Source organism: Zunongwangia endophytica (assembly GCF_030409505.1).
GTDB lineage: Bacteria > Bacteroidota > Bacteroidia > Flavobacteriales > Flavobacteriaceae > Zunongwangia > Zunongwangia endophytica.
Genome location: NZ_JAUFPZ010000002.1, coordinates 3,732,672 through 3,848,014, shown reverse-complemented (window position 1 = coordinate 3,848,014; position 115,343 = coordinate 3,732,672). Strand labels below are relative to the sequence as shown.

The following is a 115,343-nucleotide window of genomic DNA, read 5'->3' as shown; positions in this document are numbered from 1 at the left end:
ACAACCAACACAAGGGAGTTAACGATATGATTTGCGAGAAAATTGGCCTTGTAAATCGTCAAATCTTAATTCCCAGAAAACAAAGTATCAAAAAACTGCTCACCTATGTTCCTATTAAAGATGCGGAAAAAGTGCGGGAGGCCCTATTTGAAGCTGGTGGCGGTAGCATAGGGAATTATGATCATTGCAGTTTTAATGTAAAAGGAGAAGGAAGCTTTAAAGGAAATGAATCTTCGAATCCCGTTATTGGCGAACGAGGCACTATTCATTATGGAGAAGAAACGCAAATAGGAATTACATTTCCGGCACATCTAGAGGGTAAAATCTTGAATGCCATGTTTTTAGCTCATCCTTATGAAGAAGTAGCGTACGAAATTTATACGCTAGAAAACACCAATCAACACCTTGGTATGGGAATGATTGGAGAACTGAAAGAATCTCAAGACGAAAAAACCTTTCTAAAATCTGTAAAATCGACATTTAAGGCGGGATGTGTAAGACATTCGGCTTTATTAGAAAAACCAATTAAAAAGGTTGCCGTGTTGGGCGGAAGCGGTAGCTTTGCGATCGAAAACGCTAAGAGTGCGGGTGCAGATGTCTACATCACGGCAGATTTAAAATATCATGATTTTTATAAGGCCGAGAATAGCATCATTTTAGCCGATATTGGACACTATGAAAGTGAACAATTTACAAAAAATTTACTATATTCTTTTTTAACGAAAAAATTTAGTAATTTTGCACTTATTTTAGCAGAGACAAATAGCAATCCTATCAAGTATATTTAAGTATGGCAAAGAAAAATGATCTTACTGTAGAAGAGAAGTTAAGAGCTTTATACGATCTTCAGTTGGTAGATTCCAGAATTGATGAAATTCGAAACGTGCGAGGCGAACTTCCTTTAGAGGTAGAGGATTTAGAAGATGAGGTAGCCGGACTAAATAAACGTTTACAAAAATTAGACGATGATATCGATGTGATAAACGCCGATATCAAAAGCAAAAAGAATCTTATTGACGAGTCTAAAACGACCATCAAAAAATATTCTGAGCAACAAAAAAATGTTCGTAACAACAGAGAATTCAACGCTTTGAGTAAAGAAGTTGAATTTCAGGAATTGGAAATCGAACTTGCTGAGAAGCACATTAAAGAATACAAAGTTCAAATCGAACAAAAGAAACAGATTATCGAGCAAACTCAAGGTCGTCTTAAAGACCGTGAGGCACACTTAGAGCACAAAAAAGGAGAGCTTGATGCTATCTTGTCTGAAACAGAAAAAGAAGAGCAAGCCCTTATCGACAGATCTGAGCAATACGAAACAGAAATTGATACACGTTTAGTAAAAGCTTATAAACGTATTCGTACTAACGTGAAGAATGGATTAGCTATCGTACCTGTAGAGCGTGGTGCATCTGGAGGTTCTTACTTTACTATTCCACCACAGGTGATCATGGAAATCGCTGGTAGAAAGAAAATAATTACCGACGAGCATAGTGGTCGTATCTTGGTTGATGAAGAGCTAGCTAACGAAGAGAAAGAAAAAATGAATCAATTATTCCAAAGCATGTAATTGCTTAGAACGAATTAGATTAAATTTATATCGAAACTGCTTAAACGTAAAATTTATGTTTAAGCAGTTTTTTTATACAGTAAACTCAAGATCATTGATTAACAAGGTTTTCACAATAAAACATAGCTAAAAGCGTACCTTTATCCTGATAATCAGTACAAATTATAATGATAAAGAAACCAATTTTTATAGCACTACTATTGCTTGCATTTGCTTGTAAAAATGAAGACAAAAAAGATGCAGATATTGATTCAAATGAAGTTCCGGTTGAAAGCAATGAAAGAAATGTAGATGAAGAAAGCGATATTAATCGTTACGATAATATCGATAATCTTTCAGACTCCATAGATACTTCAAAAACTAATAGCACAGCGGGAGATATTTCAGGAAGATATAGTAAAGAAGGGAAAATGGATGAAGCTTGCAGCTGTTACTGCGTTGAAGTAAGCCTAACCGGAAATTCTGAATTCTGTCTTCAGCCAGATCAAATTTATATTAATGTGAGGTTCGAAAAAATGGGTAATGAATATCATGCCTTTTATGTAAGCCCATCTTCTAAAAACAAAAACAAAGATTTGCCCTGGGCAGATTTTTCTAAAGAAGATCCTATAGCGAAATTGAATCCCACCAATAATGGCCTAAAACTTGATTGGATAGGTTTTAAAATTGATGGAAAAATAGCATCAGATTACGCCATCTTCGGAAAAAAAACTTTAGAAGGTGATTTCAAAAAAATCTAATTACAATATGAAGCGATTATTTTTAACGACCATAAGTCTTATTTTTTTTGCCTGCGGAAATAACGCACAAAATAAAACAGTTACAAAACCTGAAATAGCGAATGCCGATCCTGTTGAAGTTCCAGCCGAAAACGGAATGGAAAAAGCCTATTTTGCCAGTGGTTGCTTTTGGTGTGTAGAAGCTGTTTACGAAAGTGTAAAAGGTGTTGAAGAGTCTATCTCTGGATACGCTGGTGGACATACCAAAAACCCAACCTACGAACAAAGCAATACCGGTAGAACCGGCCACGCCGAAAGTGTAGAAATCATTTACGATCCGAATGTCGTAAGCTTTGAAACTTTGGTGCGGGTATATTTTGGATCTCAAAATCCTACACAGGTAAACGGACAGGGACCTGATCGCGGGTCTCAATATCGCTCGATAATATTTTATCAAAATCAAGAGCAGAAGCAAACTATAGAAAAAGTAAAAGCTGAAGTTGCTAAAGATTATAATAAACCGATCGCAGCCGAAGTTTTACCATTTCAGAAATTCTGGGTAGCAGAAGATTACCATCAGGATTACGAAAGGAATCATCTTGAAAATCCATACATCCGCAGTGTTTCGATACCAAGAATTAATAAATTTAAGAAAAAATTTCCTGAATTATTAAAAGAAAACGCTCATTAAATAAGAGATATTTTATAAAAAAGCTACCCGAAATTATACAATTTCGGGTAGCTTTTTTTATTAGAAATCTTAAGATTCAAGTTTTATTTCTAATTAAACATTTAAGCATGTTGGTTATCCTACAAGGATCCGACTATTTACGCCTGCATAATCGAGTAAAAGTGTATTTTAGCATTAAAATTTTAGCTACCCCATGAGCATTACGATCGAGAACATTCTCTTGGTAGGTTCACTCCTACTTTTTATCAGCATACTTGCTGGTAAAACTTCGTATCGATTTGGTGTTCCCACATTAGTATTATTCCTTTCTGTGGGCATTTTAGCAGGTAGTGAAGGTTTGGGAGGTATTTATTTTAATGATCCTGAGATTGCTCAATTTATAGGTATTGCTTCTTTAAATTTCATCTTATTCTCGGGGGGATTAGATACTAATTGGAAAAGTATTAAACCCGTTGTCTGGCAGGGAATATCATTATCCACTTTTGGCGTTTTATTTACAGCCCTTGGAGTCGGTACTTTTGTTTGGGCGATAACCGATTTTTCAATTTACGAAGGTTTGCTACTAGGTGCGATTGTTTCCTCTACAGATGCTGCTGCAGTATTCTCTATTTTAAGATCAAAAAATCTCGCCCTAAAATCCCATCTACGACCTACGCTAGAGCTAGAAAGTGGTAGTAACGATCCAATGGCTTATTTTCTAACCATAGCTTTTTTAGGGTTGGTTTTAAACCCCGAAGAAAGCATTTGGAGCATTATCCCGCTATTTATTCAGCAAATATTAATTGGTGGTTTATTAGGATTCATATTTGGCAAACTCTGTAAGGTTGTAATCAATAAGATAAAATTAGATTTCGACGGACTTTATCCGGTATTGGCCATTGCATTAATGTTTATCGTTTTTTCAACGACCAATTTCATGGGTGGTAACGGATTCCTGGCGGTGTATTTAAGTGGAGTTTACCTGGGGAATCAAAATCTTATCCGCAAGAAAACTATCATGCAAATGTTTGATGGTCTTGCGTGGTTAATGCAAATCGTTCTTTTCCTGACTTTAGGACTATTGGTTTATCCAAGCCAGATCGTTCCCGTAGTAGGAATTGGTATTGTAATTTCTTTATTTTTAATTTTCGTAGCACGACCGCTAGGCGTATTTATTAGCCTTTCTTTTTTCAAAATGAAGATGAGACGACGCTGGTATGTGAGTTGGGTAGGATTACGCGGTGCTGTTCCTATTGTTTTTGCAACTTATCCCCTTTTAGCAGGTGTAGATAATGCTAATTTTATTTTTAATATTGTTTTCTTTGTTTCCCTTAGCTCGGTGATCATTCAGGGGACAAGCCTCGCCATAGTTGCCAAATGGTTACACGTAGCTTTACCAAACAAAGTGAAACCTAAAAGCCAGGTAGAAAGTTTTTTATCTGAAGGTGCAAAATCTGTACTTCGAGAAATCCCCGTACCCGAAAAAAATCATGCTGTAGGAAAACGTATTGTTGATCTTGGATTTCCTAAGAAAGCCATTATAGCTATGATATCGAGACAAGAACAGTTTATCACTCCAAAAGGAACTACTGAAATTGAAGCTAACGATATTTTAATCGTTCTTAGCGAAGACGATCGTACGATGACTCAGGTTTACAATACGCTGGAACTAAAAAATGATCAAGCAGAAAGAATAGCTCTGTGAAACTAGGCCGGAATTTCTTCCCCAAGTAATTCCAGGATTTTATGTTCAACTTCAATAGTATCCCATTTTTCTTCAATTTTAGGAATATTCATAACCTCCTTCATTATTGCTTCCTGCTTATCTCCAGTTTTTAGCGCTTCAGCATAAGAGTGATTAGAAAAGGTTACTCTAGAATACAAAGGAACCCAGGATTCCGGGTGATTTTCAGCAAATTTCTTTTCAATTTTTTTCTGAAGTAAAAATTTAGCATCTGCCGTCTTACTACTCATCTCGATAAAATTACGGTAACTTAATTCCGCAATAGCATCAGCATTTGGTTTTCTGGAGATTTCATATTCTGAAAAGATTTTCTTCCAATCATCTCCATGCGCTTCCATCTTATCAAAAAGCACTGAAATATCTTCGAATCCGGCATTCATACCTTGTCCGTAAAACGGTACAATAGCATGAGCCGAATCGCCCACTAACGCCACCTTATCTCCGTAACGCCAGGGAAAACATTTTATCGTCACCATGGCACTGGTAGGATTAGCAAAGAAATCCTTCTTCAGATTAGAAATATCTTCTTTAATATCCGGGAAATATCGCTCAAAAAACGCATCAGCTTTCATTTCTGTATCTATACTTTCAAAAGAAACTTCGCCTTCAAAAGGCATAAATAAAGTACAGGTAAAGCTTCCGTTCAAATTAGGCATGGCGATAAGCATAAATTTTCCTCTGGGCCAAATATGAAAAGAGGAGTTATCTAATTTATGCGATCCATCACTATTAGCCGGAATGGTAAGTTCCTTATAACCTACGTCTATAAAATGCTGGGAATAATTAAAGCGGCTTTGTCGCTGCATTTTATGGCGAACTCTAGAAAAAGCACCATCGGCACCAAAAATAAGATCGAACTTATATTTATTCCAAGGTGTAGTTTCTGCATCGCCGGTATACAAGGTGGTTTGCTTCATATCGATATCCCACACTTTTTCTTCGAATTTGAAAACCGTGCCGGCCTCTTCAGCAAGGTCAATCATCTTTCGGTTTAAAATTCCGCGGGAAATAGAATAAATAGCTTCGCCGTCTTTACCATATTTTTGGAAATACAATGGCTTTTCGTTTACATGCATCGCTCTTTTATCCAAAGGCAGCGCTAATTTACGAACCTCATCTTCCAAACCTATCCTACGTAATGCATCCCAACCTCGGTTAGACATGGCTAGATTGATAGATCTACCAGAAAATTCGACTTTACGAACATCTGGACGCCGATCAAAAACTGTTACCTGGTGACCTGCTTTAATTAGATAAATTGCAAGCAATGAGCCTACAAGACCAGAGCCTACAATTGCGATATTTTTGGATTGTTGCATGAATTTCTTTGAAGTACCACATTTGTGTATTCCACGACAAATGCTGTTAGAACACAAAAATACAGATATTTTATTAAAGGGCCTTGCCTTTAATATTTCCGCAACATTTAAGACTAAATTACAGTTGATTTATTAGGGTAAATTGAAATTTTTAATTTCATAATCTTTCATTAAAACCATATTAAAGTTGGTTAATAGATAGATTTCGAACCGTTTTAAATTATAATTTTAAAGTCTATCTAAAATTAAAAATTATGGATCAAGCGAAAATTGATAATATGCGTTCGACTTTAACAAAACTCGAAGACATAAAAAATAGTCAAGAAAGTATTATCGATAAAATAAATCATGTAATTACCGATCTTTTTGAGCATCCAGACAAAGAACTGGAAAAAGCAATGGAAAGCGCGCACCAAAAATCATCTGATAATGTTGAAGCGGTATCTGAAGCGATGGAAGATTTTGAAATGAAAATAAATCAGCTGGAAAATCAGGGTTAATTTAAAAATCCATTAACAGCCGATATGAAATTGGATTAGTAAATTGAGGTCAGTTTTAAAAAACTGACCTCTTTTTTGTTTAAAATCACCACCTATAAAATAGTTTTGTCATGAAACATGTTAGCGCAAAAGAAATCGAGAGCATGGAAAAAATCTTTCGATTAAATCTTGTAAATAGTATCACCGGCTACAAAAGTGCCAATCTTATCGCCACTAAATCCAAGGACAAAGGAGTCAACGTTGCAGTTTTTAGTTCGATTACCCATTTGGGAAGCGATCCTGCTTTGCTGGGATTTATTACACGACCAGACACTGTCCCTAGAAATACCTACAAAAATATTAAAGACAATAAGTATTTTACGGTAAATCATATCCATCAAGACATGATCGCTAAAGCGCACCAGACTGCTGCGAAATATGATGAAGAAGTTTCTGAATTCACCAAAACGGGCTTACAAGAAGAATATTTAGATGGATTTTTTGCGCCTTACGTAAAACAATGTGCTGTTAAGATTGGATGCGAATATGTAAATGAATATAAAATCGAAGAAAACGGAACTGCACTAGTTGTTGGCGCAATTAAACATGTTTATTTTGATGAAAGTATCCAGACTCCAGATGGATGGTTACGATTAGAGGATGCAGGTACTGTTGCTATAAATGGTCTCGATGGTTACGCCCTGCCAACGCTTTTAGACAGATTTCATTATGCAAGACCAGGACAAGAAATTAAAAGCTTTTTTGATCAAAATAATAGTGAAGATTGAAGAATGTAAGCAAAGAAAATCTCCCACATAAGATTTGCCCTGTTTGCAATCGCCCATTTTCATGGCGAAAAAAATGGGCTAAAGATTGGGAAAATGTAGTGTATTGCAGTGAAAAATGTCGCAGAAATAAAGCAAAATAAACATGAGTACAGGATTAATCTGGTTTGAAAATAACCTGAGAATAAAAGATAACGAAGCTTTAGCTGAAGCTTGTAAAAGTCATGATCGCACAATTGCTATTTATTGCTTTGATCCCAGAAAATTTGAAATTACCAAATATGGTTTTCCAAAAACCGGAAAATTTAGAGCAAAATTTTTACTTGAAAGTATTACGCAACTTCAGCAGAATCTTGAAAAACTAAATATTAGCCTTCTCATCTTTCAGAAAAAGCCAGAAGATATTATTCCTGAAATTGTCGAAAATCATAAAGTTGAGGTAATTTATTTTCAGAAAGAATGGACTTCCGAAGAAAAAGAAGTTATCGAAGCGGTAAGAAATAAACTTCCTAATACCGAATTTCGATCTTTTTATAGTCAGTTTTTATTTCATCCTGAAGATATACCCTACGAGGATTTTAGTAAGATCCCGAAAGTGTATACTGAGTTTCGGAAAAAATGCGAGAAACAGGTTGATGTTAGAGATGAAATTGAAATTCCGCAGCAAAAATCTGAAAACAATCTTTTAGAAAACACTTCAGAAATCCCGAATCTTAGTGATCTGGGACTTGAAGAATTTCAGCAGGACTCTAGAACTGCATTTCCTTTTGAAGGTGGCGAAGACGAAGCGTGGAAAAGAATTCAGGAGTATTTTTGGAATACTAAAAACCTTTCAGCATATAAACAAACTCGAAACGGACTGCTGGGTAAAGACTATAGTTCTAAACTTTCTGCCTGGTTGGCAAACGGAAGTATTTCCGCAGTAAGTATTTATCACGAGGTAAAGAAATTTGAGAAAGAAGTCACTAAAAATCAAGATACCTATTGGTTGATCTTTGAGCTTATTTGGAGAGATTTTTTCAAATATATTTCGCTAAAACATGGGAATTCCATTTTTAAACTTGGAGGTATTTTAGACAAAAAATTAGAATGGAATTTCGACAATATCGCTTTAGAAAAATGGATGGAAGGTAAAACTAAAGAAGCTTTTGTAGATGCCAATATGAAAGAAATTGCCGCCACCGGATTTATGAGTAATCGTGGTCGGCAAAATGTAAATAGCTATTGGGCGAAACAATTAAAACAGGATTGGCGTGCGGGAGCGGCTTATTTTGAAAGTATGTTGATTGATTACGATGTGCATAGCAATTGGGGAAATTGGATGTACAATAGCGGTGTTGGGAACGATCCTCGCGATAGAAAATTTAATATTAAATCTCAAGCAGATCGTTACGATCCAAACAAAGAACATCAGGATACATGGCTGCAACATTAAAAAGACTACGATTAATTTTAGGCGATCAGTTAAATCATCAACACAGCTGGTTTAAAGAAGAGCAGGAAAACACTACTTATGTTTTTATGGAAATGCGCCAAGAAACAGATTATACAGTGCATCATATCCAGAAAATAGTGGGTTTCTTTTTAGCGATGCGCAATTTTGCTGAATATCTTAGAGAACGTGATCACGATGTTATTTACTATCATATTAACGATAACGGTAATCAGCAAGACTTAGCGAAAAACATCGAGCGACTTATTGCTGAAAAAGATATCGAACAGTTCGAATATCAATTACCAGATGAATATCGACTTGATGAACAGTTGAAGGAAATCTGCGAGTCACTTTCTATAGATTCTGAAGTTTACAATACCGAGCATTTTCTAACCAAACGAAACGATCTCGAAAACTTTTATAAAGGTAAAAAGCAGATGACGATGGAATATTTTTACCGCGATATGCGGAAGAAATATGATATCATGATGGCTACCAGGAACGATCCCGAAGGCGGAAAATGGAACTTTGATAAGTCGAACCGTAAGAAATGGAAAGGCTCTCCCGAAATTCCGCATGAACGTGGTTTTAGAAAAGATATTTCGGCTTTGCTAGAAGAAATCGAAGAAGCCGAAATCAAAACGATGGGAAACATCAACGGGAAAAGCTTCAACTGGCCAACGTCTAGAGAAGATAGTTTGTCGGTGCTTAATTATTTCTGCAAAAATCTACTGGTTCATTTTGGGGATTTTCAAGATGCGTTGCATACCGATAAAGCTTATCTTTTTCACTCTCGGCTTTCGTTCTGCATGAATACAAAAATGCTAAGTCCAAAAGAGGTTATCGATTCGGTTGTTGGATATTATTATGATCATACCGAAGAAATTGATATTTCCCAGGTTGAAGGTTTTGTTAGGCAAATATTAGGTTGGCGCGAATATATGCGAGGCATTTATTGGTTAAAAATGCCTGGATATCGCAGAAGTAATAAGCTAGACAATCAGAATAAATTACCCGATTTTTACTGGGATGGCAATACAAAGATGAATTGCTTGCATCATGCAGTAACGCAGAGTTTAGATAATGCATACGCGCACCATATTCAGCGTTTAATGATTACCGGAAATTATGCTTTACTCACGCAATGCCACCCCGATGAAGTTGACGCCTGGTATTTGGGAATTTATATTGATGCGATTGAATGGGTAGAAATTACGAATACTCGAGGTATGAGCCAGTTTGCCGATGGCGGAATTGTGGCTACAAAACCTTATGTTTCTAGCGGAAGCTATATTAATAAGATGAGTAACTATTGCAAAAGTTGCCATTACAGCGTAAGCAAAAAAACCGAAGAAGATGCCTGCCCTTTTAATAGCCTGTACTGGAATTTTCTGGATGACAAAAAAGAGTACTTCAAAGACAATCAGCGAATGAATATGATGATGAGTTTATTAGAAAAAAAATCGCCTGAAGAATTAAGCAATATCAAGGAACGCGCTTCTAAAATTATTAAAAACCCATCACTATTTTAACATACGAGTTAATTACGAGTTAAATAGTTTTAGCCATTTCAGCTTTTATCTAAATTAGCCTCAACTAACTGTTGAGAAAGCATTTATATGCTTACTGACCGACCAAAAAATTAAACTAACAATTAACTAACGTGGTGTTCATACCACTAAAAAACCGACTGAAATGAGAGATTTAATTTGGCTAATTATTGTGTTACTAGTTATAGGATGGCTTATAGGTTATTTTGCATTTCCAGATTTAGGAAGCATCATACATATCCTAATTGTTATTGCTGTAATCTTGATATTGTATAAACTACTCACAGGACGTAAGTTATAATTAAATTGCTTTTATAAAATTTCACAAACCTCTTGATCTTCAAGAGGTTTTGTTATTTATAGCGCTAATTAATTAGTACCCATTATAAATTGTTTTGTAACTTTATGACTACGCTAAAATTTTAAAGATGAAAAAAACTATTCTACCCTTTCTATTTGCACTAAGTATCATCGCCTGTAAAAACACCGAAAATGATACTTCTTCTTCTGAAATGAATACTGAAACCGAAGTAAATGCTTCGGAAGAAAAAGACGGCATCGGCAATACTATCGCTATGGCAAATGGCTTAGATAAATTTGAAGAAGCTGAGGAAATTGAATTTACCTTTAATGTAAAAATTCAGGATTCACTAAGAAGTTCTCGGCATTGGAAATGGAATACAAAATCTAATGAAATTAGCTTAACTGAAGGGGACGAAACAACAAGTTACACCAAAACCGACTCGATTCCAGAAGATAAGAAATCTATAGATTCAAAATTCATCAATGATTCTTACTGGTTATTATTTCCATATCAATTAGTATGGAGCGATGCTAATCTTACTGAAGAAAAAGAAGTTGCTGCGCCAATTAGCGGTGATACGCTTACAAAATTAGAAGTTGCTTATAATTCTGCTGGTGGTTACACTCCTGGCGATACTTATGATATTTATTATGGAAAAGATCATATGATCAAAGAATGGGTTTATAAAGCCTCTGGTGGCGACCGAGAAATGGCTACAACATGGGAAGATTACGAAACTTTCAAAAATATACCAATCGCAAAAATGCACAAATCTGAAGACGGAAGTTTTCAACTATACTTTACTGATATTTCAGTAAAATAAACTTCATTTTTTATAGAATATTAAAGCCAGAACATGACTCTAAAAGTAATGTTCTGGCTTATTATTTTAGTGTGATTCAGTCTATAACTCTTTCCAGTCTGGAGATCTAAAATCTTCTTCAACTATAGTTTTAAAAAGTTGAATTTCTTCCGAAGCTATTTTATGATTACCACCAATTAGCAATAATTTTATTTTTTTTAGTTCTTTCAGGTTAAGGATGCTCTCAATATTGTTATCTGCAATTCCCAATTCCTCTAGATTTTTCAACTGCTCTAATCCGGTTACATTTTTAATTCCTGTATGCCATAAGTACAATATTCTAAGCTGAATCAAACTCGATATTTCATTTGTACTATTTATTAAATTATCTGAAGCCACAAAACTTGTGAGATTTGCAAAAGACCTCAAAAAAGATAACTCATTTATCGAATTAGAAGAAACATCTAACTGCTGTAATTTGGGATGTATTTCCTCACATATTAAATTCGATATATAATTGTTAGATATATCCAAACTCCTTAATCGCTGCATCGACTTTATTCTAACCTCTCCCTCTATTTTATTATCTGAAATATTAAGATGTCGCAGCCGATCATGAGAGTGAAAATCATTAAAACCCTCTATATTATTACTGCTCAAATTAAGAGTAGTAAGAAACTCGCACCTACTCAAATACTCAGCATCTTCAATAAAATTATTACTTAAATCTAACCATGTAATTTTATGTTTAGCTGTAAAGCTTTCTGCGTTTGAAATTTGATTATTACTAATATTTAATGCAGGTAAACTCTTCAGTTTTTTTAGCGGTGTTATTTCCTTTATTAAATTATTTTCCAAGAAAACCCCGGTAAGATTTGACAATTCTGATAGTGGAGAAATATCTTTAATGCTATTTCGCCCCAGTTTTACCTTGCGTAAATTCGAAAGGTATTGTATCCCGTCCAAATTTTCAATTCTCTTATCTCTAGCGTTCAGTTCTATGATAGATTCTAAATCGTTAGCCTTAGTATTAGCAATAACCGCTTTAAGACTTTCATCCTTTATTTTTGATAAATCTTTCATAGTATGTGTTTCAAACTATTTCTCTAAAATTCCTCTTTTTAATATTTGTCCAAACTCGTACATATCTTCATAAGAGCAGTAAAAAGGCGCCGGTGCTAACCGAATTACATTAGGCTCGCGCCAATCTGGTATTACTCCGTTTTCCATCAAATAATTAAAAAGTTCTTTGCCCTGCCCATGTAGAAAAACAGATAACTGCGTACCTCGTTCTTTCTGATTCGCCGGTGTGATAACTTCAAAAGAACTGTCAACTTCCTTGTCGATTTCGTGCAATATAAATTCTAAGTAAGCCACAATTTTGTCACGTTTTTGAAGTAGTGCATCCATTCCTACCTCATCAAACATTTCTAAAGAAGCCAAATATGGTGCTAATGCCAGCACGGGAGCATTACTAATTTGCCATGCATCTGCGCCATCTTCTGGCTGAAATTCAGGCTCCATTAAAAAGCGCCGTTCTTTGTTATGTCCCCACCAACCTTCAAATCTTGGAATATCTTTTTGATTATGATATTGTTCATTTACAAAACAACCCGATGCATTACCAGGACCGCTATTCATGTATTTATAACTACACCAAGCAGCAAAATCAACCTTCCATTCATGCAATTTCAATTCAATATTACCGGCTGCATGGGCCAAATCCCATCCAACGAAAGCGCCAACTTTATGTCCTGCTTCCGTAATAGATTTCATATCAAAAACCTGCCCGGTATAATAATTTACGCCACCAATTAAAACCAAAGCACACTCCTCTCCTACTTCCTCAATTTTAGCTAGAATATCTTCGGTTCTAAAGTTATGCTCGCCGTCGCGTTTTTTTAATTCAACAATAGCATCAGATGGATCATAACCGTGAAAGCGAACCTGACTAGAAATCATATATTGATCGCTTGGAAAAGCTTTTTCCTCGCAAATAATCTTATATCGCTTTGCTGTGGGACGATAAAACGACACCATCATTAAGTGCAAATTCACCGTTAAAGTATTCATTACCGAAATCTCTTTCGGCTTTGCTCCAACCACTTTAGAAAGTTTTTCAGCAAAACGCTCATGATAATCCCACCATGGTTTTTCTGCCTGAAAATGACCTTCAACTGCCAGATTCCCCCAATCAGTCATGATGTCGTTCACATAAGTTTGCGCTGATTTTGGCTGTAATCCCAAAGAATTACCGGTAAAATAAATAGCATCTTTGCCATTTATCTGCGGAAAAATAAATTCATTACGATACTCTCTTAAGGGATCTTCTTGATCTAGTTGTTGAGCAAATGCCCGGGAATTTTCAAATTGCATGTGGCTTGTCATTTTTGCTAAAATACAACTTAGGCTTTACAATATTCGCATAACAATATTGAAGCTTTTGTGAATATTTAGAATTGAAAATAGATGAATAGCTAAGCCATTTATTTTATTAATTTTGCGCAAAAATGGTTTATGGAGTTTTTGTCTGAAAGTATAATCGAGTATTGCGAGAATCATTCTGAAAAAGAACCAGACTACTTAGCAAAACTGAATAGAGAAACTCATCAAAAAGTCTTGCAACCTCGAATGCTTAGCGGGCATTATCAGGGCCGTTTACTGAGTTTAATATCCAAATTGGTAAATCCTAAGCACATTTTGGAGATCGGCACCTACACAGGTTATTCAGCGCTTTGTTTAGCGGAAGGACTTCAGGCTAAGGGGATACTTCATACCATAGATATTAACGAAGAGCTTTTTGACTTTCAGCAGAAATATTTTCAGGAATCAGCATTTAAAGATCAAATTATTCAGCATCTAGGCGATGCGACTGCTATAATACCACAATTAGACCTCAGCTTCGATCTTGTTTTTATCGATGCAGACAAGCCAAATTATCCAAAATACTTTGAAATTATTATGGAGAAAATGAATCCGGGCGGATTGATCTTATCTGATAATGTCTTGTGGAGTGGTAAAGTTTTAGAAGAAGTGAAAAAGAATGATACTTCTACGGAAGCATTACTGAAATATAATAAAATGCTTGCTGAAGACGAGCGTGTTGAAACGGTGGTTTTACCGCTTCGTGATGGACTTACTTTAAGTCGGGTTAAAAATTAATAAAATCGATATTCGTATTTCAAGTAGATTTTATAGAAGATCCAGGCCATAAGTACACCTACCAATCCTCCTACAAAAAGGTCACCGGGATAATGCACGCCTACAAAAATTCGGCTAAGTGAAAGCATTATTGCCCAGATATAGAGCAACCAAATCCATTTATAGGTTTTACGCAGCACCAGTATTACAAAAGTTGCCAATACAAATGCCGAAGAGGTATGCCCTGAAAAAAAACTAAAATTAGTGGGTTCCTGAAGTATTCTTATTATTTGATTAATCTCAGGATTATTATTAGGCCGCATTCTACTTACCAAATGTTTAGTCAAAGAAGTAAGACCAAAAGTAGCAGCCCACGATAGTAATAGAAATACAGAAGAATAAATAGCTTTCTTTTTATGAAACGCTAAAAAGAATAAAACGAAAAATAGGATATATAAAGGGATCCAATGTCTAATTTGGGTAAACCAAATCCAGAAATTGTCGTAATCTTCAATTCCTAAACCATTGAGATATACAAATAACTCTCTATCCCACTGTTTTAGTTGATCGAACATTTAAAAAATTAAAAAGTTTAGAATTTACGTCTTACAGAGCCGGTGATCTCATCGATATCGTCTTTAACCTTATCGATTTCACCTTTCACATCGTTAGTGATGCCTTTAGTATCTATTCCCTGCTTATCTGCGCTTTTAGTGATTTCAGATTTAATATCATCTGATGCGTTTCGCAACATCCGCATTCCTTTACCCATTCCACGAGCAATATCAGGAATTTTGTCTGCACCAAATACCATCACTAAAATAAAGATGATAAATCCAATCTCTGCGCCACTAATAAATAACGGAAGTGTAGTCATCATATCAAAAACAAATATATATACAAATATCAGTATAAAAAAAGCCGACTCGTTAAAGTCGGCTTAAAAATTTATCAACTTTTTTTGACTATCCGTCAGTTTTATTTTTAAACTTTTCAAACTCGTTAGGAGTTTCTTCTTTTGGCCAGCTATTATTGCTTAAATCCACATCTGCTGTTTCTAAATCTGGATCTACCACTACTTTGGTAATTTCTTTATTAGAAGCGATAGTTTTTACTACCTCGCTATCATTTTTCATCCAAACCTGTACAGGATATCTTTTCATTTCAGTAGAACCATCGGCATATGTAAGTTCTACAATTATCGGCATTACTAAACCACCTGGCTTATTGAATGTAACCTGATAAAAATATTTTGGAACTTCAAGACTATTACGCTCTTCTGCTGAAAAGTTATCCATTACATAAGCATTAAGCTTTTCAGAATTTTCTAAAATGCTTTTTCCTTTCATAATTTCTTCAAACTCTTCGTTTCCCTCTTCAACTACATAGATCGCATCAATTTCCTCAGGATTTGCACCATAACGCTCTAAAAGTTCTAGCCCTTCTTTTGTCTGCTTATCGGTAACGTAGTATTTTTTCACATCTGCTACTCCGATATCTGTATAATCTGTAGTGTAGAACCATCCTCTCCAAAACCAATCTAAATCGACTGCTGAAGCATCTTCCATAGTTCTAAAGAAATCTTCTGGAGTTGGATGTTTAAACATCCATCTTTGAGAATAGGTATGGAAAGCATGATCAAATAACTCACGTCCCATTACTGTTTCTCGCAAAATATTAAGTGCTGTTGCTGGCTTACCGTAAGCGTTATTTCCTAATTGAAAAACCTCTTCTGGATTTGCCATAATTGGCGCAATAAAATCCTGATTCCCTTTCATATAAGGGACAATATTAGCGGGAATACCACGACGCGAAGGGTATTTATCGTAACCTTCGATAGCTTCTGGATAGCGTTCTCCAAATTCCTGCTCGGCTAAATATTGTACAAAAGTATTAATACCTTCGTCCATCCATCCCCATTGGCGCTCATCACTATTTACGATCATTGGGAAGAAGTTATGACCAACTTCGTGAATAATAACTCCTATCATTCCGTATTTTACACGGTCGCTATATTCTCCATTTTCGTCTGGACGACCGTAGTTCCAACAAATCATAGGATATTCCATCCCCTGATTCTTAGCATGTACAGATACAGCTTTGTGATAAGGGTAAATAAACGTATGATCTGAATAGCTCTCTAATGTAGAAGCTACTACTCTTGTAGACCATTTTTCCCAAAGTGGATTTCCTTCTTTTGGGTAAATTGATACTGCCATTACATCGCTGTCATCATTCATTTTAACAGCCATCATATCTAAGATAAATCTTCTTGATGTTGCGAAAGCAAAATCTCTAACCATCTCGGCTTTGTACGTCCAAGTTTTTGTTTTCTTATCAAAACCTTTAGAAGCCTCTACTGCTTCCTCCTGAGTTCTAATAATAACAGGCTCATCGTAAGATTTTTTTGCTTTCTTAAAACGCTTCATCATGTCTTTGGTATAGACATCGTCACGATTTTGAAGTTCTCCTGTTGCTTCCATCACGTGATCTGCAGGAACGGTAATACTTACTTCGTAATCCCCGAACGGCAGCGCAAATTCTCCACTACCCCAAAACTGCATATTTTGCCATCCTTCAACATCGTTATAAACAGCCATCCTTGGGAAAAACTGTGCAATTTCGTAAGCTCTGTTTCCATCCTCGAATTGCTCATAACCAGAACGAGCTCTATTGGTTACGTGATTATTTACATTATACCACCATTTTACGCTGAACGTAAAACTCTCCCCAGCCTCTAAAGGTTCAGGAAGATCGATACGCATCATGGTATTATTAATAGTGTAAGAAATTTTATCACCATCTGCTTTCACCTCTTCGATATTAAAACCTCCATCAAAAGGTTCTTTTAAATATTGATCAGCAAAACGACCAGGCTGCGCAACGGGCGCCATGCCGCTAGATCCTTTTTCTAAAGCTGGAGCGTCTTTTTTACGGATGTTTTGATCTAATTGCATCCATAAATATTCTAATTTGTTTTTCGAATTATTGTGGTAGGTTATAATTTCTTCTCCGCTTAGCTTTGTATTTTCATCATCTAAAACGATCTCCATTTGATAGTCGGCTTCGTTTTGATAATAGGCTTCGCCAGGTGCTCCAGATGCAGTACGATACATACTTGGATCTCTAAACTCCTGGTATAGTTGTCTAAATTTGTTTTGGTTAGTATGTCCCTGCGGTTTTGGGGTTTCTTGTTGCTCTTCCTGGGCGTTCACTCCTGTAATAGCAAACATTAAAAACGCTGAACATATCAGTTTGATTGTTTTCATGTATGATTAATTTGTTAAATATTGCTAAAAATAAATAAATTTCTAACCGTTTGGGGTTTAATCGAGAAATTTTAACACATCGGTATCGGCATCTCTCATTAGCATGAGACTTTTAATATCATCTTTCACCTTTACATTTACCACATTCTTTTGTTCATCATACAAATCTGTAAGAATGGCATTGGTAATTTTTATTGAATTGAAGGCTTCGACATTTTCGCCTTCTATAAACAGAATCAGTTGATCTTTATCGTATTTCTTACCCAAGTAATGCAATGGTATAGATTTTCCGTTTACTGAAATTTGAAGTTTAGACTTTAAATATTTCTGAATCAATTCTTTTACATGTCCTTCTTCTGCTTCTACCGATAAACTTATTGATTCTCCATATCGTTTTTCTAAAACGTTTTGGAAATCATCAATAAACACTTTAGAAATGATCTGTAGATCCTTCTGTTCTTCTTTATATTCGATTTCAGTGACACTTAAATAGAATTTATGGGAAATAGCACTTAAAGAAAGACAAGCAAAAATGAGTACTGCTAAAAATCCAGATTTTTTCATTTAAAAAATTTTACTTCAGAATAACAAATTTTAGTCCAAAGCACGAAGTTCACTATTTTCGAGGACTTTTTAAGATTTATGCTGAGATTTATCGATTTTCATTACTGCCTTCAAGTTTTGGAACATCGCCTTTCCTGCTAAGCGCTTTAAAATCTTCTGCCTGTTTTTCAAAATACGCGATTAACGCTAAGGTATCATCTTCAGCAATTAATTTTTCAAGATTGCTATTATTATTCCGCGCGCAATAAAACATAAAATTGATCACTTCCCATTCCTCTAATCCAAAGTCTTCAGTAAAAATCCCCTTGGGTATACTTTCCAACAACTGATAGGCTTCACCCTGCAACTCATAATTTTTCTGAGCTTTTTTCAAATATTTCAAATCTCCGTTTAATGCGCCTATAAGCATTCCTAAACCGCCACCGTAAGATCCCATTTTGCGCTGTGCCATAGTTAGTTTTTTTCTGGGAGGCGGAAGAAACATTAATGGCTTCACCTTGATACCTTGTATATCGCCTTCCAGATTCCCGGTGAGTTTTATATTATTAAGATGAACTGTTTCTAACCGATTTACTTCCTCTAAAAGCGCTACTTCCAAAAAATTCCTTGCTAAAATTTCTTTGGTAATTACTACGTATTTATTTTCAAACTGTACTGAAGAGAAAAGGATGCTATCGTTTTCTTTTACTGTAATAACAAAACTACCATCACTTTCATTAACGGTACCAGTTTCCGCAGTAATATTTACGATATTTACGAATGTTTCTCCTATCGAGTCATTAAGAATTCTTCCTGTTAAGTCTTGCCGCTGCTGAGAAAGACCAGAGCTAAAAACACAGAATATCGCTAATAAGACAAGGAAGATTTTATTATCCATCGGTTCGTTTTTGCCACGCCAAACTTTTCTCTTTCAGAAAAACTACCAGATCTCCTTTTCTTTCGAAATTTACAAGAGTTTCAAAATAGGAATCTTCAGCACAGAAATAAAGAAAAAGCATCTGCTCTGTTTTCTTGATATTTATTGTTTTAAAAAATTCTGGAGGCAACAACAAAAGGGCTTTTTCAATCCTAGAATCGTAATCCATATTTGCCTTAATCTTTTTTAACCTTTGACGATCTCCTGATATTGTGTTAAGCAGTAAATTTGAAGGATCACCGCCTGTAGCTGCAATTTTTCGATCTATTAAAGAAGGGATATCTTGTTTTAGCTGGGGAGCATCAAGTTCATATTTGTCATAAAACTGAATTTTACTAAAGTCTTTCCCTAAATCCCCAACAAGATTAGAATTAGAAATATAAACTTCATCAAGCTGGTTAACGCCCGGCACTAAAATGACTTCTAAAAATTTAGAAGCTAAAATAGATTTTGTAATTACTACTTCTTTTTTTTGAAATTGAACCGATGAAAATTGCAGGGTATCATTTTCGTTCACCTCAACAATAAAGCGTCCTTCGCGATCATTGGTTGTTCCTTTATGAGCAGAGATATTTAAAATATTTATAAAAGTGTACTCCAAACTATCGGCAATAATTCTCCCTTCCAGTTGTACTGGTTGTTGGGCGGTAAGCACTGCTTGCGTTAGTAATAGGATGAAACAGGTAATAATCTTTTGCACTAAAGATTTTTTAGATTAATATGATTTTAAGCTATCATCAACAACCTTTTCTTTTAAGTTTTTGAGAAAATTCTTAGATTCCTTCTTATAAAACTCCAATAATCTTAATTTATTATTAGCAGCAAGTATTTCTATATACTCTGGCTTAGAAAAGCAGAAATTCAAAAATAGAAATAATTGCGACTCTTCTAAGTGACACTTTGTAAGAAGATATGTTCTATGTAAGTCTAATTGGGTTTCTAAAGCATTTTGCTCCTTTACATTTTTATTCAGCTTTTTAAGCATTTTTGTTCTACCGCTCAAACCATTAATTATAGGATCTAAAGGAACACTACCTAAAAAGATTGCATACCATTTAAATCGAGAACCTCCAGGACCAGTTGTAGCAGTATAAAGCATTTTCTCTTCGTGACTAAGCGGCATTTTTAATGACATTGGCGCTTTTAGCGCATATTTGTCATTTATTGGCATGTTTTCTAAATCTGACGCTAAATTACCAGAGAGATTTGGAAGTTTAACTTCATCTAAAAGATTTATTGCAGCTTCTAAATAGACTTCGAGAAAAGCATTTTTGTATACTTCTGAAGTAATAACTACGGTTTTCTTTTTATACTGAACAGAAGAAAATAAGATAGTGTCGTATACTGAAGCGTTTATCGTAAACTTTCCTGTTGCCTCACTAGAAGTTCCCCGACTTGCGGATACATTCACGATATTGATCAAACTCGAATCTAAGGAATCTGCAATAACGCTACCGTGGATAACTTTAGATTGGGAGCAAGTCGAATGAATTATACCAAATAAAAATATAATTGAAATTAAGTAACGCAAGGAACAAATTGATTGATGAAAATAAACAAGAAATTTATCCCATTGATGCTTCTCAGATCGCTGGGATTTAATGATGATTCTTAATTAGATAACTACTATTTCCTTCAGAAATTACATTTGGAGAACAAAAAATTAATCTAGTTTTTCAACATCAGTATTTAAATGCGACTGATAAGCTTGGCGCTGTTCTACTAAAAATTGAATAATATCTAAGTCGTTTTCTTCAGAAAGCATTTGTCCATTCAAACCATTATCGGCTGCAAAAAACACAAAGGCATTTACCTGATCTGCTTCTAAATCTAGAGTTTCTTTAAAGAAATCATTACTATACATTTCTTTAATTTCATCATCTAACTCGTTATAAGGTATTACTCTATAATTAGTCTCCTCTTCACCGTATTTACCGGTAATTACCTTAAAAACATTAATAAGATTAAGCCCATTTACCATATATGTTCTACTAGATAATTCGGCCTGATTGCGAATAGGATAGCTATATGGCGTTGCAATTTTTGGTGTTTCTAAGCGGTCAGCATCGGTATCTGGTAACTGAGCCGGTGTTACTTTTATTCGGTTCACATCTACACGCACCGATCCTGTAAGATTTCCTTTAACGACATTTACTTCCGGTAGTTCGTTTACTGCTACATTTACAGCCACATTCAGTATACCAGATTCTAGCATATCTTCTGTAACACGTACTGAAAATTGTTCAAACTGAAGCGAGGAAAACACCAAACGGTCGTTCAAACCCGCATTAATTTGAAACTGTCCTATTTTATTAGAAATAGTTCCTCTACTGGTCGACTCATTAAAAATAGTTATTCCGTCGGGCTCATCCGTTTCGGGAACGTCTATCCCCCCACTAATTTGGATACGATTATCCTGTGCAAAAATAGTTGCTGAAATAAATAAAATTAAAAATGATAGTTTTCGGATCATGGTTTGAAGGCTTTACCTAAAAATAATGAATCCTCCATGAATATTAGTGATATGACGCCTGTAAACTTTTGTTAAAAGACTCTTTTCTATCTACTTTTGCTAAAAATAAGAAAATGAAAAAAGCAATACTCGCCAGCACATCAACTTTGCACGGAGAAGATTACTTATCATATTTACTTCCGCACTTAAATAATCTCTACGGAAGTAATAAAGAGATACTATTTATACCCTACGCAAGACCTGGCGGAATTAGCCATGATGACTATACGAAAAAAGCAAAACAGGCATTTAAAAAGGCAAATCTTGATCTTAGAGGAATTCATGAATTTGAAAAACCTTTGGATGCTCTAAAGAATGCTGATGGCATTTTTACTGGTGGCGGGAATACTTTTTTATTGGTTAGCGAGTTATATCGTAACGGAATAATGGAAACCTTGCGCCAGGTTGTATTGTATGGAACCCCTTATATGGGCACAAGTGCGGGAACTAATATTACCGGCTTAACTATGGGCACTACCAATGATATGCCTATAATTCAGCCAAAATCGTTTAAAACACTGGGCTTTGTTCCTTTCAACATCAATCCACACTATCTCGATCCAGATACTAATTCGACGCACAAAGGAGAAACAAGAGAGACCAGAATTAAAGAATTTCATCGTATAAATACGCAACCTGTAGTTGGCCTTCGCGAAGGAAGTTGGTTAGAATTAGATGGTAATGAAATCACTCTTAAGGGGCAACTCTCTGCCAGAATTTTCGAATGCAATAAGGAAGCTTACGAAGTAGAACCAAATACAACCTTAACACATCTCAATTAATGATAGATTATAAAGATATATTGAATACGATTCAGGAAGAAATGAGCTACAGAGATGTAAAAGGAAAAGTAGCCGCCTATATTCCTGAACTTGCCAAGGTAGACCCTAAAAAGTTTGGCATGCATCTTTATAGAAGTGAAAGCGAGATTTATGGTTTTGGAGATCATGAAGAAAAATTTTCGATACAGTCCATCAGTAAAGTTTTCACCTTATCACTTGCAATTCGTAATCTAGGAAGTAAGGTTTGGGAAAGGGTTCATGTAGAACCTTCCGGAAATCCATTTAATTCGTTAATGCAACTGGAACAGGATCGAGGAGTTCCAAGAAATCCATTTATTAATTCAGGTGCGCTGGTAATTTGCGACATTCTAGTTGATATTTTAGATGATCCAAAACAAGAACTTTTAGATTTTGTAAGAAAGATTACTGGAGAAGAGGATATTGAATACGACGAGAAAGTTGCACAATCTGAACTTTCTTCGGGATATAGAAATATAGCTTTAGTTAATTACATGAAAGCGCTGGGAAATATTAAATGTGACGTTGATAAAATTATAGACTTTTATTTCTATTCTTGTTCGCTAAGCATGTCTTGCAAAACTCTGGCAAAGGCATTTATGCTTTACGCGAATAAAGGCCAGATTCTACGCACAGGAGAACAGGTTTTAAATCCCAGTACGGTAAAACGACTGAACGCATTGATGCAGACCTGCGGATTCTATGACGAATCGGGAGAATTTAGTTTTGAGGTTGGCCTACCGGGAAAGAGTGGCGTTGGTGGCGGTATTGCTGCAATCCATCCTCAACAATATTCTGTAGCTGTATGGAGCCCTGTATTGAACAAAAAAGGAAACTCTGAATTAGGAATGAAAGCTTTAGAAAGACTTACTACTTTAACAGGCTTATCGGTTTTCTAATTTTAGTTACTGAAAACAACAAAAGCTCCTTCGAAATTAACGAAGGAGCTTTATTTTTTCCTTAAAGCCTAAGAATAAAAAAAATGCTCCCTAATAAAGAGAGCATTCCTCTATAAATTGAACACTTATAAATAATCCTAAATTAAAGTGCAGCTACGTGTTTAGCTAGCTTAGACTTTAAGTTAGAAGCTTTATTTGTGTGTATTACGTTCTTTTTAGCTAACTTATCAATCATAGAAGCTACAGAAGGATAAAGAGCTTCAGCTTCTTTTTTATCCTCAGTTTCACGCAATTTTTTGATTGCGTTTCTAGTAGTTTTATGCTGATAGCGGTTCCTAAGCCTTTTAGCCTCGTTGCTACGGATTCTCTTTAACGCTGACTTATGATTTGCCATTACAAATTATTTAATTAATTCTTTAAAAGTAGTCCGTAGGGGAATCGAACCCCTGTTACCAGGATGAAAACCTGGCGTCCTAACCCCTAGACGAACGGACCAAATATTCTTAAAATTTCATGCCATTTAAGGCTTTACTACAACACGAACATTAGTGTTGTTTTAGTAGTCCGTAGGGGAATCGAACCCCTGTTACCAGGATGAAAACCTGGCGTCCTAACCCCTAGACGAACGGACCAACAATTTTTTGTTTCAATTGCGGATGCAAAAATACAACTTTTTTTAAATGCCGCAAATGTTCCGCGAAAAAAATTCAAAAAATTTAATAAGCTTTCGCAAAAAGCACTCGTCCTTTAGAAGGTTCCCCTGTTAAAACGCAGGTTCCGGCTTCTTCTTCTCTTTCGAAAGGCACACATCTAATTGTCGCTTTTGTTAAGCTTTTAATTTTATTTTCGGTTTCTGGGGATCCATCCCAGTGCGCTGATATAAAACCACCCTTATCTTTTAGCACCTTTTTAAACTCATCAAAGCTATCTACTTTCGTAATATGCTCATCACGGAAGTTTCGTGCCTTATTAAATAATGTATCCTGAATTTCCTCCATTAAAGCTGGTACTTTATCTACAACACCATCCATCTGCACAAACTCCTTGGTAAGCGTATCTCTTCTTGCAAGCTCTACAGTTCCTTTCTCTAAATCTTTAGGCCCAATAGCTAAACGTACTGGAACACCTTGCAACTCGTATTGCGCAAATTTCCATCCCGGTTTCTGCGTATCTCGATTATCAAATTTAACCGACACCCCTCTAGCTCGTAGATCTTTTACTAATTGATTAGCTACTTCTGAAATTTGATCTAATTGTTCTTCATTTTTATAAATAGGAACAATCACTACCTGAATTGGCGCCAGCTTTGGAGGTAATACTAAACCTTTATCATCACTATGCGTCATAATCAAGGCTCCCATCAAACGAGTTGAAACTCCCCAGGAAGTTGCCCAAACATGTTCCAGACCTCCTTCTTTAGTTGCGAATTTCACATCAAAAGCTTTGGCGAAGTTCTGTCCTAAAAAGTGAGAGGTACCAGCTTGCAATGCTTTACCATCCTGCATTAAAGCTTCTATACAATATGTTTCTACCGCCCCGGCAAAACGTTCGTTCGCTGTTTTCGCTCCTTTAATCACAGGAGTAGCCATAAAATTTTCAGCAAACTCAGCATAGATATCATTCATTTGCTTTGTCTCTACAAGTGCTTCCTTTTTAGTAGCATGAGCCGTATGACCTTCTTGCCACAAAAACTCTGATGTTCTAAGAAACAAACGTGTTCTCATTTCCCAACGAACAACGTTCGCCCACTGATTTATAAGAATAGGTAAGTCTCTATAGGACTGTACCCAATTTTTATACGTATTCCAGATAACCGCTTCTGAAGTAGGTCTAACCACAAGCTCTTCCTCTAACTTAGCTTCAGGATCTACGATTAGCTTTCCTTTGTTTTCCTCATCGTTCTTTAGTCGATAATGTGTTACCACCGCACATTCTTTGGCGAATCCTTCAGCATTTTTCTCCTCAGCTTCAAAAAGGCTTTTGGGGACAAAAAGAGGAAAATAGGCATTTTGATGTCCTGTTTCTTTAAACATTCTATCTAATTCAGCCTGCATTTTTTCCCATATTGCATAGCCGTATGGTTTAATTACCATGCAACCTCTAACCGCTGAATTCTCAGCTAAATCTGCTTTTACAACAAGTTCGTTGTACCACTTCGAATAGTCTTGCGCTCTGCTAGTTAAATTCTTACCCATTATCTTTTTTTGGCATAAATATTGTATTTTAAAGTATACAATATAAACTTATTTTGTTAGCGCAAAACTAACTAAATTTGTAATGTTCAACAATTAAATAACTCGCTAATGATAAGCAATACTAAATTACACAAAAGAACATCTGTTTTCATTACACCTGTGTTGTTGCTATTGTTAGCATCATGTGGTTCTTACCAATACTCAGGTTACAACGATGGAATTTACGGAGAATCTTCGAGAACTGTAGACCGTCCACGTACTGGTTATGAAAGACCTCAAAGTGCTAATGAGCAACGAGAGGAAAAACTTAATGAAGCAAATTCGTACTATAAAAATATGTTCGCTCAGCAATCTGCAATGCTAGATGATGCCATGCAGGAAGATGCTGTTTTTACAGATATAGACACGTATTCCTCTAATTCAGGTTATACTGAAGATGAAGAGATGTACAACGAGAATGGAGAAATGGCCTATAATGGATCTTACGCTCCATGGGGACAAGGTGATGCCGATGATACTACAATAAACATCTATAATAATAACATTGGAGGTTTTTGGAATAGAGGATTTTACGGTTCATGGGGCGGTGGTTTTTATGACCCCTTTTATCGCGGTTATCGTTCAGGATGGATTGGTTCATTCTATAACGCTCCTTATTGGGGTTGGGGGTCTCCTTACTATGGAACTGGTTGGGCTTATGGATATGGTGCTCATCAACCTTGGTTTTACAATGGAAGATGGAATGGGCACTATTACGGAGGTAGTTACTATAATACCTACCAAAGATATTACAATGACAACCGCTATTCTTATATGAATTCTCGTAGAGGATCTAGAAGTTCTTATAGTACTGCAGTTAATAGAAGAGAAAGCTCAAATACCAGATCAAGAAGTAATTCTTCATATTCCAGAAGAATTCGTGAGATAAGAAGTTCTGATCGTAGCTCAAGAGGTAATAGAACTTCTTCTGCAAGAAGTCGAGTTGCAGATCGTAGTGATAATAATGTTTATACCCGATCTAGCAGAAGATCGTCAAATTCTTATAGCAGAAGTAGCAATAGCAATACAAGATCTAGTAGATCTTATCAAACCAACACCAGATCTTCTACTCCTAGTAGAACACGATCTGTAAGATCATCTACTCCAACTAGAAGTTCTAGAAGCTCTGTAGGCAGAAGTAGTTCTTCTAGCAGCCGCTCGTCTTCAAGTAGTAGATCTTCAGGTGGTTCTTCCAGAGGAGGAAGTTCTCGCGGTAGCCGTGGCGGAAGAGGTTAAGCCTAACTTATATATTAAAATATCCTTACAGCCCAAAGCTGTAGGGTATTTTATTGCCTAATTTTGAATATAACACCTAGATTATGAAAAAAATTTTAGCCTTTGCAGTATTATCTCTAATGACTTTCAGCCAAATGAAAGCACAAGATATCACTGATGCATTAAGATATTCCCACACTAATCTTAAAGGTACAGCTAGATTCCAAGCGATGAGTGGCGCTTTTGGAGCCCTTGGTGGAGATATATCTGCTATTACAATTAATCCGGCCAGTTCAGCAGTCTTCTTAAATAGCGCTGTAACACTAACACTTTCTGATGTTTCAAAAGAAAACACGACAGGCTTTAACAACACTTTCAGCAGTAGCGACAACAGCGATTTTAACGCAAGTCAGGCTGGTTTCGTTCTTATTTTTAATTCTAACAGTACTAACAATGATTTTACAAAATTTAGCTTCGGTGTAAACTTTGCTGAAGAGAATAATTTTGACGATGCTTTCTTGGCTTCTGGATCTAGTAACGGTTCTATAGATCAATATTTTTTAGACTATGCACAAGGAGTCCCTTTAGATCTTCTAATACCTTATGATGATGAATCGGTAGACGATCTATATTCCTATTTAGGAGAAAATGAAGGTTTTGGAGCACAACAGGCTCTTTTAGGTTATCAGGCATTTGTTATAAACCCAGAAAGTGATGACTTAACTAATACCGCCTACAATTCTTCTGTTGCACCAGGACAATTTCAGAATAATTACAATTATGTTTCTACCGGTATTAATGGTAAAATTTCTTTCAACTTTGCTACAGAGTTTCAGAAGAAATTATATTTAGGTGTAAACCTGAACAGTCATTTTATCAATTACGATAGAACCACGAGATATTTTGAAACCAATAATAACAATGGTAGTGAAACAAACGAGATCGCTTTCGTAAATACTTTAAGCACAAATGGAGATGGTTTTTCTGTACAATTAGGTGGTATCTATAAGATTACTGATAACATTAGAATTGGGGCTACTTATGACACGCCTACCTGGTATGATATTAGAGAAGAAACCACACAATCATTGAATTCTTATAGCGACGTTTTCAACGAAAATACTATTGTAAATCCTGATGTTGTTAATATTTATCCTGAATATACTTTGAAGACACCGGGAAAGCTAACGGCTAGCGGGGCAGTTGTGCTTGGTGGCCAGGGACTATTAAGTGTTGATTATAGTTACAAGGATTATTCTAACACTGAATTTAGACCGGAAAATGATGGAGATTTTATCACCCAAAACAATCTTATTTCAGATGAATTAACAGCTGTCTCTACGATTAAAATTGGTGGAGAATATAGAATAGACAACTGGAGTTTAAGAGGTGGTTATAGATATGAAGAAAGTCCATACAAAGATGGTGTTACTATGAGTGACTTAGATGGATATTCCGCAGGGATTGGCTATAGCTTTGGCGCTTTTAAAATTGATGCGGCTTATACCAATACGCAGTTCTCAGAAAGTAGATCATTATATCAAACAGGATTAACAAATAAAGCCAGTATAGATAGAGAGTTTTCTAGTTTGGTGTTCTCCCTAAGTTTTGGCTTATAATTTAAAATATCGATTAATTAAAAAAGCCTAATGATTATTTTTATCATTAGGCTTTTTTAATACTATCTTTTCAACGTAAAATGCCCGCTGAATTCTTTCTTACCGTTAGTTGTGGGACTTATATATTCTAACCGAAACCAGTAATCGTTCTGAATTAATAATTCACCATCAGCAGTACCATCCCAACCTTCGCCTTTGGGATCGATTTCAAGAATAAAATTACCATAGCGATCAAACAATTTTATATTCAATATTTGATAATCCTTATCTGTTGTAACCTTCCAACGGTCATTAATTCCGTCGCCATTAGGAGTAAAGAAAAAGTCGAATCCAATCACCGTAAATTGATCTTTTAAAACTCCTCCACAACCACCAACTTCTCTTACGCTAACTTCATGAACTCCCTTTTCTATATTGTTGAAAACATTTTGCGATGTATATAGCCCATCATCCAGACGATATTCAAATTCCGAAGAATGTCCTAAAAATGGTTCTGCCCGAACTTCCACATTCCAATTTTGGCCAAAATTCGCCTTCAATATTTCAACTTCTATCGATTCAGGTTCTGAGACGTACTTTAATTTTGTAGAATAAGAAACTTCGCATCCCGTTATCGCCTCTGTGATTACTAAACTGTATTCTGGATTTACCGATTGTTGATTTAGATAAATTTCAAAATCATTGGAAATTACCTCGTTTCCATTCAGCCAGGTATAATTATAATTTTTACCATAATCAAAACCTAAAACTAATTCTTCCTGAAATTGCCCCGAAGCATCAACGCACATTTCGATTTCTTCCGGAAATTTCATTTGTGGAAGTTGAAGAATATTTAGCTGAATTTCACTAATCTCAGAATAACAACCCGTAAAAAGATCTCTTATTCTTACAAATATCGTTTCCGAAACCTCGGCCGTGTATAGAGAAGGCTTTGCTATCATTTCATCATTATCAATATCCTGCTGTGTTTCGAAATATTCTATTTCATATCCTTCAGTAAAATTGGTATTCACTAAAAGTTCTTGCTCTTTTTGCGTAAGATCAACAATATTTCCTTTTTGGCATACAGCGATAGATTCAGCCGGCTTCTGGATATTTGGTCGATCATAAAACTGGATATTAATTACATCCTCAATATCATTATTACCATCACCATCTTCAACTAATACTTTATAAGTTCCGCTTTCTGAAACCTTCAAATTCGAATCTGTTTCCCCTGAAAGTGTCAAAAAATCATTTAAATTTTTATCAAATTTCGACCATTGATAACCTGAAGCACCATCGATTTCAGCATCCAAAATAGTTTCATTTTGAGAACATAAAACCTTATCATGTCCTAAAACGCCATCTAAAACAGTACAATCTGTAGAGCCTGAATTTTCACCCATTTCAATTTGCTCAAGACTTATATATCCTGGCAACGTACTATAATTTAGCACCGCAAAAACATAAATCTCATCTTCTTTTGCATTTGTAATATTAGCTATTTCTATAGCATCTTTTTCATAAGAGCAATCGATTAAATTTTCTTCAGAAAGAATAGACGCACTACAATAATTATCTCTTTTATTAAAGGGTCCCCATATCACAAAATCTACATCGAGTAATTCTCCACTACCATCAGCGTTCTCTGTCTGAGCAATTAAGAATTCTAGATCACCACTATCCTCTATTTGTAAATAAAACCAGGCGGGATATCTTTTAAGTTCCAGGCAACCATAGTCAGGACCTTCTTCGGCTACGATTGTACCTGTAACACCTGCATTAGAATTTGGGAATACAAGTTGATCATCACCTGCACAGAAAGGTTGAATATCATCACATCTGGTTCCCTGGGCAGAGAGCCCCAAACCTATGAGCATCAAGCTACATAAAAGACTTATCTGGAGAGTATTTGGAAACATCAGCGCGCAAATTATAAAATTTTACGATGCAAAATGCATAAATAGACAAGTTACAGTAAAAAGACTATTAAATGTGTATCTTTGCAAGCTAAATGAACACTTTACGACTGATAGCGTAAAACGGCATGAAAATAGACAAAGTTTTGAATGAAATTGAAGAAATGGGTGATGCACACGCCGGAAGTAGTGCAGATACTCCTATAAGAAAAGATGCTTTTGAAATTAGTGACACCGATAAAATTGCACTAATTAGGGAAGATGTAGAACATATTATGCAAACTTTAGGATTAGATCTTAGCGATGATAGTCTTAAAGGAACTCCACAGCGAGTAGCTAAGATGTATGTTAACGAAATTTTTTCTGGATTAGATCCAAAAAGAAAGCCTAAAGCCTCTGTTTTCGATAACAAATACAAATATGGTGAAATGCTTGTTGAGAAAAACATCACCGTCTACTCGACTTGTGAACACCATCTTCTCCCAATCGTAGGAAAAGCGCATGTAGCTTATATTTCTAACGGAACTGTAGTTGGATTATCCAAAATGAATCGAATAGTAGATTATTTTGCGAAAAGACCACAAGTACAGGAGCGTCTAACGATGCAGATCGTGCAAGAATTACAGGAGGTTTTAAGAACCGATGATGTTGCTTGCGTGATAGATGCAAAACACCTTTGCGTAAACAGTAGAGGAATTAGAGATATTGAAAGTAGTACAGTTACTAGTGAATTTGGCGGCGCTTTTAAAAAGAAAGATGTTCGTAGAGAATTTCTAGATTACATTAAGCTCGACACTACATTTTAATTAAATTGCTTTATTTAAAAACTACGCTTTAATATGGCGCTTTTCGAAGATCAACAATTACGAATTTACAATACAATTTCTGGAGAAAAAGAGGTATTTAAACCTATAAATGATAGCCACGTGGGCATGTATGTTTGCGGTCCTACCGTTTATAGCAATGTTCACTTAGGGAATTGTCGTACTTTTATTTCTTTTGATCTGGTCTTTAGATATCTAAAGCATCTTGGATATAAAGTTCGTTACGTTCGTAATATTACCGATGCCGGGCATTTAGAAAATGATGCCGAAACTGGCGAAGATCGTATTGCAAAAAAAGCAAGATTAGAGCAAATCGAACCTATGGAAGTGGTACAGAAATACACTGTAGATTTCCATAATATTCTTGAGAAATTCAACAATTTACCACCAAGCATAGAACCAACTGCTACGGGCCATATTGTGGAGCAGATCGAAATTATAAAAACCATTATCGATAATGGTTATGCTTACGAAGCAAATGGCTCGGTTTACTTTGATGTTTTAAAATATAACGAAGAGAAGCATTACGGCAAATTAAGTGGTAGGGCAATTGAAGATATGATTGCCAATACACGTGAACTTGCTGCGCAGAGCGATAAAAAAAGTCCGCAGGATTTTGCACTTTGGAAAAAAGCTGAACCACAACATATCATGAGGTGGCCTTCGCCATGGAGCGACGGTTTCCCGGGATGGCATTTAGAATGCACCGTAATGAGTACTAAATATCTTGGAGAAGAATTTGATATTCATGGAGGTGGGATGGATTTAAAATTCCCTCATCATGAGTGCGAAATTGCTCAGGGAGAAGCTGCAAGTGGTAAAAACCCTGTTAATTACTGGATGCATGCCAATATGCTTACCTTAAATGGAAAGAAGATGGCTAAAAGTACCGGAAATAATATTCTTCCTGAAGAACTTTTTAGCGGTCAAAACAAAGTAATCGGGAAAGCGTTTTCTCCTAATGTTGCGAGATTTTTTATGCTTCAGGCGCATTACAGAAGTATTCTTGATTTTTCAAAAGAAGCTTTAAGTGCCAGTGAAAAAGGATTTAACAGATTAATCGATGCTTACGACGCTATCGCCGAACTTCCGGAAGCTACAGAAAGCACATTCAAACTTTCAGAATGGAAGCAATCTTGTTATGATGCCATGAATGATGATTTTAACAGCCCAATTTTAATCGCTAGATTATTTGATGCTGTAAAATCTATCAACTCTATAAAAGAGGAAACCTTAAAAATTTCTTCGGAAGACAAATTAGAATTAAAACAATCACTTCACGATTTCCTATTTGATATTTTAGGATTACGCGATGGTGATACGAATATAGATGATGATTCTGATAAGCTTTCAGGAACCGTTGAATTACTTATCAAACTAAGAGCTGAAGCAAGAAACAACAGAGATTTTGCAACAAGCGATAAAATTCGTGACGAATTGCAAGAACTTGGGATTCAGCTTAAGGATGGAAAAGACGGAACTACATTTTCTGTCCTATAACATTGAAATAATAAATGGATAACTATGCTTAGAAAAATGCTTATTTATCCATTTATTACTTTGGTTAAATGCTACCAAAACTTTATTTCACCATTAATGCCTGCGACCTGCAGGTACTCCCCTACATGCTCTACATACACTTTAGAAGCGCTAAAGAAACACGGATTATTTAAGGGCGGATGGCTCGCAATAAAACGTATTATTAGCTGTAATCCCTGGGGAGGTAGTGGCTATGATCCTGTTCCTTAGATTGCAAATCTTCCTGATTATTGATTAAACTGCTTTTTATAGGCGAAGTTTTATCAAATATGTATATTTACAGCTAATTCGATAATTAAGAATAATGCTAGTCAACGCAATTAGATGGAGCCCTTCTGAAGGGATAGACTTAGGAATTCTAACCATACACTATTATAGCTTAATGTTTCTTATTGCCTTCGGTTTAGGCTGGTATATCATGAAGGCTATTTACACAAGAGAAGGTATCGAATTAGAGAAACTAGATTCTTTATTTATTTATACTGTTCTTGCTACACTAATAGGTGCAAGACTTGGGCATGTGTTGTTTTATGACTGGGATTATTTTCAGCATCACCTTTTAGAAATATTCTTACCGGTTAAATTCGAACCAGAATTTCAATTTACCGGCTTTAGAGGTTTAGCAAGTCACGGAGCCGCAATCGGAATTATTACGGCAATGTATTTATACCGAAAAAGAGTATTAGACAAACCCGTATTATGGATTTTAGACCGAATTGTTATTCCTGTTGCGTGTGGCGGTATATTTGTTAGAATTGGGAATTTTATGAATTCTGAAATCATTGGAAAACCAACAAATAGCGATTACGGAATAATCTTCCAGAACCTAGGAGAATCCTTCCCTCGCCATCCTGCTCAGCTTTACGAGAGCTTTTGCTATCTACTTGTATTTCTTTTATTGTATTTCCTATACTGGAAAACCAACAAAAGATTTAAGATTGGTTATATTTTTGGGTTATTTTTAGTTTTACTATGGACGGTTAGATTCTTTGTAGAATTCGTTAAAGAACCACAAGTGGAAGAAAGAGCTACATGGCTTTTAAATACCGGACAGTGGCTAAGTGTGCCATTTATAATTGCTGGGCTGTATTTTATGTATCGCCCACAAAACAAACCTCAAAACGCGCATTAGTGGTTAAAAAGCTCTTTAAAATAGGTATTTTAGGTTTCGCTATTATCTTCACATCCTGTAAAAATGATGAAGGAAAGACAGTAGAAACCGAAGAAATTGAATTTCGAAAAGACGCGGAATTATATCTAATTGATACCTCTGGCGATACGTTACAATCTTTGGATATAGAAATAGCAGATGACGATTATTCTAGAGCTACAGGATTAATGTATCGAGAATCTTTAGAACAAGATCACGGAATGCTTTTCGTTTACAGCAGCGCTGCACGTAGAAGCTTTTATATGAAAAACACATATATTCCACTAGACTTAGTTTTCTTTGCTTCAGACAGCACTATAGTAAGTTTTCAGAAAGATGCTAAACCATTAGATGAAACTTCACTCCCATCTGTAGAACCCGCTCAGTTTATACTCGAGATAAATGCAGGAGCTTCAGAAAGCTGGGGACTGACAAAAGGAGATCACTTCAGCGTTCAGCAAAATTAAGAAGTCTTCTTTTTTACTTTACAACTGCAGTAAAACAGCATTTCTCTATATAACGGAATTATCAAGAAGGAGGTATTTGCGCATACCTTCTGAAGTTTTCTATGCCTCAGGAAACATATCCTTATACCTACTCTAAAAAACTTCTAGAAACTCGATTCTTGTAATTTGATTGCTAATCCAATCTTCAGATTAAAAGCAATTCAGAATTGATTAATCTCGACTTTAATTATAAGAGTAGCGTTGGCGAATTATCGATATTAATTTCAATAATAAATAAAAAAATCCCCACAGAAACTGTGGGGATTTTTTTATTCTTATAAGAAACTTAACTGGTTAAGCCACGGTTTCTTCTTCTACTTCTTTTTTATCCTGTAATGACGACTTCTTCTTAACGCTATCAAACATCACCGGTGTAGCGATAAATAACGAGGAATATGTACCAACTACAACACCAACAATAAGAGCAAACATAAAGCCTCGAATACTTTCTCCTCCGAAAATAAATATTGCAAGCAATACTACTAATGTCGTTAAAGAGGTATTCAACGTACGACTTAACGTACTATTTAAAGCTGCATTTACCGTTTTACCTAAGTTCCAAGTGTTGTGCTCGTTTACAAATTCTCTAATTCTATCAAATACTACCACAGTATCATTCAGCGAGTAACCAATTACAGTTAAAATTGCTGCAATAAATGCCTGATTGATTTCCATGCTAAAAGGCATAAACTTGTACAATAATGAAAATACACCAAGTACAATTAGCACATCATGGAATACCGCCGCAACAGCCCCTAAACTAAATTGCCATTTTCTAAACCTTAATAGAATATAAAGGAATACTACTATTAAAGAACCTAAAACAGCCCAGAAAGAAGCAGTCTTAATATCATCGGCGATTGTAGGACCTACTTTCATAGACTCCATAATACCTACCGTTTTATCTGAAGAACCATTGATAAATTCATCCTCTGTGATATCACCTGGCAAGAACGGCTGAAGACCTTCAAAAAGACCTTCCTGAATTTCCTGATCTACTTCAGTACCTTCATTATCCACTTTGTAATTTGTGGTGATCTTCAACTGATTGTTTGGACCAAAAGTTTTTGCTTCAGCATTACCAAATCGCTCTACAAGAACATTTTGAACTTCAGTAGGATTCACATCTTGATCGAATCTAACTGTATAGGTACGACCTCCAACAAAATCAACTCCAAAATTTAATTGCTGAGTAAATAACGATCCTAAACTGATTACAATCAATATTCCTGAAATGATATAAGCAATTTTTCTTTTCCCAAGAAAATCGCTGTTCATTCCTTTGAATAGGTTTTTAGTTATTCCGGTAGCAAATTCTAGCGATTTACCATTCTTACCATACCCATCGATAAACAAACGAGTAATAAATATTGCAGTAAATAATGAAGTTGCGATACCAATTAATAAAGTTGTCGCAAAACCTTTAATCGGTCCAGTACCTAAAATCAATAATATAAAACCGGTAAGACCAGTTGTGATGTTTGCATCTAAAATTGAAGATAGTGCATTACTAAATCCATCTTTTATAGATTCGGCTTGTGATTTTCCTTTAGCTAATTCCTCTTTAATACGTTCAAAGATCAGCACGTTGGCATCAACCGACATACCTATTGTTAATACGATACCAGCGATACCAGGCAATGTAAGTACAGCGCCTAAACCAGCTAATATTCCGAAAATAAACAAGATGTTTACGATAAGTGCGATATCAGCAAAAACTCCGGCTTTTCCGTAGTAGAAAATCATCCAAACTAATACTAACACCAAAGCGATTGCGAAAGAAAGCATACCACTATCAATAGCTTCCTGACCTAAAGATGGCCCAACGATTTCACTTTGAATAATATCTGCGGAAGCAGGTAATTTACCAGCTCTAAGAACATTCGCTAAATCTTTTCCTTCTTCAATACCAAAATCTCCGGTGATTTCACTTCTTCCTCCAGAAATAGCTCCTGTAGAAACTCCGGGTGCAGAATACACTACATCATCTAAAACAATAGCGATTTGTGTTTGATTACTTGAAGCATAACCTGTCATTTCTTCCCACAACTTAGCTCCTGTTCCATCCATTTGCATAGATACAGCTACACGACCAACCTGATCGTAAGTTTGTTGTGCATCTGTAATAACACTACCACTCAATGGAGGTTCGTTATCTCTATTCGATTTTAACGCATATAAACCTGTTGCATTAGTATCATCATCTGCCACCCCCCAAACAAATCTTGCATAACGTTGTTCCGCAGGAAGAAGATTTCTTACCTGAGGCATACTTAAGTAAGTGTTTACTTTAGCAGTATCCTGAACATTAAAATATGCTAAAACAGGACCTCCTTGCGCTCCTGGCCCAATGATTAAGTCGAATAATGGATTATTAGACTGTACAGAAGTACTATCTTCAGCATCTGCTAATAAATCATCGATATCACTATTTTCCTGAGATGTAGAATCAGCAACATCAGCTGCTTGCTCTTCTTCTGAAACAATACCTTTTAAAACTTGGTTGGCTTGAGTAAGGAAAGGACCAAATTCGTTATTTTTAAATACATGCCAGAACTCTAACTGAGCAGTACTTTGTAATAAATTCTGAATTCGGTTTACATCTTTAGCTCCTGGAAGTTCTACTAAAATTCTTCCTGAATTCCCTAAACGTTGAATATTTGGTTGAGTAACACCAAATTTATCGATACGCTTACGTAATACTTCAAAAGCTGAAGTAATCGACTCGTCCACTTTTTGTCTTACGATCGGCTTAACCTCATCGTTAGACATATCGTAAGTAACGTCGTCACTTAAAGTCTTATTAGCAAAAATATCTGGAGAAGCTAACTGAGCATCTGGAATAGCATCGAATTTTTCAAAGAAAATATCAATATAATCATCCTGACTAGTTACTGAAGCTTCTCTAGCTTCGACAAGTGCTTTATTGAAAGCAGGATCATCAGAATCATTTGCTAAACCTCTAATAATATCTTCAACAGAGATCTGTAGAATAACATTGATTCCCCCTTTAAGGTCTAAACCTTTGTTTAATTCTTTATCCTTAGCAGCATTATAAGTAATCCCGGCAATGATCTCGTTATTCCCGATGGAATCTAGATAATCTTGTTCTGCCTGATCTCTTAAATCTGAATAATTCTCTACATTTTCGTCAATCCTCTGTGCCGCAAATTCTTCTGCTTCACTCTCAACACTATTTGTTAGGTATGTAAACGACAATTGGTAGATACATACTAAACCAAATAAAATTGCAAAAACTTTAATAAGTCCTTTATTCTGCATTATTCCTCAAATTATAATTAAATAGCTGTTTTTTAAAAACGGACAAATATAGCGTTTCAATACTGAAATCCCAATAATTTCTTTTTGAAAATTTTAACTTTTAAACATAAAAAAAAGCCACATAAAATGTGGCTTTTTAGCTGTGTTTAAAGGGGGTAAAACTATAGTTCTAATAAACCATTTGTCTTTTTCACACCTTCTGCGCTTTCTTTTATTTTAGTTTTTTCTGCATCGTTTAATTCGATTTCAACGATTTTTTCTAAACCGTCTTTACCAATTACTGCAGGCACACCAATTGCGATATCTTCCAGTCCGTATTCTCCTTCAAGATAAGCTGAACATGGGAAAATTTTCTTTTGATCACAAGCAATAGCTTGTACTAAAGCAGAAACTGCGGCACCTGGAGCGTACCATGCACTAGTTCCTAATAGTTTAGTTAGCGTAGCACCACCAACCTTAGTGTCTTCAGAAACCTGAGTTAAACGATCATCTGAAAGAAATGCAGTTACTGGAATACTGTTACGAGTTGCTAATCTAGTAAGTGGTACCATTCCGGTATCACTGTGACCACCAATTACCATTCCGTCTACATCAGATATTGGAGCTTCTAAAGCTTCGGCTAATCTATATTTGAAACGAGCACTATCTAAAGCACCACCCATTCCAATGATCTTATTCTTTGGAAGGCCTGTTGTTTTATGTACTAAATATGTCATCGTATCCATTGGATTACTAACAACTATTAGCGTCACATTTGGAGAATGCTTAATAAGATTACTTGATACTTCTTTAACGATACCAGCGTTAATACCAATTAGTTCCTCACGCGTCATTCCTGGTTTTCTAGGAATACCACTGGTAATTACTGCTACATCACTACCGGCTGTTTTAGAATAATCGTTGGTACTTCCTGTTATTTTAGTATCAAAACTGTTTAAAGAAGCAGTCTGCATAAGGTCCATTGCTTTACCTTCTGCATAACCTTCTTTAATATCTAATAATACAACTTCTGAAGCGAAGTTTTTAATGGCAACATATTCAGCGCAGCTAGCACCTACAGAACCAGCTCCTACTACTGTAACTTTCATTTTATAAATTTATCGGTTAATATCTATTTCAAAAATACAAATAATGATGTTGGATTACTAATAAAGACAGGTTAAATAGCTGAACCCTACATCACGTAATTTCAATTATTAGATCAATTAAGATTCTTAAAAAATCAGGTGTTTTCTGAAAAGCATCAAATTTTGAATACGGTACAAAATGAAAAAACCCGGAATATCTTCCGGGTTTTATTTTAAATCTTTAGCTTTTGCATTATGCGTCAATATTCGCATATTTTGCATTCTTTTCTATAAATTCTCTACGTGGCGGCACTTCATCCCCCATTAACATAGAGAAAATACGATCTGCCTCGCCAGTATTATCGATAGTTACCTGTCTTAATTTTCTGTGCTCAGGATCCATGGTTGTATCCCAAAGTTGCTCTGCATTCATCTCACCAAGACCTTTATAACGTTGAATCTGTACTCCTCCGCTATAACTTTCAGCAATTTCATCACGCTCCTTCTCGCTCCATGCATATCGCTTTTTCTGCCCTTTTTTCACTAAATATAGTGGCGGCGTAGCAATATATATGTGTCCTTGCTCGATAAGCTCCTTCATATATCTAAAGAAGAAAGTAAGAATAAGCGTTTCGATATGGCTACCATCCACATCGGCATCACACATAATCACGATTTTGTGATAACGAAGCTTAGAAATGTTTAATGCTTTGGTATCTTCCTCAGTCCCTATCGTTACACCTAGCGCGGTGTAAATATTTTTAATTTCTTCGTTATCAAAAACACGGTGAGACATTGCCTTTTCTACGTTCAGAATTTTACCTCGAAGTGGCAAAATTGCCTGAAAGTTTCGATCACGCCCTTGCTTTGCCGTTCCACCTGCCGAGTCACCCTCTACAAGAAAAACTTCACATTGTGTTGGATCTACTTCAGAGCAATCTGATAATTTCCCAGGTAAACCTCCAATACTCATGGCTGTTTTACGCTGCACCATTTCACGGGCTTTCTTGGCAGCGTTACGAGCCTGAGCGGCAAGAATTACTTTTTGAACGATCGTTTTTGCATCGTTAGGATTTTCTTCCAGATAATTCTCAAGCATTTCTGAAACTGCTTGTGATACTGCTGAAGTTACTTCCCTGTTCCCTAATTTAGTTTTAGTTTGACCTTCAAACTGAGGTTCTGCAACTTTTACTGAAATAATTGCGGTTAATCCTTCACGGAAATCATCACCAGTAACTTCGAATTTCACCTTTTCAAGTAACCCTGAAGCATCTGCATATTTCTTTAAAGTGGTCGTTAAACCTCTTCTAAAACCAGAAAGGTGAGTTCCTCCTTCATGCGTATTAATATTGTTTACGTAAGAATGAAGATTTTCATTAAACGTATCGTTATAAACCATGGCTACTTCAACAGGAATACCGTTTTTTTCGCCTTCCATGCTTACCACATCAGAAATAATAGGATCTCTAGACTTATCTAAAAACCGGATAAATTCTTTTAGACCTTCATCTGAGTGAAAAACCTCTCCTAAATATTCACCTTCTTTATCTTTCTCGCGCTTATCGGTTAGCACGATTGTTATCCCTTTATTTAAATAAGCCAATTCACGCATACGCTTTGCAAGCGTTTCGTAGCTATATTCTAAAGTTTGCTGAAAAATAGATGGATCTGGCTTAAAAGTAACCAAAGTACCACCAAGTTCTGTTTCTCCAACCTGCTTTACAGGATACATAGGTTTACCGAGTTCATACTCCTGCTCCCAAATTTGCCCATCACGATAAACTGTAGCCTTTAAATGTGTAGACAATGCGTTAACCACACTTACCCCTACACCATGCAGACCACCAGAAACTTTATAAGAATCTTTATCAAACTTACCTCCTGCACCAATCTTGGTCATTACAACCTCTAATGCCGAAACACCTTCTTTCTTATGAAGATCGATTGGAATACCACGACCGTTATCTTCTACGGTAATAGAATTATCTTCGTTTATATCAACTTTTATAGAGTCACAATGCCCCGCTAACGCCTCATCAATAGAGTTGTCAACTACTTCGTAAACCAAATGATGCAAACCTCTCACACCGGTATCTCCTATATACATTGAAGGTCGCATGCGAACATGCTCCATTCCTTCAAGCGCCTGTATACTATCAGCCGAATACTTTTTTACCTTGGCTTCTTCGCTCATATTTTGCTAATTAAATTCGTCTCTATTTGAATAACGAACAAATATAACAAAACGTTAATTTCTTTGAACCAATCCCTGACTCTAAACCCTTTAAGTTATCAACAATTTGTGCAAAAAAAGCCCATGACAATAAGAGAAATTCTCTATCGTCACGGGCATAACAAACCACACGTTTATTGTAATATTTTAAGCTCTGTTTTTTCTTCTCACAAATATGATTCAGAACTTACAATTATTAAACATAAAAGATTGTTTACATTACACCTTACTATTAATTAGTCTGAATTTAGATATTATTTAAACCAATTTTTAATTTAATCCTTAGATGATTTTCAGAATGTAACATATAAAAATTTTAACAGCTTATAAACAGCTTAATTATACACACGTCATATATTTACTTAAAACATAAATGACACAGGAATTATGAAGAAATTAATGATAATGACCGTTTTAGCTTTAGGACTTAGCGGTACAGCAACACTTTCTGCACAAACTCAAGGACCTAATTTTGCAAAAATGGATGTGAGTCCTATGGATATCGCATTATACCGTAACGATAATAATGAGCCAATTGCTAGAGTAATCTACAGTAGGCCACAACGTAGAGATCGCGAAGTTTTTGGAAAACTAGTGCCTTTTGGCGAAGTTTGGAGAACAGGGGCTAACGAAGCTACCGAGGTAACGTTTTACAAAGATGTGATGATCGCAGGCGCTAAAATCGATGCGGGAAGTTATACTTTATATTCTATTCCGAAAGAAAAAGAATGGACTATCATATTGAATAAAAAAACGCTTACCTGGGGAGCTTACGAATATAGCTCTGAAATGGACCTTGCGAGAATCAACGTACCAGTTAGACAGATGCAAAATTCGGTAGACGCCTTATCAATGAGTTTTGAGAAAGATGAAGAAACTAAAGGTGCAAATCTTTTAATTGGATGGGATAAGAGTTACGTAAAAATCCCTATGAAAGTTGCCAAATAATAACAACTTAGAATAAACAATAAAAAAGCCTCCGATCGGAGGCTTTTTTATTTTACGGTATATTCAAATATTTATGAGTTTGTAATGAAACCTTCCATCTTGGATTTTTCATTACGTAATCTACAATCATCGGTATTACTTTATCACGATTACTCCACTCTGGCTGTAGATACAAAATACAGTTTTCACTTACCTGCGCTGCCTGTTCTTCTGCGAACTTAAAATCATGCTTATTAAAGATAATCACTTTAAGTTCATGCGCCAAAGGATAAATCTCAGGCTCAGGTAATTTAATTTTTTTAGGAGAAAGACAGATCCAATCCCATATTCCGGTAAGTGGATAAGCTCCCGAAGTTTCGATATGTATCTGGCAATCCTGCTTTTTAAGTGTAGAAGTTAAAGTCGTCATATCCCATGTTAACGGCTCTCCTCCTGTAATAACGATCGTTTTACTAAACTTAGTGGCTTTTTCTACAATTTCGCCTACATGTGTTGGGGGATGCAAACCTGCATCCCAACTTTCCTTTACATCACACCAATGGCAACCAACATCGCAACCACCAATCCTAATAAAATAAGCAGCTGTTCCTTTATGAAATCCTTCGCCCTGGATAGTATAAAATTCTTCCATTAGCGGAAGCATTATTCCTCTGTCTACCAGCTCCTGTGTTTCTTCTGTAATCATAGCTTGCAAAGATAGGGAATCAAATATTATTTGCTGCAAAAGTGATCTATCAAAAAACTTTCTTACTTTCAGGACAAATTTAGCCAATTTGAAAAATACGACCCTATTACTTTTCTCCTTAATCACCATTGCGCTTACAAGCTGCGCTTCTTCCAAAAAAACCACTAGAAATTTAGAAGCCATATTCGAGAATTCTCCTGAATTTAAGCAAGGTTTCGCTGGTTTGGTTATTTATGATCCGGAGACTAAAAAAACAATATTCAATAAAAATGGAGACAAATATTTTACTCCGGCATCTAACACGAAGCTAGTTACTTTTTACACTTCTTTAAAGACACTTGGTGATTCTATCCCAGCTATAAAATATGCTATTTACGGCGATAGTCTTATTTTTAAAGGAACTGGCGACCCAAGTTTGTTGTATGACGACTTAAGCAGTGAAAATATACTTCAGTTTCTTGCTGAAACTGATAAAAAATTGTTTCTCCTAAAAACAAATTACACGGAAGAACATTTTGGGCCCGGTTGGGCTTGGGATGATTTTAATGGAAGTTATTCAGCGGAAAGAAATGCTTTCCCGATCTACGGAAATACCCTTCAGTTTGAATTCGACAAGAATCTTGATTCGCCCAAAATCTATCCGGATGTTTTTATCGATTCAGTTTATGCTGAAGAGAATACAGAATTAACAAAGAATGTTTATCGCGATAAAAACAGCAACAAATTTCTGTACACTCAATTTAAAAGAACAGAAAATTATACTCAGGATGTTCCTTTTATTACTTCAGAATTTACCTCAGCAAAACTTTTAAGCGACACGATTAGAAAAGAAGTGATGCTTATAAAAAAACTTCCTAAAAATATCCAATTAGACCAGGTAATCTATAGCAATAAAGCCGATAGCCTTTATAAAAAAATGCTTCAGGAAAGTGATAATTTTATAGCTGAACAACTTTTGTTGCTTTCCGCAGAAAAATTGTCTGATACCCTTAAAACTAATATCGCCATAAATTACGCGCAGGAAAATTTATTGAATGACCTCCCGGACAAAATAAATTGGCACGATGGGTCCGGCCTTACCAGATACAATCTATTTACCCCAAGAAGTCTTATTGCACTTATCAATAAAATTACTGCTGAAATTGGTGAGGAAAGATTCAAATCGCTTTTGCCTGTAGGTGGAGAGTCAGGTACACTTAAAAATAGCTATAAAGCCAACGAATCTTATATTTACGCTAAATCTGGATCGCTGAGAAATAATCACTCCTTAAGCGGATTATTAATTACCAAAAGCGGAAAGACATTATATTTTAGTTTTATGAATAGTAATTACATTGTTCCTTATTCGCAACTTACAAAAGCAATGGAAGAAGTTCTAAAAACTGTTCGTAACCAGTATTAAACCTTAACAACGATCATGGAAAGACGCAAATTTCTACAAAATATTGGCTTAACCAGCCTTGCACTACCTTTAACCTCCTATGCAAGCAATACTTTCTACGGAAATAAAAGCACGGCAAAAACCCTAAAACCGAAAGCTCTAAAAGAAGGAGACACAATTGGAATTGTAAGTCCTGCAAGTGCGATTTTTGAAACTGAGCCTTACCAAATAGCTAAAGCTTCTTTTGAAGCTATGGGATTGAAAGTAAAATTCGGTAAAAACATTAAAAAGCGATACGGTCATCTTGCGGGTACCGATAAAGAAAGAGCATCAGAATTAAACGATATGTTTAAAGATGATGAAGTAAACGCTATAATCGCATTGCGTGGTGGTTCGGGTTCGGCTAGAATTCTGGATTTATTGGATTATGAAGTAATCAAAAGTAACCCGAAAATATTTATTGGCTATAGCGATATTACGGCGCTTCATTTAGCTATTTTCCAAAAAACAGGATTAGTTACATTTCATGCTCCGGTAGCCGTTTCTACATGGAATAGTTTTAGTGTTTCTCATCTAAAAGCGATTCTTTTTGATAAGGAAAGTACGCTTTTAGAAAACCCAAAATCCATTGGCGACAATTTAGTGCAGACCAAAAATCTTACTCGAACTATTAATTCTGGAAAGGTAAAAGCTAAACTTCTTGGCGGAAATTTATCGGTTCTTACCGGTATTATGGGTAGCGATTATTTTCCTAAAGATTGGACAGATAAAATTTTATATATCGAGGATGTTGGAGAGAAAGTATATGCAGTCGATCGTATGATGACTCAACTTCAACTTGGTGGCGTTTTAGATCAAATTAAAGGTTTCGTTTTTGGAAAATGTACTGAATGTGATCCCGGAGGAAGTGGCTACGGAAGTTTAACTTTAGAAGAAGTTTTAGATCACTACATTAAGCCGTTAGATATTCCTGCATTTAGTGGTGCCATGATTGGACATATTGATGATAACAGCACCATCCCGAATGGAATTGAAGCTGAAATTAATGCCGATTCGGGCTCTATTCAATTATTAGAAGCCGCAGTAATATGAGCTCATACTAAAAAAATCCTTTCCTGCAATTACTAGGTATTGCTTACTTTTATAAAAATTTAAGAATTCACATTCGATAAAATCTTCCATTAAAAATGATTTAATGGAATACCAAATCTTATATATAAGCGTTAATTAATTTACGCAAAATTAAAACAACAGCAATTACTCTTAAACATGAAGAAACATATACTGCCCTTATTTATTTTAGCTTCCATATTATTAACCTCTTGCCAGAAAGACGAGGACAATCCTTTTTTGATTACTGCAACCCAGGTAGGGAAATTAAATAAAGAGATCAAAATAAACCAATTAGACTCCCTTTATCAGGAAGATTCTCTGGTAAAACAAGTAAGCGGGCCTATGCAATTAAGAGCTACAGATGAAATTCAGGTTTTTGAAAAAGGAGGAGATCCGCTGTTAACTTTAGAGCCATTACAGGAATTCGATAGCACTAGCACTATTGGTTATATTAGAGTTTTAGATCCACGATTTAAAACTAAAGCAGGCTTAAATTCTCAAAGTACATTTAAAGATATCGTTGAAAATTATAAAATCTCGCGAATAGAAAACACAATCAGTTCAGCAGTTGTATTTCTAGACGAGATCAATGCTTACATAAGTATCGATAAAAAAGAACTTCCTTCTAGTTTACGTTATGACACCGATGCTAAAATTAGATCTTCACAGATACCAGACGATGCTAAAATAAAGTATTTTATGATCTACTGGGATTAGATTAAAATGATTCAAAAATCATATAATTTTTAATCATTTTTCGATTGATAATGATTTCAAATAGATAAAATCAACTTTAGGATATAAAATAAAAAAAGAGGCTAAAAGCCTCTTTTTTTATGATCCATTTTAAATCTTTCGACTAGTCTACATTATCATGTAGAAATGAATTATTTCTTCTGAACTGGAGATCGTTATTTTCGTCCTGTCCCAAAGTGGTACGTGACATTTTACTTTCTCCAGGATTAGAACTATCAAGATTAATTCCTGCTCTTTTATAAGCCGGTTGCTTTTCTATTTCTTCAATTTGAGAAGCATTACTTCTAAACTTATAATTGAATTCTTTCATTTTCGCTCTACGCTCAGCAGCACGTTCAACAACATGCTCTGGGATTGGATTATTAAAAGGATTTTCATCTTGAGAATCTTCCTTTTGTGGAGCTGGTTGCACAGTTCGTTTTTCAAAAGCGATACTTTCTTCCTTTGGCTCTTCCTTTTTAGGTTTGCTTGCCGGTTTAGAATTCTCTAACTGCTGTTCAAACTCCATATAATCGTCCAGACTGTATCTTTTCACAGCACCTTCAGCTGAGTTTTCTGAAGCTGAAACAACTTCAACAGGCTCGTTTACTTCGATATCCTTCACCTCATTTGTCGGCTCATCAGTATTAAGCGTATGTCTAATTACCGATTGTTGCTTTACTTCCTGCTGTGGTTGCTGCTTTGGAGCTTCAACTTGTTCTCTTGAAACTGGTTCTTTTTGCTGCTCTTTATTTATAGGAAAGTCGAATGTAAACATAAACTGATCATCTTCATCTTCCTCATTTCCAGAATTATCAGATTCAGCATTAGTGTCATTGATAACAAAATCTTCAGGATTTACATCATCGTAAAACACATCCATATTGTACGCCGATGGCGGCGTATAAAGATCAGGATCTTTAGCAGGTGCCGGAGAAGGCTCATTGCGAACTACTTCCTTTTGTTGCGGTCTTGCTTGAGGCTGCATCTGCGGTTTTGGTTGCGGCTCTTCACGTTTTGTTTGCGGTTGAGCGCTATCCATTTCCTCTAAATTTTCATCTAAAGTATGAACGATCTTTTTTGGAGCTTCTTCTTCCTTATCTTCTTCAACTAAAGGCAATTCAGTAAAAGAACCCGGATTTTGTTTATTTGAAGGGAATTCGTGTTCCGCTTTTTGCTCATCCTCTAATGTATGGATGATCTTTTTAGTTTCAGTATTGGTGATTTCGTCCTGCTGTTCTACATTGAAACCAGTAGCAATAATAGTAACAGAGATGGCACCTTCAAGAGACTCGTCTTCACCAACACCCATAATGATATTAGCACTATGACCAGCTTCTCCCTGAATATGATCGTTAATTTCACCTATTTCATCAATAGTAATTTCTTCGGAACCGGAAACAATTAATAGCAATACATTTTGAGCACCAGTAATTTTATTATCATTTAATAACGGAGAATCTAGAGCTTTGGCGATAGCATCCTGAGCACGACTTGCACCTGAAGCATTTGCAGATCCCATTATTGCAGTACCGCTATTACTTAATACTGTCTTAGCATCTCTAAGGTCAATATTTTGTGTATAGTGGTGTGTTATAACTTCAGCAATACCTCTGGAAGCTGTTGCTAACACTTCATCGGCCTTAGAGAATCCAGCTTTAAAACCAAGATTACCGTAAACTTCACGAAGCTTATTGTTATTTATTACAATTAGAGAATCAACATGGCTACGTAGTTTTTCTACACCTCGTTGCGCCTGCTCATTCCTCATTCGACCTTCAAACTGAAAAGGAATAGTTACAATCCCAACAGTAAGAATATCCATTTCTTTTGCCTGTTTTGCGATTACAGGAGCTGCACCTGTACCGGTACCTCCTCCCATACCTGCAGTAATAAATACCATTTTGGTATTTACATCAAGCATGTTTTTAATCTCGTCAAAGCTTTCTACTGCTGCCTGCTCCCCGATTTGTGGATTAGCCCCGGCTCCTAATCCCTCTGTAAGGCTTACCCCTAATTGGATTTTGTTAGGAACGGTACTATTTTCAAGAGCTTGCGAATCTGTGTTACAGATTACAAAATCTACTCCTTTAATCCCTAATTGATACATGTGGTTAATAGCGTTACTACCTCCACCACCTACACCAATAACTTTGATGACGTTCGATTGATTCTTTGGTAAATCGAATGATATGTCTCCGAATTCTGTATTGCTCATAAATTCAATTTTACTGGTTCTCTATTGTGCTATTTCGTTACTCTGCATTATCTAAAAAATCTTTGAACTTTTCTGCCCATTTATCGAAAACGCTTTTTCGGGGCTTAGGCTGTTCTACCTGTACCTGAGGTTCTTCTCGCTCTGGCGCAGGACCTTCTTCTTCCACTTGTACCGACTCAGGTTCTTTTTCCTTCAAAACGGCTTCTTCCTGAAAACTACTTTTGCTGGTTTCCAAACTATTCATCACCAATCCTACTGCGGTTGCATAAACAGGACTTGTGGTTTCGCTATCATTGCTACCAGCTAAATGCTCGTTAGGGAAACCGATTCTGGTATCCATCCCGGTAATATATTCTACCAACTGCTTAAGATGCTTTAACTGTGCACCTCCACCAGTTAATACAAGGCCACCGATCAATTTTTTCTTCTGATCTTCGTGACCGTAATTCTTTATTTCTAAATACACCTGTTCAATAATTTCTACTACACGAGCATGAATTATTTTAGAAAGGTTTTTTAATGTAATCTCTTTCGGTTCTCTACCGCGAAGCCCAGGAATAGAAACAATCTCATTATCCTTATTTTCTCCAGGCCATGCAGATCCAAATTTGATTTTCAGCAATTCTGCCTGCTTTTCTATGATAGAGCAACCTTCCTTAATATCTTCAGTAATTACATTTCCTCCAAATGGAATCACTGCAGTATGTCTTATAATTCCATCTTTAAAAATTGCAAGATCGGTTGTACCACCACCTATATCGATTAACGCTACACCTGCTTCTTTTTCTTCCTGACTCAATACTGCATTTGCCGAAGCTAATGGCTCTAACGTTACTGCAGAAAGATCTAATCCTGCACTTTTCACACAACGCCCGATATTTCTTATGGAAGAAACCTGACCTACTACTACGTGGAAATTTGCTTCCAAACGACCACCGTACATTCCGATTGGCTCTTTAATTTCAGCTTGGCCATCTACTTTAAATTCCTGTGGAAGCACATGGATAATTTCCTCTCCCGGAAGCATCACTAATTTATGAACCTGATTACATAAGCTGTGAATATCTTCAGCATCTATAACTTCTTCAGGATTTGGTCTTGTGATATAATCACTATGCTGCAAACTTCTTATATGTTGCCCGGCAATTCCCACCACAACATCACTAATTTTTAAGCCAGAATCTGCTTCAGCTTCCTGAATGGCCTGCTGTATGGATTGTATGGTCTGGGTAATGTTGTTTACTACGCCACGATGTACGCCAAGACTTTTAGATTTACCAATCCCAACGATCTCTACCTTTCCATATTCATTCTTCTTGCCAATCATGGCAACAATCTTGGTGGTCCCTATATCCAGCCCTACTGCAATATCATTTTGCTCCATATCTTACTTTTTAGTGCATACAACTTGGTTCCCAAACTGTAAATTCACTTTTTTATAGGTATCTAACTTTTCATCTATTAAAGCCTTTTTATAAAATGCCTTAAAATTGTTAAACTTCAATTCTATATTTTTAACTGCTCCAAAGTACACTACGAAATCGAGCTTCCGCATCTTCAATTCATAACGCCCATTTTCTAGACGATTTACAGCAGTAATATGCTTACTTAGGAAACTATCATTTTTAATATAACTTACCAACGGATATGCCTCAAAAATATTAACTTCATTAAATCCTAGCATCAAAGGCACGCGAGCAGAAAAATTCTCTGAAAGCGGCATCACTTTTCCTTTTCTATCTAAATAAAAAGACTGATTACCGACTGCCCTACCGATGGGTTTACGCTGACTTACAATTGCTGAAAGTTTTCCATCAAGATTAAGAAAAACCTCTGCATTTTCAATCATATCGTTGCTATTTAGCAGCGTCTCTACCTTATTCAAATCTAAAGTTTCTTCACCCAGGTTAGAGTCCCCTTCTTCATTTTGTATCAACAAGTTATTAACTGAATCTACCGTGATATACAAGTTCTCACTATCTGTAAAATGAACTTCTGTTCCGGTCATTTTTCGGTTGTCGTGACGCTTCTCTGCAAAACCAAATAGAAAAGCTACCAAGGCGATTAAAAGCACAAATTTTATGTAACCTAACTTAGATTTCATCTTCGAATGCTTTTTTAACCTGTTCTACTTCATTCCCAATATCACCAGCGCCAAGCATCAATACAACTTTCGCTTTACTTTGCTTAATTTTAGCAACTAAATCCTTTCTTTGGACAAGTTGCTTGTTTGGATTATCAATTTTATTCAGTAACCATTCTGAATTTACTCCTTCGATCGGTTTTTCTCTTGCCGGATAAATATCCATCAGCAAAACTTCATCAAATTGCGATAATTTTTCAGCAAAATCATCTGCAAAATCTCTTGTTCTACTGAATAAATGAGGCTGAAAAATGACCAAATTGGGTATTTCAGGATACATTTCTTCCACCGCACTAAAAACTGCATCTATCTCTGCGGGATGATGCGCATAATCATCGATAAGCGTAAACCTTTTGGATTTTAGCTTATACGAAAATCGTCTACGAACACCTGCAAAACTTTTTAATGCTTCACCCAATTCTTTTGAAGAAGTTCCATATTCCAGTGCCATAGCTAAAGCAGTAACAGCATTCATTACATTATGTCTGCCGGGCAAATGAAGAATAAATCCTTCTATAATTTCAGACGGCGTTTTTAGATCGAAATGATAACTCCCGTCGATAATCTTTATATTAATTGCTGAAAAATCAGCATCATCTTCAATTCCTATAGTTTTCCCTTTTAGCGGAAGTCCGTTTTTGATAAAAAGCGTTCCGTCTTCAGGAAGTAACTCTGCAAAGGCTTTAAATGAAGCCTGCAAATGTTCATTTACTCCGTAAATATCTAAATGATCGGCGTCCATAGAATTAATAGCCGCTATATTTGGTGAAAGATGAAGAAAAGACCGATCAAATTCATCTGCTTCAGCAACAATAACTTCATCACCCTTCAGAATTAAATTACTCTGGATGTCTTCACTAACTCCGCCCAAAAATGCTGTTACCGGAGCATTTGTTTCTTTCAGTAAATGTCCTAAAATAGCTGTTGTGGTCGTTTTCCCGTGAGTTCCTGCAACCGCAAGCGTAAAACGATCACGACTTACTAATCCAAGTACCTCTGCTCGTTTCTTCAGAATATACTGTTCCTGAATGAAATATTGATATTGTAAATTCTCTCTTGGAACTGCCGGAGTATATACTACTAAAGTGTTCTCTGCATCTTTAAATTGCTGCGGAATTTCACTAATCTCATCAATAAAAGTCACAAAAATACCTTCAGCCTCCAATTCTTTAGTAAGCACTGAAGCTGTTTTATCGTAACCGGCGACATTTTTTCCCTGGGATTTAAAGAAACGCGCTAACGCACTCATCCCGATACCGCCAATACCGATAAAATAAAAGTTTTGTATGTGACTTAACGTATTCAATCTAAGCTTTTCTGATAATTAGTTTTTCAATTTCGTCTACAATATCAGCCGTTGCATTTGGCAAGGCCATTTTCTTAATATTTACTCCTAATTTTTTCTGCTGACTTTCGTTATTCAGCAAATCAAAAAAGGTATTTTCAAATTTCTCTTCAAGCTCGTTCTCACCAATGGTGATAGCAGCATCATTTTTAGTCACTGCCATAGCATTTTTAGTCTGGTGATCTTCAGCAACATTGGGAGACGGTATAAAAATTACCGGTTTCCCTACGATACACAATTCAGATACGCTTCCTGCTCCCGCTCTCGAAATAATCACATCTGCTGCAGCATACGCCAAATCCATTCGGTTTAAAAACTGATGCACCTGCACGTTTCCTTCAGTATAAGATTTGTAATCTTCGTAATACAATTTCCCACATTGCCAGATAAGCTGCACATCTTCCTGCTTCAATCTATCGGAATGCTGAGCGACTAACTGATTCACTCTTCTTGCTCCTAAACTTCCGCCAAGAACAAGCACTGTTTTTTTATTATTATTAAGATTGAAGAAATTTTGTGCTTCTTCTCTCTTGGTATCTATATTTAATAAATCCTGTCTTACGGGATTTCCTGTTTTCTTTACTTTTTCCTTCGGAAAAAAACGCTTTACTTCATCGTAAGCGGCACAAATTACATTGGCTTTTTTGGCCAAGATCTTATTTGTGATGCCGGGAAACGAATTTTGTTCCTGAAGCAAGGTTGGTATCTCCTGCTTATTCGCCACATGAAGTAAAGGTCCGCTTGCAAATCCTCCCGTTCCAATAGCTACGTTTGGCTTAAAATCCTTAATGATCTTTTTGGATTTACTAATGCTATTCAACAATTTGAAAGGAAACATTAGATTTTTAAGCGTTAGCTTTCGTTGTAAACCGCTAATCCAAAGACCTTCGATTTCATAACCTGCTTGTGGTACTTTCTCCATCTCCATTTTATCCTGCGCTCCCACAAACTTGATCTTCGCATCGGGATAGCGGCGCTTTACCTCATCGGCAATAGCAATGGCCGGGTAGATATGACCTCCCGTACCTCCACCAGATAATATGATGCGTAAATCTTTACTCATATCGCTTCACTTAAAATATCCAGAGGATTTTCGTCCTCTGCTCTTCTATCTGCTTCTTCAGATTCTTTTTCTTCTTCTCTTTTTGCGCTTACACTAAGAATAATCCCAAGTGATAAACACGTCATCCAGATTGAGGTTCCTCCACTACTTACAAGTGGAAGAGTTTGTCCCGTTACTGGAAATAACTCGACTGCAACCGCCATATTTACCAGTGCCTGAAAGATGATCGGCAAACCAACTCCCATCACTAGCAATTTCCCGAAAACCGAATTGGCCTTTGTAGCCACGATAATAATCCTGAACAAAATCATCAAATACGCCAGCATCACCCCTAAAGCTCCAATAAGCCCCATTTCTTCTACAATTATCGCGTAGATAAAATCGGAAGATGACTGTGGCAAAAAGTTTCGCTGTACACTCTTTCCTATTCCTGTACCAGTAATCCCGCCTCTTGCAATCGCTATTTTTGCTTTTTCAATTTGATAATCGGCCTCGGTATCTTCATCATTTGTAAAATTTTCTACTCTACTTGCCCAGGTATCGATCCTATTAGGTAAAACACCAGGAAAAGCTTTTGCTGCAAGTACAAAAATTCCGAATAAAACCACTCCGGCGAGCACAACTGCCGACAAATATTTTACAGGATATCCTCCTAAAAACATGAGTACCAAAACCATAACAAAAATAATCGCGGTTGTGGAAAAATTGGCCGGCAAAATTAACATTAATACTGAACCTACGGGCACCCAAAGCGGTAAAATTGTCTCTTTAAAAGTGATTTTTTTTTCGGTGATTTTCGACATATATCTGGCGACATAAATCATTAAAACTACCGCGGCAAATGTGGACGATTGAAACGTCACTCCTAAAACCGGAATCCGTATCCATCTACTCGCATTTGCACCATCGATTACTGTTCCCTGAGCCATCGTATAAACAAGCAACACAACAACCACTGGCAACATTAAAATTGACAGGCCGCGATAATAATGGTAGGGCACTTTATGCGCTGCAAATAACACACAAAAGCCTAGCAATAAATGGAAAAAATGAACAATCAAATATTTAAACGTACTCCCATCACCATATAGGTAAGCAATGTTACTACTGGCGCTATACACCGGCAAAAATGAAAAAATTGCCAGCAGCCCGGCAGTAGCCCAGATTACCTTATCTCCTTTAATATTTGCAAAAATGTTTTCCATTTCGCTGTTTCAGTTCAACTGAATGATATTCTATAAATTTCTAACTGCTTCTTTAAACTGTCTTCCGCGGTCTTCGTAGTTTTCAAATAAATCAAAACTTGCACAAGCCGGCGAAAGTAATACGGCATCTCCTTTTTCAGAAAGTCGATAAGCCATTTTTACCGCTTCACTCATACTTTCAGTTTCTACCAAAGTCTCTACACAATTCCCAAAAGAATTAATGATCTTAGTATTATCTACACCAAGGCAAATAATAGCTTTTACTTTTTCGTTTACCAATGGCAAAAGTTCATCATAAACATTCCCTTTATCAACGCCGCCTAAGATCCAAACGGTTTGGCCTTCCATACTTTCTAAAGCGTAGTACGTTGCATTTACGTTTGTAGCTTTAGAATCGTTTATATACTGAACATTATTAATTTTAAGTACTTTTTCCAAGCGGTGCTCTACTCCCTGAAAACTCTCCATACTCTCACGAATAGTGTTCTTTCTAATCTTAAGTAGCTTTGCTACTGTAGCCGCTGCCATTGCATTCTTTGCGTTATGTTTACCCTCTAATGTTAAATCTGAAGTACTCATAGTAAACTCTGTATTTTGTGTCTTTATGATAATTTTGTCTTTTTCTATATATGCGCCATTCACCAGCTTTTTCTCCAGCGAGAATGGCAATAACTGTGCTTTAACTTTATTATTTTTCAGCCAGTTTGTAATAACCTCGTCATCTGCGTCATAAATAAAATAATCTTCCTCTGTTTGGTTCTTTGTAATCCTGAATTTAGAATTGATATAATTCTCAAATTTATAATCATATCGATCTAAATGATCGGGTGTTATATTGGTCAAAATCGCAATATGCGGCCTAAAATTTTCGATGCCATCTAACTGAAAGCTACTAAGCTCCAACACATAATAATCGGGATTGGTTTCAGCAACTTGTTTTGCAAAACTATCCCCAACATTACCAGCCATTCCTACTTTTAAGGCACCATCTTTTAAAAGATGATTTGCAAATTTTGTAGTGGTGGTTTTTCCATTACTTCCGGTAATCCCTACGATAACAGCATTGGTATATTCCGCAGCAAATTCTATTTCAGAAATAACAGGAATCCCTTTTTCCCGAAGTGCTTTAATCATCGGCACCGTATCTGGAATACCAGGACTCTTCATCACCACATCTGCATCAAAAATTTGAGCATCCGTATGCTTTTCTTCTTCCCAGTTTATATCAAGATGTTCAAGAACTTTTTTATACTTTTTTTTTATTTTTCCTTTGTCTGAAAGCCATATTTTGTAGCCTTCTTTTTTAGCCAAAATTGCAGTGCCTACACCACTTTCTCCACCACCAAGTATGACGATCTTTTTATTCAATTTTATCGAAGTTTAAGTGTCACTACAGTTAGAATGGCTAAAAATATTCCCACAATCCAAAAACGTACAACAATCTTACTTTCGTGATGCCCCTTCTTTTGATAGTGGTGATGCAAAGGAGACATTAAAAATATCCTTCTTCCTTCGCCGAATCTCTTCTTGGTATATTTAAACCAGGATACCTGTAGTATTACAGAAAGATTTTCCACAAGAAAAATTCCGCATAAAATAGGTATCAATAATTCTTTTCTAGATGCTATTGCCAACACAGCAATGATTCCGCCAATAGTCAAACTTCCGGTATCTCCCATGAAAACCTGAGCAGGATACGTATTGTACCATAAAAATCCTACCAGTGCTCCTGTGAAAGCGGTGATATAAATAGTCATTTCACCAGAATCTGGGATATACATGATATTCAGATAATCTGAGAAAATAATGTTCCCCGAAACCCAGGCGAAAATGCCCAATGTTAATACTATAATTGCCGAAGAACCTGCGGCAAGTCCATCTACGCCATCGGTAAGATTTGCACCATTGGATACTGCCGTAACGATAATAATCACAATCGGGATAAAAATAATCCAAGCGTATTTTGCCAAATCTGGACTAATCCATGAGATGATTTTAGAATAATCGAACTCATTATTTTTCACAAAAGGAATCGTCGTCGTAAGATTCTTCTGGCTAGGCCCCATTTCTGGTAACTTTTTGTCGCCAAGCATCATTTCCTGAGTTATAACATCTTCAGAATTTGTTTTTTCTTTTACGGTAATTCCGTCGTGAAAATACATTACGCAACCCACGATCAAACCAAGACCTACCTGCCCTAAGATTTTAAACTTACCGGGTAATCCTTCTTTATCCTTTTTAAATGTTTTGATATAATCATCTAAAAAGCCGATAGCTCCCATCCAGATGGTAGTGATGATTAGTAAAATCACATAAATATTCTCCAATTTGGCCAAAAGCAGTACCGGAATTAACGTCGCGATAATGATAATTAAGCCTCCCATTGTTGGCGTGCCGGCTTTTTCGGTTTGCCCCTGTAAACCAAGTTCTCTTACACTTTCTCCAATTTGCTTGGTCTGTAAATAAATGATAATTCGCTTCCCGTAAATGGTAGAAATCAACAACGACAAAAGAATAGCCATAGCAGACCGGAATGAAATATATTCAAACAGCTGAGCTCCCGGGAGCTGGTATTTTGCTTCTAAAAATTCAAATAAATAATAAAGCATATTCTAATTTTCTGCCTTTTGGCGTTTACTTTTTTAGCTGTTTTAAAAACTCACTTACTATTTTGAGATCATCAAAATCATGCTTTTCGCCGTGTATTTCTTGATAAGTCTCGTGTCCTTTGCCAGCGATTAAAATGATATCATTCGCCTTAGCCATTTGGCATGCGGTTTTAATCGCCTGCTTTCTATTGGTTACTGAAAGTGTTTTATTGAAATTTTGAGGTTCTACCCCATTTTCTATCTCTTCGATAATACCATCGGGATCTTCCGTTCTTGGATTATCACTGGTGAAGATCACTTTAGAACTTAATGCTGAAGCAATATGTCCCATTTTTGGTCTTTTAGTTCGATCTCTATCACCACCACAACCAACAACCGTAATTAGCTCTTCGTTTTTAGTTCTAATCGCGTTAATTGTTTCCAATACATTCTTTAGTGCATCTGGTGTGTGGGCATAATCGACGATCGCTGTAATTTTTACTTCGGAAGAAATCACGTATTGAAAACGCCCATTTACGGAATGAAGTTCACTTATAAACTTCAGGTTTTCTAAAGGTTCTAAGCCTAATAATTCCGCAGCAGAATAAATAGCAAGTATATTATAAGCGTTGAAGTTTCCTATTAAGCGCGACCAAACTTCCTGATCATTTATTTTCAGCAATAATCCTGTGAATTGATTTTCCAGAATTTGTGCTTTATAATCAGCGTAATTTTTTAAACCGTACTTGTATTGTTTCGCATTGGTGTTTTGAAGCATTACCTCTCCATTCTTATCATCAACATTGGTTAATGCAAAAGCCGAAGCTGGTAATTCATCAAAAAAGCGTTTTTTCACATCTCTATATTCCGCAAAGCTAGAATGGTAATCTAAATGATCATGACTAAGATTGGTGAAAATTCCGCCTGCAAATTCTAATCCGGTTGTACGATGTTGATCGATACCATGAGAACTTACTTCCATAAAGCAATATTCGACACCTTCAGCATTCATTTCAGCTAAGAAATAATTGATTGTTAACGAATCTGGAGTTGTGCGAACTGCCTCGTAAAGGGTATCGCCAACCATTACTTTTACTGTTGAAAGTAAACCAACTTTAAATCCCGCTTTGGTAAACAAATCGTACAATAATGTAGCTATCGTGGTTTTACCGTTGGTTCCGGTAACGCCAACCAATTTTAATTTATCTGAAGGATTCTCATAAAAATTTGAAGCCATAAAGGCCAATGCTTCTTTAGAGTTTGCTACCTGCACATAAGTCACTCCGTTTACAATATTCGTTGGGAGTTCTTCACAGATAATCACCAAAGCACCTTGATTGATGGCTTTTTCGATAAAATCGTGTCCGTTGGAAACTGTACCGGTAATTGCTACAAAAACATCGTTCATTTCAACTTTTCTAGAATCGAAATGAATATTATTAATAGCTACTGCAGTATTACCTACCACAGATTCCATGCTTACTTTATATAATATGTCCTTAAGTATTCTCAACTTAACTTCAGATTTACTTTTTGATTAGTCTTTATTTTTTGTCCAGCAATGATCGACTGACTTCTTACAATCCCATCACCATTTACCTGTACTTTTAATCCTAAATTCTCCAAAAGCGGAATAGCATCCATAGCCGGCATACCTTTTACATTCGGCATTACCACTTTTTCAGTTCCCACTTCAGAATAATATTTTTCGAAATCTTTATCTATAATTTCGCTTTGGACATCCAAAGATGGAAGTGTATCCATGATTGGTGTATCGGTATAAATTTTTTGCGCTATTCTTTTAAAAACCGGAGCAGCTACAATATTTCCATAATACCCTTTACTTCTTTTTGGTTTATGAACAACCACGATGCAAGAATATTTAGGATTGTCTGCAGGAAAATATCCGGCAAAAGAAGCTATATATCTTCCCGGCTCTATCCAATATTCGGTTTGACAGGTTCCTGTTTTACCGGCCATTGAAAAATTGGGCGTATATATATTTGCTGCGGTACCACGCTTCACGGTATTTTTCATCATTTCCCGCACTTTTCTAGCAGTTTCGGGAGAACAGATAGAAGGATTAATTACTTCTTTTTCCATTTTTACGATGGTCTTATCCCACTCTTTTACTTCCTTAATAAATCGTGGTTTTACCATTTCGCCATCGTTCGCAATAGCGTTATAAAAATTTAATGTTTGCAATGGTGTAATTGAAACCCCATAACCAAATGCCATCCAAGGAAGGCTTAAACCATTCCAGCCTTTATCATCTGGATGTGGGATTTTAGGACTTCCTTCTCCTTTAATTTCTAAACCAATTTTTCGAGATATCCCCATATCATCAAGTCTATCCACAAACTTTCCAGGATTGCTTTTGTAGCCCTGAGTGATCATTTTTGTAAAAGCGGTGTTCGAAGAAAGCTCAAAAGCTCTTGCAGCGGTAATTTTCCCATAACCACCGTGATGAGAATCACGAACTGCTCTTCCGTAAAAACGCACAACTCCATTTTCAGTATCTACTATCTGGCTTGTATCTATCACTCCATCTTCTAAACCGGCAACCATTGCCATTAACTTAAAAGTAGAGCCAGGTTCGTGCGCTTCGTAAACCGCATAATTTCGCTTCTCGTAATACGTTCCCTGATCGGTACGACCAAGATTAGACATTGCTTTGATCTCGCCAGTTTCGGTTTCCATCACGATTACCGTCCCATGTTCAGCTTCAAAATCTTCTAATTGCTTCAGTAAGGCGTGATGCGCTATATCCTGAATATTTACATCGATCGTAGAAATTACATCATAACCATCTTTAGGTTCAACTTCATTATTATCACTAATAGGCTTCCATTGTCCCTTTGCAATTTTTTGTTTCAATCGATGTCCATCGGTTCCTCTTAAGTAAGGACCAAATGCACCTTCTAAACCTACTCTGGTAAAATATCCTTCATCATCCTTACGCTCGTAACCAACCGTACGCTCTGCCATTTTACCTAACGGATGTTCTCTTACCGTGCGTTGCTCTACAATAAGACCACCTTTATAAGCTCCCAGATTAAAAATCGGAAAGCTCTTAATTTTCATATATTCTGAATATCCAAGACCTCGAGTTATCAACACGTAACGTTGATTATGTGCACGAGCAGTTCTTAGTTTGTGAACATAATAAGAAGGCGTATTGCCTAACATCTTAGAAAGTTCTTTGGAAAGCTTAAGTACGTTACCTTCAAAAACTTCATCTGAAACAGTTACTGCATCAAACCTAATATCATATTTAGGAACAGAAGCCGCTAAAAGGCTTCCATTAGAATCGTAAAGATTACCTCGGTTTGCCGGAATTTTAAAATTACGATAAACACGTTCTTCAGAAAGTTGCTTGTAATGTTCTCCTTCTACAAATTGAATATCCATTAGCTTCACACCAACAGCCACTGCAAAGATGAACATGCATCCTGCAATAAAATATAACCTGTTTAATATGCCTCTATCAGTGGTTGCCATACAACTACTCGCTTATTTTTACTTTTAATTTATATGGAGGATTATCTGAAGGACCTACGCCAATTTTCTTCATTTCATTGGTTACGGTAGATTCCATTTTAATTTTCATCAAATTGGAACGTCCTTCTAAAAATTCACTTCTTAATTCTAAAACCTGATCGTGTAAACGGGCTATCTCGTGTACTTTGCGCTCTGCGCTGTGCGAACTGGCAATCATGATGATAGCCAACACAGTACAAAACACGATAAAACGCCAGTTTTTAAAAGCGTCATCGTTAATTAGAAAATTTGCCTTAAGAATGTTGTAAAACCCCTTCTTCATCACCAAACACTGGTTTTAAAGCTTCTTCGCTATTCGTAACTTTGCGCTTCTAGCCCTATTGTTTTCGCTTATCTCTTCTTTTGTAGGAACTACAAGACGTCCTACTTTTTTAAAAGGAACAGAAATATTTCCGTAGAAATCCTTTTCAGGCTCTCCTTCAAAAAGTCCGCTTCTTATATATCTTTTTACCAAACGATCTTCTAGAGAGTGATAAGAGATTAAGCTAATTCTCCCATTTTTCTCTAGCATACCTTCTGTTTGAAGCAAAAATTCTTTTAGCACTTCTAATTCCTGATTTACTTCAATGCGAATCGCCTGATAAATCTGTGCTAATACTTTATTCTCTTTACCTTTAAATAAGTGAGGTTTTAAAAGTTGATTTAAATTCTCACTATTTTCTATAGGATTATTTTTACGCTCTTCAACAATGATTCTTGCCAGTTTTGGTGCATTCTTTAAATCACCGTATTGATAAAACAAGCTTTTAAGCTGTTCTTCTTCATACTGATTAATCACCTGGTAGGCGCTTAAAGCACTGGTTTGATCCATTCGCATATCCAACTTCGCATTAAAGCGTGTTGAAAATCCACGTTCAGCTTCATTAAACTGGTGGGAAGAAACTCCAAAATCGCCTAAAATCCCATCTACTTTTTTTACGCCATAAAATCTCAAAAAGCGCTTTAGAAATCTAAAGTTCTCATTGATTAGCGTAAAACGAGGATCATCTATTTTGTTTTGTAAAGCATCGGTATCCTGATCGAATGCATAAAGTTTCCCGTTTTCACCTAATCTGCTTAGAATTTCGCGGGAATGACCACCACCACCAAAAGTGACATCTACATACACGCCATCGGGTTTAATATTTAAACCATCTACAGACTCTTTTAATAATACCGGATTATGATATTCCATCGAAATCGAAATCTTCAGTTCCCATTACTTCTTCTGCCAGATCTGCAAAATCATCACTTGCAGCATCTATTGCTTCTTCGTACTTATCTTTATCCCAGATCTCTACAATATTAATTGCTGAAGAAAGCACAATTTCTTTCGAAATCCCTGCAAAACCGATCAGGTCTTTAGGAATTAACAATCTGCCATTCCCATCTACCTCAACGGTTTTTACACCTGCTGTAAATCTTCGGATAAAGTCGTTGTTTTTCTTTTTAAAGCGATTAAGTTTATTCATTCGTTCCATGAGCTTATTCCACTCTTCCATTGGATACAATTCTAAACAAGACTGAAAAACAGCTCGTTTAATCACAAAACCTTCCTGAAGCATAGGCATAAGTTGTTTCTTAAGGGCTGAAGGCACCATTAGCCTACCCTTAGTATCAACTTTACACTCGTATGTTCCGATAAGATTTACCACATATTCGCTTTACGAAGTCAAATATATTGAATTTCTTACCACTTTTTACCACATATTACCACTTTGTTGATAAGTTTTTCCACCGTATTTAGCTGAAACAGTTCGAAATAGCGCTATTCCATTCGGTTCCAACAGTTTATTTTTTGTTATAAAAATTCTGTTAAAATTACCACTTGTGAATTGCCGGTTTAAATGATATTGAAATCCAGTATTCACTTTCCTATTGCGCAAAAATGATTATACTTGTAATGAAATCGCTATATTTGCGATTGCTAACCGCAAAGGGTATCAATGAAAAATAATTTAAGGAAAGAGGGAAAATTCACATATTTAGAAATAGGCGAAGGAACTCCGATAGTTATTTTACACGGACTTATGGGCGGCCTAAGTAATTTTGACGGAGTGGTAGATTTTTTCCCTTCTAAAGGATACAAAGTCTTAATCCCAGAACTTCCGCTTTACTCTATGTCTCTCCTTAAAACAAGTGTTGGAACGTTCGCTAAATACTTAAAAGAGTTTGTAGATTTTAAAGGTTTAGATGAAGTTATTCTTTTAGGTAATTCCCTTGGTGGCCATATTGCACTGGTAACAACCAAACTATATCCAGAAATTGTAAAAGGCCTTGTAATTACAGGAAGCTCTGGTCTCTACGAAAATGCGATGGGAGAAAGTTACCCACGTCGTGGTGATTACGAGTTTATCAAGAAAAAAGCTCAGAATGTATTTTATGATCCTGAGGTTGCAACTAAAGAAATTGTTGATGATGTTTATAACACCGTTAGCGATCGTAATAAACTGGTAAAAACACTTGCTATTGCCAAGAGTGCAATTAGACATAATATGGCGAAAGACTTGCCAAAGATGAAAACTCCAACTTGTATAATTTGGGGTAAAAATGATAACGTAACTCCGCCAGAAGTTGCCGAAGATTTTCATCGACTACTCCCAGACTCCGATCTTTACTGGGTAGATAAATGTGGACATGCTGCTATGATGGAGCATCCCGATCTTTTTAACGAGTTGTTTTTTGACTGGTTGCAGAAAAGAAATTTCTAAAAAACATATCATGAAGATTAATACTGCTGAATTTGTAATTAGCAATTCTAAAGTTGCTAAGTGCCCAAACAGCCCCTTACCCGAATATGCTTTTATCGGACGAAGTAATGTGGGAAAATCCTCATTGATTAACATGCTTACCGGAAGAAAGAGTTTAGCCAAAACCTCGGCCAAACCGGGAAAAACGCAATTAATTAATCATTTTTTAATTAATAAAAACTGGCACCTAGTAGATTTACCGGGCTATGGTTATGCAAAAGTTTCTAAATCTGAAAAAAGAGTTTTTCAGAGATTTATTACTGCTTATTTTGAAGAAAGAAAGCAATTGGTATGTGCGTTTGTTTTAATAGATAGTCGCCATAAGCCGCAAAAAATTGACATGGAATTTATGCAATGGCTTGGTGAGAATGCGATTCCGTTTGGTTTGATCTTCACAAAAACTGATAAGCTGAAACCCAAAGAACTTGAAAAAAACATCCTGAATTACCAGGAAGAAATGTTACAGGTTTGGGAAGAAATGCCACATTTTTTCATCACCTCATCGACCTCAAAAACTGGTGGCGAAGATATTCTGGAATTTATCGAAAATCTTAATAACGAGGTTACTGAATAATTTTAGGCTCGTTTTTGTAGTATTTTAATTAGTTTTTCTACTGAAGATATTCCCTCTAGTTCTTCCTTCGAGATTAATAGTTCCAATTCACCATTTTCAGCAAAAAGCACTACCGGAAAATCAAATTTCAGTAAATATTTTGAAGCGAAAGCTTTAAGAAAGCCATCCTTATGGTAAAATTCCATTTTAAAATTGGACGACTTTCTATATTTTTTCCACACACTTTTTTCTCCTATAACACCATGAGTTATCGCACAGAGGTTACAGGAATAAGAATTTGGCTTCAGGATTTTATGAGCCGAATCTAAAACCGAATTCCAAACTCCCGAATTTGCGTTATAGACAAAAATGAGTTTCTTATCCAAATTACTTTTTGATAATTTCTAATTTCTCTGCAAAGTAATCACAAAAATCGCCCATCGTATCGGCCATTTTCTCGTCTTGCGTAGCGCGGTAATAAGTCTCTTTCATCGAAACTAAGGTTTGATGAAAAAACTTCTTCATTTCGTCTACCGGCATTTCTTTTGTCCAAAGATCGACTCTTAAGGTTTCCTGAGCTTTGCCATCCCAAACAGAAAGCATTAGCGCTTTTGCTTCCTCCTTAAAAATATTGCCGTCTTCAGCACTCCAGTATATTTCTTCTGGCACTTTATTTTCGTCGGTTACAACTTCAATATTAATATCAGATTTCTTGTAAGCCATTATTTTTTCGGTTTATAGTTTGCGTTATTAAAAATCGTTTCAGCATCGGTCTTTAGCATTTGTTGTATAGACACTTCATTCTTATTCATATAAGATTTTACCATTTGCCAACCGATATACTGGCCAAGTCTGTCGGGAGTTTCTGCATCTAATGACAAATAAAATTTAGAAAATGGCGCAGGATATAAAAATCGCGGAGCTAAATTAGCGTCGGTATCAAAAATAAGCTCGTTATCTACAAAATATCGCCATACCATTTCTTCGTTATTTTCAGCAAACCCCCACTGCTCTTGGGTATATCCTATTTTACGCCAGTTTGATTGCTTCGGAAGCCAGATATCTTTCAAATAAAGTATTTTTCCGTAGTAAATCATATTCGCTAAAAATGTTCTGGAAGCTGGTTTTGGAATATAATTTTCTGCAATATCATTCGCAGCGTCAGGAACAATTTGATCTTTTTTGAAGTTTCGAGTAAAATATTCTACGATCCCAACATAGAATTTATGATCCTCTCCTAAGTATGTATCTAGCGAGACGAAGACATAATCGCCTGTGTAAATAATCTTATTTTTGTAATCTACTTCAGAGGTTACCGTAATCACATCGGGAACTTCAAACTCTGGGAAATAATATTTTATATGCTGAAAAAGGGAATAAAACTCATCTTCAGTTTCGCTAAATTCAGGATACTTTTTTTCAACTTCTCTTTTAATTTCTTGCTGAATGGTATCTTTCATTTTATTTACCCAAACGCTATCTGGAAATTGCTTCGGAAATAAATAAGGATAGTCTTCTTTTAACTGCGGAAGACTTTGCGGACTTGCTTCTGCAAAAAGCTTATCAAATCGTACAACTTCAAAATCTACGGGAATTTTCTCGATTTCCTTCTCTCGCTCTGATGCAGAATCGCAGGAAATAAGGCTTAGAAATAAAAAAAAGACAAATAAAATTCTATTCATCATAAGCATTTATCAAAAATCACGGGTTTTAGGTTCTTGCCCTTTTATTAATAATGTTTAAGTCTTAGATTTGTGTACAAAGGTATTATTTACAAACTAATTCACCCAAACATATGCAAACCACAAAAGTAATCGATCATATTGTAAACTGGTTAAAAGACTATGCTGAAAATGCTAAAATGAATGGATTTGTTGTTGGCGTTAGCGGCGGCATTGATTCAGCAGTGACATCGACGCTTTGTGCAAAAACAGGATTGGACGTTTTAGTTTTAGAAATGCCTATACACCAGGATCCTTCACACGTTAGCCGTGCGCAAAAACATATCGCTTCTTTAAAAGAGCGTTTCCCAAATGTAAAAAGCGAAAGTGTAGATCTTACTCCTGTTTTTGAGAATTTTAAAAGCGCTTTACCATCAGTAGAAGCTTCTGCAAGTGTAGATCTAAGTTTGGCCAATTCTCGTGCACGTTTAAGAATGACCACGCTGTATTATTTCGCAGGACTTCATAAATATTTAGTTGGCGGAACCGGAAACAAAGTAGAAGATTTTGGCGTTGGTTTTTACACCAAATATGGCGATGGCGGTGTCGATCTTAGCCCAATAGCCGATCTTATGAAAAGTGAAGTATATGCTCTAGGAAAAGAATTAAATGTGATCGAAGAAATTATGGTTGCCGCTCCCAGTGATGGTTTGTTTGGAGACAGCCGAAGTGATGAAATGCAACTTGGCGCTAGTTATGATGAATTAGAGTGGGCGATGCAAATGCAGGAAAAAGGCAAAAAGACAGATGATTTTGAAGGCCGGGAACAAGAAGTTTTTAAAACATATCTTAAGCTGAATACTGCAAATTCACATAAAATGAATCCTATCCCAGTATGCGAAATCCCTGTTCACCTTAAAAACTAGTCATTTTATCGAATTTGGATTAAATAGAACAGCATTATAAGGATTATCGTTTAATTTTAGATTGTAGTAAGGCATTATTAAATAAATCACTATTATCTAAATGAGTACAGTTTTAGTCGCCGATCAACACCCTGTAATTGCAGAAAGTATAAAACATATCCTCTCTGGGAATGATTTTATCAATGTAATTGGGCATGTTGATTCTGGTAACGAACTGTATAGTTTTTTAGGAAATAGACGCGTTGATGTTGTGATCATTGAAATTGATCTTCCCCAGCTTAACGGAATACATGCGCTGCGACAGATAAAACAACAATATCCCTATATCAAGATTTTGGTATTTAGCTGCCATCCCGAAGAAATGTATGCGCTTAGTGCGATAAAAGCAGGAGCTGCCGGATATATTTCTAAAACCAATTCTGCCGAAATTGTCTATAATGCAATAAGACAGGTTGCCAGAGGTGGTATTTATCTAAATGAAGAAATCACTTATAAGCTGAATAACGGAATTTCTACAGGTCAAAATCAAATTTCTAAGTTTAAGAAATTATCTTCTCGAGAAACCGAAGTTCTAAATTTACTGAGCTCAGGTAAGCGTAATAAAGATATTGCTGAAGCTCTGGAAATTAATGAGAAAACAGTAAGCACCTATAAAGCAAGATTGCTTAAAAAATTAGATGCAGAGAATATTGCAGATCTCATAAAACAAGCGCGTTTACTACAAATTAATCCTGCGGTCTAATTAACTGGTTACCCGGTTTAATTTGCCTTCGATAGTTTTGCGAAGTTGTATGTAATCCATAATTTCTTCCAGCTTGTTAGAATTATCAACCTCAGCGTTCAATTCAGTCATCGAACTTTGGAGCTCCTTAATTTTACTCATTAGTAAATGCCTTCTAAAATTCAGAATAGTTTCTGAAACCAATCGATCTATCTGTTCTTTTTTAGACTTTACGGGAATATCCTGGCGCGTCCAGTCGCTTAACTGATATTGCTCTTCTGCCATCAATATATCGGTAACTATAGAAGCTTTTTCTGGCGGAATTTCATTTACAAATTGTTCGATTACAACTTTTTCGTCTCGATTGTAATATTCAATTAGATACTCGTAAATCGATCTAAAATCAGGATTCGCTAAAGCAATTTCATCTTCCTGTAGATCTAGATAAATTTTACGAGAAACTTTTTGTTCAACCTGTGTGCTTTTTAAAACTGGTTCTCCGGTATCATCTGCTTCAAGAAACATTTCCTCAAACTCTCTTTTTTCATTTCCGTAGAGTAAAAGTGCACTCACAATTCCTTTTTCTAACACATGCAATTCGTCCACACGACGTATTACTTTGTCTTGCTGTGGTGACGTGTCTTTTACAACTTGAAAACTCTTCTGTTCTGTTTTCCCAGCTCTCTTTTGATCTTGCGCACCTTTTTTGGTAAGCTGTGCCAAGGTAGAAAACAAGACATCTTCAGAAATATCCATGATTCTTGAACATTCCTGCAAGTAAACTTCCTGCTGAATAGTATCTGGGATCTTAGCAATACTGCTTACCATATCCCGAATAAGCGCTGCCTTTTTTACGGGATCGTTCTTAGCATCTTTCATTAATAAAGACGCCTTAAAACTTATAAAATCGGTTGCATTTTCAGTTAAAAACTCCTTCAGTTGTTCTTCAGAATTTTTTCTTGCGAAACTATCTGGATCTTCACCTTCAGGGAAACTGCAGACTTTCACGTTCATTCCCTGCTCTAAGATCAAATCGATCCCGCGAAGTGAAGCTCGAATTCCGGCTGCATCTCCATCAAATAATACGGTGATATTTTTGGTAAGCCTACTTATAAGCCGAATCTGCTCTGATGTTAAAGCTGTTCCAGAAGAGGAAACCACATTCTCTACACCACTTTGATGAAACTGAATAACATCGGTATACCCTTCAACCAAATAACAATTATCTTCTTTTGCTATCGCTTGCTTGGCATACGAAATCCCGTAAAGAACTTTACTTTTATGGTAAATATCACTTTCTGGCGAATTGAGATATTTTGCTGCTTTCTTATCTGAAGTTAAAATTCGACCTCCAAAGCCTAAAACCCGTCCAGACATGGAATGGATAGGAAACATCACCCGACCTTTAAAACGATCAAATTGTCGTTCGCCTTTAACGATAGACAGCCCTGTTTTTTCCAGATAATCGAGTTTGTAACCTTCAGCTAAAGCTTCTTTAGTAAAAGCATCCCATTCATCTAAACAATATCCAAGCTGAAATTTCTTAATGGTTTCGTTAGTAAAACCTCGTTCTTTAAAGTAACTAAGCCCGATAGCCTGCCCCGCATCAGTTTTATGCAGAATTTTCTGAAAATATTTATTGGCAAATTCAGAAACCAAATACATACTTTCACGCTCATCAGCCTGCACTTTTTGCTCATCGGTCTGTTGAGTTTCCTCAATTTCGATTCCATATTTTTTAGCCAGATACTTTATGGCTTCAGGATAGGTAAAGTGTTCGTGTTCCATTAAAAATGCAACAACGTTCCCTCCTTTTCCGCTAGAGAAATCTTTCCAGATCTGTTTAACAGGCGACACCATAAAACTTGGGCTACGCTCGTCTGTAAACGGACTTAAACCTTTAAAGTTAGTTCCTGATTTTTTAAGCTGTACAAAATCCTGAATCACCTCCTCTACCCGGGCGGTCTCAAACACATTATCTATGGTACTTTTAGCAATCAAATTTGGATAATTTTTGAAGGATTTTTAGCGCTAGAGAAAATAAAAAAGACCTTGTCGCATTAGCAACAAGGTCTGCAAAAATACAAATTATATAGTGACTAGTCTATATCTAATCGTAGTCCTAAAGAGAAATTATGAATCTCTGTATTGGGACTTGAAAATATAGGGTTTAGATCGTATTTAGCATAAAGCGCGGTACCGCCAAAACTTAAATATCCACTTAAACCGTAAACAAACTCGTTCGTATTAAAACTACTTTTATCTTTTATTTTTTGATCGTCGCCATCATTAAACTTCAGTTTTTGGCGTTCTCCGATATTAAACCCGGCATATCCACCAAAACCAATTTTTATTTGATCTTCTGTAGAAAATCTTCTATGCCCATCTGTAGATCGATTCGCATAAGGACCAATTTCAAAATGTATAGGCACTACAAGATTGTCCATTCTAAATTTAGATTTATCCAAATCGTATTCAAATTCATCTAATCTTGTCACATCACCGTTCTGTACAAAGTAGCGATTATCTGTAGGTTTTAATCCGTTTAACTGAAATGACAGCCCATATTTAATTCTTAACCAATTGGTATTTTCAAAAACTCTGGTAGTCCATGCCCAACCAATTTCGAAAAAACGACTACCGGCCAATTTAAAATCTGAATCGTTGATCGATTGTCCATCGGCAAGTGCATTATTAAAACCAAAAGCAATTACAAAATCATTTTTTGTACGTTTTTCTTCTATTCTTTGATCTTTCTCTGGCTTATCAATTCCTAAATTTATTTTACCCTTCGACAACTTGAGTTCTAAATAAGTCCCTGGTTCTCGATTACGCTCAGCGATATCAACCTCATTTTCGATAATTGCGATACGGTTTCTAATATTTTCCGCAGCTAATTTTGCCGCTTCTTTTTTCTTCTTTTCCGCTTCTTCCTTCTCGTACCAACCGCTTTCTAAATCTTTGTTTATTTTTTCAATTTCCTTTTTTAATCGGTCTTTCTCTTCCTGAGTTGCTATTTTAATTTTTTGCTCTTTAATTTCTCGTACACGAGCAACAGAATCTAAGTTGAATTCTTTTTGTTCTCTTTCTTCCTGAGCCTCTAAACTACCAATCGCAAACGATGACAATAAAAAGGCGAAATAGATGATAATTGATTTCATGATAAGTATTAGTTTTTAGTGTCTTAGAATTAAATCCTAAAACTGATTGATGAATGACCCCAAATTTGGGTGATGATAAAAATTGTTATTTAATCGAGTGCTACCGCGTTTTTTGCTTTAGAATATCCTTCTTTTAACAGATCGAAAATTTTATCTCTAAAAGATTTTTCTATTTCTCGTTCGGCTTCTGCTAGTAAAGCTTCGGCGCTGTATTTATTGGTGTATTCCTTTTTATAATCTTGATCCAGATCGCTAGCGGCGGCCAACAGTAAGGCATTAACCTCAGCATCGGTAACAGAATCTTCAGTACTCGTATGTAAAGAACGAATTACTTCTTCCAATTTTTGCTGAATTAATTTTTCGTTATGTGCGATATAATCATTTTCAGCTTTGATTGGATTTATAAAATTTGGATTGATTTTATCGATTTTGGACGCTACTTCTGTTTTCTGCGGAACTTCCAATTCGGTTTCAGCGACTTGTATTCCCTGCATTTTTACAGGTAACTTTTCTGAAATCTGAGCTGATTTATACGGAACAATTTCAGGTTCGTTTGTTTTATTAGTTTTTTCAGGCTTCGTTTTAGTTTCTTCCGCAGCAATTCTTACTTCATTATTTTTTTCTTCGGAAGTAATCCTTGAATTTTCTCGAATTTCAACTTCTTTTTCTGAAGGTTTTTCAACAATCTGCGGTGCTACATCTTCACTCTCCAATTTCAGCATAAATCCTCCTATCGTTATTGCTATTACCAAAAGTGCTGCAATACCTAACCACCATTTTTTATTCGATTTTTGTTTATTTTCGTTCTTATCTAATCGCGCATTTAGCTTTTCCCAACTATCTGCTGACGGAGAAATACGACGCTCTTCCAACCGCTCCTTTACGTGCTCCTCAAATTTAATTGGCGCCATAACCTGTCTCTTTTTTAGTTAATTTTTCCTGCAACATTTTTCTCGCTTTAAACAATTGAGATTTAGAAGTTCCTTCAGTAATATTCAACATTTTTGCAATTTCCTGATGCTTATATCCTTCTACCGCATACAGCACAAAAACCAACTTATAACCTTCGGGTAAATTGTCAATTAGTTGCTGTATGTGTGCCACACTCAAAGCTTCATCGATATTATTAGAAGTCTCACCATAACCGGCAAATTCATCTTCAGGAAATTCTAAACTTTTTTTCTTCCGAAGAAAACTTATGGCTTCCCTCACCATTATTTTACGAATCCATCCCTCAAAACTTCCTTCTCCTTTAAAATCATCCAAGTGCGTAAAGACTTTAAAAAAGCCATTCAGCATTACTTCTTCAGCATAATGCATGTCTTTTACATATTGCCTACAAACACTAAGCATTTTACCAGAGTGATTCTCATACAACTGCTGCTGCGCTTCACGATTGTTTTGCGCTGCCCGCTTTATAAGCTGAGATTCGTTTTTAAAAAGTTGAATTACTTTCACTTACTAATTTTGATATCCGATATTTTCATATCATTATTGCCAAAAGAGCTTCTATTTACATAGACGCAGAAAAGTTACAAAAGGTTGCCCGGGTTTTAATTTTTTTTGAAATTTTTTAATTCACGGCATCAATTCATAAACTTGTATCTTTGTAAAACACTTATTTTATAATGGCTGAAGAGAATTTAACCCGTATTAATAAATTTTTAAGCGAAGCTGGATTTTGTTCCAGAAGAGCTGCAGATAAACTTATCGATCAAGGAAGAGTTACCATAAACGGAGTTGTTCCTGAAATGGGAACCAAAATTGCTTCCGGCGACGAAGTAAAGGTTGACGGACAACTAATTGCTACGGAAGAAAAGGAAAAGCCGAATGTTTATATCGCTTTCAATAAACCAGTAGGTATTGTGTGTACCACCGATACAAAACGGGAGAAAAACAATATTATCGATTATATTAATTTCCCTGAACGCATTTTCCCTATTGGTCGTTTAGATAAACCTAGTGAAGGATTAATTTTTCTTACCAGTGATGGTGATATTGTAAATAAAATTCTGCGTGCTCGTAATAACCATGAGAAGGAATATATCGTAAGCGTTCATAAACCTATCGACTCCGGTTTTGTTGAAGAAATGAGCAACGGAATCCCCATTTTAGATACTATTACCAGAAAATGTTTTGTAGAGCAAACAGGAGAGAAAGAGTTTCGTATCATTTTAACTCAGGGTCTTAATCGCCAAATTAGAAGAATGTGCGAATTTCTTGGTTACGAAGTAACTAAGCTGAAACGAGTTAGGATTATGAATGTCGAGTTGGACGTTCCTGTCGGAAAATGGCGCCATATTACCCAAAATGAACTTGAAGAAATTGATCGTTTAGTAAATTCATCTTCAAAAACTGAAGAAGCCTCTCAACTTTCTGAAGCAAAAAAAGATTCGAAACCTAAGGGAATTAAAACCAAAAGTAAAGCTACTGGCAAGCGTCCTCGAAAAAAATCTTAACAGAGAATTAGCGAAATTACGTAACCATCTATCACTAATCTTTCTAAATTTAATAGAAAAGTTAGAAGATGGCGAAAAGAATCAAAAACGAAGAACAATACGAAACACTTCGCGATAAAGGCTACAGCCAGGAAAAGGCTGCGAGGATAGCGAATACCGAAAACTCTGGAGAAAAAGGAGGAAAAGCCGAAAAATACGAGGAGCGCTCTAAAGAAGATTTATACGAACAGGCCAAGAAAGTTGGTATAGAAGGACGTTCTAAAATGAGTAAAGAAGAACTTATAAAAGCACTAAGAAATAACTAATATGAAAGTACAACCATTTCATCTTGCAATTCCTGTTTACGATTTAGAAGCCTGCCGTAAGTTTTACGGCGACATCCTTGGCTGTGGTGAAGGCCGTAGTAGCGATCACTGGGTAGATTTCAATTTCTTTGGTCACCAATTAGTAATACATTATAAACCTAAAGAAGAAATCGCCAGCGAACATAGTAATCCTGTAGATGGAAAATCGGTACCCGTACCGCATTTTGGTGTGGTACTAGAATGGAATGTTTTCGAGCAATTTTCCAGCTTATTAGAATCAAAAAATATCGATTTCATCATAGCTCCTTACATTAGATTTGAAGGAGAAGTTGGCGAACAAACAACGATGTTTTTTAAAGATCCCTGCGGAAATGCATTGGAGTTCAAAGCATTTAGAAACAAAGATCAAATATTTGCAACCTAAAAACTATTATTTATAAATAACACTACTAACTAACCAATACATGAATAATCTTAAGCCGTCTTTAGTACGGCAAATATTTGTTTTACTCCTTATCCTTCTTTTAGGAATATTAATCTTCCGTGAGCTTGTACCTTATTTAACCGGTATACTGGGAGCAATCACATTGTATGTGTTGATGGCAGGTTGGATGGAAAAATTGCTAAAAAAGGGTTGGAAACCTCATCTTGCAGCAAGTTTACTCATGCTAGGATCGTTTATTGGAATTCTAATCCCAATTGGTGGAATTATTTTTATGCTAACCTCAAAAATTGGAAAAGCTGTTGATAATTCTGAAATGGTGATTTCAGCCTTAAAAAAGCAACTAAACCATTTAGAAGAATATGCTGGCTACGATATTAGTGGAGCAATTGACACTTCTGCAATTACTGGATGGATTTCTGATAACTTACAAAATTTAGCAGGCGGAACCTTTAATGCGTTTGTGGCAATTGGGATTATGTATTTTATGCTTTACTTCATGCTTATCAACCGTGAGAAGATGAAGAATGCACTTATCGATTATATTCCTTTAGGTAAAGCAAACCTAAGCACTATTGCCAAAGAAAGTAATTTATTAGTAAAATCTAATGCTTTAGGAATACCTCTAGTTGCGGTAGTACAAGGTTTGATCGCACTTATTGGATATTTAGTATTAGGCGTTCCAGATCCATTTTTTTGGTTCGGGATTACAGCTATAGGATCTATGATACCTTTTATTGGTACTGCGATAGGAATTGCTCCTACTACAATCTTATTATTTGCTGATGGGCATAATTGGCAGGGAATTGCATTACTAATTTATGGTATCGTGGTAGTAGGATCTACAGATAACCTGATAAGGATTATGGTGTTAGATCGTTTAGCTAAAGTACACACACTAATTACTTTAATAGGAGTAGTTGTTGGAGTTCAAATTTTTGGATTTATAGGATTAATATTCGGGCCTCTATTGGTTTCCCTATTTTTATTAATTCTGCAGATCTATAAAAAGGAATACGGGAATGAAAATGATCGCTTATAATTTATAATTACTAACTAAAAAAACTAAAATATGTTCGGCAAAAAGAAGAAAGAAATAAACGAAGAATACTTTAAAGAAGGTGTAGTAAAAGTTGATGAAGGTGATGTAGAACTTGCCGCAAACTCTCAGGAAGAAGTTTCAGATAAAATTCTAAACTCTGGGATGTTAAAGAAATATACCGAAATTGGGAAGTTGATGTACGCTATGCTGAATGATTATCGCAAAGGCCAGTACAGAGATATTCCCTGGTTTACCATTGCAGCAATTGCATTTTCATTTCTTTACATCTTGAATCCTTTAGATGTAATTCCAGATTTTATTCCGGGATTAGGATATATTGATGATTTTGCGATAATTACTTTCGCGATTCGATTTATTGAATCTGATATCCATAAATATCTGGATTATAAATTAGAAGAAACCAAATAGTATTTTTCTTAAAACGTAAAAGCCTCACAAAATTTGTGAGGCTTTTTTATTTTCTAACTTTACGTTTATTAAAGTTGCTTTTCGCTATTTCTTACTCGGTGTCTTTCTCTTGCTAAAAGCGTATTTTTTAGAAGCATAGAAACCGTCATTGGTCCTACCCCACCTGGAACAGGAGTAATAAATGAAGCTCGTTTGCTTACATTTTCAAAATCAACATCTCCTTTAATGATGTATCCTTTTTCAGCATTGTCATCTGGCACACGGGTAATTCCTACATCAATAATTACAGCATCATCTTTAATCATCTCTCCTTTTAAAAAGTCGGGAATTCCTACTGCAATAATTATAATATCGGCCTGAGAAGTAATTTGAGTAATATTCTTTGTAAACTCGTGCGTTAAAGTAACAGTTGAATTCCCAGGGAATCCACTTCTACCCATTAAGATACTCATTGGTCTACCCACAATATAACTTCTACCAATAACTACCGTATGTTTTCCTTTGGTAGGAATATCGTAGCGCTCCAAAAGCTCCAAAATTCCAAAAGGCGTCGCAGGAATAAAAGTCGTCATATCCAATGCCATTTTACCAAAATTTGTTGGATGGAAGCCATCAACATCTTTATCTGGATCTACAGCATTTAATACTTTTTGTGTATCAATTTGTGGAGGTAATGGTAATTGAACGATAAAACCATCGATATCATCATTTTGATTAAGCTCCTCAATCTTATCTAAAAGTTCGATTTCGCTAATGGTAGAAGACATTCTAAAAAGTGAAGATTCAAATCCCACCCTTTCACAAGCTTTCACTTTACTATTTACGTAAGTTTTACTTGCCCCGTCATTACCAACGATGATTGCTGCAAGATGTGGTACTTTTTCACCACGTTGCTTCATTTTTTCGACTTCAGCACCGATCTCATTTTTAATATCGTTACTTACTTTTTTACCGTCTAAAATAGTCATTATTTCAGTTATCAGTTTGCAATAGCAGTTGGCAGATTAATCTCCCGCGCCAAACTTTCCGGGATTATGTATCATAAAATTCAATAGTCGTACTATTTCATAGCTATCCTCAGTTAAGCTAACTTTTTTCTCTTCAGATAAATAATTACAAGAATACGCGAATTCGAGCCAAGTCTGTGTTTCAGCATTTTCGGCATCGCAATCAGTTAACTTACTTACAAAATGCTTAGGGTATTTTCGTTTCCTATATGCTTCTGCAATGTTAGCAAAAACCGATCGTGAACTTCTTCTTATTTGATCTGTCAAAGAAAATTTCTCTTCTGAAGGAAAAGATTTTGATTCCTCAAAAATTCGCATCGCAAGAGAAAAAGCTTTCTGATATACTTTTAAAGATTTAAAATCCATACCAATATTTATTAGAGCTTCAACTGCTTACTGAGACTGCATACTGAATTATTTCATCCCTTTCATCATATTCATCATTTGGCGACCGCCGCCTCCCTGCATCATCTTCATCATTTTACCCATCTGGTTGAATTGCTTCAATAACTGATTCACTTCCTGTACAGAGGTTCCTGAACCTTTTGCAATTCTCTTCTTTCTGCTTGAATTAATTACTTTTGGAGTGCTTCGCTCCTCTGGAGTCATCGAATGAATTATAGCTTCGATACCTTTAAATGCATCATCATCGATATCTACATCTTTAAGCATTTTACCAGCACCAGGGATCATACCAAGAAGATCTTTCATGGATCCCATCTTTTTGATCTGCTGAAGTTGCTTTAAGAAATCATCAAAACCAAACGCATTTTTAGCGATTTTCTTCTGAAGTTTACGCGCTTCCTCTTCATCATACTGTTCCTGTGCACGCTCTACAAGAGACACAACATCTCCCATCCCCAAAATCCTATCGGCCATACGAGAAGGATAGAACACATCGATAGCGTCCATTTTCTCACCAGTACCAATAAATTTAATAGGCTTATTAACTACAGATTTAATCGAAATCGCTGCACCGCCGCGAGTATCACCATCTAATTTGGTAAGTATAACTCCGTCAAAATCCAAGCGGTCATTAAAAGCTTTTGCGGTATTTACCGCATCCTGTCCAGTCATTGAATCCACAACAAATAACGTTTCTTGTGGTTCGATTGCCGCGTGAATATTCGAAATCTCGGTCATCATCGCCTCATCTACAGCTAAACGACCAGCGGTATCAATAATCACTACATTGTGTCCATTTTGCTTAGCATGCGCGATTGCAGCTTTAGAAATGGCAACAGGATCCTGATTTCCTTCATCACTAAAAACCTCAACACCAACCTGCTCTCCAACCACATGTAACTGGTTGATCGCTGCAGGACGATACACATCACAAGCCACTAAAAGAGGCTTTTTAGTCTTTTTGTTTTTTAGGAAACTTGCCAGTTTACCAGAGAAAGTCGTTTTACCACTACCCTGCAAACCAGACATTAAAATTACTGAAGGATCACCACTAAGATTAATACCGGCAGCCTCACCACCCATTAATTGAGTAAGCTCATCCTTTACCAGTTTAACCATCAATTGTCCCGGCTTAAGAGCAGATAAAACATCCTGTCCTAAAGCTTTTTCTTTTACAACATTGGTAAAATCCTTGGCAATTTTATAGTTAACATCGGCATCAACAAGAGCACGTCGTACTTCTTTAAGCGTTTCTGCAACGTTTACTTCGGTAATTTGACCATGTCCTTTTAAGACATGTAAGGCATTATCTAACTTATCACTTAAATTATCAAACATAGGCTTTCCTGTGGTTTAAGATTCCTGTTCTTTTAGTAACAGATTTGCAAATTTAATGATTTGGTACTGAAGTGAAAAGTTTTTTATTCGCACTAATTACTTCGGAAGTGATTTTATGCTAAAAATGTAACTTTTCTATAAAAATAAAGGCTGAAATATCAAATTTCAACCTTCATCTTTATTATTTCCCGCTTCGTGCTGAAGCAGACTTATAAGTTTTGTCAAATTTTAGTTCAAAATCAACAAATTTGATCTACATTCTTTCAGGAACTTGTATTCCTAATAATTCGAATGAAGTTTTAATAATATTGGCTACAACTTTAGAAAGTTGTGTTCTCAACTGTCGTTCTAAATCTTTATCAGCGCCTAGTATCGATACATTTTGATAAAACGAATTAAATTCTTTTACCAAATCGTAGGTATAATTAGCAATTAGAGCCGGACTATGATTTTCAGCCGCTAATTGAATTGTTTCAGGATATAGCTGGATTTGCTTGATAAGCGCTTTTTCTTTTTCATGTAATTCGTATTCTGAAACAAATTGAGATTCGTAATCAAAATCTGCCTTTCTTAAAATCGACTGAATTCTAGCATGCGTATATTGAATAAACGGACCTGTATTTCCCTGAAAATCTACAGATTCTTCAGGATTAAATAAGATTCGTTTTTTTGGATCTACTTTTAAAATGTAATATTTAAGCGCTCCAAGACCAATCATTCGATATAAATCTTCTTTTTCTTCTACGCTTAAACCGTCTAATTTCCCTAACTCTTCAGAAATTTTACGAGCGGTTTCAGTCATTTCACTTATTAAATCATCAGCATCCACAACTGTACCCTCTCTACTTTTCATCTTTCCGCTAGGTAAATCTACCATTCCGTAGCTTAAATGATATAAATATTCTGCCCAGGCAAAACCTAGTTTTTTCAGAATTAAGAATAGTACTTTAAAGTGATAATCCTGCTCGTTACCAACGGTATAAACCATGCCGTTAATAGCAAAATCTTCTACACGTTGTATCGCCGTACCAATGTCTTGCGTCATGTAAACTGCAGTACCATCGCTACGCAAAACGATTTTTTCATCTAAACCTTCATCAGATAGATCGATCCAAACGCTGCCATCTTCCTTTCTGTAAAAAACACCATCTTCCAGACCTTTGTTCACTACATCTTTACCTAAAAGATATGTATCACTTTCGTAATAATTCTTATCGAAATCTACGCCTAACGCGTTATATGTTTCTTTAAAGCCATCATAAACCCATTGGTTCATGGTTTTCCAAAGTTCAACTACATCAGCATCACCGGCTTCCCACTTGCGAAGCATTTCTTTTGCTTCCAGTAAAATAGGCGCTTCAGCTTTCGCTTCTTTTTCGCTTTTTCCTTCAGTAATTAATTGCTGAATTTCAGCTTTATATTCCTGATCGAACTTCACGTAATAATTCCCTACCAGTTTATCACCTTTTAATCCTGTAGACTCTGGAGTTTCTCCATTCCCGAAACGTTGCCAAGCCAGCATCGATTTACAGATATGGATTCCGCGATCATTAATAATTTGGGTTTTATAAACTTCGTTCCCGGCAGCTTTAAGAACTTCCGCAACCGAAAATCCTAATAAATTATTACGAATATGGCCAAGATGAAGTGGCTTATTAGTATTTGGCGAAGAATATTCTACCATAATCTTTCTGGCATCTTCACCCGGTTTTACAAAACCAAAATTAGGATCATCTTTGATGTCATTAAAGAAATCAAGATAGTAGGCATCATTAAGAACTATATTCAGAAATCCTTTCACCACATTAAAACGACTAACCATCATTACATGCTCCTGAAGATAATTACCTATGTCTTCGCCTAGCTTAACCGGATTTGTTTTTACTTGTCGTAACATTGGGAAGCAAACCACGGTAACATCTCCTTCAAAATCCTTTCTTGTAGGCTGAAATTCTACAGTTTCTAGAGTAACATCGTGAATGGTTTGCACTGCTTCCTTAACACGAGTAGTAAGCATTTCCTGAATATTCATCATATAGTTTTTTTACTCACTAAGTGAGTTTGTATGTTCTGATCCCGAATTTATCGGGAAAATAATTTCTCTTTTAAGTACTTTAAAATCGCTGCAAAGATAACAGAAATTGCCTTTTTGCTAAGGCTTGAAGCAGCAAATACTTATATTTCAAGTAAACAATTATATTATTTTAGAACTAACAGAAGTTTCTTATCTTTTAAAGAAAAATAAATGCTACTGAATATTTCGTACAACAAACCCGAAATTAAAGAAAAAATCGATCGTGAAGTTGGGAAAACACTCACACTAAGGGATCGTTTTAAACTTAAAGGCAGTGGCTCGCCTCGGTTGATAATAACTTCAGTAAGTATAGATATTCACAATTTGCTTGTTTTAGATAACAACACAAATACCTGCAATATTGAAATTCGGCCGAAAGGAATTATCGTTCGGTTTAGGGCTATTTTAGAAACTTACGCTTTAGTGATCCCTTTCTGGAAATTGAAAATCTACAAAGGCAAAGCCCAGGAATATTCTATTTATCGCGATCATTATTTTATAAAAGTAGCCGCAAAAGATAAAAATGTACATACATTCTTTAAAAAATTAATCGACTATAAGGATGAAAACGCCCCCACGCGAATCGATGATCTTTAAATTATGGTATTGATATTTTGATTATTAAGCATTGATAATTGCTTACTGCTTATTGGTAATTGTTTATTGTTACTTGAAATTCACTTAACATTGCACTTCTAAATATCGATTTTTGATAATCTAAGGCTAATTTTCACTTAATTGATCGAGATTGCGCTTAGTGCATATTTGCCGAAAAAATTATGGATCTTTTTATCTATGTTTTCGCTGCATTATTCTCGGTTATTAATCCGCTTGGTACTATTCCTATTTTTGTGGGTTTAACTACCGATGATAGCGCCAAAGAGCGGTCGCAAACTTCGCTGTTAACAGCAATTAATATCTTTGTAATCTTGACGATTTGCTTTTTTAGCGGTCGTTATATTCTTCAATTCTTCGGAATAAGTATTGAGTCGTTACGTATTGCTGGCGGGTTGATTATTGTTACTTCGGGTTTTGCGCTGCTTACCGGCTCATTTTCTAAGCACAAAGGAATGAATGATCGCGTAAAGGATGATGCTTTTAAGCGTGAAGGTATATCCTTAACACCACTTGCAATTCCTATGCTTGCCGGGCCGGGATCTATTTCCCTACTTATCGGGATGTACGAAGATTATCATTTAACTTCGGAAAAATTAATTACGATATTGGCGATTTTCGCAGTTTGTCTTTCCACTTTTTTAATGCTGAAAAGTGCTCATTTTATTGCGAAATATCTGGGAGCTTCAGGAATTAATGCGATTTCCAGAATCATCGGTTTTATAGTTATCGCAATTGGCATCGAGTATATTAGCTCTTCAGTAATGACAATTTTGGGGATTGGCTTCAATAATAATTAACGCCTTTTAAATGCCAAACCACCAATTAAAGTGAGTAAGCCAAAAGCGATCATGGCGTAAGATTGTGTGTTGCTATCTTGGGCTTCTACTTCAATTGGTGCCGAATCTAAAGCAACTTCAGGAGAAAATAAGCTATAAATTCCATATCCAACTAAACCAACGCCAATTACTAAAAGTGCGATTTTCAGCACGTTATTCATTTTATAAAATTTTATTAATCCTAAGGAAAGGTAGCAATTAAAATGGTAATTTGAGACGTTTCTATTCTTAAAGAAAACTATTCTATGCGGATCTTACTTACTGGTGCAAATGGCTATATTGGAATGCGATTACTCCCTGAACTTATTGAACAGGGACACGAGGTGATTTGTGCCGTTCGTAATAAAGACAGATTATCCTCTAACAAAGAATTAATAAAACAGGTTGAAATTGTTGAAATTGATTTACTGGAAGATACAGATGCGCCAGAGAAAATAAAGAATATTGATATTGCGTACTACCTAATTCACTCGATGAGTGGTAACACCAAAGATTTTGATAGCCAGGAAGCTGAGGCTGCTAAGAACTTCAACAAATTAATGGCAGAAACGAGTGTGAAACAGGTGATTTATCTAAGTGGAATGGTAAATCAGGATAAGCTCTCTAAACATCTAAAATCTCGTAAGGCTGTCGAGGATATTCTTTACAAAGGTGATTATCATCTAACAGTTTTAAGAGCAGCTATTATTGTAGGTTCTGGAAGCTCTTCTTTTGAAATTATTAGGGATCTATGCGAGAAGTTACCAGTAATGATCACCCCACGCTGGGTTAAAACAAAATGTCAGCCAACGGCTATCCGAGATGTGATAAAATTCTTAACCGGGGTTATTGGTCACGAAGAATGTTACGATCAATCTTTTGATATTGGCGGTCCTGATATTTTGTCTTATAAAGATATGATGCTGAAGTATGCGGAAGTTAGAGGATTAAAATTATGGATTCTTACTGTACCTGTAATGTCGGCCAAACTTTCGTCGCATTGGCTCTATTTTGTAACCTCAACTTCGTATAAACTAGCTCAAAATTTGGTTGACAGTATGAATGTTGAAGTTATTGCCAGAAATAACAAATTGGAAAAACTACTTGGGATCGAAACTATTTCTTACAAAGAAGCTATCGAAATGGCTTTTCATAGAATCGAACAAAACCAGGTGCTGTCTAGCTGGAAAGACTCTCTTAGTAGTGGTCGATTTAAAAAGGAACTCAACAAATACATTCAGATTCCTAAGTATGGATGTCTTTTTGATAAGCAACAGAAAAAAACCGATAATCCCGAAGAAGCTTTAGAAAAAATTTGGGCCATCGGCGGACTTAATGGCTGGTACTACGGAAACTGGTTATGGAAAATTAGAGGATATATGGATAAACTTTCTGGCGGCGTGGGTTTACGTCGCGGAAGAACCCATCCTACAAAACTAGCACCAGGAGATTCTTTAGATTTTTGGCGTGTCCTGCTGGCCGATAAAGAAGAAAAGCGATTACTTCTTTTTGCTGAAATGAAAGTTCCTGGTGAAGCCTGGTTGGAATTTTGTATCGATGAAGATAATATTGTGCATCAAACCGCTACGTTTAGACCCAAAGGAATCTTTGGTCGATTGTACTGGTATTCTATGTACCCATTTCATTATTTTATTTTTGACGGAATGATTACCAAAATCGCTACTTCAGAATCTAAAAAACAGCTTACCAATTAATTTCAGTAAGATCTATAACGACGTTAAAAACAATCCGCTTTTTTATTGCGCGGCATTGATCTTATTGCTTTTTTCCGTTTTGATTTTTTCTTTAACTACCGAGTTTTATTCTTTTATTGATGATGCTTCTATTTGGGTAAGAGAAATTTTTGGGGAATTCTATTTATGGCTGGGATTAGTTTGCGTGCTGTTTCTTTTAATAATCGCCTTTTCGAAATACGGAAGAATTCGATTGGGTGATTCTCCACCACAGTTTGACCGATTATCCTGGATTGCGATGCTTTACAGCGCGGGTATGGGTGCGGGAATTTTACTGCGTGCGGTACAGGAACCTGTTTTTATGTATCAAAACCCTCCTTTAAAAACAGACTATCCAAACGATATTATCGCTTTAGAGTTCACTTTTTATCAATGGGGATTTACCGCGTGGGCATTCTATGGAATATTCGCTTTAATAATTGGTTATTCGCTATTTGTAAGAAAAAACAATATACTTCTCGGCACAAGTTTACCTCAACTTAAAAAAATTAAAGGTTTACCGCAAAGCATAGATCTTTTAACCATTCTAACTACCGTTTTTGGATTGGTAGCTGCCATTGGTCTTGGAACCACACAAATTGAAGGCGGTGTGAGCCATCTTTCAGCAAAAGAACCGGGAACGCTATGGATTGTAATTGGACTAGTTTTCCTTATTTGTTTATTAGCATTCATTTCAGCCTATGCGGGAGTAGAAAAAGGCATTAAACGTATTTCTAATTGGAATATTTATATTACAATGGCTTTGTTGATATTCATATTCCTACAAGCTGATATTGCTGAAATATTACAACAATTTTTTACCGCTACATGGTATTATCTTAAAGACTTTTTTCAGCTAAGCTTAGCCATCGGAGATTTTAATCCCGGGAAACAATTTTTAACCGATTGGACATACTACTATTGGGCATTTTGGCTAGCCTGGGCTCCTTTTACAGGTATATTTATTGCTAGAATATCACAGGGAAGAAGTATTAGAGAAATGATTTTGGGCGTTTTGATCCTGCCTTCTTCAGGCAGCTTTCTATGGTTTAGTGTTTTTGGTGGATCTTCCTTTAGCCTTATTGAAGGCATGCAAACTTACAATGGTGAATTCAGTAATGTTTTCACTTCAATATTTACATTTTTTGAGTCCTTTCCACTTTCAAATGTGACAAACATCGTAACCGTTTTATTACTGATTAGTTTTTTAGTAACCTCGGTAGATTCGGCTATTTATGTGTTGAGTATGTTTAGCGACAAAGGCAATGACAATCCTAAAAAGAAATACCGCCTAATTTGGGCGGTATTGATTCTTTTATTTTCTGAAGCTATTATTCTTCTGGGGAATGTAAAACCGGAAAGTGATGTGCTGGATGCAATGCAAAAATTCCTGATTATTAGCTCACTCCCTTTTGCCATTTTCACGGCAATTATTATGGTTCTTTTTGTTATTGAAATTCGTAAAAAACAACCATAATTTTATACAATATCATTTCTTTAAGCCTTCGGTAGAAAAACCTCAGCAAGCATACATCTTGCGCTTCCACCTCCACAAGCTTCAATTACACCAAGATCACTGCTTAAAATTTCTGAATACTTCTCGATTTTAGCAATCTGATCTTTTGTTAAGCTTTGATGAGCACTTTCACTCATCACCAAATATTTTTTATCGAAAGCACCTTGTACCTGAAGCATATTTCCCGCAAACTGATGCATCTGTTCTTCAGAAATTACAACAAGCTCTTTCTTATCCTGTTTTAAATGTTTCAAAAGGTTTTTACGCTCCTTAGCATCATCTATAGTATCGAGGCAAACAACAGCGAACTCTTCGGCAACAGCCATCATAACATTCGTATGATAAATTTGCTTACGTTTTCCATCAACAGATTGATACGCCTTAAAAATAACCGGAGTGTATTCAAAATCTTCACAAAATTCGATTAATAAATCTTCATCTGCTCTGGCCGATAACGCACAATATGCCTTCTCGTTTTGGCGATCTAAAATTAAACTCCCAGTCCCCTCAAGAAAAAGATCATCATCTTCAGCAGAAGTATAATCTACAATATCAGTAATTTTGAAGCCTTCTTCTTCCAATCTTGCAAAGTATTCTAATCGACGTTCTTTTCTTCGATTTGCTGCAAACATCGGGTATAAACCTATTTCTCCGTTTTCATGAAAAGACACCCAATTATTAGGGAAAATGGAATCTGGAGTATCATCTTCAGGAACATCATCTACCACGATAACATTAACTCCAACGCCTTTAAGTTTCTTTACGAAAGCATCAAATTCGGCTTGAGCTTTTTCATTTATATCTTTGACATCTATTTCTTTCTGAAAATAATTATTAACTGCCGTTTCTTCATTCATTCTAAAAGCTACGGGTCTCACCATTAAAACGGTATCTGTAATCTGTCTCATTTTAATCTCTAATTAAAGGTAAGGTTGAACAACGTAATAAGCCTTCTTGTTTTGCAATCTGTGCGTAAGGAACTTCTTCTACAGTAATTCCATGCGAACGCAACCAGGTATTTAATCGCGTAAATTTTTCTTCGGAAATCACTACTTTTTCTGAAATTGAAAATATGTTTGAATTCATATTATACATTTCATCCTTCGTAATTTCGAAGACATTTTTTTCTCCGAATAAATTGACAAGCCATTGATATTCTTTAGAGTCTAAGAAGCCTCCTTTGTAAATAATCGCTTTATCTTTTCCTACCGGTTGAAAACAACAATCCAAATGCAAAGCATTCTCCTTAGCATCAAGATTGCTCTTTTTTAAGTTGAATGAAACTACTTTTTTCTTCGGAAATATATCCTGAAGGGCTTTTACCGCCTGAATGTTTGTTCTAGCCGTAATATATTCGGAATAATCTTCGCCAATATAAGTTCCCACCAAAATATAATCTCCGAAAGGCATCACGTCTCCTCCTTCGATATGAGCCTCTTCCGGAAGCTTTATTATTTTTTCTGGATCTATTTGGTTTATTACATGATCGATAGCCTTAATTTCTTTCTCTCGATCTGGAAGAATGTTTGCTTTCACAAATTTATCCTCGATCACGAATGCTATATCTCTGGTAAAAATCTGATTGTAATTTTCGATAACCTGAGGTCTAAAAACTTCTACATCATATTTTTTTAAAACATCGGCAACCGCCTCAATTTCTTTTACCATATCCTCTTCTTTTGGATAGGTACCAGCTTTAATATGTTCTATAGATTTTGGATCGTAGGCTTCATCAAGTTCTGGCGCACCACCGTTATTTTTAGCGATTCCTAAAACAACTGCTCTTAATCTTGATGTTTCATTATTAATCTTCAACTGCATTACTAAGATTTTTTCAAATATAAAAAAAGCCCCATTTAAATATGGGGCTTTTTAAATAATTATAATAAGGTGAAAACTATCGTTCACTCACTTCTTTAAACTCTCTTAGGTTTGCACCAACGTAGATTTGACGTGGTCTACCAATAGGTTCTTTCTTAAGTCTCATTTCTCTCCATTGTGCAATCCAACCTGGTAAACGACCTAAAGCAAACATCACAGTAAACATTTCTACCGGAATACCTAAAGCTCTATAGATGATACCTGAATAGAAATCTACATTAGGATATAATTTTCTTTTTACGAAATAGTCGTCTTCTAACGCTTCTTTCTCTAAACCTTTAGCGATATCTAGTACTGGATCTTCAACACCTAATCCTTCTAGAACCTCGTCTGCAGATTTCTTGATAATCTTAGCTCTAGGATCGAAGTTTTTATAAACACGGTGTCCAAAGCCCATTAAACGGAAAGGATCTTCTTTATCCTTAGCTTTCTGCATAAATTTATGCGTATCACCACCATCAGCTTTAATTCCTTCTAACATTTCGATTACTGCCTGGTTAGCTCCACCGTGAAGTGGTCCCCAAAGTGCAGAAATACCAGCAGAGATTGAAGCAAATAATCCCGCATGAGAAGAACCTACCATTCTTACTGTAGATGCTGAACAGTTTTGTTCGTGATCTGCATGAAGTATTAATAGTTTATCTAATGCTTCGATTACCGATTTGTCTACATTATACTTTTTACCTGGCTTTTCGAACATCATTTTATGTAAATTCTCTACATATCCTAATGAATCGTCACCGTAGTTAAGTGGCAGGCTGTTTTTCTTTCTTTGTGTCCAAGCAACGAGTACCGGAAACTTACCAAGAATCTTAACAATTGCCTTATACATATCTTCTTCAGATTCTACATCCACAGAACCTGGATTAAATGCAGTAAGCGCACTGGTTAATGAAGCAAGAACGCCCATTGGATGAGCTGCTTTTGGAAAACCATCCAAAATCTTCTTCATCTCTTCATCAACTTCAGATTCTTCTTTTATGTCTCCGTAGAACTTATCAAGCTGCTGCTTGTTTGGTAATTCTCCAAAAATTAAAAGATAAGCTACTTCTAGAAAATCTGCTTTTTCAGCAAGGTCTTCGATAGCATAGCCTCTATATCTTAAAATTCCTTCTTCCCCGTTTAAGAAAGTGATCGCACTTTCACAGCTTCCTGTGTTCTTATAACCGCGGTCTAAAGTTATCATTCCGGCTTCAGATCGAAGGGTTTTAATATTAATACCCAGTTCACCTTCTGTTCCTTCAGTTACAGGGAACTCATATTTTTTTCCTTGATATTCTAATATAGCTTTATCTGACATTGTGTTGAATTACAATTTTAATTAATCGATTGCGAATTTAATAAAATCTAAGCATCTATTCAATTAAAACCAAGCAATTATACTATTATTAACAAGGGTTTCAAGAGATTTCACTTAGTAAGTATATACATTTCTCTAAGCTGGTAATTTATAGAGTGATTTATAATAATCGTCTACTGATTTCTTCCAGGTGAAACGCTCTTTTTTGGCATTTCGCTCTATGGTTCTCCACTTTGTTTTATCATCGAAAAACATTTTTAAAATGTGTTTAAATGAATCGACCATATTTATGATCTTGTTGTCATAACTTTTACCATCAAAAGCAAAACCTGTTTCCAGATGTCTTACCGTATCAATTAATCCACCGGTATGATGAACTAGGCAAGGATGTCCATTTCTCATTGCCAACATCTGGCTGATCCCGCAGGGTTCAAAGAGACTTGGCATAAAGTACAAGTCGGTTTCCAGGTAAATACTATCGATAACGTCTTCGTCCTGACCGTTAATAAATAGAAAGTTACTTTTTTGATGACTGATCTTTCTTAATAACTCTTCGTACTCAGGAGCACCGGTACCTAACAAAATAAATACGCCATTAACTTCTTCTAAAAGATCTAAAATTTCCAAGAAAGCTTCTGGCGATTGCTTGAAAAAATAAAATTTCTGCTCTGTTAAGCGTGCAACACTAGAACATACGAATTCTGGTTTTCTTTTTAGGAAAGGCATTACTTTCTCTCCCGTATGCGCTAAAAAATCTGACTTGTACTTTTTAGATTCTTGCTGCATCCATCGAAACAATGCCGATGCTATATTGAAGTATAAGTTATTCTTTCTTGCTCTTCTTATATTTCTATAATTACAGCCATTTAGAATTCCCATAAAACGACCTTCGTCGTTGGCGCAGTTTAGATCTTCTTCTAAACCTTCACCTCCTATAAAAACCGGTGGATTGCTTGGGTGAAGCACATCTTCTTTATAACTAGGAGACACCGTATGTACAGCATCAGCAAAACGAATACCAAGTGCCATCATGTTTATACAATCGTGATAACGGCGATCTCTTAGTTCGTCATAATTAAAATCGACATTGGGAAAGAAATTCCTGATTGAAGAGTAATTATTTTCGAAAGGTCTAATCCCTTGTATCGCAAGATTGTGTATACTATAAATTACACGTATATCCTTAAGTCCTGTATAGTCTTGATGGTATCTTCTTAAGAATAAAACCATACTTGCGTGCCAGTCATGTAAATGAATGACGTCAAGTTTACCGAAAATATCAGTTTTAATAGCCTCGGCTACAGCAGTACAAAAAATAAAATATTTTATCGCATCGGTATAAAAAGGCTGATCGAGATCATTGTGATAAATATGCGCAATATCACCTCCTTGAATTTCTGGATGATGGATTACGTAATGTGTAATTCCTGGAAAATCTTTTTTAGGCTGAACTTCATAAATCTCAGCCTCATATTGAGTGTTTCTGAGGTTGAAAAATAACTTGGAGATCAAAGTTCCTTCCTGATGTAATCTGGAATATGCAGGTACAACAACATGAACTGTATCTCCTTTTTGAGAAATTTGTCTGGGGACATCGCGCAGCACATCGCCCATTCCTCCTGCTTTGCAACGGGGTATAGCATCATTTTCTGAAGCTACAAACAAGAAATTATGCATGTAAAAATCTGGTTAGGATTAGATTAGAACTTAAGTGTGTGAAAAGTTAATTATTAATCCCCAAATAATTGATTAAAAGAATATTAAATTAAAACAAAAAAGCTCTTCAAATTAATGAAGAGCTTTCTAAATTCTAAAATTCTTACGAATCCTTATTTCACTTTGAATGCTTTCTCTTTTGGATAGTAAGCAACACTTCCTAATTCTTCTTCAATTCTAAGAAGTTGGTTGTACTTAGCCATACGATCACTTCTTGAAGCAGAACCAGTTTTTATTTGGCCTGTATTTAAAGCAACTGCTAAATCTGCAATTGTATTATCTTCAGTTTCTCCAGATCTATGCGACATTACAGATGTAAATCCAGCATTGTGAGCCATATTTACAGCAGCAATAGTCTCTGTTAAAGTACCGATTTGGTTAACTTTAATAAGAATTGAATTTGCAATACCTTCTTCAATACCTCTGGATAGACGCTCTACGTTAGTTACATAAAGATCATCTCCTACTAATTGAATTTTATCTCCTACTTTGTCGGTTAAAGCTTTCCAGCCTTCCCAATCATTTTCGTCCATACCATCTTCGATAGAAACGATAGGATATTTTGAAGATAGTTCAGCTAAATAAGAAGCCTGTTCTTCACTAGATCTTACTTTACCTTTATCTCCTTCGAATTTAGCATAGTTATATTTGCCATCTTCATAAAATTCAGCAGCAGCACAATCTAAAGCGATCATAACTTCATCACCACCTTTATAACCAGCTTTCTCGATAGCTTCAAGAATAGTTTCCAAAGCGTCCTCTGTACCGTCTAAAGTTGGAGCAAAACCACCTTCGTCACCTACAGCTGTGCTAAGACCTCTATCGTGAAGTACTTTCTTAAGATTATGGAAAATTTCAGTTCCCATTTTTAATGCATGAGAAAAACTTTCTGCCTTTACCGGCATAATCATAAATTCCTGAAATGCGATTGGAGCGTCACTATGAGATCCTCCATTGATAATGTTCATCATTGGTACAGGAAGCGTATTTGCGCTTACACCACCAACGTAACGATAAAGTGGAAGACCAAGTTCGTTTGCAGCAGCTTTGGCTACAGCAAGAGAAACACCTAAAATAGCGTTAGCTCCTAACTTAGATTTATTTGATGTACCGTCAAGCTCGATCATTGCCTGATCGATTAAATTTTGTTCGAAAACTGAATAGCCTAAAAGTTGCTCTGCAATTTTACTGTTTACATTATCAACAGCTGTAAGAACACCTTTTCCCATAAAGTCATCACCACCATCACGTAGTTCTACAGCTTCATGCTCACCGGTAGAAGCTCCAGAAGGAACTGCTGCCCTTCCTAATACTCCGTTTTCTGTGATTACATCTACTTCTACTGTTGGGTTACCTCTGGAGTCAAAAATTTGACGTGCATGAATATGTACTATAGCACTCATAATTTATATAATAATTTAATTAATTGATTAGTTTGCAAGATACAAATACAACAATAAAAAAACGAGGAATAATTTTTAATATAACAAGCATTTTACCTAAAACGTTTGCGAAATCCTAATTGTTAGCTTCCATATTATCAACATCTTAAATTAAAACAAAAAAAGCCGAGATTCGATCTCGGCTTTTCTGTATTAAGCTTTTACTTGTTTAATTCGATCTATAAATTCATCGAAAAGATAACTGGCGTCATTAGGTCCCGGGCTAGCTTCTGGATGATATTGTACAGAAAAACAATTCTTATTAGTCATCTCTAAACCTCCAACGGTTTGATCGTTTAGACAAATGTGCGTTATCTTTACGTTTGGATGACTTTCTGTTGCTGTTTTATCTACCGAGAATCCATGATTTTGAGAGGTAATTTCTCCTTTTCCTGTTTTCAAATTCTTTACAGGATGATTAATTCCGCGGTGACCATGGTGCATTTTATAGGTAGGTATTCCATTTGCTAAAGCAATAATCTGATGCCCTAAACAAATCCCGAATAAAGGATGGTCTTTTTCAATAATATCGGTTGCCAGCTGAATGGCATTCTTTAATGGCTTTGGATCACCAGGACCATTAGAAAGAAAATAACCATCTGGATTCCACTCGCTCATTTGTTCATAAGAGGTATCGAAAGGGAACACTTTTACATAAACATCTCTCTTCGCGAGATTTCTAAGAATGTTCTTCTTGATACCTACATCTAGGGCAGCTACCTTATATGTCGCATCTTCCTTACCATAGAAATATGGCTCTTTAGTCGAAACTTTAGAAGCAAGTTCTAAACCGTCCATATCTGGTACTTCAGCAAGTTCCGCTTTTAAGCCTTCTATATTGTCTACATCGGTAGAGATTATCGCGTTCATAGCGCCGTTTTCTCTAATATAAGTAACCAGAGCACGAGTATCAATATCAGAAATTGCAAACAGATTATTATCGTCTAAAAACTCCTGTAAGGTTTTATCTGCAGCAGGTCGCGATTGATCGTAACTAAAGTTCTTACAAATTAAACCAGCTATTTTAGCGCCATCAGACTCATTTTCATTCTCATTAGTTCCATAATTACCAATATGAGCGTTTGTGGTAACCATCAATTGACCAAAATAAGAAGGATCTGTAAATATTTCCTGATAACCGGTCATCCCGGTATTAAAACACACTTCGCCAACAGCGCTACCGTCTTTAGTTCCTACCAGTTTCCCGTGAAAAACGGTTCCGTCAGCTAATAGAATTATGGCTTTTTTTCTTGTTTGATATTTCATACTAATAAATAATACGATCTAAAGTTAGGGAATAATTAAAATGAATGCTAATTAGATAAAAAAAAAGGACAAACTCAGTGAGTTTATCCTTTTTTCAAAATTTATTGATAATAAAGAATCATTTATTCTTCTTTTTTACCTTCTTGATCTTCTTGCTTAGAATCTTCTGCTTTTGGAGCATCAGTAGTCTCAGCTTTTTTCTTACCAGCTCTACGAGTAGATTTCTTCTTCTCAGGCTTGTTTACATTGTAAGTCTCATTAAAGTCTACCAATTCGATCATTGCCATATCAGCATTATCTCCTAGACGATTCCCAAGTTTAATGATTCTTGTATAACCACCTGGACGATCTCCTACTTTTGGTGCTACTTCACGAAATAATTCAGCAACTGCATATTTATCACGCAGTTTACTAAATACGATTCTTCTATTATGAGTAGTATCTACTTTAGACTTAGTTACTAAAGGCTCAACAAAAACTTTTAAAGCTTTTGCTTTAGCCACAGTAGTATTTATGCGTTTATGCTCAATTAGTGAAGACGCCATGTTGGCCAACATCGACTTACGATGCGCGGTCTTTCTACCTAAATGATTTATTTTCTTTCCGTGTCTCATTACTATTCTTTTTAGAGCAATTCACCAGTGTGAATTAGTCCTTATCCAATTTATATTTTGAAAGATCCATACCAAAGTTTAAACCTTTGTTACTTACAAGCTCTTCAAGCTCTGTTAATGATTTCTTACCGAAGTTACGGAACTTCATAAGATCATTTTTATTGTAAGATACAAGATCTCCTAAGGTATCAACTTCAGCCGCTTTTAAACAATTTAATGCTCTTACTGAAAGATCCATGTCTACTAATTTAGTTTTTAGTAGCTGTCTCATGTGAAGAGATTCTTCATCATAAGTTTCAGTTTGTGCAATTTCATCAGCCTCTAATGTTATACGCTCATCAGAGAACAACATGAAGTGGTGAATTAAAGTTTTGGCAGCTTCTGTTAAAGCATCTTTAGGATGAATAGAACCATCACTACTAATTTCGAAAACTAATTTTTCGTAGTCAGTCTTTTGTTCTACACGGTAATTCTCGATACTATACTTTACATTCTTTATAGGAGTGTAAATAGAATCTGTAAATATTGTTCCTAAAGGAGCATTAGCTTTCTTATTTTCTTCTGCCGGAACATAACCTCTGCCTTTTTCGATAGTGATCTCCATATTAATATTTATCTTGCTATCAAGATGACAAATCACCAAGTCGGGATTTAAAACTTGAAAACCAGAGATAAACTTTTGAAAGTGACCAGCGGTTAATTCTTCTTCACCAGAAACAGAAATTGTAACGGCCTCGTTATCTATTTCATCAATTTGCCTCTTGAATCTAACTTGTTTAAGATTCAAAATTATTTCTGTAACATCTTCTACAACTCCAGGAATTGTTGAGAATTCGTGATCAACACCTTCGATACGAACCGAAGTGATCGCAAATCCCTCTAAAGAAGATAACAGCACTCTTCTTAAAGCGTTACCAACGGTTAACCCATAACCAGGCTCCAAAGGACGAAATTCAAATTTCCCTTCGAAATCTGTAGAGTCAATCATTATAACTTTATCGGGCTTCTGAAAATTTAGTATTGCCATATTACGACTTCTGTGAATTATTATTTCGAATATAATTCGACGATGAATTGTTCATTGATATTTTCTGGAATCTGAACTCTTCCAGGTACTGAAACAAAAGTTCCTTGTTTTGTTTCGTTGTTCCAAGTAATCCATTCGTAAACACTGCTATTATTAGCTAATGAATCCTGAACTACCTGTAAAGATTTAGACTTCTCTCTTACTCCAATAACGTCTCCTGCTTTCAAGTGGTAAGATGGAATGTTTACTAATTCTCCATTAACAGTTATATGTCTGTGAGAAACTAGTTGTCTTGCAGCTCTTCTTGAAGGTGCTACACCTAATCTAAATACAACATTGTCTAATCTAGACTCACAAAGTTGAAGTAATACCTCACCGGTAATTCCTTGTGAACTTGTTGCTTTTTCAAACATATTTCTGAACTGACGCTCTAATATACCATAAGTATATTTAGCCTTTTGCTTTTCCATTAACTGGATAGCGTATTCAGATTTTTTACCTCTTCGACGGTTATTACCGTGCTGTCCTGGAGGATAATTTCTTTTTTCAAAAGACTTATCGTCTCCAAATATAGCTTCACCAAACTTACGAGCTATCTTGGTCTTTGGACCTGTATATCTTGCCATTTAAAATTGATTTACAGGAAAGGGATTATGAATTAAGGCATTCGTCCTTCGATAATCGTAATTTCCTCTCCTAATTATATAATTAATTATACTCTACGTCTCTTTGGAGCGCGACATCCGTTGTGAGGAAGTGGCGTAACATCGATAATCTCTGTTACTTCAATTCCACTATTGTGAATAGAACGGATCGCTGATTCTCTACCATTACCAGGCCCCTTAACATACACTTTAACTTTACGAAGACCAGCTTCGTGAGCAACTTTAGAAGCATCCTCAGATGCTAACTGTGCTGCGTAAGGAGTATTTTTTTTAGATCCTCTAAAACCCATTTTACCGGCAGATGACCATGAAATAACGTCTCCTTTTTTGTTAGTCAAAGAAATGATAATGTTGTTGAAAGAAGCAGTAACATGAGCTTCTCCAATTGACTCAACGTTAACTTTACGCTTCTTCTGAGCTGATTTTGTTGACTTTGCCATATTACTTATTATTTAGTCGCTTTCTTCTTGTTAGCAACTGTTTTTCTTCTACCTTTTCTAGTTCTGGAGTTGTTTTTAGTTCTCTGACCTCTAAGTGGTAATCCAGATCTATGACGAATACCTCTGTAACATCCAATATCCATTAGACGTTTAATACTCATCTGAACTTCAGTACGTAATTCACCCTCGATTGTGTAGTCACCTACAGCTTCACGGATACGACCTATTTCATCATCGTCCCAATCTGAAACTTTCTTACTTTCATCAACTTTGGCTTGTGCAAGTATTTCCTGAGCCCTGCTTTTGCCAATTCCGAAGATATAGGTTAACGCTATAACTCCTCGCTTTTGTTTAGGTATATCTACCCCTGCAATTCTTGCCATAATTAGCCTTGTCTTTGTTTAAATCTAGGATTCTTTTTGTTAATCACGTAAAGGCGCCCTTTTCTGCGTACTATTTTACAGTCGGCACTTCTTTTCTTTATTGATGCTCTAACTTTCATCTTTATAATTTTTATAAATGCCAGATGCAAAAATAAAATTTACATATGGCCTGATTGCCAAAATAATTTTTTCAGAGTGCAAAAGTAATGAAAAAATTATTAATAGCTCAATTTACTTCTTAGTATCTGTAAGTTATGCGAGCCTTAGATAAATCGTAAGGACTCATTTCCAACTTCACCTTATCGCCAGGTAACAATTTAATGTAGTGCATACGCATCTTTCCTGAGATATGAGCGGTCACAACGTGACCGTTTTCTAGTTCTACACGAAACATAGCATTAGACAATGCTTCGATTATAGTTCCGTCTTGTTCAATTGCTGGTTGTTTTGCCATAATTTAAGCTACTGCTTTTCTGTTTTTACCTGTTTTCATTAATCCGTCATAGTGTCTATTCAACAAATAAGAATTTACTTGCTGCATAGTATCGATTGCAACTCCAACTAAAATTAAAAGAGAGGTACCTCCAAAAAACAGTGCCCATCCTTGCTGAACACCTAGCAACTTCACAATGATCGCTGGGAAAATTGCTATAATTGCTAAAAATACAGATCCAGGAAGTGTTATTTGTGACATGATACGATCTAGGTATTCAGACGTTTCACTACCTGGTCTAATACCAGGAATAAAGCCTCCACTACGTTTTAAATCGTCTGCCATTTTATTGGTAGGTACTGTAATCGCAGTATAGAAATATGTAAAAACAATAATCAATAACGCGAATACCAAATTATACCAGAATCCAAAAATATCACTAAATGCAGCTGTTACACCTTGAGCAGCGTCAGAGTCTGAAAGACCAGCTAACGCCACAGGAATAAACATAATTGCCTGAGCAAATATAATCGGCATAACTCCAGAAGCATTAAGCTTTAAAGGAATATATTGTCTAGAGCCGAATACATTTTTCTCATAACCTCCAGTAGCAGATCTTCTAGCATATTGCACAGGTATTTGGCGAACAGCCATTACCAACATTACAGCAGCTAAAATAATTGCAAACCAAATAGCTAATTCAATCAACACCATAATTAAACCTCCACTACCTTCGAATCTAGAGGCGAATTCCTGTAGGAATGCCTGAGGCAGTGTAGCAATAATACCTACCATGATCAATAAGGAGATACCATTACCTATACCTTTATCTGTTATCTTCTCTCCTAACCACATCGCAAATACAGTTCCTGTGGTAAGAATAATTACTGAAGACACTACAAAAGAAAGACTATCTCCTAAAAGAAAGGCATTTTGTGGCAGGGTATTAAATAGGTTATAAATATAACCAGGACCCTGAACCAGCGTAATTGCTATGGTTAACCATCTAGTGATTTGATTAATCTTTTTACGCCCACTTTCTCCTTCTTTTTGTAGCTTTTGCAAATAAGGAATAGCAATTCCCATTAATTGAACTACAATGGAAGCAGAAATATAAGGCATGATACCCAATGCAAAAATGGAAGCATTCGAGAATGCCCCTCCAGTAAATGCATTAAGAAGACCTAATAAACCACCATCTGTCTGATTAGCTAAATTTGCTAACTGACTGGCGTCTATCCCAGGAAGTACAACCTGAGTTCCAAAACGATAAACTAAAAGTAAACCGAGGGAAACTAAAATACGATTTTTTAGCTCCTCGATTTTCCAAATATTTTTTATAGTATTGATGAATTTCATTTGGCTATCTATTATAAAGTAACAACTTCTCCTCCTGCAGCTTCTATAGCTTCCTTGGCTGAGGCCGTAAATTTATGAACAGATACTTTTAGTTTAGCCTTTAATTCACCTCTACCTAAAATTTTAACCAGTTCGTTCTTTCCAGCCAAACCGTTATCCACAAGTACGCTTAGATCTACAGTGTCTGTAACTTTACCATTATCTACTAATGATTGTAAAGTATCTAAGTTTATACCCTGATATTCTTTACGGTTTCTGTTATTAAAACCAAACTTTGGTACACGGCGTTGAAGTGGCATTTGCCCACCTTCAAAACCTATCTTCTTAGAGTAACCAGAACGTGATTTAGCCCCTTTGTGACCACGAGTTGCAGTCCCTCCTTTACCGGATCCTTCTCCACGGCCAACACGCTTATTGTTACTTCTAACTGAACCTTTTGCAGGTCGTAAGTTACTTAAATTCATGTGAACCTATTATTTTGTTTCCTCTACAGAAACTAAGTGTTTAACTTTATTTATCATACCAAGGATGTTAGGAGTATCCTCGTGCTCTACAGCACTTCCCATCTTTCTAAGACCTAATGCTTCTAGAACTCTTTTTTGATTCTGAGATCTATTAATAGCACTTTTAACTTTAGTTACCTTAATCTTTGCCATCTTATCCTTGATTTTATCCTTTGAAAAGTTTTTCTAACGTGATACCACGTTGTCTAGCAACAGCCTCTGCACTTCTTAATTGTAGTAATGCATCGAAAGTAGCTTTCACAACATTGTGTGGGTTAGAAGAACCTTGGTTCTTAGAAAGTACGTCGTGAACTCCTACAGATTCCAATACCGCACGAATTGCACCACCAGCAATAATACCGGTACCAGTTGCAGCAGGTAAAAGTAAAACTCTCGCTCCACCATACTTACCTTTTTGTTCATGTGGTAAAGTACCTTTGTGTAAAGGAATACGTACCAAATTCTTTTTTGCATCTTCAACGGCTTTGGAAATAGCATCGGCAACCTCTTTAGATTTACCCAAACCTTGTCCAACTACACCATTTTCGTCACCAACTACTACAATAGCAGAAAAACCAAATGCTCTACCACCTTTTGTAACTTTAGTAACACGTTGCACTCCTACCAAACGGTCTTTTAATTCAAGACCTCCTGGTTTTACATGTTCTACGTTTTTATAATCTTGATACATATCTTCTTAGAATTTTAGTCCTCCTTCACGAGCACCTTCTGCTAATGATTTAACTCTTCCGTGATATAAATAACCACCTCTATCGAAAGAAACAGTTTCTACCCCGGATTGTTTCGCTTTATCAGCTAAACTTTTCCCTACCAACTGAGCAATTTCGCTCTTTGTTCCGGTAGCGTCTTTAACGTCCTTATCTCTAGAAGAAGCCGAAGCTAACGTTTTTCCAGCTACATCGTCTATTATTTGAGCATAAATTTCTTTATTACTTCTATATACAGACAATCTTGGACGGCTTTCAGTTCCGCTAATATTCTTGCGAATACGCTTTCTTATCTTTAATCTTCTTTTTTCTTTTGAAAATGCCATAACTAACTTATTAAGCTGATTTACCTGCTTTTCTTCTAATTATTTCTCCTTTGAACTTGATACCTTTTCCTTTATAAGGTTCTGGTACTCTGAAAGAACGAATCTTTGCAGCAACCTGTCCTAAAAGTTGTTTGTCATGAGAAGTAAGCTTAACTACTGGATTCTTACCTTTTTCAGATATTGTTTCAACCTTAACTTCAGGAGCTACGTCCAAAACAATATTATGAGAAAAACCAACAGCTAAATCTAATTTCTGTCCTTGATTCGAAGCTCTGTAACCTACACCTACTAATTCTAATTCCTTAGTAAATCCAGTAGTTACACCTTCTATCATATTGTTAACTAAAGCACGATATAAACCATGCTTAGCTTTTTGATCACTTTTCTCAGAAGAACGCTCAAAAGAAATTACATCATCTTCTACATTAACATCTATATCGTTAATCTCTTGCTTAAGCTCTCCTAATTTTCCTTTTACTGTTACAATATTACCGTTAACGTCTACATTAACACCTTCTGGAATTGTAACTGGGCTTTTACCTATTCTTGACATTTCTTAGTTATTTTAAGAATTAGTAAACGTAACACAATACTTCACCACCTACGTGATCTCTTCTAGCTTGCTTATCTGTCATTACTCCGTGAGAAGTAGAGATAATTGCAATACCAAGACCATTAAGTATACGTGGTAATTCTCCAGCACCGGCATATTTACGTAAACCAGGTTTACTTATTCTCTGGATATCTTTTATTACAGAGTCTTTAGTATCCTTATCATATTTAAGGGCTATTTTGATAGTACCTTGCGCGGTATTGCTCTCAAACTTGTAACTTAAGATGTATCCTTGATCGAATAATATCTTTGTAATTTCTTTTTTAACCTTAGAAGCAGGTATTTCAACAACCCTATGGTTTGCTGCTACCGCGTTTCTAATTCGCGTTAAAAAATCTGCAATTGGATCTGTATTCATTTATATTAATTTGCGGTTATGGTTTTCCTATTTTTTTGGAACCTACAACCAATTTATAATTTACCAACTAGCTTTCTTAACCCCAGGAATAAGACCATTATTAGCCATTTCTCTAAACATTACTCGAGAAAGTCCAAATTGTCTCATATATCCTTTAGGTCTACCAGTTAGCTTACAACGATTATGCAAACGTACTGGTGAAGAGTTTTTTGGCAATTTTTGCAATGCTTCAAAATCTCCAGCTTCTTTCAAAGCCTTTCTTTTTTCAGCATATTTTTTAACCATTTTTTGTCTCTTAACCTCACGGGCCTTCATTGATTCTTTAGCCATTCTTAATTCTTTTTAAAAGGTAAACCTAATTCAGTTAGTAAAGATTTAGCTTCTTTATCGGTCTCTGCGGAAGTAACAAAAGTGATATCCATACCTGCAATTCTATTTACAGCATCAATATCAATTTCTGGGAAAATTATCTGCTCAGTAATTCCTAAGTTATAATTTCCTCTACCATCAAAACCGTTAGCTTTTATCCCGTTAAAATCACGTACACGTGGAAGTGCAGAGGTAATTAATCTATCTAAAAACTCATACATTCTATAACCACGTAAAGTTACTTTTGCGCCAATTGGCATTCCTTTACGTAATTTGAATGAAGCAACATCTTTCTTTGAGATTGTTGAAACAGCTTTCTGACCTGTGATTGCTGATAATTCATCAACAGCATGATCGATTAGCTTTTTATCTGCAACTGCGCCACCAACACCACGGCTGATAACGATTTTCTTAAGCTTTGGCACTTCCATTACATTGCTGTAACTATATTCTTCTGTCAGAGATGATTTTATTTTCTCATCATACTCTTGTCTAAGTCTTGGTACGTATGCCATAACTATATTACTTCATTTGATTTTTTAGAAAATCTCACCTTTTTACCATCCTCTTCTTTATAACCAATTCTGGTTGCTTTACCATCTTTAGTTACTAAAGACAAGTTAGAGATGTTAATCGGTGCTTCCTTCTTTGTAATTCCGCCTTGCGGATTTGAAGCACTTGGCTTCTCATGTTTAGAAATTGTATTAATTCCTTCCACTATGGCTTTATTCTTTTCTGGAAATACTTTCTGTACTTTACCTTCCTGACCTTTGTGGTCTCCTGCGATAACAAGAACAGTATCTCCTGATTTTATTTTAAGCTTTGTCATTTTTTTAATGTATTAAAGCACCTCTGGTGCCAATGATACAATTTTCATGAATTGCTTATCACGAAGTTCTCTCGCAACAGGACCAAAAACACGTGTTCCACGCATTTCTCCAGTTGGGTTTAAAAGTACACATGCATTATCATCAAATCTTATATAAGATCCATCAGGTCTGCGCACTTCTTTCTTGGTACGAACAACAACTGCTGTAGAAACTGCACCTTTTTTAATGTTTCCATTAGGTGTAGCCTCTTTAACGCTGACAACAATTTTGTCTCCAACAGAAGCGTATCTTTTCTTTGTACCTCCTAATACTCTGATTGCTAAAACTTCTTTAGCGCCAGTATTATCTGCTACTCTTAGTCTAGACTCTTGTTGTACCATAATTACTTCGCTCTTTCAATTATTTCTACTAATCTCCAACATTTAGATTTACTCATAGGTCTTGTTTCCATGATCCTAACAGTATCACCTTCGTTGCAGTCGTTTGTTTCGTCGTGAGCTACGTACTTCTTAGTTTTCAATACGAACTTTCCGTACATAGGGTGTTTTACCTTTTTAACTTCAGAAACCACAATTGATTTCTGCATTTTGTTACTAGTAACTACACCTATTCGCTCTTTTCTTAAATTTCTTTTTTCCATCTTTCAGCAGAATAACACTTATTGTTGTTCTCTTTTAGTTAACTCGGTAGCTAATCTCGCTATACTCTTCCTTGCAGTTCTTAACTGCATTGGGTTCTCCAATGGCGAAACAGCGTGAGCCATTTTTAAATCTGCATATGCTTTACGAGATTTACCAAGCTCTTCCTGCAATTCTGCAACAGATAATTCTTTTACTTCTGATTGTTTCATAATTCAAAAATTATTCTTGATAATCTCTAGCTACGATAAATTTTGTTCTCACAGGAAGTTTCTGCGCTGCAAGACGTAATGCTTCTTTAGCAGTCGCCATAGGCACACCACCAATTTCGAACATTATTCTTCCAGGCTTTACAACAGCAGCCCAATATTCCACAGCACCTTTACCTTTACCCATACGAACCTCTAGAGGTTTCTTAGTGATAGGCTTATCTGGGAAAATTTTAATCCAGATAGAACCTTCTCTTTTCATATAACGGGTAGCAGCAATACGAGCAGCTTCTATTTGACGAGCTGTAATGAAACTGGAATCAAGTGACTTGATACCGAAAGTTCCATTTGAAAGGCGAGTACCTCTTTGGGCCAAACCTTTCATGCGTCCCTTCTGTTGCTTACGATATTTCGTTCTTTTAGGTTGTAACATTTTCTTTTACTTTAAAATTACTTTCTACGACGTGATTTATTACCACCTCGTGCGGAACCTTTACCACCTTGCTTCTTAGCTAAACCAACAAGCGGAGATAGTTCTCTCTTTCCGTAAACCTCACCTTTCATGATCCATACTTTAACTCCCAATCTACCATAAGTAGTATGAGCTTCAACTAAAGCATAATCAATATCGGCCCTAAAAGTAGACAAAGGAATTCTTCCATCTTTGTAAGATTCTGAACGCGCCATCTCAGCTCCGTTTAAACGACCTGAAATTTCGATTTTTATACCTTCCGCATTCATTCTCATTGCAGCCGCAATAGCCATTTTTATAGCACGACGGTAAGAGATTCTATTCTCTATCTGTCTTGCTACACTTGCACCCACTAAGTGAGCATCAAGTTCTGGTCTCTTAATTTCAAAGATGTTGATCTGAACTTCTTTGTCTGTGATCTTCTTAAGCTCTTCTTTAAGCTTGTCTACCTCTTGACCACCTTTCCCGATAATAATACCAGGTCTAGCAGTAGTGATAGTAACGGTTACAAGCTTAAGGGTACGCTCAATGATTACCCTAGATACACTCGCTTTAGAGAGGCGAGCATGGATGTACTTTCTAATCTTATCGTCTTCGGCTAATTTATCACCGTAGTCATTTCCTCCGTACCAGTTGGATTCCCATCCTCTTATGATACCAAGGCGATTACCGATTGGATTTGTTTTCTGTCCCATACTCTTCTTAGCTTTGTGTATTATTTTTTTCGCCAAGCACTAATGTTACGTGATTGGATCTCTTTCTAATTCTATGTGCACGACCCTGTGGCGCTGGACGAAGTCTTTTTAACATACTTCCACCGTCAACACGAATCTCTTTCACAACTAATTCAGCATCTTCAATACTAGCATCTTCATTCTTAGCCTGCCAATTTGCAATAGCAGATAATAACAATTTCTCTAAACGAGAAGAAGCTTCTTTTTGATTGAATTTTAAAATTTGAAGCGCTTTTTCTACTTTTTCACCTCTTACTAAATCTGCAACTAATCGCATTTTTCTAGGTGAAGTAGGGCAGTTATTCAACTTAGCAAAAGCCATGTGCTTCTTAGCTTCTTTTATTTGCTCTGCTCTTTCTTTTTTACGAACTCCCATAGCTTCAATTATTTTCTACCTTTATTTTTAGCACCAGCATGCCCTCTAAAAGAACGTGTTGGTGAAAATTCACCTAATTTATGACCTACCATATTCTCAGTAACATAAACAGGAACAAATTGTTTACCGTTATGAACAGCTATTGTTTGTCCTACGAAGTCTGGAGTAATCATCGAGGCTCTAGACCAAGTCTTAATCACCGCTTTTTTTCCAGAATCTACGTTATCAGCTACCTTTTTCTCTAATTTATAGTGAACGAAAGGTCCTTTTTTTAATGAACGTGCCATACTCTATTATTTCTTTCTACGTTCTACAATATATTTATTACTCGCTTTTGTTCTAGAACGGGTTTTGAAACCTTTAGCAGGCAAACCTTTTCTTGAACGTGGGTGACCTCCTGATGCTCTACCTTCACCACCACCCATTGGGTGATCGACTGGGTTCATCACTACAGGTCTTGTTCTTGGTCTGATACCTAACCAGCGTTTTCTACCGGCCTTACCAGAAATTTGAAGCTGATGATCACTATTAGACACAGCACCAATTGTTGCTAAACAAACAGAAAGAATTCTTCTGATTTCTCCAGAAGGCAACTTTACAGTCGCATACTTTCCTTCTCTTGCTAACAACTGAGCGAATGCTCCAGCACTTCTCGCCATAACAGCTCCTTGACCAGCTCTCAACTCGATACAAGAAATAATGGTACCCAATGGTATATTTGCTAACGGCATTGCGTTACCAATTTCAGGAGCAGAAGCTTCGTTAGACGAAACTATATTTTGACCTACCTGAAGACCATTCTGAGCAATAACATACCTTTTTTCACCATCCTGATAATTCAATAAAGCGATAAAGGCCGTTCTGTTTGGATCATACTCAATCGAAGCTACAGTTGCAGGTACTCCATGCTTTTCTCGCTTGAAGTCTACAATTCTGTAACGTCTCTTATGACCACCACCTTTATAGCGCATGGTCATTTTTCCTTGACTGTTTCTACCACCTGATTTTTTGATCGGAGCAAGTAAAGACTTCTCCGGCTTATCAGTAGTAATGGCGTCAAACCCATTAACTACTCTAAAACGCTGACCAGGAGTAATTGGTTTTAATTTTCTTACTGACATTGTTTAGTCTTAAAGATTACTATATAAATCAATAGTTTCACCTTCCGCCACCTGTACCATAGCTTTTTTGTAAGCCTTAGTTTTACCAGTGATCATACCAGATTTTGTAAATCTAGTTTTTCGATCTGGGCGGACATTTATCGTACGAACAGAAGTTACTGAAACACCATAAGCAGACTCAACTGCATCTTTAATTTCAATCTTATTCGCCTTATTACTTACCTCAAAAGAGAAACAGTTTCTAAGTTCACTTTCCGCGGTAGCTTTTTCCGTAATAATCGGTTTAATTAAGATACTCATAACGCTCATTTAACTTAAATTCGACTCTAATCCTTCTAGAGACCCTTCTATAAACACAACACTATTTGCGTTTAATATCTTGTAAGTACTTAATTCTGAAATACTTACAACTTCAGAGCCTTTTAAATTACGTGACGACAAATATACGTTTTTATTTGACTCACCCAACACTATAAGAGATTTTTTCTCCTGAATACCAATGGCTTTCAAAACTTCAATAAAGTTTTTAGTCTTTGGAGTATCGAAAGAAAAATCTTCAACAACCGTAATAGCATTATCATTCGCTTTAAGAGATAAAGCTGATTTTCTAGCTAAACGCTTTAAGGTTTTATTCAATTTAAAACCGTAATTTCTTGGGCGAGGACCAAAAATTCTACCACCACCTCTAAAAACAGGAGATTTGATACTACCAGCTCTGGCTGTACCTGTTCCCTTTTGTTTTTTGATCTTACGTGTAGATCCAGTTATTTCAGCACGCTCTTTCGCCTTGTGAGTACCTTGTCTTTGATTTGCTAAGTATTGCTTAACATCAAGATAAATAGCATGCTCGTTAGGCTCTATTCCGAAAACAGCATCAGAAAGATCGATCTTTCTACCTGTTTCTTTTCCTTTAATATCTAAAACTGCTACTTCCATTACTTTCTAATGATTACATAAGAGTTTTTGTGTCCCGGAACACATCCTTTAACAACTAAAAGATTTTTCTCAGCTACCACCTTTAAAACTCTAAGGTTTTCAACTTTTACTTTTTCGCCACCCATTCTTCCGGCCATACGCATACCTTTAAATACACGTGCAGGATAAGATGCAGCACCAATAGAACCAGGAGCTCTTAGACGGTTATGTTGCCCGTGAGTAGCTTGTCCTACCCCACCAAAGCCATGTCTTTTCACAACTCCCTGGAAACCTTTACCTTTAGAGATACCTGAAACATCAACAAATTCACCTTCAGTGAAATGCTCAACATTTATAGTATCACCTAATTTGTAATCTCCTTCAAATCCTTGGAATTCAACGACTCTATGCTTTGCAGCAACTCCCGCTTTCTTAGCATGCCCTGTAGCAGCTTTGTTTGCAGTCTTTTTGTCATCGAAACCAAGTTGAAGTGCTTCGTACCCGTCAACCTCATTGGTTCTGACTTGGGTAATTACACATGGACCAGCTTCTATAACGGTACATGGAATGTTTTTTCCATTTTCGTCGAAAATACTAGTCATGCCTATTTTTTTTCCTATTAACCCAGACATAATTATTAATTATTATTAATTTATAAAAAAACAGGACAGAAAAATACTTCCTGTCCTGAATGTATCTTTCCCGTTTTTCCATTGCGAAACGCGCCGGACATTTTACCTACTATATATACTAGGAGGTTTATTAATTTAGATCACACTTTGATCTCTACTTCTACACCACTAGGAAGCTCTAATTTCATTAAAGCATCAATAGTTTTAGAAGAAGAACTGTAGATATCTAATAATCTCTTATAAGAACTTAATTCAAATTGTTCTCTGGATTTTTTATTTACGTGAGGAGATCTTAAAACAGTAAATACTTTTTTATGTGTTGGAAGTGGAATTGGTCCAGTTACAACAGCTCCTGTAGTTTTAACTGTCTTTACAATCTTCTCAGCAGATTTATCTACTAAATTATGATCGTAGGATTTTAATTTTATTCTGATTTTTTGACTCATTACCCTAATATTATTCGTTAGCTGCCCCTTTTGCTGCTTTAATCACTTCTTCTGAAATATTAGAAGGAGTTTCAGCATAGTGTGAGAATTCCATTGTTGAAGTTGCTCTACCTGAAGAAAGTGTTCTTAATGTAGTTACGTAACCGAACATTTCTGATAATGGAACATCAGCTTTAACAATTTTCGCTCCAGATCTATCAGACATATTGTTTACCTGACCTCTTCTTCTGTTAAGGTCACCTACAATATCACCCATATTTTCCTCCGGAGTTACAACTTCCATCTTCATTACTGGCTCAAGAATTACAGCTCCGGCTTTTTTAGCAGCAGCTTTGAATCCCATTTTTGCAGCCAATTCGAAAGAAAGCTGATCCGAATCCACAGGGTGGAAAGATCCATCCTTTAAAGTTACCTTTAAAGTATCTACTTGGAATCCTGCTAAAGGACCATTCTTCATTGCTTCCTGGAAACCTTTTTGAACAGAAGGAACAAATTCCTTAGGAATACGACCACCTTTGATATTATCTACAAACTGAAGTCCTTTACCTTCGAAATCCTCATCTACAGGTCCCATTTCAAAAACAATATCAGCAAATTTACCACGACCACCAGATTGTTTCTTATAAACTTCTCTATGATCTGCAACTCTTGTTACTGTTTCTTTGTATTCAACCTGAGGCTGACCTTCATTAACTTCTACTTTAAATTCTCGTTTTAGACGATCCACAAGAATCTCAATATGAAGCTCTCCCATTCCTGAAATTACAGTTTGACCTGAAACCTCATCAGTTTTAACCTGGAAAGTTGGATCTTCTTCAGCTAACTTAGCTAAAGCCATACCCATTTTATCAACATCAGCTTTAGTCTTAGGCTCCACAGCGATACCAATAACTGGCGCCGGGAAACTCATAGACTCAAGAATAATAGGATTATTAACATCTGTTAAAGTATCCCCAGTTTTAATATCTTTAAATCCAACAGCAGCTCCAATATCTCCAGCTTCAATCTTATCGATTGGCTCTTGCTTATTAGAGTGCATTTGGTAGATTCTAGAAATACGTTCTTTCTTACCAGAACGAACATTCAATACATAAGATCCAGCATCTAAAGTACCAGAATAAACTCTAAAGAAAGCTAAACGACCAACAAATGGATCTGTAGCAATTTTAAAAGCTAGTGCTGAGAATGGAGAATCTACATTAGGCTTACGGCTTTCTTCCGCACCTGTATCTGGATTCTCTCCAACGATAGCATCTACATCTACTGGAGATGGCAAGTATCTCATTACCGCATCAAGCATTGCTTGAACTCCTTTGTTTTTAAATGCAGAACCACACATCATTGGTATGATAGACATATCACAAGTAGCAGCTTTCAATGCAGCAATAATCTCATCTTCAGAAATAGAATCTTCATCTTCGAAGAATTTCTCCATTAAAGCTTCATCATATTCCGCTACAGCCTCTACTAGCTCTGCTCTATATTTATTAACATCATCTAAAAGCTCCTCAGGAATATCGATAGTCTCATAAGTCATCCCATGATCCTCTTCATTCCAAATAATTGCTTTCTTTGAAATAAGATCAACTACTCCTTTGAAATCTACCTCATCACCGATAGGAACTTGTAATGGAACAGGATTACCCCCTAACATTTCTTTCACCTGACGGCAAACATTAAAGAAGTCTGCACCCTGACGATCCATTTTATTAACAAATCCTAATCTAGGTACATGATACTTATCAGCTTGTCTCCAGACAGTTTCAGATTGCGGCTCTACACCATCAACCGCAGAGAATAAAGCAACAACTCCGTCTAATACACGAAGTGAACGCTCAACCTCTACTGTAAAATCAACGTGACCAGGAGTATCGATAATATTCACGATATACTCATGACCGTTATAAGGCCAAGAACAATGAGTAGCTGCAGAAGTAATAGTAATACCACGCTCTTGCTCTTGCTCCATCCAGTCCATAGTAGCAGCTCCATCATGAACCTCCCCTATTTTATGGCTGATACCTGTATAATAAAGGATACGCTCTGTTGTTGTTGTTTTACCAGCATCAATATGAGCAGCAATACCTATATTTCTTGTAAATTTTAAATCTCTTTGTGCCATTTTATTTTAGAATCTAAAGTGAGAGAATGCTTTGTTTGCTTCCGCCATTTTATGAGTATCCACTCTTTTCTTCACAGCAGCACCTTCTTCCTTAGCCGCAGATAATACCTCAGCAGCAAGTTTACCAGCCATAGTTTTCTCATTTCTCTTACGAGCAAAACTAATAAGCCATTTCATTGCAGTAGACACTTTTCTATCAGGTCTAATTTGCATAGGAATTTGGAAGGTTGCACCTCCTACTCTTCTACTTCTCACCTCAACGTGAGGCATTACGTTAGACAAAGCATCTTTCCAGATTTCTAATCCAGATTTCTCTTCGTCTTGCTTCTTCTCTTCTACGATAGCAATTGCATCATAGAAAATCTTGAAGGCAACCGATTTCTTACCATCCCACATCATCATGTTCACAAAACGCGTAACAAGTTGATCATTAAACTTAGGATCTGGCAAAAGTGGTCTTTTCTTAGCCTGTCTTTTTCTCATTTCTTTACATTAAAAGTTTAATAAATTACTTCTTAGGGCGTTTTGCTCCATACTTAGATCGACGTTGAGTTCTACCCTCAACACCTGCGGTATCTAAAGCACCACGAACAATGTGATACCTTACACCTGGTAAATCTTTTACCCTTCCGCCTCTAACTAATACTATCGAGTGCTCTTGAAGATTGTGACCTTCACCTGGTATATAGGCATTCACCTCTTTACCATTGGTTAACCTAACCCTAGCTACTTTTCTCATAGCTGAGTTTGGCTTCTTAGGAGTAGTTGTGTACACACGTGTACAAACACCCCTTCTTTGAGGGCACGAATCTAAAGCAGCCGATTTACTCTTCTTAGTTATCTTGGCTCTTCCTTTTCGTACTAATTGTGAAATTGTTGGCATAATTTCTTTTACAATAATTATTAATTTAAACCACCTTCTCTTAAAAGGTGCGCAAAGGTAGAAATAAATTTCAAGTATTCAAATAGTTAGAGTACAAAATAATATAAATAGCATTATTGAACTATTCTTAACATTTTCTCTTATCAGATGAAATCTATGTTACAAAAAACTTAAATTAGGGTTTGGATTGTTAATTATTTAATTTCAACTTAATTTTAACATCATTCCTCTAAACACTGCAAATCAGATAAATAGATTTAGTTTTACTGAGCTCATAGACGATACTATAATTTAACCACCTTCAAAACACTTGATTTCTTAACTATTTATTATCACATTTGACGCTGGCTAATTCAAACAAATTTAAAATGAACACAAAACTATGTAGTTTTTTAACGCTATTCTTAGCGTTAATTGCGCATGTTACTTTTGCGCAGGAAAAAACGGTATCAGGTACCGTAACAGACGAGGACGGCATCCCATTACCAGGTGTAAACGTTATCATCCAAGGAAGTACTATTGGTACACAAACTGACTTTGATGGAAATTACTCCTTAGAAGCTGAAACAGGAGATATTCTAGAATTCAGCTTCGTAGGCTTAGAAACCGCTGAATACCCAATTAGCAACAATAATACTATCGATGTTGTTATGAAGGCTGATGAATCTCAACTTGAAGAGGTAGTTGTAACTGCCTTAGGAATTTCAAGAGAAAAGAAATCCCTCGCTTACGCAACACAAGAGGTCTCTGGAGATCAAGTAAATACTGCTAAAGAAGCAAACTTCATTAACTCCTTATCTGGTAAAGTTGCTGGTCTGGATGTAAAAAAGAGCTCTAGCTTAGGGGGATCATCCAACATTATATTGCGTGGATACACCTCTCTTACTGGGAACAACCAACCTCTGTTTGTTGTAGACGGTGTACCTATTAGTAACCAGAACACTAATGCAGACGGACAGGCTTCAGGAGGTGGTGGTTACGATTATGGTAATGCAGCTATGGATATAAATCCAGATGATGTAGCATCTATTAACGTACTGAAAGGAGCAGCGGCTTCTGCACTATACGGCTCAAGAGCTGCCAATGGAGCTATTATTATAACTACGAAATCTGGAAAAAGAAGCACAGGAATTGGAGTTACAATAAACTCAGGAGTTACTTTTTCAAATTATGATAAGTCAACTTTTACGAAGTACCAAAAAGAATACGGTTCAGGTTATGGAGCCTATTATGGGGAGACTGGCTATTTCGATGATGCCGACATTGATGGCGATGGCTCTAACGACCTAGTAGTCCCTACCTATGAAGATGCTTCTTTCGGAGGTAGATTCGATCCAAACTTATTAGTTTATCAATGGGATGCGTTTTATCCTGAATCAGATAATTATTTACAAGCGACACCTTGGACCGCTTCAAAAAATGACCCGGGATCTATTTTTCGAACAGGAGCGGCTATAAATAATAGTGTTTCTGTATCTGGAGGAACCGAGAAAAGCTCATTCAGAACTTCTTTTACACAATTTGAACAAGAAGGAATTCTGCCTAACAGCAAAATAAAACGTAAAACTGTAGATTTTAACGGCTCCCATGATTTTACAGATAAGTTAACGGTTGGCGTTACAGGTACTTACACAAAAACTACTGGTAAAGGTAGATATGGTACTGGTTATGATTCTAGGAACATATTGCAGAGTATGAGACAATGGAATCAAAACAACGTAGATTTTGAAAAACAAAGAGAAGCCTATTTCGAAACAAGAAGAAATGTTACATGGAATATGGCTGATCCTATTAATGGCAACGTTAGACCAAAATACACTGACAATCCATACTGGACATTATATGAAAATTATGAAACCGATGTTAGAGACAGATTTTTTGGTAATGCTAACCTTAACTATGAAGTAGCTGACTGGTTCAACGTAACCGCAAGGGCTTCAATGGATAATTACACCGATCTGCGTGAAGAAAGAATAAATGTAGGGAGCAATGGAGTGTCTGAATATAGTAGATATGACGGTCATTATCGAGAAATGAATTATGATTTATTACTCAACTTCAACCACGATTTGACTGAAGATATTGACTTTACTGGTATCTTGGGAGCAACAAGAAGAACTGTTAAAGAGAGAAGATTAAGATCCCAAACAGAAGGTGGTTTAGTAGTTCCTGGAGAGTACGCTCTGAGAAACTCTGTTAATCTATTGGTTCCTCCTTCGGAATATGCTTATGAACTTATCGCCGATGGATACTTTGCAAATGTTTCTTTTGGTTTTAGAGATTTCCTATTTTTAGAAGCTACTGGAAGAATAGATAGATCTTCTACCCTTCCTGAAGATGATAATACGTATTTCTACCCATCAATAAATGGAGGATTCGTTTTTTCAGAATTATTTGATTCAAGCTTAATTAGTTTCGGTAAATTAAGAGCTAACTATGCTGAAGTAGGAAATTATGCGCCTCCATTATCTGTAAATGATGTCTATGATAGTCCTGTAAGCTTTTCATCTCCTCTTAGATCTGTTCAAAGGGTTAAAAACAATCCAAATTTAAAGAGCGAAACTCAAAAGAGTTATGAAGTTGGTTTAGAAATGAACTTTTTTAATAAAAGAGCAGGTTTCGATATAGCAGCCTACAAAACCAATACAGTTGATCAAATCGTAAACACTACAATTAGTGGTGCAACTGGATATACAAGCCAGTATATTAATGCAGGTGAATTAGAAAATAAAGGTTTGGAAGTTTCTGCTTTTTTGACACCTGTAAGGTCTGAAGATTTTGAATGGAGAGTAGATGTAAACTGGTTTACAAATGAGAACACGGTCAAATCACTTAACGGTGACAACCAAAACTTAGTTCTAGCATCCCTTCAGGGTGGAATTACAATTAATGGTCCCGTCGGTGAATCCTATGGTAGCATATGGGGTTCAAACTACACCTTCGTTAATGGCGAGAAATTAGTCAATGAAGATAATGGTAGATATGTAGTAGATGCTACACCTCAACCTATCGGAGACATCAATCCCGATTGGAAAGGTGGTGTTAATAATACATTGAGGTATAAAAATTTATCACTTAGCTTTTTAATAGATATACAACAGGGAGGAGACGTGTTTTCTCTTGATACTTGGTATGGTTACGCCACAGGTGTGACAGAAAATACCGCAGGATTAAATGAGTTAGGAAATCCGGTTAGAACTCCTGTAGCTGATGGAGGAGGTATTTTATTGGACGGAGTAAACCAAGATGGATCCCCTAATGAAACAAGAACTTCAATGACTTCTTACGCTAATGCATTAGGTTACTATTACGCTCCTAATGCCGCACATGTTTATGATGCTAGCTATGTTAAATTAAGAGAAGTGACTTTATCATATTCCTTACCTAAAAACTGGGTTCAAGACATATCCTTAACAGATATTACATTCTCTGCAGTGGGTAGAAATTTATGGATAATACATAAAAACACTCCTTATTCGGATCCAGAAGCAGGATTAAGTTCAGGTAATGTTCAAGGATACCAATCTGGAGCATATCCTTCAGTAAGAGAATATGGACTAAATGTTAGACTACAATTTTAAAAAAAGAACAATGAAAATTAATAACTATATATATTCGTTCTTGCTTATTTTCATGATAACTTCGTGTTCCGATGATTTATCAGATATAAACACAGATAGCAAGAATCCTACTGAAGTTCCACACGAAACTTTAGTTACTAGTGCTACAAAAAGTCTAGTTGATCAAATGGTAAACACGAATGTTAATACTAACATCTATCGTTTATTAGCACAATATTGGACGGAAACTACTTATACGGATGAGGCAAACTTCAATCTTATTAACCGATCAATTCCCCAAAGCCATTGGAATATAATGTATGCTGATGTGCTGAAAGATTTAGACCGCGCAGCTGAGTTAATGGATCAGAGAGAGCAAGAACTCCTTGTGGAAATTCCTCAAGAGCAAATCGATAATCAAAGAGCTATCATTGAAATATTAAAGGTTTACACCTATCATGTTCTTGTAGACACTTTTGGTGACATCCCTTACACTGAAGCACTTGATATCGACAACACTACTCCGGCATATGATGATGACCTAGCAATATATAACGACATCATAGAAAGGCTCAATGCCGCAATAGGTCAATTAAATACAGGATTTAATGGCTTTAGAAATGGATCTGATCTAATTTATGACGGAAATACTGGAGATTGGATGAAATTCGCAAACTCCCTTAAATTAAGACTCGCTTTGAGATTAGGTGGAGTGGATGATACTAAAGGAGCTACTATGGCTACCGAAGCGATAAATGCAGGAGTATTTTCTTCTAATGATGATAATGCTACCATGCAGTATCTTCAATCTTCCCCTAACACCAACCCACTATGGGAAGATTTAGTTCAATCAGGCAGAACAGACTTCGTTGCTGCGAACACAATTGTTGATGCAATGAACCAAAGGGAAGATCCACGAAGAGATGACTTCTTTGCTCCAAATCAGGATGATCCAGATACTGAAGAAATTGAGTATGAAGGAGGCCCATACGCAGCAAGTGGAAATCAACACAGTAACAGCACCATATACAGTGAAAAATTTGAAAATCCAGTTTTGGAAGGGGTTCTTCTTGATTATTCTGAAGTTCAATTTTTAATGGCGGAAGCTGTTGAAAGAGGCTATATAACTGGTGATGCTGAGGAATTTTACAACTCTGCAATCGAAGCTTCTATAGTTTATTGGGGAGGAACTTCAGATGAAGCTGATGACTACATTGATGAAGATAATGTGAACTACTCTACATCAGGAGATTCTTGGCAAGAAAAAATTGGAATTCAAAAATGGATTTCATTGTACAATCGTGGATTTGAAGGATGGTCAACATATAGAAAATTAGGATATCCTGAACTTCCTAATGCTGCTGTATCAGATTTACCTGTGCCAAATCGCTTTACTTACCCTGTAATCGAAGCTAGTGCCAACGGAGTTAATTATACTGCTGCTGGTGAAGCAATAGGTGGAAACACTCAGCAAACAAAAATATTTTGGGATGTAGACTAGGTAACATTCTAATTAAGAACTTTAAAAACCACCCTCAACGGGTGGTTTTTTATTCAACAAATTTAAAATATCTTCTAAATAAAATTAACTTTGTCCCATGAAAGATGCTACAACAATATTTGGAATTAGGGCGGTAATAGAAGCTATTGAAAGCGGAGAAACAATAGACAAAATCTTTATTCAAAAAGGCTTAGCGGGAGATCTGTTTTCAGAATTAAAAAGAACCCTTGCTAAAGGGCATTACAACGTATCTTACGTTCCGCAGGAAAAACTTCATAAACTAAGCAAAGGAAACCATCAGGGTGTTGTTGCAAAAATAAGCCCAATCGATTTTCTAACTTTAGAAGATGCTGTAGAACCGATATTGGCTAAAAAAGAAGCTCCTTTTTTCCTACTGTTAGACCAAGTAAACGATGTGCGTAATTTTGGAGCGATTATTAGAACTGCCGAATGTTGCGGAGTAGACGCAATCATTATTCCTGAAAAAGGAGCTGCTCCTATAAATGCTGACACCGTAAAAACATCTGCCGGCGCTGTCTTTAAAATTCCAATTTGCAAGGTAAACCATATTAAAGATGCAGTTTTCTATTTGCAATCTAGCGGAATACAGGTTGTTGCTGCTACCGAGAAAACAGAAACTCATCTATACGATGTCGATTTCAAAAAACCTACAGCGATTGTTATGGGTAACGAAGCAAAAGGCGTAACGCCTTCAATTTTAAAAACAGTAGACCATTCGGTTAAGTTACCAATGCGCGGGGAGATCGCTTCTTTAAATGTATCTGTGGCGTGTGGTGCTTTTCTTTATGAAGTAGTAAGACAGCGATTTTAAATTTCAATCTTTTTTATCGGCTTTTTTAAAAATATAATTTACCTGAATTTGATCTTCTTCATCAGCGATTTCATCTTCAGGTAATTTTTCGATGAAGTTTCCATTTTCATCAAAATGCTTCATAAATTCATCTTCATCCTCGTTATAATCTTCCTGCTCCCAAATATATTTTGGAGATACCGCAATATTTTTTTTGAAAATAATGGCAAATATTAATCCTACAATTAAACCAGAGAGATGACCTTCCCAAGAAATTTTAGGATCAATAGGTGTTACATACCACAATAATCCTCCGTAAAGAAAAACGACGATCAGCGAAAGCGCTACCAACCTGTAGTGTTTTGAAAATATTCCTTTGAAAAACAAGAAACTTGCTAATAAGTAAATAATTCCACTAGCACCGATATGAAAAGCCGGTCTAGCTATTAGCCAGGTTAAGATGCCCGTTAAGAAAAACCCATAACCTAAAACCTTCCATCGAATACTTCGGTAAAAATAAAATAAGGCCATAGAAACCACAAATAGTGGAATCGTGTTATTAAACAAATGCTTTATTCCACTATGGATAAATGGAGAAAAAAGCACTCCTCTCAACCCACTAAGAGTTCTGGGAAAAACTCCTAAATGATTTAGACTGAAACCAAATCTAACTTCAGCCCAAAATATAATCCAGATGATTAAC

General features: G+C 36.0%; 124 protein-coding genes and 2 tRNA genes (2 of these 126 cut by a window edge). 42 read left to right on the top strand and 84 right to left on the bottom strand.

Annotated elements, in window-relative coordinates:
* The 5 genes from QWY91_RS16850 to QWY91_RS16830 all read left to right on the top strand — a co-directional run.
* A protein-coding gene (locus tag QWY91_RS16850; protein WP_290236668.1) for a Nif3-like dinuclear metal center hexameric protein crosses the window boundary here: on the top strand, nt 1–788 show its 3' portion. Its footprint begins 307 nt before the window's first position; the window shows 788 of its 1,095 coding nt (coding positions 308–1,095); its start codon lies beyond the left edge, outside the window; the stop codon is at nt 786–788.
* 2 nt (nt 789–790) lie between these two features.
* On the top strand, nt 791–1,570 hold the full coding sequence (locus tag QWY91_RS16845) for a zinc ribbon domain-containing protein (RefSeq protein WP_290236667.1): 780 nt from the start codon (nt 791–793) through the stop codon (nt 1,568–1,570).
* Nucleotides 1,571–1,737: 167 nt separating this feature from the next.
* Nucleotides 1,738–2,310, top strand: a complete 573-nt coding sequence (locus QWY91_RS16840) for a hypothetical protein (RefSeq protein WP_290236666.1) — start codon at nt 1,738–1,740, stop codon at nt 2,308–2,310.
* A 7-nt stretch (nt 2,311–2,317) separates the two neighbouring features.
* Nucleotides 2,318–2,980, top strand: coding sequence for a peptide-methionine (S)-S-oxide reductase MsrA (gene msrA, locus QWY91_RS16835; RefSeq protein WP_290236665.1), 663 nt, complete (start codon nt 2,318–2,320; stop codon nt 2,978–2,980).
* 193 nt (nt 2,981–3,173) lie between these two features.
* Nucleotides 3,174–4,664: a potassium/proton antiporter gene (locus tag QWY91_RS16830; RefSeq protein WP_290236664.1), complete on the top strand. Its 1,491-nt coding sequence runs from the start codon at nt 3,174–3,176 to the stop codon at nt 4,662–4,664.
* Nucleotides 4,665–4,666: 2 nt separating this feature from the next.
* Here the strand turns inward: QWY91_RS16830 and QWY91_RS16825 are convergent, their stop codons facing one another.
* Nucleotides 4,667–6,022, bottom strand: coding sequence for an FAD-dependent oxidoreductase (locus tag QWY91_RS16825; protein ID WP_353958654.1), 1,356 nt, complete (start codon nt 6,020–6,022; stop codon nt 4,667–4,669).
* Nucleotides 6,023–6,276: 254 nt separating this feature from the next.
* Here QWY91_RS16825 and QWY91_RS16820 point away from each other — a divergent pair, with 254 nt between their 5' ends.
* From QWY91_RS16820 to QWY91_RS16790, 7 genes are all read left to right on the top strand, one after another.
* A complete protein-coding gene (locus tag QWY91_RS16820) occupies nt 6,277–6,522 on the top strand; it encodes a hypothetical protein (RefSeq protein WP_290236663.1) in 246 nt (81 codons plus the stop codon).
* 110 nt (nt 6,523–6,632) lie between these two features.
* Complete coding sequence (locus tag QWY91_RS16815) at nt 6,633–7,289, top strand: flavin reductase family protein (RefSeq protein ID WP_290236662.1); 657 nt, start codon at nt 6,633–6,635, stop codon at nt 7,287–7,289.
* Nucleotides 7,286–7,429 (top strand): DUF2256 domain-containing protein, encoded by a 144-nt coding sequence (locus QWY91_RS16810; protein WP_290236661.1) that lies wholly within the window; start codon nt 7,286–7,288, stop codon nt 7,427–7,429. The genes QWY91_RS16815 and QWY91_RS16810 overlap by 4 nt, the downstream gene beginning before the upstream one ends.
* Before the next feature lie 2 nt (nt 7,430–7,431).
* The gene (locus QWY91_RS16805; protein ID WP_290236660.1) at nt 7,432–8,721 is read left to right on the top strand and encodes a DASH family cryptochrome; all 1,290 of its coding nucleotides are present in this window, start codon (nt 7,432–7,434) and stop codon (nt 8,719–8,721) included.
* Nucleotides 8,706–10,253 carry a cryptochrome/photolyase family protein gene (locus QWY91_RS16800; RefSeq protein ID WP_290236659.1) on the top strand — a complete coding sequence of 516 codons (1,548 nt, stop codon included), beginning with the start codon at nt 8,706–8,708 and terminating at the stop codon, nt 10,251–10,253. Before QWY91_RS16805 ends, QWY91_RS16800 begins: the two co-directional genes overlap by 16 nt.
* A 163-nt stretch (nt 10,254–10,416) precedes the next feature.
* Entirely contained in the window at nt 10,417–10,572 is a 156-nt protein-coding gene (locus tag QWY91_RS16795; RefSeq protein WP_290236658.1) for a lmo0937 family membrane protein, read from the top strand.
* Nucleotides 10,573–10,699: 127 nt separating this feature from the next.
* A complete protein-coding gene (locus QWY91_RS16790; protein WP_290236657.1) occupies nt 10,700–11,398 on the top strand; it encodes a hypothetical protein in 699 nt (232 codons plus the stop codon).
* 81 nt (nt 11,399–11,479) lie between these two features.
* On the opposite strand, the gene QWY91_RS16785 is transcribed toward QWY91_RS16790, so the two are convergent.
* Together QWY91_RS16785 and kynU are read right to left on the bottom strand one after the other, a co-directional pair.
* Complete coding sequence (locus QWY91_RS16785) at nt 11,480–12,460, bottom strand: leucine-rich repeat domain-containing protein (RefSeq protein WP_290236656.1); 981 nt, start codon at nt 12,458–12,460, stop codon at nt 11,480–11,482.
* A gap of 15 nt (nt 12,461–12,475) precedes the next feature.
* Nucleotides 12,476–13,753, bottom strand: a complete 1,278-nt coding sequence (gene kynU, locus QWY91_RS16780) for a kynureninase (protein WP_290236655.1) — start codon at nt 13,751–13,753, stop codon at nt 12,476–12,478.
* 141 nt (nt 13,754–13,894) lie between these two features.
* Here kynU and QWY91_RS16775 point away from each other — a divergent pair, with 141 nt between their 5' ends.
* On the top strand, nt 13,895–14,539 hold the full coding sequence (locus QWY91_RS16775; RefSeq protein WP_290236654.1) for an O-methyltransferase: 645 nt from the start codon (nt 13,895–13,897) through the stop codon (nt 14,537–14,539).
* On the opposite strand, the gene QWY91_RS16770 is transcribed toward QWY91_RS16775, so the two are convergent.
* The 8 genes from QWY91_RS16770 to QWY91_RS16735 form a co-directional block, all read right to left on the bottom strand.
* Nucleotides 14,536–15,093: a phosphatase PAP2 family protein gene (locus QWY91_RS16770; RefSeq protein WP_290236653.1), complete on the bottom strand. Its 558-nt coding sequence runs from the start codon at nt 15,091–15,093 to the stop codon at nt 14,536–14,538. The two genes, QWY91_RS16775 and QWY91_RS16770, sit on opposite strands and share 4 nt — an antisense overlap.
* A 17-nt stretch (nt 15,094–15,110) precedes the next feature.
* On the bottom strand, nt 15,111–15,395 hold the full coding sequence (locus tag QWY91_RS16765) for a Sec-independent protein translocase subunit TatA/TatB (protein WP_290237119.1): 285 nt from the start codon (nt 15,393–15,395) through the stop codon (nt 15,111–15,113).
* Between the two features lie 88 nt (nt 15,396–15,483).
* Nucleotides 15,484–17,787 (bottom strand): M1 family metallopeptidase, encoded by a 2,304-nt coding sequence (locus QWY91_RS16760; protein WP_290236652.1) that lies wholly within the window; start codon nt 17,785–17,787, stop codon nt 15,484–15,486.
* 57 nt (nt 17,788–17,844) lie between these two features.
* Nucleotides 17,845–18,351 (bottom strand): DUF6702 family protein, encoded by a 507-nt coding sequence (locus QWY91_RS16755; RefSeq protein ID WP_290236651.1) that lies wholly within the window; start codon nt 18,349–18,351, stop codon nt 17,845–17,847.
* Nucleotides 18,352–18,439: 88 nt separating this feature from the next.
* Nucleotides 18,440–19,228: a peptidase associated/transthyretin-like domain-containing protein gene (locus tag QWY91_RS16750; protein WP_290236650.1), complete on the bottom strand. Its 789-nt coding sequence runs from the start codon at nt 19,226–19,228 to the stop codon at nt 18,440–18,442.
* The gene (locus tag QWY91_RS16745) at nt 19,221–19,967 is read right to left on the bottom strand and encodes a peptidase associated/transthyretin-like domain-containing protein (protein WP_290236649.1); all 747 of its coding nucleotides are present in this window, start codon (nt 19,965–19,967) and stop codon (nt 19,221–19,223) included. Before QWY91_RS16745 ends, QWY91_RS16750 begins: the two co-directional genes overlap by 8 nt.
* Nucleotides 19,968–19,982: 15 nt before the next feature.
* Nucleotides 19,983–20,678: a peptidase associated/transthyretin-like domain-containing protein gene (locus QWY91_RS16740; protein ID WP_290236648.1), complete on the bottom strand. Its 696-nt coding sequence runs from the start codon at nt 20,676–20,678 to the stop codon at nt 19,983–19,985.
* Nucleotides 20,679–20,930: 252 nt separating this feature from the next.
* Nucleotides 20,931–21,740 (bottom strand): BamP family beta-assembly machinery protein, encoded by an 810-nt coding sequence (locus QWY91_RS16735; RefSeq protein ID WP_290236647.1) that lies wholly within the window; start codon nt 21,738–21,740, stop codon nt 20,931–20,933.
* A gap of 113 nt (nt 21,741–21,853) precedes the next feature.
* Between QWY91_RS16735 and pepE the strand changes: the two genes are divergently transcribed.
* Together pepE and QWY91_RS16725 are read left to right on the top strand one after the other, a co-directional pair.
* Nucleotides 21,854–22,561 carry a dipeptidase PepE gene (gene pepE, locus QWY91_RS16730; RefSeq protein ID WP_290236646.1) on the top strand — a complete coding sequence of 236 codons (708 nt, stop codon included), beginning with the start codon at nt 21,854–21,856 and terminating at the stop codon, nt 22,559–22,561.
* A 2-nt stretch (nt 22,562–22,563) separates the two neighbouring features.
* Complete coding sequence (locus QWY91_RS16725) at nt 22,564–23,478, top strand: glutaminase (protein ID WP_290237118.1); 915 nt, start codon at nt 22,564–22,566, stop codon at nt 23,476–23,478.
* Nucleotides 23,479–23,620: 142 nt separating this feature from the next.
* Here QWY91_RS16725 and rpsT read toward each other — a convergent pair whose 3' ends face one another.
* From rpsT to proS, 4 genes are all read right to left on the bottom strand, one after another.
* Nucleotides 23,621–23,872, bottom strand: a complete 252-nt coding sequence (gene rpsT, locus QWY91_RS16720; RefSeq protein ID WP_290236644.1) for a 30S ribosomal protein S20 — start codon at nt 23,870–23,872, stop codon at nt 23,621–23,623.
* Between the two features lie 29 nt (nt 23,873–23,901).
* Nucleotides 23,902–23,973, bottom strand: a tRNA-Glu gene (locus QWY91_RS16715).
* A gap of 65 nt (nt 23,974–24,038) precedes the next feature.
* Nucleotides 24,039–24,110 (bottom strand) — tRNA-Glu (locus tag QWY91_RS16710).
* Nucleotides 24,111–24,194: 84 nt separating this feature from the next.
* Nucleotides 24,195–25,673: a proline--tRNA ligase gene (gene proS, locus QWY91_RS16705; protein WP_290236643.1), complete on the bottom strand. Its 1,479-nt coding sequence runs from the start codon at nt 25,671–25,673 to the stop codon at nt 24,195–24,197.
* Between the two features lie 108 nt (nt 25,674–25,781).
* Between proS and QWY91_RS16700 the strand changes: the two genes are divergently transcribed.
* Both QWY91_RS16700 and QWY91_RS16695 read left to right on the top strand, forming a co-directional pair.
* Nucleotides 25,782–26,948 carry a hypothetical protein gene (locus QWY91_RS16700; RefSeq protein ID WP_290236642.1) on the top strand — a complete coding sequence of 389 codons (1,167 nt, stop codon included), beginning with the start codon at nt 25,782–25,784 and terminating at the stop codon, nt 26,946–26,948.
* 83 nt (nt 26,949–27,031) lie between these two features.
* The gene (locus tag QWY91_RS16695; protein ID WP_290236641.1) at nt 27,032–28,546 is read left to right on the top strand and encodes an OmpP1/FadL family transporter; all 1,515 of its coding nucleotides are present in this window, start codon (nt 27,032–27,034) and stop codon (nt 28,544–28,546) included.
* A 62-nt stretch (nt 28,547–28,608) separates the two neighbouring features.
* Here QWY91_RS16695 and QWY91_RS16690 read toward each other — a convergent pair whose 3' ends face one another.
* Nucleotides 28,609–30,450, bottom strand: coding sequence for a T9SS type B sorting domain-containing protein (locus tag QWY91_RS16690; protein ID WP_290236640.1), 1,842 nt, complete (start codon nt 30,448–30,450; stop codon nt 28,609–28,611).
* Nucleotides 30,451–30,575: 125 nt separating this feature from the next.
* Between QWY91_RS16690 and folE the strand changes: the two genes are divergently transcribed.
* The 5 genes from folE to QWY91_RS16665 all read left to right on the top strand — a co-directional run bounded on the left by folE (nt 30,576) and on the right by QWY91_RS16665 (nt 34,427).
* Nucleotides 30,576–31,253 (top strand): GTP cyclohydrolase I FolE, encoded by a 678-nt coding sequence (folE, locus tag QWY91_RS16685; RefSeq protein ID WP_290236639.1) that lies wholly within the window; start codon nt 30,576–30,578, stop codon nt 31,251–31,253.
* Between the two features lie 33 nt (nt 31,254–31,286).
* The gene (gene cysS, locus QWY91_RS16680) at nt 31,287–32,771 is read left to right on the top strand and encodes a cysteine--tRNA ligase (protein ID WP_290236638.1); all 1,485 of its coding nucleotides are present in this window, start codon (nt 31,287–31,289) and stop codon (nt 32,769–32,771) included.
* 24 nt (nt 32,772–32,795) lie between these two features.
* Complete coding sequence (gene yidD / locus QWY91_RS16675; RefSeq protein ID WP_290236637.1) at nt 32,796–33,020, top strand: membrane protein insertion efficiency factor YidD; 225 nt, start codon at nt 32,796–32,798, stop codon at nt 33,018–33,020.
* A 94-nt stretch (nt 33,021–33,114) separates the two neighbouring features.
* Nucleotides 33,115–33,942 carry a prolipoprotein diacylglyceryl transferase gene (gene lgt / locus QWY91_RS16670; protein WP_290236636.1) on the top strand — a complete coding sequence of 276 codons (828 nt, stop codon included), beginning with the start codon at nt 33,115–33,117 and terminating at the stop codon, nt 33,940–33,942.
* Nucleotides 33,942–34,427 (top strand): DUF192 domain-containing protein, encoded by a 486-nt coding sequence (locus tag QWY91_RS16665; RefSeq protein WP_290236635.1) that lies wholly within the window; start codon nt 33,942–33,944, stop codon nt 34,425–34,427. Before lgt ends, QWY91_RS16665 begins: the two co-directional genes overlap by 1 nt.
* A gap of 333 nt (nt 34,428–34,760) precedes the next feature.
* On the opposite strand, the gene secDF is transcribed toward QWY91_RS16665, so the two are convergent.
* From secDF to gyrB, 3 genes are all read right to left on the bottom strand, one after another.
* Nucleotides 34,761–37,748, bottom strand: coding sequence for a protein translocase subunit SecDF (gene secDF, locus QWY91_RS16660; RefSeq protein ID WP_290236634.1), 2,988 nt, complete (start codon nt 37,746–37,748; stop codon nt 34,761–34,763).
* 161 nt (nt 37,749–37,909) lie between these two features.
* Nucleotides 37,910–38,836 carry a malate dehydrogenase gene (gene mdh, locus QWY91_RS16655; protein ID WP_290236633.1) on the bottom strand — a complete coding sequence of 309 codons (927 nt, stop codon included), beginning with the start codon at nt 38,834–38,836 and terminating at the stop codon, nt 37,910–37,912.
* 232 nt (nt 38,837–39,068) lie between these two features.
* Nucleotides 39,069–41,009, bottom strand: a complete 1,941-nt coding sequence (gene gyrB, locus QWY91_RS16650) for a DNA topoisomerase (ATP-hydrolyzing) subunit B (RefSeq protein WP_290236632.1) — start codon at nt 41,007–41,009, stop codon at nt 39,069–39,071.
* A 426-nt stretch (nt 41,010–41,435) separates the two neighbouring features.
* On the opposite strand from gyrB, the gene QWY91_RS16645 reads away from it, so the two are divergent.
* Nucleotides 41,436–41,996 carry a DUF2911 domain-containing protein gene (locus QWY91_RS16645; RefSeq protein WP_290236631.1) on the top strand — a complete coding sequence of 187 codons (561 nt, stop codon included), beginning with the start codon at nt 41,436–41,438 and terminating at the stop codon, nt 41,994–41,996.
* 52 nt (nt 41,997–42,048) lie between these two features.
* On the opposite strand, the gene QWY91_RS16640 is transcribed toward QWY91_RS16645, so the two are convergent.
* On the bottom strand, nt 42,049–42,681 hold the full coding sequence (locus QWY91_RS16640; protein WP_290236630.1) for a 7-carboxy-7-deazaguanine synthase QueE: 633 nt from the start codon (nt 42,679–42,681) through the stop codon (nt 42,049–42,051).
* An 88-nt stretch (nt 42,682–42,769) separates the two neighbouring features.
* Between QWY91_RS16640 and QWY91_RS16635 the strand changes: the two genes are divergently transcribed.
* The 3 genes from QWY91_RS16635 (at nt 42,770) to QWY91_RS16625 (ending at nt 45,892) form a co-directional block, all read left to right on the top strand.
* Nucleotides 42,770–44,083, top strand: coding sequence for a D-alanyl-D-alanine carboxypeptidase/D-alanyl-D-alanine-endopeptidase (locus QWY91_RS16635; protein ID WP_290236629.1), 1,314 nt, complete (start codon nt 42,770–42,772; stop codon nt 44,081–44,083).
* 15 nt (nt 44,084–44,098) lie between these two features.
* Nucleotides 44,099–45,154 carry a S66 peptidase family protein gene (locus QWY91_RS16630; protein WP_290236628.1) on the top strand — a complete coding sequence of 352 codons (1,056 nt, stop codon included), beginning with the start codon at nt 44,099–44,101 and terminating at the stop codon, nt 45,152–45,154.
* Between the two features lie 177 nt (nt 45,155–45,331).
* Nucleotides 45,332–45,892, top strand: a complete 561-nt coding sequence (locus QWY91_RS16625) for a hypothetical protein (RefSeq protein ID WP_290236627.1) — start codon at nt 45,332–45,334, stop codon at nt 45,890–45,892.
* Nucleotides 45,893–46,034: 142 nt separating this feature from the next.
* On the opposite strand, the gene ftsZ is transcribed toward QWY91_RS16625, so the two are convergent.
* From ftsZ to mraZ, 13 genes are read right to left on the bottom strand one after another with little or no spacing between them, the layout of a single operon-like run.
* Nucleotides 46,035–48,128 (bottom strand): cell division protein FtsZ, encoded by a 2,094-nt coding sequence (gene ftsZ / locus QWY91_RS16620; RefSeq protein ID WP_290236626.1) that lies wholly within the window; start codon nt 48,126–48,128, stop codon nt 46,035–46,037.
* Nucleotides 48,129–48,165: 37 nt separating this feature from the next.
* Nucleotides 48,166–49,512, bottom strand: a complete 1,347-nt coding sequence (ftsA, locus tag QWY91_RS16615) for a cell division protein FtsA (RefSeq protein ID WP_290236625.1) — start codon at nt 49,510–49,512, stop codon at nt 48,166–48,168.
* Between the two features lie 3 nt (nt 49,513–49,515).
* On the bottom strand, nt 49,516–50,232 hold the full coding sequence (locus QWY91_RS16610; RefSeq protein ID WP_290236624.1) for a cell division protein FtsQ/DivIB: 717 nt from the start codon (nt 50,230–50,232) through the stop codon (nt 49,516–49,518).
* Nucleotides 50,222–51,577 (bottom strand): UDP-N-acetylmuramate--L-alanine ligase, encoded by a 1,356-nt coding sequence (gene murC, locus QWY91_RS16605; RefSeq protein ID WP_290236623.1) that lies wholly within the window; start codon nt 51,575–51,577, stop codon nt 50,222–50,224. The genes QWY91_RS16610 and murC overlap by 11 nt, the downstream gene beginning before the upstream one ends.
* A 1-nt stretch (nt 51,578) precedes the next feature.
* Nucleotides 51,579–52,679: an undecaprenyldiphospho-muramoylpentapeptide beta-N-acetylglucosaminyltransferase gene (gene murG / locus QWY91_RS16600; protein WP_290236622.1), complete on the bottom strand. Its 1,101-nt coding sequence runs from the start codon at nt 52,677–52,679 to the stop codon at nt 51,579–51,581.
* Complete coding sequence (locus tag QWY91_RS16595; protein WP_290236621.1) at nt 52,676–53,884, bottom strand: FtsW/RodA/SpoVE family cell cycle protein; 1,209 nt, start codon at nt 53,882–53,884, stop codon at nt 52,676–52,678. Before QWY91_RS16595 ends, murG begins: the two co-directional genes overlap by 4 nt.
* A gap of 30 nt (nt 53,885–53,914) precedes the next feature.
* Nucleotides 53,915–55,252 (bottom strand): UDP-N-acetylmuramoyl-L-alanine--D-glutamate ligase, encoded by a 1,338-nt coding sequence (murD, locus tag QWY91_RS16590; RefSeq protein WP_290236620.1) that lies wholly within the window; start codon nt 55,250–55,252, stop codon nt 53,915–53,917.
* 2 nt (nt 55,253–55,254) lie between these two features.
* On the bottom strand, nt 55,255–56,493 hold the full coding sequence (gene mraY / locus QWY91_RS16585) for a phospho-N-acetylmuramoyl-pentapeptide-transferase (RefSeq protein ID WP_290236619.1): 1,239 nt from the start codon (nt 56,491–56,493) through the stop codon (nt 55,255–55,257).
* Nucleotides 56,494–56,518: 25 nt separating this feature from the next.
* Nucleotides 56,519–57,985, bottom strand: coding sequence for a UDP-N-acetylmuramoyl-L-alanyl-D-glutamate--2,6-diaminopimelate ligase (locus tag QWY91_RS16580; RefSeq protein WP_290236618.1), 1,467 nt, complete (start codon nt 57,983–57,985; stop codon nt 56,519–56,521).
* Nucleotides 57,982–59,973, bottom strand: a complete 1,992-nt coding sequence (locus tag QWY91_RS16575) for a penicillin-binding protein (RefSeq protein ID WP_290236617.1) — start codon at nt 59,971–59,973, stop codon at nt 57,982–57,984. Before QWY91_RS16575 ends, QWY91_RS16580 begins: the two co-directional genes overlap by 4 nt.
* A gap of 4 nt (nt 59,974–59,977) precedes the next feature.
* Entirely contained in the window at nt 59,978–60,295 is a 318-nt protein-coding gene (locus QWY91_RS16570) for an FtsL-like putative cell division protein (protein WP_290236616.1), read from the bottom strand.
* A 15-nt stretch (nt 60,296–60,310) separates the two neighbouring features.
* The gene (gene rsmH / locus QWY91_RS16565) at nt 60,311–61,207 is read right to left on the bottom strand and encodes a 16S rRNA (cytosine(1402)-N(4))-methyltransferase RsmH (protein ID WP_290236615.1); all 897 of its coding nucleotides are present in this window, start codon (nt 61,205–61,207) and stop codon (nt 60,311–60,313) included.
* The gene (gene mraZ / locus QWY91_RS16560) at nt 61,194–61,667 is read right to left on the bottom strand and encodes a division/cell wall cluster transcriptional repressor MraZ (protein WP_290236614.1); all 474 of its coding nucleotides are present in this window, start codon (nt 61,665–61,667) and stop codon (nt 61,194–61,196) included. Before mraZ ends, rsmH begins: the two co-directional genes overlap by 14 nt.
* A 291-nt stretch (nt 61,668–61,958) precedes the next feature.
* Between mraZ and QWY91_RS16555 the strand changes: the two genes are divergently transcribed.
* Complete coding sequence (locus QWY91_RS16555; protein ID WP_290236613.1) at nt 61,959–62,723, top strand: alpha/beta fold hydrolase; 765 nt, start codon at nt 61,959–61,961, stop codon at nt 62,721–62,723.
* A 10-nt stretch (nt 62,724–62,733) separates the two neighbouring features.
* Nucleotides 62,734–63,336 carry a ribosome biogenesis GTP-binding protein YihA/YsxC gene (yihA, locus tag QWY91_RS16550; protein WP_290236612.1) on the top strand — a complete coding sequence of 201 codons (603 nt, stop codon included), beginning with the start codon at nt 62,734–62,736 and terminating at the stop codon, nt 63,334–63,336.
* Between the two features lie 2 nt (nt 63,337–63,338).
* Here yihA and QWY91_RS16545 read toward each other — a convergent pair whose 3' ends face one another.
* The 3 genes from QWY91_RS16545 to gldB are packed head-to-tail and all read right to left on the bottom strand — an operon-like array spanning nt 63,339 to nt 65,000.
* A complete protein-coding gene (locus QWY91_RS16545; RefSeq protein WP_290236611.1) occupies nt 63,339–63,701 on the bottom strand; it encodes a GTPase in 363 nt (120 codons plus the stop codon).
* Nucleotide 63,702: 1 nt separating this feature from the next.
* The gene (gldC, locus tag QWY91_RS16540; protein ID WP_290236610.1) at nt 63,703–64,038 is read right to left on the bottom strand and encodes a gliding motility protein GldC; all 336 of its coding nucleotides are present in this window, start codon (nt 64,036–64,038) and stop codon (nt 63,703–63,705) included.
* Nucleotides 64,038–65,000 (bottom strand): gliding motility lipoprotein GldB, encoded by a 963-nt coding sequence (gene gldB / locus QWY91_RS16535; RefSeq protein ID WP_290236609.1) that lies wholly within the window; start codon nt 64,998–65,000, stop codon nt 64,038–64,040. Before gldB ends, gldC begins: the two co-directional genes overlap by 1 nt.
* Before the next feature lie 110 nt (nt 65,001–65,110).
* On the opposite strand from gldB, the gene nadE reads away from it, so the two are divergent.
* Together nadE and QWY91_RS16525 are read left to right on the top strand one after the other, a co-directional pair.
* Nucleotides 65,111–65,902 (top strand): NAD(+) synthase, encoded by a 792-nt coding sequence (gene nadE, locus QWY91_RS16530; RefSeq protein ID WP_290236608.1) that lies wholly within the window; start codon nt 65,111–65,113, stop codon nt 65,900–65,902.
* A gap of 100 nt (nt 65,903–66,002) precedes the next feature.
* Entirely contained in the window at nt 66,003–66,644 is a 642-nt protein-coding gene (locus QWY91_RS16525) for a response regulator (protein WP_290236607.1), read from the top strand.
* On the opposite strand, the gene dnaG is transcribed toward QWY91_RS16525, so the two are convergent.
* From dnaG to QWY91_RS16505, 4 genes are all read right to left on the bottom strand, one after another.
* On the bottom strand, nt 66,645–68,624 hold the full coding sequence (dnaG, locus tag QWY91_RS16520; RefSeq protein ID WP_290236606.1) for a DNA primase: 1,980 nt from the start codon (nt 68,622–68,624) through the stop codon (nt 66,645–66,647).
* Nucleotides 68,625–68,722: 98 nt separating this feature from the next.
* Nucleotides 68,723–69,784 (bottom strand): hypothetical protein, encoded by a 1,062-nt coding sequence (locus QWY91_RS16515; protein WP_290236605.1) that lies wholly within the window; start codon nt 69,782–69,784, stop codon nt 68,723–68,725.
* Between the two features lie 89 nt (nt 69,785–69,873).
* Nucleotides 69,874–70,695: a hypothetical protein gene (locus tag QWY91_RS16510; protein WP_290236604.1), complete on the bottom strand. Its 822-nt coding sequence runs from the start codon at nt 70,693–70,695 to the stop codon at nt 69,874–69,876.
* Complete coding sequence (locus QWY91_RS16505; RefSeq protein ID WP_290236603.1) at nt 70,682–71,242, bottom strand: RNA polymerase sigma factor; 561 nt, start codon at nt 71,240–71,242, stop codon at nt 70,682–70,684. Before QWY91_RS16505 ends, QWY91_RS16510 begins: the two co-directional genes overlap by 14 nt.
* Before the next feature lie 170 nt (nt 71,243–71,412).
* Between QWY91_RS16505 and rluF the strand changes: the two genes are divergently transcribed.
* The 5 genes from rluF (at nt 71,413) to QWY91_RS16480 (ending at nt 74,461) form a co-directional block, all read left to right on the top strand.
* Complete coding sequence (gene rluF, locus QWY91_RS16500; RefSeq protein ID WP_290236602.1) at nt 71,413–72,243, top strand: 23S rRNA pseudouridine(2604) synthase RluF; 831 nt, start codon at nt 71,413–71,415, stop codon at nt 72,241–72,243.
* Between the two features lie 68 nt (nt 72,244–72,311).
* Entirely contained in the window at nt 72,312–72,548 is a 237-nt protein-coding gene (locus QWY91_RS16495; protein WP_290236600.1) for a DUF7218 family protein, read from the top strand.
* Nucleotide 72,549: 1 nt separating this feature from the next.
* On the top strand, nt 72,550–72,972 hold the full coding sequence (locus QWY91_RS16490) for a VOC family protein (RefSeq protein ID WP_290236599.1): 423 nt from the start codon (nt 72,550–72,552) through the stop codon (nt 72,970–72,972).
* Between the two features lie 40 nt (nt 72,973–73,012).
* Nucleotides 73,013–74,032, top strand: a complete 1,020-nt coding sequence (locus QWY91_RS16485) for an AI-2E family transporter (RefSeq protein ID WP_290236598.1) — start codon at nt 73,013–73,015, stop codon at nt 74,030–74,032.
* A 30-nt stretch (nt 74,033–74,062) separates the two neighbouring features.
* Nucleotides 74,063–74,461, top strand: coding sequence for a YkvA family protein (locus QWY91_RS16480; protein WP_290236597.1), 399 nt, complete (start codon nt 74,063–74,065; stop codon nt 74,459–74,461).
* Between the two features lie 68 nt (nt 74,462–74,529).
* On the opposite strand, the gene QWY91_RS16475 is transcribed toward QWY91_RS16480, so the two are convergent.
* The 4 genes from QWY91_RS16475 to argS all read right to left on the bottom strand — a co-directional run bounded on the left by QWY91_RS16475 (nt 74,530) and on the right by argS (nt 79,243).
* Nucleotides 74,530–75,429 (bottom strand): bifunctional 5,10-methylenetetrahydrofolate dehydrogenase/5,10-methenyltetrahydrofolate cyclohydrolase, encoded by a 900-nt coding sequence (locus tag QWY91_RS16475; protein ID WP_270060284.1) that lies wholly within the window; start codon nt 75,427–75,429, stop codon nt 74,530–74,532.
* A gap of 36 nt (nt 75,430–75,465) precedes the next feature.
* Nucleotides 75,466–75,834, bottom strand: a complete 369-nt coding sequence (locus QWY91_RS16470; protein WP_290236595.1) for a four helix bundle protein — start codon at nt 75,832–75,834, stop codon at nt 75,466–75,468.
* 48 nt (nt 75,835–75,882) lie between these two features.
* A complete protein-coding gene (gene ffh, locus QWY91_RS16465) occupies nt 75,883–77,211 on the bottom strand; it encodes a signal recognition particle protein (RefSeq protein ID WP_290236594.1) in 1,329 nt (442 codons plus the stop codon).
* A 253-nt stretch (nt 77,212–77,464) separates the two neighbouring features.
* The gene (argS, locus tag QWY91_RS16460) at nt 77,465–79,243 is read right to left on the bottom strand and encodes an arginine--tRNA ligase (RefSeq protein ID WP_290237117.1); all 1,779 of its coding nucleotides are present in this window, start codon (nt 79,241–79,243) and stop codon (nt 77,465–77,467) included.
* A 213-nt stretch (nt 79,244–79,456) separates the two neighbouring features.
* Here argS and QWY91_RS16455 point away from each other — a divergent pair, with 213 nt between their 5' ends.
* On the top strand, nt 79,457–79,882 hold the full coding sequence (locus QWY91_RS16455) for a hypothetical protein (protein WP_290236593.1): 426 nt from the start codon (nt 79,457–79,459) through the stop codon (nt 79,880–79,882).
* 182 nt (nt 79,883–80,064) lie between these two features.
* Nucleotides 80,065–80,700 (top strand): MarC family protein, encoded by a 636-nt coding sequence (locus tag QWY91_RS16450; protein ID WP_290236592.1) that lies wholly within the window; start codon nt 80,065–80,067, stop codon nt 80,698–80,700.
* Here the strand turns inward: QWY91_RS16450 and QWY91_RS16445 are convergent.
* On the bottom strand, nt 80,697–80,900 hold the full coding sequence (locus tag QWY91_RS16445) for a hypothetical protein (protein ID WP_290236591.1): 204 nt from the start codon (nt 80,898–80,900) through the stop codon (nt 80,697–80,699). The genes QWY91_RS16450 and QWY91_RS16445 overlap by 4 nt on opposite strands.
* An 84-nt stretch (nt 80,901–80,984) precedes the next feature.
* Here QWY91_RS16445 and QWY91_RS16440 point away from each other — a divergent pair, with 84 nt between their 5' ends.
* Nucleotides 80,985–82,433 (top strand): SDR family oxidoreductase, encoded by a 1,449-nt coding sequence (locus QWY91_RS16440; protein ID WP_290236590.1) that lies wholly within the window; start codon nt 80,985–80,987, stop codon nt 82,431–82,433.
* Nucleotides 82,429–83,928, top strand: a complete 1,500-nt coding sequence (locus tag QWY91_RS16435; protein ID WP_353958664.1) for a BCCT family transporter — start codon at nt 82,429–82,431, stop codon at nt 83,926–83,928. Before QWY91_RS16440 ends, QWY91_RS16435 begins: the two co-directional genes overlap by 5 nt.
* A gap of 20 nt (nt 83,929–83,948) precedes the next feature.
* Here the strand turns inward: QWY91_RS16435 and ctlX are convergent, their stop codons facing one another.
* The 38 genes from ctlX to rpsL all read right to left on the bottom strand — a co-directional run bounded on the left by ctlX (nt 83,949) and on the right by rpsL (nt 108,768).
* Nucleotides 83,949–84,875 (bottom strand): citrulline utilization hydrolase CtlX, encoded by a 927-nt coding sequence (gene ctlX, locus QWY91_RS16430; RefSeq protein WP_290236589.1) that lies wholly within the window; start codon nt 84,873–84,875, stop codon nt 83,949–83,951.
* A 1-nt stretch (nt 84,876) separates the two neighbouring features.
* Nucleotides 84,877–85,788 (bottom strand): dimethylarginine dimethylaminohydrolase family protein, encoded by a 912-nt coding sequence (locus QWY91_RS16425; protein WP_290236588.1) that lies wholly within the window; start codon nt 85,786–85,788, stop codon nt 84,877–84,879.
* A 76-nt stretch (nt 85,789–85,864) separates the two neighbouring features.
* Entirely contained in the window at nt 85,865–87,148 is a 1,284-nt protein-coding gene (locus QWY91_RS16420) for a citrate synthase (RefSeq protein WP_290236587.1), read from the bottom strand.
* A 135-nt stretch (nt 87,149–87,283) separates the two neighbouring features.
* Nucleotides 87,284–88,825 carry a glycogen synthase gene (locus QWY91_RS16415; protein WP_290236586.1) on the bottom strand — a complete coding sequence of 514 codons (1,542 nt, stop codon included), beginning with the start codon at nt 88,823–88,825 and terminating at the stop codon, nt 87,284–87,286.
* A gap of 152 nt (nt 88,826–88,977) precedes the next feature.
* The gene (eno, locus tag QWY91_RS16410; RefSeq protein WP_290236585.1) at nt 88,978–90,267 is read right to left on the bottom strand and encodes a phosphopyruvate hydratase; all 1,290 of its coding nucleotides are present in this window, start codon (nt 90,265–90,267) and stop codon (nt 88,978–88,980) included.
* A 192-nt stretch (nt 90,268–90,459) separates the two neighbouring features.
* Nucleotides 90,460–91,572: a glutamine-hydrolyzing carbamoyl-phosphate synthase small subunit gene (gene carA, locus QWY91_RS16405; protein WP_290236584.1), complete on the bottom strand. Its 1,113-nt coding sequence runs from the start codon at nt 91,570–91,572 to the stop codon at nt 90,460–90,462.
* Nucleotides 91,573–91,694: 122 nt separating this feature from the next.
* Nucleotides 91,695–92,186, bottom strand: coding sequence for a 50S ribosomal protein L17 (gene rplQ / locus QWY91_RS16400; RefSeq protein ID WP_290236583.1), 492 nt, complete (start codon nt 92,184–92,186; stop codon nt 91,695–91,697).
* Between the two features lie 34 nt (nt 92,187–92,220).
* Nucleotides 92,221–93,213, bottom strand: coding sequence for a DNA-directed RNA polymerase subunit alpha (locus tag QWY91_RS16395; RefSeq protein ID WP_290236582.1), 993 nt, complete (start codon nt 93,211–93,213; stop codon nt 92,221–92,223).
* Nucleotides 93,214–93,233: 20 nt separating this feature from the next.
* The gene (rpsD, locus tag QWY91_RS16390; protein ID WP_290236581.1) at nt 93,234–93,839 is read right to left on the bottom strand and encodes a 30S ribosomal protein S4; all 606 of its coding nucleotides are present in this window, start codon (nt 93,837–93,839) and stop codon (nt 93,234–93,236) included.
* An 86-nt stretch (nt 93,840–93,925) separates the two neighbouring features.
* Entirely contained in the window at nt 93,926–94,318 is a 393-nt protein-coding gene (gene rpsK, locus QWY91_RS16385) for a 30S ribosomal protein S11 (RefSeq protein WP_290236580.1), read from the bottom strand.
* An 8-nt stretch (nt 94,319–94,326) separates the two neighbouring features.
* Entirely contained in the window at nt 94,327–94,701 is a 375-nt protein-coding gene (gene rpsM, locus QWY91_RS16380; protein ID WP_290236579.1) for a 30S ribosomal protein S13, read from the bottom strand.
* Between the two features lie 2 nt (nt 94,702–94,703).
* Entirely contained in the window at nt 94,704–94,820 is a 117-nt protein-coding gene (gene ykgO / locus QWY91_RS16375; protein ID WP_010519235.1) for a type B 50S ribosomal protein L36, read from the bottom strand.
* 119 nt (nt 94,821–94,939) lie between these two features.
* On the bottom strand, nt 94,940–95,155 hold the full coding sequence (gene infA, locus QWY91_RS16370; RefSeq protein ID WP_013073244.1) for a translation initiation factor IF-1: 216 nt from the start codon (nt 95,153–95,155) through the stop codon (nt 94,940–94,942).
* Between the two features lie 3 nt (nt 95,156–95,158).
* Nucleotides 95,159–96,493, bottom strand: coding sequence for a preprotein translocase subunit SecY (gene secY / locus QWY91_RS16365; RefSeq protein WP_290236577.1), 1,335 nt, complete (start codon nt 96,491–96,493; stop codon nt 95,159–95,161).
* Between the two features lie 11 nt (nt 96,494–96,504).
* Nucleotides 96,505–96,957, bottom strand: coding sequence for a 50S ribosomal protein L15 (rplO, locus tag QWY91_RS16360; protein ID WP_290236576.1), 453 nt, complete (start codon nt 96,955–96,957; stop codon nt 96,505–96,507).
* A 9-nt stretch (nt 96,958–96,966) separates the two neighbouring features.
* The gene (gene rpmD, locus QWY91_RS16355) at nt 96,967–97,149 is read right to left on the bottom strand and encodes a 50S ribosomal protein L30 (protein ID WP_290236575.1); all 183 of its coding nucleotides are present in this window, start codon (nt 97,147–97,149) and stop codon (nt 96,967–96,969) included.
* Nucleotides 97,150–97,162: 13 nt separating this feature from the next.
* Nucleotides 97,163–97,687: a 30S ribosomal protein S5 gene (rpsE, locus tag QWY91_RS16350; protein WP_290236574.1), complete on the bottom strand. Its 525-nt coding sequence runs from the start codon at nt 97,685–97,687 to the stop codon at nt 97,163–97,165.
* Nucleotides 97,688–97,693: 6 nt separating this feature from the next.
* Nucleotides 97,694–98,050: a 50S ribosomal protein L18 gene (gene rplR, locus QWY91_RS16345; protein WP_290236573.1), complete on the bottom strand. Its 357-nt coding sequence runs from the start codon at nt 98,048–98,050 to the stop codon at nt 97,694–97,696.
* Between the two features lie 10 nt (nt 98,051–98,060).
* Nucleotides 98,061–98,603, bottom strand: a complete 543-nt coding sequence (rplF, locus tag QWY91_RS16340; RefSeq protein WP_290236572.1) for a 50S ribosomal protein L6 — start codon at nt 98,601–98,603, stop codon at nt 98,061–98,063.
* Between the two features lie 19 nt (nt 98,604–98,622).
* Nucleotides 98,623–99,021, bottom strand: coding sequence for a 30S ribosomal protein S8 (gene rpsH, locus QWY91_RS16335; RefSeq protein ID WP_290236571.1), 399 nt, complete (start codon nt 99,019–99,021; stop codon nt 98,623–98,625).
* A gap of 60 nt (nt 99,022–99,081) precedes the next feature.
* On the bottom strand, nt 99,082–99,351 hold the full coding sequence (gene rpsN, locus QWY91_RS16330; protein WP_270060259.1) for a 30S ribosomal protein S14: 270 nt from the start codon (nt 99,349–99,351) through the stop codon (nt 99,082–99,084).
* Nucleotides 99,352–99,353: 2 nt separating this feature from the next.
* A complete protein-coding gene (rplE, locus tag QWY91_RS16325; protein WP_290236569.1) occupies nt 99,354–99,905 on the bottom strand; it encodes a 50S ribosomal protein L5 in 552 nt (183 codons plus the stop codon).
* A 2-nt stretch (nt 99,906–99,907) separates the two neighbouring features.
* Nucleotides 99,908–100,219 carry a 50S ribosomal protein L24 gene (gene rplX / locus QWY91_RS16320; protein WP_290236567.1) on the bottom strand — a complete coding sequence of 104 codons (312 nt, stop codon included), beginning with the start codon at nt 100,217–100,219 and terminating at the stop codon, nt 99,908–99,910.
* 12 nt (nt 100,220–100,231) lie between these two features.
* Complete coding sequence (rplN, locus tag QWY91_RS16315; protein ID WP_121667792.1) at nt 100,232–100,600, bottom strand: 50S ribosomal protein L14; 369 nt, start codon at nt 100,598–100,600, stop codon at nt 100,232–100,234.
* A 2-nt stretch (nt 100,601–100,602) separates the two neighbouring features.
* Nucleotides 100,603–100,860, bottom strand: coding sequence for a 30S ribosomal protein S17 (rpsQ, locus tag QWY91_RS16310; protein WP_089373243.1), 258 nt, complete (start codon nt 100,858–100,860; stop codon nt 100,603–100,605).
* A gap of 18 nt (nt 100,861–100,878) precedes the next feature.
* Entirely contained in the window at nt 100,879–101,070 is a 192-nt protein-coding gene (rpmC, locus tag QWY91_RS16305; RefSeq protein WP_290236561.1) for a 50S ribosomal protein L29, read from the bottom strand.
* Nucleotides 101,071–101,080: 10 nt separating this feature from the next.
* A complete protein-coding gene (gene rplP, locus QWY91_RS16300) occupies nt 101,081–101,500 on the bottom strand; it encodes a 50S ribosomal protein L16 (RefSeq protein WP_290236559.1) in 420 nt (139 codons plus the stop codon).
* A gap of 17 nt (nt 101,501–101,517) precedes the next feature.
* The gene (rpsC, locus tag QWY91_RS16295) at nt 101,518–102,234 is read right to left on the bottom strand and encodes a 30S ribosomal protein S3 (RefSeq protein ID WP_270060254.1); all 717 of its coding nucleotides are present in this window, start codon (nt 102,232–102,234) and stop codon (nt 101,518–101,520) included.
* Nucleotides 102,235–102,241: 7 nt separating this feature from the next.
* A complete protein-coding gene (gene rplV, locus QWY91_RS16290; RefSeq protein WP_290236558.1) occupies nt 102,242–102,649 on the bottom strand; it encodes a 50S ribosomal protein L22 in 408 nt (135 codons plus the stop codon).
* 8 nt (nt 102,650–102,657) lie between these two features.
* A complete protein-coding gene (gene rpsS, locus QWY91_RS16285; RefSeq protein WP_013073261.1) occupies nt 102,658–102,936 on the bottom strand; it encodes a 30S ribosomal protein S19 in 279 nt (92 codons plus the stop codon).
* A 6-nt stretch (nt 102,937–102,942) separates the two neighbouring features.
* A complete protein-coding gene (rplB, locus tag QWY91_RS16280) occupies nt 102,943–103,770 on the bottom strand; it encodes a 50S ribosomal protein L2 (protein WP_290236555.1) in 828 nt (275 codons plus the stop codon).
* A gap of 9 nt (nt 103,771–103,779) precedes the next feature.
* A complete protein-coding gene (gene rplW / locus QWY91_RS16275; protein WP_270060251.1) occupies nt 103,780–104,070 on the bottom strand; it encodes a 50S ribosomal protein L23 in 291 nt (96 codons plus the stop codon).
* 9 nt (nt 104,071–104,079) lie between these two features.
* Nucleotides 104,080–104,706: a 50S ribosomal protein L4 gene (gene rplD / locus QWY91_RS16270; protein WP_290236554.1), complete on the bottom strand. Its 627-nt coding sequence runs from the start codon at nt 104,704–104,706 to the stop codon at nt 104,080–104,082.
* Nucleotides 104,706–105,317 carry a 50S ribosomal protein L3 gene (rplC, locus tag QWY91_RS16265; RefSeq protein WP_290236553.1) on the bottom strand — a complete coding sequence of 204 codons (612 nt, stop codon included), beginning with the start codon at nt 105,315–105,317 and terminating at the stop codon, nt 104,706–104,708. Before rplC ends, rplD begins: the two co-directional genes overlap by 1 nt.
* 140 nt (nt 105,318–105,457) lie before the next feature.
* Entirely contained in the window at nt 105,458–105,763 is a 306-nt protein-coding gene (gene rpsJ, locus QWY91_RS16260; RefSeq protein WP_092543176.1) for a 30S ribosomal protein S10, read from the bottom strand.
* Between the two features lie 10 nt (nt 105,764–105,773).
* Complete coding sequence (gene fusA, locus QWY91_RS16255; protein ID WP_290236551.1) at nt 105,774–107,885, bottom strand: elongation factor G; 2,112 nt, start codon at nt 107,883–107,885, stop codon at nt 105,774–105,776.
* Between the two features lie 6 nt (nt 107,886–107,891).
* On the bottom strand, nt 107,892–108,368 hold the full coding sequence (gene rpsG, locus QWY91_RS16250) for a 30S ribosomal protein S7 (RefSeq protein WP_290236550.1): 477 nt from the start codon (nt 108,366–108,368) through the stop codon (nt 107,892–107,894).
* Between the two features lie 25 nt (nt 108,369–108,393).
* Nucleotides 108,394–108,768, bottom strand: coding sequence for a 30S ribosomal protein S12 (rpsL, locus tag QWY91_RS16245; RefSeq protein ID WP_010230128.1), 375 nt, complete (start codon nt 108,766–108,768; stop codon nt 108,394–108,396).
* Between the two features lie 368 nt (nt 108,769–109,136).
* On the opposite strand from rpsL, the gene QWY91_RS16240 reads away from it, so the two are divergent.
* From QWY91_RS16240 to rlmB, 3 genes are all read left to right on the top strand, one after another.
* Entirely contained in the window at nt 109,137–112,349 is a 3,213-nt protein-coding gene (locus tag QWY91_RS16240) for a SusC/RagA family TonB-linked outer membrane protein (RefSeq protein WP_290236546.1), read from the top strand.
* A 52-nt stretch (nt 112,350–112,401) separates the two neighbouring features.
* Complete coding sequence (locus QWY91_RS16235) at nt 112,402–113,829, top strand: SusD/RagB family nutrient-binding outer membrane lipoprotein (RefSeq protein ID WP_290236545.1); 1,428 nt, start codon at nt 112,402–112,404, stop codon at nt 113,827–113,829.
* A 97-nt stretch (nt 113,830–113,926) separates the two neighbouring features.
* Nucleotides 113,927–114,661, top strand: a complete 735-nt coding sequence (rlmB, locus tag QWY91_RS16230; protein WP_290236544.1) for a 23S rRNA (guanosine(2251)-2'-O)-methyltransferase RlmB — start codon at nt 113,927–113,929, stop codon at nt 114,659–114,661.
* A gap of 3 nt (nt 114,662–114,664) precedes the next feature.
* On the opposite strand, the gene QWY91_RS16225 is transcribed toward rlmB, so the two are convergent.
* Nucleotides 114,665–115,343 carry the 3' portion of a rhomboid family intramembrane serine protease gene (locus tag QWY91_RS16225; protein ID WP_290236542.1) on the bottom strand. Its footprint extends 62 nt past the window's final position, so 679 of the gene's 741 nt are visible here — the last part of the coding sequence; its start codon lies beyond the right edge, outside the window; the stop codon is at nt 114,665–114,667.

What these genes read in the sequence shown, in the direction of transcription:
- QWY91_RS16845 (WP_290236667.1), top strand. Translation starts at nt 791, where the DNA reads ATGGCAAAGAAAAATGATCTTACTGTAGAAGAGAAGTTAAGAGCTTTA.
- QWY91_RS16840 (WP_290236666.1), top strand. Translation starts at nt 1,738, where the DNA reads ATGATAAAGAAACCAATTTTTATAGCACTACTATTGCTTGCATTTGCT.
- msrA (WP_290236665.1), top strand. Translation starts at nt 2,318, where the DNA reads ATGAAGCGATTATTTTTAACGACCATAAGTCTTATTTTTTTTGCCTGC.
- QWY91_RS16830 (WP_290236664.1), top strand. Translation starts at nt 3,174, where the DNA reads ATGAGCATTACGATCGAGAACATTCTCTTGGTAGGTTCACTCCTACTT.
- QWY91_RS16825 (WP_353958654.1), bottom strand. Translation starts at nt 6,022, where the DNA reads ATGCAACAATCCAAAAATATCGCAATTGTAGGCTCTGGTCTTGTAGGC.
- QWY91_RS16820 (WP_290236663.1), top strand. Translation starts at nt 6,277, where the DNA reads ATGGATCAAGCGAAAATTGATAATATGCGTTCGACTTTAACAAAACTC.
- QWY91_RS16815 (WP_290236662.1), top strand. Translation starts at nt 6,633, where the DNA reads ATGAAACATGTTAGCGCAAAAGAAATCGAGAGCATGGAAAAAATCTTT.
- QWY91_RS16805 (WP_290236660.1), top strand. Translation starts at nt 7,432, where the DNA reads ATGAGTACAGGATTAATCTGGTTTGAAAATAACCTGAGAATAAAAGAT.
- QWY91_RS16800 (WP_290236659.1), top strand. Translation starts at nt 8,706, where the DNA reads ATGGCTGCAACATTAAAAAGACTACGATTAATTTTAGGCGATCAGTTA.
- QWY91_RS16795 (WP_290236658.1), top strand. Translation starts at nt 10,417, where the DNA reads ATGAGAGATTTAATTTGGCTAATTATTGTGTTACTAGTTATAGGATGG.
- QWY91_RS16790 (WP_290236657.1), top strand. Translation starts at nt 10,700, where the DNA reads ATGAAAAAAACTATTCTACCCTTTCTATTTGCACTAAGTATCATCGCC.
- QWY91_RS16785 (WP_290236656.1), bottom strand. Translation starts at nt 12,460, where the DNA reads ATGAAAGATTTATCAAAAATAAAGGATGAAAGTCTTAAAGCGGTTATT.
- kynU (WP_290236655.1), bottom strand. Translation starts at nt 13,753, where the DNA reads ATGCAATTTGAAAATTCCCGGGCATTTGCTCAACAACTAGATCAAGAA.
- QWY91_RS16775 (WP_290236654.1), top strand. Translation starts at nt 13,895, where the DNA reads ATGGAGTTTTTGTCTGAAAGTATAATCGAGTATTGCGAGAATCATTCT.
- QWY91_RS16770 (WP_290236653.1), bottom strand. Translation starts at nt 15,093, where the DNA reads ATGTTCGATCAACTAAAACAGTGGGATAGAGAGTTATTTGTATATCTC.
- QWY91_RS16765 (WP_290237119.1), bottom strand. Translation starts at nt 15,395, where the DNA reads ATGACTACACTTCCGTTATTTATTAGTGGCGCAGAGATTGGATTTATC.
- QWY91_RS16760 (WP_290236652.1), bottom strand. Translation starts at nt 17,787, where the DNA reads ATGAAAACAATCAAACTGATATGTTCAGCGTTTTTAATGTTTGCTATT.
- QWY91_RS16755 (WP_290236651.1), bottom strand. Translation starts at nt 18,351, where the DNA reads ATGAAAAAATCTGGATTTTTAGCAGTACTCATTTTTGCTTGTCTTTCT.
- QWY91_RS16750 (WP_290236650.1), bottom strand. Translation starts at nt 19,228, where the DNA reads ATGGATAATAAAATCTTCCTTGTCTTATTAGCGATATTCTGTGTTTTT.
- QWY91_RS16735 (WP_290236647.1), bottom strand. Translation starts at nt 21,740, where the DNA reads ATGATCCGAAAACTATCATTTTTAATTTTATTTATTTCAGCAACTATT.
- pepE (WP_290236646.1), top strand. Translation starts at nt 21,854, where the DNA reads ATGAAAAAAGCAATACTCGCCAGCACATCAACTTTGCACGGAGAAGAT.
- rpsT (WP_290236644.1), bottom strand. Translation starts at nt 23,872, where the DNA reads ATGGCAAATCATAAGTCAGCGTTAAAGAGAATCCGTAGCAACGAGGCT.
- proS (WP_290236643.1), bottom strand. Translation starts at nt 25,673, where the DNA reads ATGGGTAAGAATTTAACTAGCAGAGCGCAAGACTATTCGAAGTGGTAC.
- QWY91_RS16700 (WP_290236642.1), top strand. Translation starts at nt 25,782, where the DNA reads ATGATAAGCAATACTAAATTACACAAAAGAACATCTGTTTTCATTACA.
- QWY91_RS16695 (WP_290236641.1), top strand. Translation starts at nt 27,032, where the DNA reads ATGAAAAAAATTTTAGCCTTTGCAGTATTATCTCTAATGACTTTCAGC.
- QWY91_RS16690 (WP_290236640.1), bottom strand. Translation starts at nt 30,450, where the DNA reads ATGTTTCCAAATACTCTCCAGATAAGTCTTTTATGTAGCTTGATGCTC.
- folE (WP_290236639.1), top strand. Translation starts at nt 30,576, where the DNA reads ATGAAAATAGACAAAGTTTTGAATGAAATTGAAGAAATGGGTGATGCA.
- cysS (WP_290236638.1), top strand. Translation starts at nt 31,287, where the DNA reads ATGGCGCTTTTCGAAGATCAACAATTACGAATTTACAATACAATTTCT.
- yidD (WP_290236637.1), top strand. Translation starts at nt 32,796, where the DNA reads ATGCTTAGAAAAATGCTTATTTATCCATTTATTACTTTGGTTAAATGC.
- lgt (WP_290236636.1), top strand. Translation starts at nt 33,115, where the DNA reads ATGCTAGTCAACGCAATTAGATGGAGCCCTTCTGAAGGGATAGACTTA.
- secDF (WP_290236634.1), bottom strand. Translation starts at nt 37,748, where the DNA reads ATGCAGAATAAAGGACTTATTAAAGTTTTTGCAATTTTATTTGGTTTA.
- mdh (WP_290236633.1), bottom strand. Translation starts at nt 38,836, where the DNA reads ATGAAAGTTACAGTAGTAGGAGCTGGTTCTGTAGGTGCTAGCTGCGCT.
- gyrB (WP_290236632.1), bottom strand. Translation starts at nt 41,009, where the DNA reads ATGAGCGAAGAAGCCAAGGTAAAAAAGTATTCGGCTGATAGTATACAG.
- QWY91_RS16645 (WP_290236631.1), top strand. Translation starts at nt 41,436, where the DNA reads ATGAAGAAATTAATGATAATGACCGTTTTAGCTTTAGGACTTAGCGGT.
- QWY91_RS16640 (WP_290236630.1), bottom strand. Translation starts at nt 42,681, where the DNA reads ATGATTACAGAAGAAACACAGGAGCTGGTAGACAGAGGAATAATGCTT.
- QWY91_RS16630 (WP_290236628.1), top strand. Translation starts at nt 44,099, where the DNA reads ATGGAAAGACGCAAATTTCTACAAAATATTGGCTTAACCAGCCTTGCA.
- QWY91_RS16625 (WP_290236627.1), top strand. Translation starts at nt 45,332, where the DNA reads ATGAAGAAACATATACTGCCCTTATTTATTTTAGCTTCCATATTATTA.
- ftsZ (WP_290236626.1), bottom strand. Translation starts at nt 48,128, where the DNA reads ATGAGCAATACAGAATTCGGAGACATATCATTCGATTTACCAAAGAAT.
- ftsA (WP_290236625.1), bottom strand. Translation starts at nt 49,512, where the DNA reads ATGGAGCAAAATGATATTGCAGTAGGGCTGGATATAGGGACCACCAAG.
- QWY91_RS16610 (WP_290236624.1), bottom strand. Translation starts at nt 50,232, where the DNA reads ATGAAATCTAAGTTAGGTTACATAAAATTTGTGCTTTTAATCGCCTTG.
- murG (WP_290236622.1), bottom strand. Translation starts at nt 52,679, where the DNA reads ATGAGTAAAGATTTACGCATCATATTATCTGGTGGAGGTACGGGAGGT.
- QWY91_RS16595 (WP_290236621.1), bottom strand. Translation starts at nt 53,884, where the DNA reads ATGGAAAACATTTTTGCAAATATTAAAGGAGATAAGGTAATCTGGGCT.
- mraY (WP_290236619.1), bottom strand. Translation starts at nt 56,493, where the DNA reads ATGCTTTATTATTTATTTGAATTTTTAGAAGCAAAATACCAGCTCCCG.
- QWY91_RS16575 (WP_290236617.1), bottom strand. Translation starts at nt 59,973, where the DNA reads ATGGCAACCACTGATAGAGGCATATTAAACAGGTTATATTTTATTGCA.
- QWY91_RS16570 (WP_290236616.1), bottom strand. Translation starts at nt 60,295, where the DNA reads ATGAAGAAGGGGTTTTACAACATTCTTAAGGCAAATTTTCTAATTAAC.
- rsmH (WP_290236615.1), bottom strand. Translation starts at nt 61,207, where the DNA reads ATGGAATATCATAATCCGGTATTATTAAAAGAGTCTGTAGATGGTTTA.
- QWY91_RS16555 (WP_290236613.1), top strand. Translation starts at nt 61,959, where the DNA reads ATGAAAAATAATTTAAGGAAAGAGGGAAAATTCACATATTTAGAAATA.
- yihA (WP_290236612.1), top strand. Translation starts at nt 62,734, where the DNA reads ATGAAGATTAATACTGCTGAATTTGTAATTAGCAATTCTAAAGTTGCT.
- gldC (WP_290236610.1), bottom strand. Translation starts at nt 64,038, where the DNA reads ATGGCTTACAAGAAATCTGATATTAATATTGAAGTTGTAACCGACGAA.
- gldB (WP_290236609.1), bottom strand. Translation starts at nt 65,000, where the DNA reads ATGATGAATAGAATTTTATTTGTCTTTTTTTTATTTCTAAGCCTTATT.
- nadE (WP_290236608.1), top strand. Translation starts at nt 65,111, where the DNA reads ATGCAAACCACAAAAGTAATCGATCATATTGTAAACTGGTTAAAAGAC.
- QWY91_RS16525 (WP_290236607.1), top strand. Translation starts at nt 66,003, where the DNA reads ATGAGTACAGTTTTAGTCGCCGATCAACACCCTGTAATTGCAGAAAGT.
- QWY91_RS16515 (WP_290236605.1), bottom strand. Translation starts at nt 69,784, where the DNA reads ATGAAATCAATTATCATCTATTTCGCCTTTTTATTGTCATCGTTTGCG.
- QWY91_RS16510 (WP_290236604.1), bottom strand. Translation starts at nt 70,695, where the DNA reads ATGGCGCCAATTAAATTTGAGGAGCACGTAAAGGAGCGGTTGGAAGAG.
- rluF (WP_290236602.1), top strand. Translation starts at nt 71,413, where the DNA reads ATGGCTGAAGAGAATTTAACCCGTATTAATAAATTTTTAAGCGAAGCT.
- QWY91_RS16495 (WP_290236600.1), top strand. Translation starts at nt 72,312, where the DNA reads ATGGCGAAAAGAATCAAAAACGAAGAACAATACGAAACACTTCGCGAT.
- QWY91_RS16490 (WP_290236599.1), top strand. Translation starts at nt 72,550, where the DNA reads ATGAAAGTACAACCATTTCATCTTGCAATTCCTGTTTACGATTTAGAA.
- QWY91_RS16485 (WP_290236598.1), top strand. Translation starts at nt 73,013, where the DNA reads ATGAATAATCTTAAGCCGTCTTTAGTACGGCAAATATTTGTTTTACTC.
- QWY91_RS16480 (WP_290236597.1), top strand. Translation starts at nt 74,063, where the DNA reads ATGTTCGGCAAAAAGAAGAAAGAAATAAACGAAGAATACTTTAAAGAA.
- QWY91_RS16475 (WP_270060284.1), bottom strand. Translation starts at nt 75,429, where the DNA reads ATGACTATTTTAGACGGTAAAAAAGTAAGTAACGATATTAAAAATGAG.
- QWY91_RS16470 (WP_290236595.1), bottom strand. Translation starts at nt 75,834, where the DNA reads ATGGATTTTAAATCTTTAAAAGTATATCAGAAAGCTTTTTCTCTTGCG.
- ffh (WP_290236594.1), bottom strand. Translation starts at nt 77,211, where the DNA reads ATGTTTGATAATTTAAGTGATAAGTTAGATAATGCCTTACATGTCTTA.
- argS (WP_290237117.1), bottom strand. Translation starts at nt 79,243, where the DNA reads ATGAATATTCAGGAAATGCTTACTACTCGTGTTAAGGAAGCAGTGCAA.
- QWY91_RS16455 (WP_290236593.1), top strand. Translation starts at nt 79,457, where the DNA reads ATGCTACTGAATATTTCGTACAACAAACCCGAAATTAAAGAAAAAATC.
- QWY91_RS16450 (WP_290236592.1), top strand. Translation starts at nt 80,065, where the DNA reads ATGGATCTTTTTATCTATGTTTTCGCTGCATTATTCTCGGTTATTAAT.
- QWY91_RS16445 (WP_290236591.1), bottom strand. Translation starts at nt 80,900, where the DNA reads ATGAATAACGTGCTGAAAATCGCACTTTTAGTAATTGGCGTTGGTTTA.
- QWY91_RS16440 (WP_290236590.1), top strand. Translation starts at nt 80,985, where the DNA reads ATGCGGATCTTACTTACTGGTGCAAATGGCTATATTGGAATGCGATTA.
- ctlX (WP_290236589.1), bottom strand. Translation starts at nt 84,875, where the DNA reads ATGAGACAGATTACAGATACCGTTTTAATGGTGAGACCCGTAGCTTTT.
- QWY91_RS16425 (WP_290236588.1), bottom strand. Translation starts at nt 85,788, where the DNA reads ATGCAGTTGAAGATTAATAATGAAACATCAAGATTAAGAGCAGTTGTT.
- QWY91_RS16420 (WP_290236587.1), bottom strand. Translation starts at nt 87,148, where the DNA reads ATGTCAGATAAAGCTATATTAGAATATCAAGGAAAAAAATATGAGTTC.
- QWY91_RS16415 (WP_290236586.1), bottom strand. Translation starts at nt 88,825, where the DNA reads ATGCATAATTTCTTGTTTGTAGCTTCAGAAAATGATGCTATACCCCGT.
- eno (WP_290236585.1), bottom strand. Translation starts at nt 90,267, where the DNA reads ATGAGTGCTATAGTACATATTCATGCACGTCAAATTTTTGACTCCAGA.
- carA (WP_290236584.1), bottom strand. Translation starts at nt 91,572, where the DNA reads ATGAAATATCAAACAAGAAAAAAAGCCATAATTCTATTAGCTGACGGA.
- rplQ (WP_290236583.1), bottom strand. Translation starts at nt 92,186, where the DNA reads ATGAGACACGGAAAGAAAATAAATCATTTAGGTAGAAAGACCGCGCAT.
- QWY91_RS16395 (WP_290236582.1), bottom strand. Translation starts at nt 93,213, where the DNA reads ATGGCAATACTAAATTTTCAGAAGCCCGATAAAGTTATAATGATTGAC.
- rpsD (WP_290236581.1), bottom strand. Translation starts at nt 93,839, where the DNA reads ATGGCAAGATATACAGGTCCAAAGACCAAGATAGCTCGTAAGTTTGGT.
- rpsK (WP_290236580.1), bottom strand. Translation starts at nt 94,318, where the DNA reads ATGGCAAAGTCAACAAAATCAGCTCAGAAGAAGCGTAAAGTTAACGTT.
- rpsM (WP_290236579.1), bottom strand. Translation starts at nt 94,701, where the DNA reads ATGGCAAGAATTGCAGGGGTAGATATACCTAAACAAAAGCGAGGAGTT.
- ykgO (WP_010519235.1), bottom strand. Translation starts at nt 94,820, where the DNA reads ATGAAAGTTAGAGCATCAATAAAGAAAAGAAGTGCCGACTGTAAAATA.
- infA (WP_013073244.1), bottom strand. Translation starts at nt 95,155, where the DNA reads ATGGCAAAACAACCAGCAATTGAACAAGACGGAACTATAATCGAAGCA.
- secY (WP_290236577.1), bottom strand. Translation starts at nt 96,493, where the DNA reads ATGAAATTCATCAATACTATAAAAAATATTTGGAAAATCGAGGAGCTA.
- rplO (WP_290236576.1), bottom strand. Translation starts at nt 96,957, where the DNA reads ATGAATTTAAGTAACTTACGACCTGCAAAAGGTTCAGTTAGAAGTAAC.
- rpmD (WP_290236575.1), bottom strand. Translation starts at nt 97,149, where the DNA reads ATGGCAAAGATTAAGGTAACTAAAGTTAAAAGTGCTATTAATAGATCT.
- rpsE (WP_290236574.1), bottom strand. Translation starts at nt 97,687, where the DNA reads ATGTATCAAGATTATAAAAACGTAGAACATGTAAAACCAGGAGGTCTT.
- rplR (WP_290236573.1), bottom strand. Translation starts at nt 98,050, where the DNA reads ATGGCATTTTCAAAAGAAAAAAGAAGATTAAAGATAAGAAAGCGTATT.
- rplF (WP_290236572.1), bottom strand. Translation starts at nt 98,603, where the DNA reads ATGTCAAGAATAGGTAAAAGCCCAGTTACAATTCCAGAAGGTGTTAAT.
- rpsH (WP_290236571.1), bottom strand. Translation starts at nt 99,021, where the DNA reads ATGAATACAGATCCAATTGCAGATTTTTTAACGCGAATTAGAAACGCG.
- rpsN (WP_270060259.1), bottom strand. Translation starts at nt 99,351, where the DNA reads ATGGCTAAAGAATCAATGAAGGCCCGTGAGGTTAAGAGACAAAAAATG.
- rplE (WP_290236569.1), bottom strand. Translation starts at nt 99,905, where the DNA reads ATGGCATACGTACCAAGACTTAGACAAGAGTATGATGAGAAAATAAAA.
- rplX (WP_290236567.1), bottom strand. Translation starts at nt 100,219, where the DNA reads ATGACAAAGCTTAAAATAAAATCAGGAGATACTGTTCTTGTTATCGCA.
- rplN (WP_121667792.1), bottom strand. Translation starts at nt 100,600, where the DNA reads ATGGTACAACAAGAGTCTAGACTAAGAGTAGCAGATAATACTGGCGCT.
- rpsQ (WP_089373243.1), bottom strand. Translation starts at nt 100,860, where the DNA reads ATGGAAAAAAGAAATTTAAGAAAAGAGCGAATAGGTGTAGTTACTAGT.
- rpmC (WP_290236561.1), bottom strand. Translation starts at nt 101,070, where the DNA reads ATGAAACAATCAGAAGTAAAAGAATTATCTGTTGCAGAATTGCAGGAA.
- rplP (WP_290236559.1), bottom strand. Translation starts at nt 101,500, where the DNA reads ATGTTACAACCTAAAAGAACGAAATATCGTAAGCAACAGAAGGGACGC.
- rpsC (WP_270060254.1), bottom strand. Translation starts at nt 102,234, where the DNA reads ATGGGACAGAAAACAAATCCAATCGGTAATCGCCTTGGTATCATAAGA.
- rplV (WP_290236558.1), bottom strand. Translation starts at nt 102,649, where the DNA reads ATGGGAGTTCGTAAAAAAGAAAGAGCAGAGCAAATAAAAGAAGCTAAG.
- rpsS (WP_013073261.1), bottom strand. Translation starts at nt 102,936, where the DNA reads ATGGCACGTTCATTAAAAAAAGGACCTTTCGTTCACTATAAATTAGAG.
- rplB (WP_290236555.1), bottom strand. Translation starts at nt 103,770, where the DNA reads ATGTCAGTAAGAAAATTAAAACCAATTACTCCTGGTCAGCGTTTTAGA.
- rplW (WP_270060251.1), bottom strand. Translation starts at nt 104,070, where the DNA reads ATGAGTATCTTAATTAAACCGATTATTACGGAAAAAGCTACCGCGGAA.
- rplD (WP_290236554.1), bottom strand. Translation starts at nt 104,706, where the DNA reads ATGGAAGTAGCAGTTTTAGATATTAAAGGAAAAGAAACAGGTAGAAAG.
- rplC (WP_290236553.1), bottom strand. Translation starts at nt 105,317, where the DNA reads ATGTCTGGGTTAATAGGAAAAAAAATAGGCATGACTAGTATTTTCGAC.
- rpsJ (WP_092543176.1), bottom strand. Translation starts at nt 105,763, where the DNA reads ATGAGTCAAAAAATCAGAATAAAATTAAAATCCTACGATCATAATTTA.
- fusA (WP_290236551.1), bottom strand. Translation starts at nt 107,885, where the DNA reads ATGGCACAAAGAGATTTAAAATTTACAAGAAATATAGGTATTGCTGCT.
- rpsG (WP_290236550.1), bottom strand. Translation starts at nt 108,368, where the DNA reads ATGAGAAAAAGACAGGCTAAGAAAAGACCACTTTTGCCAGATCCTAAG.
- rpsL (WP_010230128.1), bottom strand. Translation starts at nt 108,768, where the DNA reads ATGCCAACAATTTCACAATTAGTACGAAAAGGAAGAGCCAAGATAACT.
- QWY91_RS16240 (WP_290236546.1), top strand. Translation starts at nt 109,137, where the DNA reads ATGAACACAAAACTATGTAGTTTTTTAACGCTATTCTTAGCGTTAATT.
- QWY91_RS16235 (WP_290236545.1), top strand. Translation starts at nt 112,402, where the DNA reads ATGATAACTTCGTGTTCCGATGATTTATCAGATATAAACACAGATAGC.
- rlmB (WP_290236544.1), top strand. Translation starts at nt 113,927, where the DNA reads ATGAAAGATGCTACAACAATATTTGGAATTAGGGCGGTAATAGAAGCT.